General features: G+C 58.0%; 105 protein-coding genes, 2 tRNA genes and 3 pseudogenes (2 of these 110 only partly in view). 72 read left to right on the forward strand and 38 right to left on the reverse strand.

All coding sequences use genetic code 11. From position 1 onward, the window contains the following. A protein-coding gene (locus ACX1DW_RS01695) for a hypothetical protein (RefSeq protein ID WP_458992644.1) crosses the window boundary here: on the forward strand, nt 1-251 show its final stretch. The gene continues 1756 nt to the left of window position 1, outside the view; the window shows 251 of its 2007 coding nt (coding positions 1757-2007); the start codon falls outside the window, past its left edge; its stop codon occupies nt 249-251. Here the strand turns inward: ACX1DW_RS01695 and ACX1DW_RS01700 are convergent. Continuing rightward, a complete protein-coding gene (locus ACX1DW_RS01700) occupies nt 220-1383 on the reverse strand; it encodes a hypothetical protein (protein ID WP_458992645.1) in 1164 nt (387 codons plus the stop codon). The genes ACX1DW_RS01695 and ACX1DW_RS01700 overlap by 32 nt on opposite strands. A gap of 100 nt (nt 1384-1483) precedes the next feature. On the opposite strand from ACX1DW_RS01700, the gene ACX1DW_RS01705 reads away from it, so the two are divergent. Further along, nucleotides 1484-1996 (forward strand): hypothetical protein, encoded by a 513-nt coding sequence (locus ACX1DW_RS01705; RefSeq protein WP_458992646.1) that lies wholly within the window; start codon nt 1484-1486, stop codon nt 1994-1996. Beyond that, the gene (locus ACX1DW_RS01710; protein ID WP_458992647.1) at nt 1993-2520 is read left to right on the forward strand and encodes a lysis system i-spanin subunit Rz; all 528 of its coding nucleotides are present in this window, start codon (nt 1993-1995) and stop codon (nt 2518-2520) included. Before ACX1DW_RS01705 ends, ACX1DW_RS01710 begins: the two co-directional genes overlap by 4 nt. A gap of 339 nt (nt 2521-2859) precedes the next feature. Here the strand turns inward: ACX1DW_RS01710 and ACX1DW_RS01715 are convergent, their stop codons facing one another. Further along, nucleotides 2860-3189 (reverse strand): thioredoxin family protein, encoded by a 330-nt coding sequence (locus ACX1DW_RS01715; protein ID WP_026006464.1) that lies wholly within the window; start codon nt 3187-3189, stop codon nt 2860-2862. Nucleotides 3190-3319: 130 nt separating this feature from the next. On the opposite strand from ACX1DW_RS01715, the gene ACX1DW_RS01720 reads away from it, so the two are divergent. Both ACX1DW_RS01720 and ACX1DW_RS01725 read left to right on the forward strand, forming a co-directional pair. Next, nucleotides 3320-3565 (forward strand): hypothetical protein, encoded by a 246-nt coding sequence (locus tag ACX1DW_RS01720; protein ID WP_003299068.1) that lies wholly within the window; start codon nt 3320-3322, stop codon nt 3563-3565. 14 nt (nt 3566-3579) lie between these two features. Next, the gene (locus tag ACX1DW_RS01725) at nt 3580-3741 is read left to right on the forward strand and encodes a hypothetical protein (RefSeq protein ID WP_166082530.1); all 162 of its coding nucleotides are present in this window, start codon (nt 3580-3582) and stop codon (nt 3739-3741) included. Nucleotides 3742-3780: 39 nt separating this feature from the next. Here the strand turns inward: ACX1DW_RS01725 and dapC are convergent, their stop codons facing one another. From dapC to purM, 5 genes are read right to left on the reverse strand one after another with little or no spacing between them, the layout of a single operon-like run. Continuing rightward, nucleotides 3781-4977: a succinyldiaminopimelate transaminase gene (gene dapC / locus ACX1DW_RS01730; RefSeq protein WP_458992648.1), complete on the reverse strand. Its 1197-nt coding sequence runs from the start codon at nt 4975-4977 to the stop codon at nt 3781-3783. 50 nt (nt 4978-5027) lie between these two features. After that, entirely contained in the window at nt 5028-5693 is a 666-nt protein-coding gene (locus ACX1DW_RS01735; RefSeq protein ID WP_458992649.1) for a COG3650 family protein, read from the reverse strand. 54 nt (nt 5694-5747) lie between these two features. Further along, nucleotides 5748-6458: a DUF3108 domain-containing protein gene (locus ACX1DW_RS01740; RefSeq protein WP_063539742.1), complete on the reverse strand. Its 711-nt coding sequence runs from the start codon at nt 6456-6458 to the stop codon at nt 5748-5750. A gap of 8 nt (nt 6459-6466) precedes the next feature. After that, nucleotides 6467-7114 carry a phosphoribosylglycinamide formyltransferase gene (purN, locus tag ACX1DW_RS01745; protein WP_458992650.1) on the reverse strand — a complete coding sequence of 216 codons (648 nt, stop codon included), beginning with the start codon at nt 7112-7114 and terminating at the stop codon, nt 6467-6469. After that, nucleotides 7114-8172 (reverse strand): phosphoribosylformylglycinamidine cyclo-ligase, encoded by a 1059-nt coding sequence (purM, locus tag ACX1DW_RS01750; protein WP_102840040.1) that lies wholly within the window; start codon nt 8170-8172, stop codon nt 7114-7116. The genes purN and purM overlap by 1 nt, the downstream gene beginning before the upstream one ends. A gap of 328 nt (nt 8173-8500) precedes the next feature. On the opposite strand from purM, the gene ACX1DW_RS01755 reads away from it, so the two are divergent. The 3 genes from ACX1DW_RS01755 to hda are packed head-to-tail and all read left to right on the forward strand — an operon-like array spanning nt 8501 to nt 11399. After that, nucleotides 8501-9553, forward strand: coding sequence for a DUF2066 domain-containing protein (locus ACX1DW_RS01755; protein WP_197860869.1), 1053 nt, complete (start codon nt 8501-8503; stop codon nt 9551-9553). A gap of 47 nt (nt 9554-9600) precedes the next feature. Further along, nucleotides 9601-10698, forward strand: a complete 1098-nt coding sequence (locus tag ACX1DW_RS01760) for an AI-2E family transporter (protein ID WP_133456556.1) — start codon at nt 9601-9603, stop codon at nt 10696-10698. Beyond that, nucleotides 10695-11399 (forward strand): DnaA regulatory inactivator Hda, encoded by a 705-nt coding sequence (hda, locus tag ACX1DW_RS01765; protein ID WP_063539746.1) that lies wholly within the window; start codon nt 10695-10697, stop codon nt 11397-11399. Before ACX1DW_RS01760 ends, hda begins: the two co-directional genes overlap by 4 nt. Before the next feature lie 48 nt (nt 11400-11447). Here hda and ACX1DW_RS01770 read toward each other — a convergent pair whose 3' ends face one another. The 3 genes from ACX1DW_RS01770 to arsC are packed head-to-tail and all read right to left on the reverse strand — an operon-like array spanning nt 11448 to nt 12806. Next, nucleotides 11448-11858 carry a DUF2069 domain-containing protein gene (locus tag ACX1DW_RS01770; RefSeq protein ID WP_102840043.1) on the reverse strand — a complete coding sequence of 137 codons (411 nt, stop codon included), beginning with the start codon at nt 11856-11858 and terminating at the stop codon, nt 11448-11450. Continuing rightward, nucleotides 11851-12456 carry an NAD(P)H:quinone oxidoreductase gene (gene wrbA / locus ACX1DW_RS01775; protein ID WP_110776362.1) on the reverse strand — a complete coding sequence of 202 codons (606 nt, stop codon included), beginning with the start codon at nt 12454-12456 and terminating at the stop codon, nt 11851-11853. Before wrbA ends, ACX1DW_RS01770 begins: the two co-directional genes overlap by 8 nt. Further along, complete coding sequence (gene arsC, locus ACX1DW_RS01780) at nt 12453-12806, reverse strand: arsenate reductase (glutaredoxin) (RefSeq protein WP_102840045.1); 354 nt, start codon at nt 12804-12806, stop codon at nt 12453-12455. Before arsC ends, wrbA begins: the two co-directional genes overlap by 4 nt. A 145-nt stretch (nt 12807-12951) precedes the next feature. Here arsC and ACX1DW_RS01785 point away from each other — a divergent pair, with 145 nt between their 5' ends. Next, a complete protein-coding gene (locus ACX1DW_RS01785) occupies nt 12952-14184 on the forward strand; it encodes a virulence factor BrkB family protein (protein WP_458992651.1) in 1233 nt (410 codons plus the stop codon). 138 nt (nt 14185-14322) lie between these two features. Then, a complete protein-coding gene (locus tag ACX1DW_RS01790) occupies nt 14323-14520 on the forward strand; it encodes a hypothetical protein (protein ID WP_108242093.1) in 198 nt (65 codons plus the stop codon). Here the strand turns inward: ACX1DW_RS01790 and ACX1DW_RS01795 are convergent, their stop codons facing one another. Continuing rightward, nucleotides 14521-14913 carry a hypothetical protein gene (locus ACX1DW_RS01795; protein ID WP_102840048.1) on the reverse strand — a complete coding sequence of 131 codons (393 nt, stop codon included), beginning with the start codon at nt 14911-14913 and terminating at the stop codon, nt 14521-14523. 219 nt (nt 14914-15132) lie between these two features. Between ACX1DW_RS01795 and ACX1DW_RS01800 the strand changes: the two genes are divergently transcribed. Then, nucleotides 15133-15588, forward strand: a complete 456-nt coding sequence (locus tag ACX1DW_RS01800) for a TlpA family protein disulfide reductase (protein WP_125868039.1) — start codon at nt 15133-15135, stop codon at nt 15586-15588. A gap of 30 nt (nt 15589-15618) precedes the next feature. Here ACX1DW_RS01800 and ACX1DW_RS01805 read toward each other — a convergent pair whose 3' ends face one another. The 3 genes from ACX1DW_RS01805 to ACX1DW_RS01815 are packed head-to-tail and all read right to left on the reverse strand — an operon-like array spanning nt 15619 to nt 18854. Further along, nucleotides 15619-16191 carry a lytic transglycosylase domain-containing protein gene (locus tag ACX1DW_RS01805; protein ID WP_063539753.1) on the reverse strand — a complete coding sequence of 191 codons (573 nt, stop codon included), beginning with the start codon at nt 16189-16191 and terminating at the stop codon, nt 15619-15621. Nucleotides 16192-16196: 5 nt separating this feature from the next. Beyond that, complete coding sequence (locus ACX1DW_RS01810) at nt 16197-17129, reverse strand: hypothetical protein (protein WP_063539754.1); 933 nt, start codon at nt 17127-17129, stop codon at nt 16197-16199. Nucleotides 17130-17138: 9 nt separating this feature from the next. Further along, a complete protein-coding gene (locus tag ACX1DW_RS01815; protein ID WP_125852969.1) occupies nt 17139-18854 on the reverse strand; it encodes a proline--tRNA ligase in 1716 nt (571 codons plus the stop codon). A 41-nt stretch (nt 18855-18895) separates the two neighbouring features. On the opposite strand from ACX1DW_RS01815, the gene ACX1DW_RS01820 reads away from it, so the two are divergent. Genes ACX1DW_RS01820 through ACX1DW_RS01840 form a run of 5 tightly spaced genes read left to right on the forward strand, consistent with a single transcriptional unit; the run spans nt 18896 to nt 22929 of the window. Further along, nucleotides 18896-20236, forward strand: a complete 1341-nt coding sequence (locus ACX1DW_RS01820) for a copper resistance system multicopper oxidase (protein WP_411848385.1) — start codon at nt 18896-18898, stop codon at nt 20234-20236. 12 nt (nt 20237-20248) lie between these two features. Further along, complete coding sequence (locus ACX1DW_RS01825) at nt 20249-20563, forward strand: hypothetical protein (RefSeq protein ID WP_024616826.1); 315 nt, start codon at nt 20249-20251, stop codon at nt 20561-20563. Continuing rightward, a complete protein-coding gene (locus ACX1DW_RS01830) occupies nt 20553-21644 on the forward strand; it encodes a copper resistance protein B (RefSeq protein ID WP_024616827.1) in 1092 nt (363 codons plus the stop codon). The genes ACX1DW_RS01825 and ACX1DW_RS01830 overlap by 11 nt, the downstream gene beginning before the upstream one ends. A gap of 9 nt (nt 21645-21653) precedes the next feature. After that, nucleotides 21654-22496, forward strand: a complete 843-nt coding sequence (locus ACX1DW_RS01835; protein ID WP_161612204.1) for a c-type cytochrome — start codon at nt 21654-21656, stop codon at nt 22494-22496. Beyond that, entirely contained in the window at nt 22486-22929 is a 444-nt protein-coding gene (locus ACX1DW_RS01840) for a DUF411 domain-containing protein (protein ID WP_125886303.1), read from the forward strand. Before ACX1DW_RS01835 ends, ACX1DW_RS01840 begins: the two co-directional genes overlap by 11 nt. Nucleotides 22930-23106: 177 nt before the next feature. On the opposite strand, the gene ACX1DW_RS01845 is transcribed toward ACX1DW_RS01840, so the two are convergent. Then, nucleotides 23107-24432 carry an OprD family porin gene (locus ACX1DW_RS01845; protein ID WP_125886302.1) on the reverse strand — a complete coding sequence of 442 codons (1326 nt, stop codon included), beginning with the start codon at nt 24430-24432 and terminating at the stop codon, nt 23107-23109. Nucleotides 24433-24585: 153 nt separating this feature from the next. Beyond that, nucleotides 24586-24885 (reverse strand): hypothetical protein, encoded by a 300-nt coding sequence (locus ACX1DW_RS01850; RefSeq protein WP_178111474.1) that lies wholly within the window; start codon nt 24883-24885, stop codon nt 24586-24588. Nucleotides 24886-25456: 571 nt separating this feature from the next. Between ACX1DW_RS01850 and ACX1DW_RS01855 the strand changes: the two genes are divergently transcribed. After that, nucleotides 25457-25879 (forward strand): HIT family protein, encoded by a 423-nt coding sequence (locus ACX1DW_RS01855; protein WP_110776371.1) that lies wholly within the window; start codon nt 25457-25459, stop codon nt 25877-25879. A gap of 2 nt (nt 25880-25881) precedes the next feature. Next, nucleotides 25882-26088 (forward strand): SlyX family protein, encoded by a 207-nt coding sequence (locus ACX1DW_RS01860; RefSeq protein WP_014597223.1) that lies wholly within the window; start codon nt 25882-25884, stop codon nt 26086-26088. A 43-nt stretch (nt 26089-26131) separates the two neighbouring features. Here the strand turns inward: ACX1DW_RS01860 and ACX1DW_RS01865 are convergent, their stop codons facing one another. Then, a complete protein-coding gene (locus ACX1DW_RS01865) occupies nt 26132-26740 on the reverse strand; it encodes a cold-shock protein (RefSeq protein ID WP_272878167.1) in 609 nt (202 codons plus the stop codon). Nucleotides 26741-26984: 244 nt separating this feature from the next. Next, the gene (locus ACX1DW_RS01870) at nt 26985-27455 is read right to left on the reverse strand and encodes a Dps family protein (RefSeq protein ID WP_011913917.1); all 471 of its coding nucleotides are present in this window, start codon (nt 27453-27455) and stop codon (nt 26985-26987) included. 346 nt (nt 27456-27801) lie between these two features. Between ACX1DW_RS01870 and aspS the strand changes: the two genes are divergently transcribed. The 17 genes from aspS to nadA all read left to right on the forward strand — a co-directional run bounded on the left by aspS (nt 27802) and on the right by nadA (nt 42849). Beyond that, a complete protein-coding gene (gene aspS / locus ACX1DW_RS01875) occupies nt 27802-29577 on the forward strand; it encodes an aspartate--tRNA ligase (protein ID WP_458992652.1) in 1776 nt (591 codons plus the stop codon). Between the two features lie 149 nt (nt 29578-29726). After that, complete coding sequence (locus ACX1DW_RS01880; RefSeq protein ID WP_152481535.1) at nt 29727-30476, forward strand: YebC/PmpR family DNA-binding transcriptional regulator; 750 nt, start codon at nt 29727-29729, stop codon at nt 30474-30476. Nucleotides 30477-30639: 163 nt separating this feature from the next. Further along, the gene (ruvC, locus tag ACX1DW_RS01885; protein WP_152481534.1) at nt 30640-31164 is read left to right on the forward strand and encodes a crossover junction endodeoxyribonuclease RuvC; all 525 of its coding nucleotides are present in this window, start codon (nt 30640-30642) and stop codon (nt 31162-31164) included. A gap of 66 nt (nt 31165-31230) precedes the next feature. Next, nucleotides 31231-31836, forward strand: a complete 606-nt coding sequence (gene ruvA / locus ACX1DW_RS01890; RefSeq protein WP_063539778.1) for a Holliday junction branch migration protein RuvA — start codon at nt 31231-31233, stop codon at nt 31834-31836. A gap of 3 nt (nt 31837-31839) precedes the next feature. Continuing rightward, nucleotides 31840-32892, forward strand: coding sequence for a Holliday junction branch migration DNA helicase RuvB (gene ruvB / locus ACX1DW_RS01895; RefSeq protein WP_063539761.1), 1053 nt, complete (start codon nt 31840-31842; stop codon nt 32890-32892). Nucleotides 32893-32943: 51 nt separating this feature from the next. Continuing rightward, nucleotides 32944-33387, forward strand: a complete 444-nt coding sequence (gene ybgC / locus ACX1DW_RS01900) for a tol-pal system-associated acyl-CoA thioesterase (protein ID WP_458992653.1) — start codon at nt 32944-32946, stop codon at nt 33385-33387. A gap of 2 nt (nt 33388-33389) precedes the next feature. Next, entirely contained in the window at nt 33390-34082 is a 693-nt protein-coding gene (tolQ, locus tag ACX1DW_RS01905) for a protein TolQ (RefSeq protein WP_045632329.1), read from the forward strand. A gap of 11 nt (nt 34083-34093) precedes the next feature. Then, nucleotides 34094-34534, forward strand: coding sequence for a protein TolR (gene tolR, locus ACX1DW_RS01910; protein WP_458992654.1), 441 nt, complete (start codon nt 34094-34096; stop codon nt 34532-34534). After that, complete coding sequence (gene tolA / locus ACX1DW_RS01915) at nt 34534-35532, forward strand: cell envelope integrity protein TolA (protein ID WP_458992655.1); 999 nt, start codon at nt 34534-34536, stop codon at nt 35530-35532. The genes tolR and tolA overlap by 1 nt, the downstream gene beginning before the upstream one ends. Further along, entirely contained in the window at nt 35529-36830 is a 1302-nt protein-coding gene (gene tolB, locus ACX1DW_RS01920; protein ID WP_063539765.1) for a Tol-Pal system beta propeller repeat protein TolB, read from the forward strand. The genes tolA and tolB overlap by 4 nt, the downstream gene beginning before the upstream one ends. A 46-nt stretch (nt 36831-36876) precedes the next feature. Continuing rightward, nucleotides 36877-37380 carry a peptidoglycan-associated lipoprotein Pal gene (pal, locus tag ACX1DW_RS01925; RefSeq protein WP_003292831.1) on the forward strand — a complete coding sequence of 168 codons (504 nt, stop codon included), beginning with the start codon at nt 36877-36879 and terminating at the stop codon, nt 37378-37380. Nucleotides 37381-37386: 6 nt separating this feature from the next. Then, entirely contained in the window at nt 37387-38199 is an 813-nt protein-coding gene (gene ybgF / locus ACX1DW_RS01930) for a tol-pal system protein YbgF (protein WP_133456568.1), read from the forward strand. A gap of 119 nt (nt 38200-38318) precedes the next feature. Continuing rightward, nucleotides 38319-38960, forward strand: coding sequence for a 7-carboxy-7-deazaguanine synthase QueE (gene queE, locus ACX1DW_RS01935; protein WP_458992656.1), 642 nt, complete (start codon nt 38319-38321; stop codon nt 38958-38960). A gap of 39 nt (nt 38961-38999) precedes the next feature. After that, nucleotides 39000-39674 carry a 7-cyano-7-deazaguanine synthase QueC gene (gene queC, locus ACX1DW_RS01940; RefSeq protein WP_458992657.1) on the forward strand — a complete coding sequence of 225 codons (675 nt, stop codon included), beginning with the start codon at nt 39000-39002 and terminating at the stop codon, nt 39672-39674. A gap of 105 nt (nt 39675-39779) precedes the next feature. Further along, nucleotides 39780-39855: transfer RNA gene (locus ACX1DW_RS01945), tRNA-Lys, on the forward strand. A 205-nt stretch (nt 39856-40060) separates the two neighbouring features. Beyond that, nucleotides 40061-41557 (forward strand): acetyl-CoA hydrolase/transferase family protein, encoded by a 1497-nt coding sequence (locus tag ACX1DW_RS01950; RefSeq protein WP_133456572.1) that lies wholly within the window; start codon nt 40061-40063, stop codon nt 41555-41557. Nucleotides 41558-41790: 233 nt separating this feature from the next. Then, complete coding sequence (nadA, locus tag ACX1DW_RS01955; protein WP_208216385.1) at nt 41791-42849, forward strand: quinolinate synthase NadA; 1059 nt, start codon at nt 41791-41793, stop codon at nt 42847-42849. Nucleotides 42850-42938: 89 nt separating this feature from the next. Here nadA and ACX1DW_RS01960 read toward each other — a convergent pair whose 3' ends face one another. Further along, nucleotides 42939-44369, reverse strand: coding sequence for a M48 family metalloprotease (locus ACX1DW_RS01960; protein WP_316958179.1), 1431 nt, complete (start codon nt 44367-44369; stop codon nt 42939-42941). A gap of 110 nt (nt 44370-44479) precedes the next feature. Between ACX1DW_RS01960 and ACX1DW_RS01965 the strand changes: the two genes are divergently transcribed. After that, nucleotides 44480-44731, forward strand: a complete 252-nt coding sequence (locus tag ACX1DW_RS01965) for a sulfurtransferase TusA family protein (RefSeq protein ID WP_063539771.1) — start codon at nt 44480-44482, stop codon at nt 44729-44731. Between the two features lie 20 nt (nt 44732-44751). Further along, on the forward strand, nt 44752-45828 hold the full coding sequence (locus tag ACX1DW_RS01970; RefSeq protein WP_458992658.1) for an AI-2E family transporter: 1077 nt from the start codon (nt 44752-44754) through the stop codon (nt 45826-45828). Between the two features lie 33 nt (nt 45829-45861). Here the strand turns inward: ACX1DW_RS01970 and ACX1DW_RS01975 are convergent, their stop codons facing one another. Both ACX1DW_RS01975 and ACX1DW_RS01980 read right to left on the reverse strand, forming a co-directional pair. Next, nucleotides 45862-46335 (reverse strand): peroxiredoxin, encoded by a 474-nt coding sequence (locus tag ACX1DW_RS01975; protein ID WP_102840063.1) that lies wholly within the window; start codon nt 46333-46335, stop codon nt 45862-45864. A 21-nt stretch (nt 46336-46356) separates the two neighbouring features. Next, a complete protein-coding gene (locus ACX1DW_RS01980; RefSeq protein ID WP_102840064.1) occupies nt 46357-46917 on the reverse strand; it encodes a glycine cleavage system transcriptional repressor in 561 nt (186 codons plus the stop codon). A 214-nt stretch (nt 46918-47131) separates the two neighbouring features. Here ACX1DW_RS01980 and dapA point away from each other — a divergent pair, with 214 nt between their 5' ends. From dapA to ACX1DW_RS02000, 4 genes are all read left to right on the forward strand, one after another. Continuing rightward, nucleotides 47132-48010 carry a 4-hydroxy-tetrahydrodipicolinate synthase gene (gene dapA / locus ACX1DW_RS01985; RefSeq protein WP_458992659.1) on the forward strand — a complete coding sequence of 293 codons (879 nt, stop codon included), beginning with the start codon at nt 47132-47134 and terminating at the stop codon, nt 48008-48010. Nucleotides 48011-48026: 16 nt separating this feature from the next. Continuing rightward, nucleotides 48027-49127 carry an outer membrane protein assembly factor BamC gene (gene bamC / locus ACX1DW_RS01990; protein WP_125868027.1) on the forward strand — a complete coding sequence of 367 codons (1101 nt, stop codon included), beginning with the start codon at nt 48027-48029 and terminating at the stop codon, nt 49125-49127. 94 nt (nt 49128-49221) lie between these two features. Beyond that, the gene (locus tag ACX1DW_RS01995; RefSeq protein WP_110776383.1) at nt 49222-50091 is read left to right on the forward strand and encodes a phosphoribosylaminoimidazolesuccinocarboxamide synthase; all 870 of its coding nucleotides are present in this window, start codon (nt 49222-49224) and stop codon (nt 50089-50091) included. A gap of 116 nt (nt 50092-50207) precedes the next feature. Then, nucleotides 50208-50297: transfer RNA gene (locus tag ACX1DW_RS02000), tRNA-Ser, on the forward strand. A gap of 121 nt (nt 50298-50418) precedes the next feature. Here ACX1DW_RS02000 and ACX1DW_RS02005 read toward each other — a convergent pair. From ACX1DW_RS02005 to ACX1DW_RS02015, 3 genes are all read right to left on the reverse strand, one after another. Next, the gene (locus ACX1DW_RS02005; protein WP_458992660.1) at nt 50419-51630 is read right to left on the reverse strand and encodes an Arm DNA-binding domain-containing protein; all 1212 of its coding nucleotides are present in this window, start codon (nt 51628-51630) and stop codon (nt 50419-50421) included. A 17-nt stretch (nt 51631-51647) separates the two neighbouring features. Further along, nucleotides 51648-51860, reverse strand: coding sequence for a DNA-binding protein (locus ACX1DW_RS02010; protein ID WP_054094973.1), 213 nt, complete (start codon nt 51858-51860; stop codon nt 51648-51650). 300 nt (nt 51861-52160) lie between these two features. After that, nucleotides 52161-52556 (reverse strand): hypothetical protein, encoded by a 396-nt coding sequence (locus ACX1DW_RS02015; protein WP_238586997.1) that lies wholly within the window; start codon nt 52554-52556, stop codon nt 52161-52163. Between the two features lie 364 nt (nt 52557-52920). Here ACX1DW_RS02015 and ACX1DW_RS02020 point away from each other — a divergent pair, with 364 nt between their 5' ends. Both ACX1DW_RS02020 and ACX1DW_RS02025 read left to right on the forward strand, forming a co-directional pair. Further along, complete coding sequence (locus ACX1DW_RS02020) at nt 52921-53133, forward strand: hypothetical protein (protein ID WP_081002797.1); 213 nt, start codon at nt 52921-52923, stop codon at nt 53131-53133. A 206-nt stretch (nt 53134-53339) separates the two neighbouring features. Continuing rightward, nucleotides 53340-53789, forward strand: coding sequence for a hypothetical protein (locus ACX1DW_RS02025; RefSeq protein WP_054094971.1), 450 nt, complete (start codon nt 53340-53342; stop codon nt 53787-53789). Nucleotides 53790-54337: 548 nt separating this feature from the next. Here the strand turns inward: ACX1DW_RS02025 and ACX1DW_RS02030 are convergent. Beyond that, nucleotides 54338-55333, reverse strand: coding sequence for an IS5-like element ISPsp6 family transposase (locus tag ACX1DW_RS02030; RefSeq protein ID WP_003282265.1), 996 nt, complete (start codon nt 55331-55333; stop codon nt 54338-54340). Nucleotides 55334-55980: 647 nt separating this feature from the next. On the opposite strand from ACX1DW_RS02030, the gene ACX1DW_RS02035 reads away from it, so the two are divergent. The 4 genes from ACX1DW_RS02035 to ACX1DW_RS02050 all read left to right on the forward strand — a co-directional run bounded on the left by ACX1DW_RS02035 (nt 55981) and on the right by ACX1DW_RS02050 (nt 60711). Then, nucleotides 55981-57756 carry a DUF262 domain-containing protein gene (locus tag ACX1DW_RS02035; protein ID WP_054094970.1) on the forward strand — a complete coding sequence of 592 codons (1776 nt, stop codon included), beginning with the start codon at nt 55981-55983 and terminating at the stop codon, nt 57754-57756. Continuing rightward, nucleotides 57753-60143 carry a DUF262 domain-containing protein gene (locus ACX1DW_RS02040; RefSeq protein WP_458992661.1) on the forward strand — a complete coding sequence of 797 codons (2391 nt, stop codon included), beginning with the start codon at nt 57753-57755 and terminating at the stop codon, nt 60141-60143. The genes ACX1DW_RS02035 and ACX1DW_RS02040 overlap by 4 nt, the downstream gene beginning before the upstream one ends. A 69-nt stretch (nt 60144-60212) precedes the next feature. Beyond that, nucleotides 60213-60500 (forward strand): hypothetical protein, encoded by a 288-nt coding sequence (locus ACX1DW_RS02045; RefSeq protein ID WP_238586996.1) that lies wholly within the window; start codon nt 60213-60215, stop codon nt 60498-60500. 25 nt (nt 60501-60525) lie between these two features. Beyond that, complete coding sequence (locus ACX1DW_RS02050; protein WP_238586998.1) at nt 60526-60711, forward strand: type I restriction endonuclease; 186 nt, start codon at nt 60526-60528, stop codon at nt 60709-60711. Between the two features lie 18 nt (nt 60712-60729). Here the strand turns inward: ACX1DW_RS02050 and ACX1DW_RS02055 are convergent. Further along, nucleotides 60730-61492, reverse strand: a pseudogene (locus tag ACX1DW_RS02055) (SOS response-associated peptidase family protein). A gap of 68 nt (nt 61493-61560) precedes the next feature. On the opposite strand from ACX1DW_RS02055, the gene ACX1DW_RS02060 reads away from it, so the two are divergent. From ACX1DW_RS02060 to ACX1DW_RS02070, 3 genes and pseudogenes are all read left to right on the forward strand, one after another. Continuing rightward, a complete protein-coding gene (locus ACX1DW_RS02060) occupies nt 61561-61992 on the forward strand; it encodes a LexA family protein (protein ID WP_458992662.1) in 432 nt (143 codons plus the stop codon). Further along, nucleotides 61979-63259, forward strand: a pseudogene (gene umuC, locus ACX1DW_RS02065) (translesion error-prone DNA polymerase V subunit UmuC). The gene ACX1DW_RS02060 and the pseudogene umuC overlap by 14 nt, the downstream one beginning before the upstream one ends. Nucleotides 63260-63587: 328 nt before the next feature. Continuing rightward, a complete protein-coding gene (locus ACX1DW_RS02070) occupies nt 63588-64256 on the forward strand; it encodes a hypothetical protein (protein ID WP_458992663.1) in 669 nt (222 codons plus the stop codon). Nucleotides 64257-64368: 112 nt separating this feature from the next. Here ACX1DW_RS02070 and ACX1DW_RS02075 read toward each other — a convergent pair whose 3' ends face one another. Then, nucleotides 64369-65013, reverse strand: coding sequence for a hypothetical protein (locus ACX1DW_RS02075; RefSeq protein ID WP_054095358.1), 645 nt, complete (start codon nt 65011-65013; stop codon nt 64369-64371). Nucleotides 65014-65165: 152 nt separating this feature from the next. Beyond that, nucleotides 65166-65450, reverse strand: coding sequence for a hypothetical protein (locus ACX1DW_RS02080; RefSeq protein ID WP_081002808.1), 285 nt, complete (start codon nt 65448-65450; stop codon nt 65166-65168). Nucleotides 65451-65768: 318 nt separating this feature from the next. Between ACX1DW_RS02080 and ACX1DW_RS02085 the strand changes: the two genes are divergently transcribed. Continuing rightward, nucleotides 65769-66131: a hypothetical protein gene (locus ACX1DW_RS02085; RefSeq protein WP_152947638.1), complete on the forward strand. Its 363-nt coding sequence runs from the start codon at nt 65769-65771 to the stop codon at nt 66129-66131. Nucleotides 66132-66283: 152 nt separating this feature from the next. On the opposite strand, the gene ACX1DW_RS02090 is transcribed toward ACX1DW_RS02085, so the two are convergent. Next, nucleotides 66284-67093, reverse strand: a complete 810-nt coding sequence (locus tag ACX1DW_RS02090) for a hypothetical protein (RefSeq protein WP_152947636.1) — start codon at nt 67091-67093, stop codon at nt 66284-66286. A 233-nt stretch (nt 67094-67326) separates the two neighbouring features. After that, nucleotides 67327-68319, reverse strand: a complete 993-nt coding sequence (locus ACX1DW_RS02095) for a WYL domain-containing protein (RefSeq protein ID WP_054095355.1) — start codon at nt 68317-68319, stop codon at nt 67327-67329. A gap of 83 nt (nt 68320-68402) precedes the next feature. On the opposite strand from ACX1DW_RS02095, the gene ACX1DW_RS02100 reads away from it, so the two are divergent. The 5 genes from ACX1DW_RS02100 (at nt 68403) to ACX1DW_RS02120 (ending at nt 76858) form a co-directional block, all read left to right on the forward strand. Then, the gene (locus ACX1DW_RS02100; protein ID WP_054095354.1) at nt 68403-69275 is read left to right on the forward strand and encodes a tetratricopeptide repeat protein; all 873 of its coding nucleotides are present in this window, start codon (nt 68403-68405) and stop codon (nt 69273-69275) included. A 70-nt stretch (nt 69276-69345) separates the two neighbouring features. Next, nucleotides 69346-70287: a hypothetical protein gene (locus ACX1DW_RS02105; RefSeq protein ID WP_458992664.1), complete on the forward strand. Its 942-nt coding sequence runs from the start codon at nt 69346-69348 to the stop codon at nt 70285-70287. Between the two features lie 102 nt (nt 70288-70389). Then, complete coding sequence (locus ACX1DW_RS02110; protein WP_458992665.1) at nt 70390-70995, forward strand: hypothetical protein; 606 nt, start codon at nt 70390-70392, stop codon at nt 70993-70995. A gap of 44 nt (nt 70996-71039) precedes the next feature. Next, a complete protein-coding gene (locus tag ACX1DW_RS02115; RefSeq protein ID WP_458992666.1) occupies nt 71040-73673 on the forward strand; it encodes a PD-(D/E)XK nuclease family protein in 2634 nt (877 codons plus the stop codon). Between the two features lie 14 nt (nt 73674-73687). Beyond that, nucleotides 73688-76858: a UvrD-helicase domain-containing protein gene (locus ACX1DW_RS02120; RefSeq protein ID WP_054095359.1), complete on the forward strand. Its 3171-nt coding sequence runs from the start codon at nt 73688-73690 to the stop codon at nt 76856-76858. Between the two features lie 582 nt (nt 76859-77440). On the opposite strand, the gene ACX1DW_RS02125 is transcribed toward ACX1DW_RS02120, so the two are convergent. The 8 genes and pseudogenes from ACX1DW_RS02125 to ACX1DW_RS02160 all read right to left on the reverse strand — a co-directional run. Then, complete coding sequence (locus ACX1DW_RS02125; RefSeq protein ID WP_279642059.1) at nt 77441-77563, reverse strand: hypothetical protein; 123 nt, start codon at nt 77561-77563, stop codon at nt 77441-77443. A 420-nt stretch (nt 77564-77983) separates the two neighbouring features. Continuing rightward, complete coding sequence (locus tag ACX1DW_RS02130; protein WP_193749417.1) at nt 77984-78235, reverse strand: hypothetical protein; 252 nt, start codon at nt 78233-78235, stop codon at nt 77984-77986. A 297-nt stretch (nt 78236-78532) separates the two neighbouring features. Then, the gene (locus ACX1DW_RS02135; protein WP_054095351.1) at nt 78533-80290 is read right to left on the reverse strand and encodes a dynamin family protein; all 1758 of its coding nucleotides are present in this window, start codon (nt 80288-80290) and stop codon (nt 78533-78535) included. Then, on the reverse strand, nt 80287-82524 hold the full coding sequence (locus tag ACX1DW_RS02140) for a dynamin family protein (protein ID WP_054095350.1): 2238 nt from the start codon (nt 82522-82524) through the stop codon (nt 80287-80289). The genes ACX1DW_RS02135 and ACX1DW_RS02140 overlap by 4 nt, the downstream gene beginning before the upstream one ends. Next, entirely contained in the window at nt 82521-84278 is a 1758-nt protein-coding gene (locus ACX1DW_RS02145) for a dynamin family protein (protein ID WP_458992667.1), read from the reverse strand. Before ACX1DW_RS02145 ends, ACX1DW_RS02140 begins: the two co-directional genes overlap by 4 nt. An 11-nt stretch (nt 84279-84289) precedes the next feature. Next, entirely contained in the window at nt 84290-85327 is a 1038-nt protein-coding gene (locus ACX1DW_RS02150; RefSeq protein ID WP_458992668.1) for a helix-turn-helix transcriptional regulator, read from the reverse strand. 813 nt (nt 85328-86140) lie between these two features. After that, entirely contained in the window at nt 86141-87151 is a 1011-nt protein-coding gene (locus ACX1DW_RS02155) for an integrase domain-containing protein (RefSeq protein ID WP_458992669.1), read from the reverse strand. A gap of 835 nt (nt 87152-87986) precedes the next feature. Next, a pseudogene (locus tag ACX1DW_RS02160) lies at nt 87987-88242 on the reverse strand (transposase); the annotation flags it as partial. 378 nt (nt 88243-88620) lie between these two features. On the opposite strand from ACX1DW_RS02160, the gene ACX1DW_RS02165 reads away from it, so the two are divergent. The 16 genes from ACX1DW_RS02165 to ACX1DW_RS02240 all read left to right on the forward strand — a co-directional run. Then, entirely contained in the window at nt 88621-90153 is a 1533-nt protein-coding gene (locus tag ACX1DW_RS02165; protein ID WP_458992670.1) for a sigma-54 interaction domain-containing protein, read from the forward strand. After that, entirely contained in the window at nt 90150-93530 is a 3381-nt protein-coding gene (locus tag ACX1DW_RS02170) for a type I restriction endonuclease subunit R (protein WP_458993432.1), read from the forward strand. Before ACX1DW_RS02165 ends, ACX1DW_RS02170 begins: the two co-directional genes overlap by 4 nt. 8 nt (nt 93531-93538) lie before the next feature. After that, complete coding sequence (locus ACX1DW_RS02175) at nt 93539-95701, forward strand: DNA recombination protein RmuC (RefSeq protein WP_458992671.1); 2163 nt, start codon at nt 93539-93541, stop codon at nt 95699-95701. Next, the gene (locus ACX1DW_RS02180; protein ID WP_458992672.1) at nt 95701-97305 is read left to right on the forward strand and encodes a type I restriction-modification system subunit M; all 1605 of its coding nucleotides are present in this window, start codon (nt 95701-95703) and stop codon (nt 97303-97305) included. The genes ACX1DW_RS02175 and ACX1DW_RS02180 overlap by 1 nt, the downstream gene beginning before the upstream one ends. Then, complete coding sequence (locus ACX1DW_RS02185) at nt 97302-98450, forward strand: restriction endonuclease subunit S (RefSeq protein WP_458992673.1); 1149 nt, start codon at nt 97302-97304, stop codon at nt 98448-98450. The genes ACX1DW_RS02180 and ACX1DW_RS02185 overlap by 4 nt, the downstream gene beginning before the upstream one ends. 14 nt (nt 98451-98464) lie before the next feature. Beyond that, nucleotides 98465-100294, forward strand: a complete 1830-nt coding sequence (locus ACX1DW_RS02190; RefSeq protein WP_458992674.1) for an AAA family ATPase — start codon at nt 98465-98467, stop codon at nt 100292-100294. 153 nt (nt 100295-100447) lie between these two features. Continuing rightward, nucleotides 100448-102181 carry a DUF3696 domain-containing protein gene (locus ACX1DW_RS02195; RefSeq protein WP_458992675.1) on the forward strand — a complete coding sequence of 578 codons (1734 nt, stop codon included), beginning with the start codon at nt 100448-100450 and terminating at the stop codon, nt 102179-102181. Further along, on the forward strand, nt 102181-103077 hold the full coding sequence (locus tag ACX1DW_RS02200; RefSeq protein WP_458992676.1) for a hypothetical protein: 897 nt from the start codon (nt 102181-102183) through the stop codon (nt 103075-103077). The genes ACX1DW_RS02195 and ACX1DW_RS02200 overlap by 1 nt, the downstream gene beginning before the upstream one ends. 70 nt (nt 103078-103147) lie before the next feature. Next, nucleotides 103148-105127, forward strand: a complete 1980-nt coding sequence (locus tag ACX1DW_RS02205) for a nuclease-related domain-containing DEAD/DEAH box helicase (protein ID WP_312722886.1) — start codon at nt 103148-103150, stop codon at nt 105125-105127. 263 nt (nt 105128-105390) lie between these two features. Continuing rightward, nucleotides 105391-107601, forward strand: coding sequence for an ankyrin repeat domain-containing protein (locus tag ACX1DW_RS02210; RefSeq protein WP_312722885.1), 2211 nt, complete (start codon nt 105391-105393; stop codon nt 107599-107601). Between the two features lie 97 nt (nt 107602-107698). Continuing rightward, nucleotides 107699-107938, forward strand: coding sequence for a hypothetical protein (locus ACX1DW_RS02215; protein WP_458992677.1), 240 nt, complete (start codon nt 107699-107701; stop codon nt 107936-107938). After that, on the forward strand, nt 107935-109161 hold the full coding sequence (locus tag ACX1DW_RS02220; protein ID WP_458992678.1) for a B12-binding domain-containing radical SAM protein: 1227 nt from the start codon (nt 107935-107937) through the stop codon (nt 109159-109161). Before ACX1DW_RS02215 ends, ACX1DW_RS02220 begins: the two co-directional genes overlap by 4 nt. A 1-nt stretch (nt 109162) precedes the next feature. Beyond that, complete coding sequence (locus tag ACX1DW_RS02225) at nt 109163-109729, forward strand: dTMP kinase (protein ID WP_458992679.1); 567 nt, start codon at nt 109163-109165, stop codon at nt 109727-109729. An 827-nt stretch (nt 109730-110556) separates the two neighbouring features. Then, nucleotides 110557-111444, forward strand: a complete 888-nt coding sequence (locus ACX1DW_RS02230) for a hypothetical protein (RefSeq protein ID WP_312722881.1) — start codon at nt 110557-110559, stop codon at nt 111442-111444. A 473-nt stretch (nt 111445-111917) separates the two neighbouring features. After that, nucleotides 111918-112898, forward strand: coding sequence for an IS5-like element ISAch1 family transposase (locus ACX1DW_RS02235; protein ID WP_014819624.1), 981 nt, complete (start codon nt 111918-111920; stop codon nt 112896-112898). 184 nt (nt 112899-113082) lie between these two features. Next, a protein-coding gene (locus tag ACX1DW_RS02240) for a hypothetical protein (RefSeq protein ID WP_458992680.1) crosses the window boundary here: on the forward strand, nt 113083-113791 show its 5' portion. It continues 266 nt past the right edge of the window; 709 of the gene's 975 nt are visible here — the first part of the coding sequence; its start codon is at nt 113083-113085; the stop codon falls past the right edge of the window.

A 113791-nucleotide genomic window follows, 5' to 3' on the forward strand; every position in this document is an offset into this window, starting at 1 on the left:
ATATCAAAGGCGTTCTGAAAACTGCCGTAGGTAAATTTACTGTGCAGTGGTTGTATACCATGCCCAACAAGCAACGTAGTGTTGGCGGCGGTATCACTAACTTGAACAATACTGATCCTATCAAAGTAACTCACACCGGTAGCACGGGGTCTTCGGAAGTTGTGCAAGTCCGGCGCAAGACCGATGACACAACTTGGAACGACTACGACCCGCAGCGTCTCAGCTTACAGTTCTTCGGAGATCGCCTGTAAGAATCTGCAGTTTGATTGCTCTCCTTTCTGGTCGGAGCATGGACAAAACGGCGAACAGGAAAAATGCAACAGGGAAGTAGTCTAGAAGTCTGTTCGACAAGAAGCTGACCGCAAACAACAGTAAGGCGACTGCAACGAACCTGTTCAGTTCGCCTTTTCCTTTGAAGGCACTAGCCATTCCGATAGAGACTGCAATAAAGAAAAAGGCTGAAATTAGCAGCCCGAAACTGCTGATGTACGTTAATACTTGGCTATCGATCCCGATATAGTGGTCAAACCCATAGAACAATGCCTGAAACGGTTCTTCACTGAACCGGTTTGCATATTCGGCGTGTATGTCGAGCCGGCCTGACACTGATATGGAGCGGCTTTCCATCTCGTCGGATGGAGCTATGGAGGCAAGCTTGTAGGCCACGTGATCAGTAATTGCCGATGGCGCAGCTACCGCCGCGATGATGGGCAGGAATAACAAGGCTATAAGCTTCTTAACCGTCAGGCGGATTAGAAGGGCGCCGAGAAGAACAGCGGCGAGCATGACCGCTGAAAGCATGGAGCTACTCATTACTGATCCGTAAGCAAGCACCGGAACGAGAAAGACGAATCTCCCTTTCCTGTAAAGGACGACGTAGGCGATCAGCAAGTTACATAGAAAACCAAAACTCGAGGGGTTGCCAACGCCGCCTACGAATGCCCCGTTATCCCACAGTGAATTCCCGCTATAGCTGATCCAGGAATCAATAGCGACCTGCGCTGCCAGTACGATGGCGCAGCTGCTCAAGAATTGAGTTATTGCACCTTGCTTCGGCCTCATCAAAAGAAATGGAATGGCACAGAGCACGGTGTTGATGAAATAGAACTCAGAGAATCCGTTGAATATGCCTTTGAAAATAAACGCTACTACGGCCCATGCAAAGAACGAAGCCAGAAGCAGCTTTGCATAACTTGCCTTTCTGTCAATTGACATCGGGAAAATAGCGATCACGCACACTACTAGCGCAATGAACTTGATAACGGTCACCGCTATCGGCGAGTCAGCATTGCCCTGGTCGAACGATGTGAAATAAAAAAAGTAGTATGGCGATAACAAGAGCACAGCAGCCAAAAATGGCAGCGCTCGGCTAAATACGTTCATAGCATGTTCCGTTTGCGTAGTCGTCAATGGTATGTGAGCGGTCGTATCAAAACAATCCAAGCCCCGCCAGCCGGGGCTTTTTATTGCCCGAGGATTACCGATGACCCTCTCTGAGATACGGGAGCGAGCCATAGCGCCCGCTCTCGCGCTGCTGCCTGCGCGGATGTCGAGCCGAGAGGCCGAGATCATGCTGCTGGCTATCGGGCTGCAGGAAAGTCGCTTCGTCCACCGCCGCCAGATGGGCAACGGCCCGGCCCGGTCATTCTGGCAGGGTGAGCTCGGCGGCGGGATGGTGGCTGGCGTTCGCACGCATGAGGCCACCAAAGCCCATGCCGCTGCGCTGTACCGTGCGCGTGGCGTTGCTCCTGACAACCGATCTATCTGGACTGCCATCGAGCATGACGACGTGCTCGCCGCCGGCCTGGCTCGCCTGCTGCTATGGAGCGATCCGGGCCACCTGCCGGGCGAGGATGACGTGGAAGGCGCCTGGCGGTTGTACCTGAAGACGTGGCGCCCGGGCGCATACGACAGAGGCGCTGCTGAGCAACGCGCAGAGCTCCGCGCCAAGTGGGGGCGTAACTTCGCCGCTGCCGTGCGTGAGGTGATGCGATGATCGCCCTGCTCAAGCAGTACAAGCTGATCGCCTTGGCTGCCGCTGTGCTTGCGCTGATGGCGCTTTCTGCTACCGGGGCGTGGCAGTGGCAGGGTAATGCTTACGGCAAGCGCCTGGCAGATCAGGCGCAGGCTCACGAGACATTCCTGCGCCAGGTAGCCGAGGCTAATGCCGCGGTGATCCTCAAGCAGCAGGCCGAACGGCTGGATCTGGAAAGCCGGCTGGCGGCAAGCGACCAACAACGATACGGAGAGCTGCGCCATGCACAGCAAGAAATTGATCGGCTGTCTGCTGCTGTGGCTGATGGCTCTCGCCGGCTGTCAGTCCGCGCCAGTTGCCCAGCCGCAGCGGGTGGTGTGCCCGAAGCCGCCGGCGCCAGCCGCCTGGATGATGGAAGCCAGCGAGCCAACATTCACGAAGAGGATGCTCGACGTATTGTCGCCATCACCGGAGACGCCGACGCCTGCGCCGTGAAACTGACCGCGCTGCAGGAGTGGGCGAGGGAAGTAACTAGGGGGAATTGAGATTGCCCGGACGGGCTGAGATAGGGGAAATTCCTTCCCCAAAACGCAAACGTAAGTGTTTGATTCTATTGGCGCGGTAGATTGCGCAAAAGATCGGATTTTTGAGCGCAAAAACTGGCCGAAAGCCGCGCGGCACTAGGCGTTGAGCCTGATCCGTGCGGCGTCCCAGGCTTTGATTCCGTATAGGCGCAACCGCTGATCAGCTTCGGACATAGGGCAACTCTCCAAGACTCCTGCAAAACTGGACGGCGGATTATGCCACGCCTCGTCTGCCGATGGAGGCGGAGCGTGGCGTTGTTGCCCGCATCGTCCTCGGGGCGGCGCCTGAGTGTTCGTAGCTCAGTCTCGTCCCGTTGCGCCCAGGGCATGCTGGATCGCCTGCACATCCTGAGGCCGCACCACGCGCCCCAGCTCCTGGCCTCTGTCCAGCAGAATCAGCGTAGGCCACAACTTGACCCGGAATGAGCGTCCGAGCGGCCGGCCCGGGCCGTCTTCTATCTTCAGATGGCGGATGCCCGAGCGGTCGGTCAGCGCCTTGCCAATCAGCGGCTGGGCGGCGCGGCAGTGGCCACACCAGGCGGTGCCGAACTCCAGCAGCACGGGGCCTTCCAGCGCGTCCACCTCGGCGCGGCTCGGTTCAATATTCGCGTAGTGTTCGGTCATTTCCACGTGGGCAGCCCTCCGGATTGCGCGTAAAGGTTCGAGCCTGCCGCAGCAGCGTCGTTCAGCCGGCGCTCTCGACCTTTTACGCGAGTGCTGTTGTCCATTGATGACAATCGCAACGGTGAGGTGACAAATAATGGCACGCAAGCATTTCGAGAAGTTCGAGGCGATTTCTTCGGCCGTGCCTGCCGAGGATGCATTCGAGGCAGTGATCGCCATCAAACGGCGCGACAGCGATGAAGACGTGCATGTGTTCAAGGTCGCCGATGGCCGTCGCTACGACCTGGCATCGGAAGCGGACGCCATCGCCGAGGCCGCATTGACTAAGGTTATAGAGGTCAGCGACGAGGGTCAGCTGATCTGGGAAGAGCACGCAATCTGAACAGGAGGCGTTGTATGAATGATCACGACGAGCGTACCGAGCATGCGCGCGAGCCAGCGGACTCTGACCGGCATGAGGAGCATCCGAAGGCGGATATTCCCGAGCACATGAAGCCGGAAAATCTGGAAAAACTGCGCGACTATGGCAAGGATATGATCCCGCCTGGCGTGGCTTGAACATCGCGAAGCCGGGCGGCCGGACCGCCCGGTGCGCTGTCAGAGCGTTTCGATGTAGTGGCGGATGCGCTGGGCGGCCTCGATGCATTCGGCAAGTGGTGCCACCAGCGCCATGCGCACCCGGTTCGCGCCCGGGGAGGCGCCGTTCACTTCACGGGACAGGTAGGAGCCGGGCACCACGGTGACGTGCTCACGTGCGAACAGTTCGCGAGTGAACTGTTGATCGTCGATCGGTGTGCGCGGCCAGAGGTAGAAGCCGCCATCCGGACGTTGCACGTCCATCACAGGCGCGAGGATGTCCAGCACGGCGTCGAACTTGGCCCGATACAGCTCGCGATTGGCGCGCACATGTATCTCGTCGTTCCAGGCGGCGATGCTTGCGAGCTGGGTCTGCACCGGCATGGCGCAGCCGTGATAGGTGCGGTAGAGCAGGAACGCCTTGAGAATCTCGGCATCACCGGCGACGAAGCCCGAGCGCAGTCCGGGCAGATTCGAGCGCTTGGACAGGCTGTGGAAGACCACGCAGCGCTTGTAGTCGTTGCGGCCCAGCGCGGCGCATGCGCTGAGCAGGCCGGCCGGCGGGTTGGCTTCGTCGAAGTACAGCTCGCTGTAGCACTCGTCGGCGGCAATGACGAAGTCATGCTCGTCGGCCAGGGCGATGAGCTTCTTCAGGGTTTCCAGCGGCACCAGCGCACCGGTCGGATTGCCCGGCGAGCAGAGAAAGAGGATCTGGCAGCGCTGCCAGATTTCTGCCGGCACGGCATCGAAATCGGGGTTGAAGCCGTTCTGCTCTAGGCACGGCAGGTAGTGCGGCGTCGCCCCGGCCAGCAGCGCCGCGCCTTCGTAGATCTGGTAGAACGGGTTGGGGCTGACCACCAGTCCATCGGCATCGCGATCGACCACCGCCTGGGTGAAGGCGAACAGTGCTTCGCGCGTCCCGTTCACCGGCAGCACATGGCGCGCCGGGTCCAGCGCTTCGGCAGCCAGGCCGAAACGCCCCTCGCACCAGCGCGCGATGGCTTCGCGCAGCGCAGGGATGCCGAGGGTGGTCGGATAGACCGCCAGCTGATCGAGGTTGTCCGCCAATGTCTGGGCTACGAAATCCGGTGAACGGTGCTTGGGCTCGCCGATTGACAGCGCGATGGCACGTTTGCCCGCAGGCGGCTGGACGCCAGCAAGCAGGGCACGCAGTTTCTCGAAGGGGTAGGGGTGCAGCAGATTCAGGGCGTTGTTCATGAGTGCTGTTCTTTCAGGATGAGCGCGGCGAACGCCCCGCATTCGTGATTTCAGTCGTCGCGACCGCCGCCGTAATAGGCGCAGCCGCGCAGGGTCTGGCCGTCCAGGCGAAGCTCGGCGCTGAGGTGGCTGACGGCTCCGCTGGCGCTATCGATACAGCGCTGCGGCGCAACCCAGAGATCCAGCCGTTGCGCGTTGGCTTCGCTGGTGAGGCTGAGTTGGCCGCCGGGCAGTTGCTCTTCCAGATAAGGCAGAGCAATCGGTGGCTGTCCGGGACGGGTGAGCAGCATGCCACGAGCGGTCACGCTGACGGTCCAGTCCGGCTCGTGGCCACTGGCGCGCAGGATCAGATGCTCGAAGTTTTCCTCACCGCAGCCGTGGCCTTCGCGCTGCAGGCGGTAGACGCGGGTCAGCGCAAACTGCCCGACTTCGTCTGGCCTGGCCTGGTGGAGTGTGCCGCGCAGGTCGGCGAACAGGTGGCCCGGCTGCCCGGCCATCAGCGCCTGGGCATCTTCCGCCAGTCCGCTGTTCTGCTCCAGCAGCGTGAGTGTCCGCTGTCCCTGGCAGGTCTGGAACTGCAGCTGGCCGTCTACCAGTCGTACCTCGCCCTGCAGGCGCTCGGTGGCCACTCGCGAAGGGGCCCGGTCAGCAAAGAAGGTTTGGCAGCCAGCCAGCGACAGCAGCAGCGCGATCAGCAGGGAACGTGAAAGGGCCATCGGTGAACTCGCAGCTAGGGGAGGTGCGGCGGCATCAATGGCCGCCGCGATGGATCAGTTGCCTTTGACGGTCTTGCCGCCAACGCTGCCCTCTTCGAGCATGATCTGGTATTCCTTGCCGTCCTTCTCTACCTGATGCAGGCGGACCAGCAGGTAGTCCCAGTCCTTGGCGAACCAGAGGATGGTTTCGCGCTTACTCTGGGTCGGGTCACGCACGCGCTCGACCTTGATCGCATCGACCTGGCCGGCCTTGGTGCTGACCTTTTCCTCGCCGAGTACACGGAAGTCGTAGGTTTCGATCTCGTCGCCGTCGACTACCTGGTAGCTCATGCTCTGCTTGCCGGCGGCCACTTCATGTTGCAATGCCAGCTGGTAGGTAGACTTGTCTAGCAGGCCGCGATGCAGCGGCAATTTCACCGGGTCACCGCGGTCACTGCCCTCGACCTGCTTGTTGGCCCAGTCGAAGCGGTGTTCCACGCGCTTGCCCTTGCCCAGCCCGCTGCGCTTGAGTCGATAGCTCTGCGGCAGAAACGTATCGCCCTCGGTGCGAAAGGTGCTGCGCTCGTTGAAGCTGGCGACCAGCATCGAGGCCTCGAAATCCAGGCGCCAGCTGCCGTCGTCAAGTTGCTCCAGATTGCGCTGGGCGGTGCCGCTCATCGGCACTTGTTTCCAGTCGGCGGTATAGCTGGCGGAGAAGGGCTTGAGCTCCAGGGCCTGGACCGGAAGGGCCAGTACGGCAAGAGCGAGCAGCAAGGCGCGACGCATGGTGTCTCCTAGATTCTGATCTGATAGCCGGAAGCCGGCAGGATGGCGCCGTCCAGCATCGCGCCTTGTTCGGCGAGGCGCAAGCGTCCCTCGGCGAACCAGCGCACGGCCAGCGGGTAGATCTGGTGCTCGGCGACATGCACCCGTTGGGTCAGCCCGTCGATGCTCTCGCCCGGCTGAACAGGCAGGCTCGCCTGGATCGCCACCGGCCCACCGTCTAGCTCCTCGGTAACGAAGTGGACGCTGCAGCCGTGCTCCGCGTCTCCCGCGTCGAGGGCGCGTCGATGGGTATCGAGCCCCTTGTACTTCGGCAGCAGGGAAGGATGGATGTTCAGCAGCCGGCCCTGGTAGTGACGCACGAAAGCGGGCGTCAGGATACGCATGAAGCCAGCCAGTACTACCAGATCGGGCATATAGGCATCGATGGCCTGCATCAGCGCGGCATCGAAGGCCTCGCGGCCGTCGAACGCCTTGTGATCCAGTGCGGTGGTGGGGATGCCCGCGCCCTGGGCGCGGATCAGGCCGAAGGCGTCGGCGCGGTTGGCGATCACCGCGCAAATGCGTGCCGGATTCCCCTCAGCCTGGCTATCGATCAGCGCCTGCAGGTTGCTGCCGGAGCCGGAGATCAGCACCACCACATTGCAGGTTGCAGCCATCAGTGCTGTTTCAGGTTGTTCAGCACGACGCGCTCCGCACCTTGCGCTGCAGCGTCGATCCGGCCGATGACCCAGGGCGCTTCACCGGATGCTCGCAGGTTGGCCAGGGCGGATTCGACCTGATCCTGGGCGACGCAGATGACCATGCCGACGCCGCAGTTGAGCACGCGGTGCATCTCGTGTTCGTCGACGTTGCCTTTCTCCTGCAGCCAGTCGAACACCGCAGGGCGGGACCAGCTGGCAACGTCGATCACCGCCTGGGCGCCTTCGGGCAGCACACGTGGGATGTTGTCGAGCAGGCCGCCACCGGTGATGTGGGCCATGGCCTTGACCGCGCCGGTGTCCTTGATCAGCTTGAGCAGCGGTTTGACATAGATGCGGGTCGGCGCCATTAGCAGCTCAGTGAGCGGCCTGCCGTCGAGCTGGATGTTCTCGATGTCGGCACCGGCCACCTCGATGATCTTGCGGATCAGCGAGTAGCCGTTGGAGTGCGGGCCGGAAGAGGGCAGGGCAATCAGTGCATCGCCGGTCTGCACCTTGGTACCGTCGATGATCTCGCTCTTTTCCACCACGCCGACGCAGAAGCCGGCCAGATCGTAGTCTTCGCCTTCGTACATGCCCGGCATCTCGGCGGTTTCGCCACCTACCAGGGAGCAGCCGGCCAGTTCGCAACCGGCGCCGATGCCGGTGACCACGGTGGCGGCCACGTCGACGTTGAGCTTGCCGGTGGCGTAGTAGTCGAGGAAGAACAGCGGCTCGGCGCCACAGACGACCAGATCATTGACGCACATGGCGACCAGATCCTGGCCGATGCTGTCGTGCTTGTTCAGGTTCAGCGCCAGACGCAGCTTGGTGCCGACGCCGTCGGTGCCGGATACCAGCACCGGCTGCTTGTAGCCCGCCGGGATTTCGCACAGGGCGCCGAAGCCGCCCAGGCCACCCATCACCTCAGGTCGTGCGGTGCGTTTGGCCACGCCCTTGATGCGTTCGACCAGCGCTTCGCCTGCATCGATATCGACGCCTGCGTCCTTGTAGCTGAGGGAGGGTTGCTTGCTCATAGAATCCGGGCCTGTGGAAGGAGTGCGGGTGGCGATCGGTCAGTCGCTGCGTTCGGCCTCAGCAATACGCTTGCCCTGTTCGGCGCCGCGTTTGCCTGGTGTCCGATTGCAGGGCTCGAACAAGCGTCGGACCGGTCTGCGGAAAGCGCGCGATTTTATCAGGCTTGCTGCTTAGCGGCCATCCCGCCGGCGGTCGCCGGTGCTGGCGTCGTGATTCCTGCATGCCAACTGTGAGGCAGGCGGTTGCCGCCTCGGGGCGGGCTGTTTAAGGTGTAGCGCTCCATATCCCCTTCACGCCGCCAGCCACTGGTGGTCTGCGAGAACGACCATGCGCCTCATCTTCCGCTTACTTGCCCTGTGCATCGCGTTCGGGGCGGCTCTGCCTGGCCATGCCGAGCCGCTTCGAAACCTATATGAAGTGCGCGAACCCGTTTCCGGTCAACAGACCGAGGAGCGCGCCGCGGCGCTGCAGCGGGCTTTCGATACGCTGGTGCTGCGCCTGACCGGCGATGCCGAGGTGGTCAAGCGCGAGGCGGTTGCCGCGCTGCGTGCCGACCCCCAGCAGCTGATCAGCAAGTATGGCTACGAAGGCGATCACATCGTCGTCGATTTCGATCCGGCTACCACCGAACGCAGCCTGCGGCGTGCCGGTGTCGCCCTGTGGGGAGTGAATCGCCCGACGGTGCTGGCATGGTGGCTGAATGACAGCGTGGACGGCACGCAGCTGGTCGGAGACGGCCAGGACAGTGCCGATATCCTTCGCCGCGCCGCGCAGCACCGAGGCCTGCCGCTGCGTCTGCCGTTGGCTGATCTGTCGGAACAATTGCTGGCGACTCCTGAGAGTCTGGCCGAGGCGCGTCCCGAGCTGCTTGGCGAGCCGTCCGAGCGCTACGACGCCGATGTGGTGCTCGCCGTGCATGCGAGTGGGGACAGTGCCCAGTGGAACGTATGGGTCGATGACCAGCAGCGCGCCGGCAAGGCCGAGGGCGAAAATCCGGCAATGCTTGCCGATGCGGTGATGCTGGCGGTCAGTCAGTATCTCGCGCCCCGCTATGTAGTCGAGCCCGGTGCCGCATCGGAGATTACGTTGGAGATCATGGGCGCCGACGTGGCGCGTTTTGCCGAACTCGAGCGCCTGCTCGAGCCGTTCGCCGGCACGCTTCTGCGAGTCGAGAGTGATCGCCTGGTCTACCGCGTCAAGGCCAGTCCGGAACAATTACGTGCGCAGTTGTCGCTGGCGCGCTTGCAGGAGGTCAGTGGGGATCAGTCGCCGCTGGATGCGCAGCAGCCGATGAATCAAGAGCAGGTTGACACCAGCGAGCCGGTCGGTGCGCCGACCATGCCGACCGACAGTGGCCCGGTGCTGCGTTTCCGCTGGTGATGCCGCCGTGTCCGGCGCGCTAAGTATGTGCAAGGAAGGCAGAGAGCATGTCCGTAAATGATTCGAACCGCTGGCTCTGGCTGGCGGCACTGTTGCTGTGTGCTTGGCTGGTGTACCTGCTGACGCCTATCCTCACGCCGTTTCTGATCGGCATCCTGCTGGCCTATCTGGGTGATCCGCTGGTCGATCGACTGGAGCGCTGGGGGCTGTCGCGGACCTGGGGGGTGATCGCGGTGTTCACCCTCTTCAGCCTGTTGATGCTGTTGATGTTGCTGGTGCTGGTGCCGATGCTGGGTAAGCAGCTGATGCGGTTGTACCAGCTGGCTCCGCTGGCGCTCGACTGGCTGCAGCACCAGGCGCTGCCTTGGGCGCAGGCGCAGTTCGGGCTGGAAGAGAACTTCTGGCGCCTGGATCAGCTCAAGGCCGCATTCAGCGCTCATCTGGGCAGCACCACCGATGTGCTCGGTGTGATCCTGAGCCAGGCCACCGCTTCAAGTCTGGCGCTGCTGGCATGGCTGGGCAATCTGCTGCTCATCCCGGTGGTCAGCTTCTACCTGCTGCGTGACTGGGATCTGATCATGCGCAAGTTGCGCAGTTTGCTGCCGCGCCGGCGTGAAGGGATGATCGTTGGCCTGATGAGCGAATGCCATGAAGTCATCGGTGCTTTCCTGCGTGGCCAGCTGCTGGTGATGTTGGCGTTGGCGGTCATCTATGCTTCCGGCCTGATGCTGGTGGGGCTGGAGCTGGGGCTGCTCATCGGCGTGTTGGCCGGGCTCGCCAGCATCGTTCCCTACATGGGATTCGTTGTCGGCATTGGTGCGGCCGTGGTGGCCGTGCTGTTCCAGTTCGGCCTGGCGCCCTATCCGCTGCTGGGAGTGGCCGCCGTGTTCACGGTCGGGCAGATGCTCGAAGGCATGCTGCTGACGCCGCTGCTGGTAGGCGATCGCATCGGGCTGCATCCGGTCGCGGTGATCTTCGCCGTGCTCGCTGGCGGCCAGCTGTTCGGGTTCACCGGCGTGTTGCTGGCATTGCCGGTGGCTGCGGTGATCATGGTTCTGCTGCGCCACGTCCATGATCTCTATAAACTCTCGGACCTTTACGCCGAGCCCGCCGGTGCACCGGCCGAACCACCCAGCCAGCCATGAAACCCATCCAGCTTCCTCTCGGCGTTCGTCTGCGCGACGACGCCACCTTCGCCAACTTCTATCCGGGCGCCAACGCGGCTGCCCTAGGCTATGTCGAACGGTTGTGCTCGCCTGCCGCAGGGTGGTCCGATGAACTGATCTACCTCTGGGGGCAAACCGGCGTCGGTCGTAGCCATCTGCTGCAGGCGGCCTGTTTGAGGGTCGAGGAGCGCGGCGAATTGGCGGTCTATCTACCGCTGGCCGATGTCGCTGAGTACGGGCCGGCCCTGCTGGACAATCTCGAGCAGAGCGAACTGGTGTGCCTGGATGATCTCGATGCCGTGGCGGGTGACGCGATCTGGGAAGAGGCCTTGTTTCATCTGTTCAACCGCCTGCGCGATGCCGGGCGGCGGCTGCTGCTGGCAGCGGATGCATCGCCACGCGAACTGGCGGTCGAGCTGCCTGACCTCAAGTCGCGCCTGAGCCTGGCGCTGGTGTTCCAGCTGCAGCAGCTGACCGACGAGGACAAGCTGCGTGCGCTGCAGCTGCGTGCTTCGCGCCGCGGGCTCAACCTGCCGGATGATGTCGGTCGTTTCATCCTGACCCGTGGTTCGCGCAGCATGAGCGCGCTTTTCGAGTTGCTCGACGAGCTGGACCAAGCCTCGCTGCAGGCGCAGCGCAAGCTGACCATTCCCTTCCTCAAGGAAACGCTTGGCTGGTAGTGCCGCTCGGGACGCGAGCGCATGTTTGCATCCCGGTCGGCCCAGCGGTCAGCTTTCTCCCGCGAGCTTGCGTTCGTATTGATAGGCCCAACGGGTATACAGCAAAGCTGCGATGAACAACGTCAGGCTGATGAACGCTTCCAGCCATCCGTAGACCATGCGCGCCGGGTCGATGGCGGCCAGCACGCCCTGGATGAAGTAAAGGTTGACGATGAAGCAGGTCCAGGCATGCGCTCGCGGACTGCCAGCGATCATTCCTGGGGCAACCAACAGTAATGGAATCAGCTGGATGCTCAGGACTACCCAGATGCGCGCTCCGTGAAGATCGGCAAATACCAGATTCCATACAACCAGCAGCGCAGCGAGGCCGAAGAAGCTGGCGAGGCTGATGGCCCGGCTGAGCCTGAGCCGTGGCTTGAGCCATTCCAGCGTCGGTAGGGTTTTGCGCTTCTTAGCCACGATGGGTCTCCAGCTGTTGAGCGGTGCGCGCGAGCCGTTGCCCCAGCGCGCGGCAAAGGGCGATTTCATGCTCGTCGAGCAGACGCTTGCCGTCCGCCCCTGCATGATGGCTGGCGCCGTAGGGTGTACCGCCGCCGCGGGTTTCCAGTAGGGCATTCTCGCTGTAGGGCAGACCGAGTATCAGCATGCCGTGGTGCAACAGCGGCAGCAGCATTGAGAGCAAGGTGCTTTCCTGGCCGCCGTGCAGACTGGACGTCGAGGTGAATACGCCGGCTGGCTTGCCAACCAGTTCGCCGGTGAGCCACAGGCTGCTGGTGCCATCGAGGAAGTACTTCATTGGCGCTGCCATGTTGCCGAAGCGGGTCGGGCTGCCCAGTGCAAGCCCGGCACAGTTCTTCAGATCATCGAGCGTCGCATAGAGCGCGCCGGAGTCCGGGATGCTCGGTGCGACGGCTTCGCATTCTGTGGAGACCGCCGGGACGGTGCGCAGGCGCGCCTCCATGCCGGTCAGTTCGATACCGCGTGCGATCTGTCTCGCCATTTCAGCAGTGGCGCCGTGGCGGCTGTAGTAGAGCACGAGAACGTAGGGCGCACTCACGGCAATATCTCCAGAACCTTTTCCGGCGGTCGGCCGATGATGGCCTTGTCGCCAGCGACCAGGATCGGACGCTCGATCAGCTTCGGGTGCTCGACCATCGCTGCGATCAGCTGGGCTTCCTCCAGTCCGGCATCAGCCAGTTCGAGCGTCTTGTACTCGTCTTCGCCGGTCCGCAATAGCTGCCGGGCGGTAAGTCCCAGCTTGTTCAGCAGCTCTTTGAGTTCGCTGGTCGAAAGCGGGGAATCCAGATAACGCACGATCTCGGGTTTCAGCCCGCGAGCTTCAAGGAGCTCCAGTGCAGCGCGTGATTTGGAGCAGCGCGGATTGTGATAAAGCGTGAGTTCGGTCATTTGAGGTTGCGTCTCGCCGGTTGAGGTGGCCATTCTAACCTTCAACGGGGTGCCTGCCGAAATGTGCAGCACGGGCCATTTGCAGGGACGGCATCTGTCCGCTGCGGCAAGATCTCGGGGTCGTCGTGCCTCTAAGGGAGAATGGATGCATCAGCGCATCGATAACATGCTGGAATTCGGCCGTTTCCTGGTCAGGCGTTTCCTGACGGATCGAGGGCCCCACAGTGCTGCGGCGCTGACCTATACCACGCTGTTCGCCGTGGTGCCGATGATGACGGTGACCTTCGCCATGCTCTCGGCGATTCCGGCGTTCAAGGGCGTCGGCGAACAGATCCAGTACTACATTTTCAACAACTTCATCCCATCGACCGGTGCGACCATTCAGGAATACCTCCTGGCCTTCACCAGCCAGGCACGGCAGCTGACTTGGTTCGGTGTCGGGTTTCTCATGGCCACTGCGCTGATGATGCTGCTGACGATCGAAAAGGCGTTCAATACGATCTGGCGCGTTCGGCAGCCCCGGCGTGGCGTGTCCAGCTTTCTGCTCTACTGGGCCATTCTCAGCCTAGGCCCACTGCTGCTCGGCGCCGGCTTCGCGACCAGTACATATGTCGCCTCGCTTTCATTGATCTCCGGGCCCTATGCGCTCATTGGCGTGGGCACGCTGATCAAGGTCATGCCATTGCTGCTCAGTGTCGCCGCGTTCACCTTGATCTATGCCGCCGTGCCCAATACGCGGGTGCCGCTACGTCACGCCCTGGTGGGCGGAGTCTTCACCGCGGTGCTGTTCGAAACGGCGAAGCAGCTGTTCGGTCTTTATGTCAGCTACTTTCCCAGCTATCAGTTGATCTACGGCGCGTTTGCCGCCGTTCCGCTGTTTCTGCTCTGGGTCTATCTGTCATGGATGATCGTGCTGTTCGGCGCCGAGCTGGTCTGCGGGTTGTCCTCCTCACAGCAATGGCGCCGCCGCCCTTTGCCGCGGCTGCTGGTCATGCTGATGCTGCTGCGCACGCTGCACCAGCGTCAGCAGGAGGGCAGGGAACTACATCTGCGTGACCTGCACCGGGCCGGCCTGCGCCTACCCGAGGACGAATGGGACGAAATCCTTGGCTTCTTCGAGCAGGAGCAGCTGGTTTGCCGCACTGGTACGGGCGGCTGGGTGCTGTGTCGAGACCTCGGGCATTACAGCCTCGATCAGCTGCTGCGCTGCAATCCCTGGCCCTTGTCGGCACGCGACGCGCTACCGGAGCAGCTCGACGAGCCCTGGTACCCGACGCTGCGTCGTTCGCTGCAGCTGCTGCAACAGGAGCAGACCAATCTGTTCGGTGGCAGCCTGGCGGACTGGTTGGAGGCCGGTGGTGACAAAAATCGTCAGTAACGGAATGATTGCGCAGTTTTCTGGGGCGCTTGGGCCGGGCGGAAGCCGGCCGCACGCCGCGCCCTGAGGAGTATCGGGCCTCGGCTCGAATGCTGGCATGCTTCTGGCAATGGATATGATGGTTGAGAGGACGGCGTGATGAACGGCAAGCGCAGCACCATTCTTTATCTGCACCAGCGAGCGCCTGACGCCGCGCTGGATGCCTTGAATCGCCTGACTGGTCTGCGTTTCACACAGTGGCCCGAATCTCTGGTGGACCGGTCGGAGGGGCGGAGCGGGCAACAGGCAGAAGCTGTGCAAAACGTGCCGGACACGTCGAAGCAGGTGAGTGGCTGATCAGGCTTGTGCGGTAATGCGCTCAGCCGTGACGGGCTCGACGGGATGCACGAACAGTTCTTCAACGGATACGGCGACCACCGCCGAGGCCGGTCGAAGATGAATCTGCAGATCTTCGATCTTCTGCTTTACCGGTAGCCGGGCGATACCGGAGAGCAGGATCTTGCCGGCGCCATCGGTTCGGCCGTGATCGATAGCCGCTTCCCGCTGCTGTTGTCCGTCGCGGTACTTGGCAACCAGCGAGACCATCAGTCCCGCCTTTCCCTGCAGCTGGAGCCAGCTGGCAACATTGAACTCAGCGATGCGACCGTCATAAGTGGTCAGCGAAATGGCTGCTTGCTCGACGATGCGCGACGGCACACTACCGATCAGTTTGTCATTGTGTTGAGACATGGCTTCGCTACTGGTTAGTCGGTGAGGTGCGGAATTATAGGCAGTCCGGTCCGGCGAAAACTGTGCACTTGAGCGATGGGCGGCGTGACGGGACTCGCAGAACAGTGAAAACGCGGCGCTTATTTGGCGTCACCGTTCGATGCCCGCAACCGGCTGCCTGATCGTGCTCGGCCGGGGAGTACGCGGTATCCTTCCGCTCATTCCGACGAGGCATCGCTCATGGTCAAACTACGTTCATCGCTTTTCATCTTCGCCTGCGTGCTGCTCGCCGCCTGTGACAGCAGTTGGGGGCCGGATCAGTACGGCAGGGACGTGACCGCTGCCGATCTGCAGGGCAAGTGGCTGCTGATCAATTACTGGGCCGAGTGGTGCGGCCCTTGTCGTACGGAGATTCCTGAACTCAATACCCTGGCCGAGCAGGAGCGGCAGCTGGAGGTGCTCGGTGTCAATTTCGACGAGCTGCGAGGGGAGGAGCTTGCGCAGGCGGCACAAGCCCTTGGCATTCGCTTCAAGGTGCTGAGCGACGATCCGGCCGAGCGATTGCAGCTGTCCCGCAGCGCAGTGTTGCCGGTGAGCTATCTGGTGGATGACGAAGGCAGGGTTCGCAAGCAGTTGGTTGGCGAGCAGACCGCCGAGGGCATACTCGAGCACCTCAAGCAGCTGCGCGGCGAGTAATCCGCGCCAGTGGTTCCGGCTGCGAGTCGCTTACGGTTTGACGTACCAGAAGTCCTGCCAGAAGCCGATCACCTTGGCTGGATAGCGATTCTTGCCAAGGCTGCCGTTGTAGCGGGCCAGCGCTCGGTTGATGTCGCCGTTTTCCTTGCGAAGGTAATAGCTCAGGATGGTGCAGCCATAGCGCAGATTGGTGGCGTTGTCGGTCAGGTTGTCCTGCGGTCGTCCGAGTTCCGCCTTCCAGAACGGCATTACCTGCATCATGCCCTGTGCGCCGACGCTGGATATGGCGAAGCGGTCGAAATGGCTTTCGGCGTGGATCAGCGCCAGGACCAGCTCCGGTTGCAGGCCGGCTTTGCTCGCTTCGCGGTGTACCAGCCTGAGGAGCGTCAGGCGCTCCCCAGCGTCTGGAAGGTAGCGCTTGAGGCGGCCGGACATGTCCACCAGCCAGACTTCCGCGTCGAAGCGGTCCTGAAAGCTGTCAGCCTCCGCAACGGTACGCTGCATAAGATCGCGTAGCTCGGGTTCAGGCGCCTGGCGGATGTTGGCGTTTGCCGACAACGCCAGCGCCAGAAGCAACGGCAGAACGAGCATCCGCGGGATCATCGGGTTTAGTTTCCGTCGCTGCCTTCGATCAGGCTGTCCAGAAACTGCTTCTGCAACTCAGGGTCGTTGCGCGTCAGCTCGATCAGGCTCTGCTCCAGCTCGCTGGCTTCCTCTTCCATGCCGAGCTCGGACAGCCGTCTGACTCGATGCACCCATTGCGCCACATCGTCGCCCTCGAGGTCATCGAATATGAGGTTATGCGCCTCCTGCAGCTTGCCGCGCAGCTTGTGGCTGACCAGTAGCGTGGCGTCAGCTCGCGTACCGTCCTGCGAATCTTCTACCGATAGCTGCAGCTTGCCCACCTGAGTGACATCCTGGTCAGCGAACGATCCGTCGAGCAGGTTCAGGCGAAGTACGCCGTAGCGGTCGGTGGTCAGTTCGTGCGTCTGCGAACCGGCGACGACCCGAACCGGCCGTTCGGCCCAGGGCAGGCTGCTGTACTCGAGCCGAGCATCCCGTCGCTGCTCATCGAGGCTGGCGAGATTTTGCTGCGAGCGTCCATTGGACTCGACGTTCATGAACGGATTGAGACCGGCGAAACCGTAGCTGATCCAGTCTCGTGTGGCGCGTTCGGGGATGTTCCCGAGCATCACTACGTTGAGCACGTTGGCGCCGACCCCGGCGACTACTGCGACGACCCCCATCGGGATTTCGTACAGCTCGCGCCACGGCTGATAGGGCGTATAGCGATCATAACGGCGTGTGACTTCGAAGTCGGTCACTTCGAACGTCTTCTGCTCCTGCACACGAATTCGCCGTTGTGGCAGCTCGAGTACCTGTGGTTCGCCGAGCTCGATGCGCAGGCTGTGGTCGAGCAGTTTGCGTTCGGTGCGCGCTTCGTGCTCGCTGCGCTGAGGCAGGTGATTGGCGCAGCCGCCAAGCAGAAGCGCCGCGCAGAGCGCGGCGCTGGTTGAAGCGACAAGATGTCGGTTGAGCATGGTTTCCGGTCAGCGATGAACACGCGAATTGATGAAGGAGAGGATATCTGAAACGGCTACCTGCTGTGGTTGGGCATCGCGGCGATGCTTGTATTCCAGCGTGCCGTCCGCCAATCCACGATCGCTGATGACGATGCGGTGCGGGATGCCGATCAGCTCCATGTCGGCGAATTTGACGCCAGGACTGGTCTTTTTGTCACGGTCGTCGAGCAGAACTTCGTAGCCGGCTGCGGTCAGCTCGGCGTAGAGGTTGTCGGTAGCTTCGCGGACCGCCTCGGTCTCGTATTTCATCGGTACCAGCGCAATCTGGAACGGTGCCAGGGCGTCCGGCCAGAGAATGCCGCGCTCGTCGTAGTTCTGCTCGATAGCCGCAGCGACCACGCGGGAAACCCCGATGCCGTAGCAGCCCATGATCAGGGTCGCCGGCTTGCCGTTCTCGCCCATGACCTGGCAGTTCATCGCTTCGCTGTACTTGGTGCCGAGCTGGAAGATATGACCGACTTCGATGCCGCGCTTGATTACCAGGCTGCCCTTGCCGTCCGGGCTGGGGTCGCCAGCGACCACGTTGCGAAGGTCGGCGATCTGCGGCAACGGCAGGTCGCGCTCCCAGTTCAGGCCGAGATAGTGCTTGTCATCGATGTTGGCGCCGGCGGAGAAGTCGCTCATCAGTGCGACGGAGCGGTCGATCACACAAGGAATCGGCAGGTTCAGCGGGCCCAGTGAACCGGGGCCGGCGCCGATGGCGGCACGGATCTCGGCTTCCGAGGCGAATACCAGCGGACTGGCGACCTGCGCCAGATTGGCGGCCTTGATCTCGTTCAGTTCATGGTCGCCGCGTACGATCAGGGCGACCAGCTGGCCTTTCTCGACGCCGTGCACCACAAGCGTCTTGACGGTTTTCTCGATGGCCACGCCGAACTGCTCGACCAGCTCGATGATGGTCTTGGCATCCGGTGTATCGATCAGGCGCAACTCTTCGCCAGGGGCTGCGCGTTCGGTTTCGCGCGGGATGGCTTCGGCCTTCTCGATGTTGGCCGCGTAGTCGGAGGAATCGCTGAAGGCGATATCGTCCTCGCCGGATTCGGCCAGTACATGAAATTCGTGGGAGCCGGTGCCGCCGATGGAGCCGGTGTCGGCCTGCACCGGACGGAAGTTCAAGCCTAGGCGGGTGAAGATGTTGCAGTAGGCCCGATGCATCCGGTCGTAGGTTTCCTGCAGCGACTCCTGATTCAGATGAAAGGAGTAGGCATCCTTCATCAGGAACTCGCGCCCACGCATGAGCCCGAAGCGCGGGCGGATCTCGTCGCGGAACTTGGTCTGGATCTGATAGAAGTTGATCGGCAGCTGCTTGTAGCTGTTCAGCTCATTGCGCGCCAGATCGGTGATGACTTCCTCATGGGTCGGGCCGACACAGAACTCGCGGTCATGGCGATCCTTCAGGCGCAGCAGCTCCGGTCCGTATTGCTCCCAGCGACCGGATTCCTGCCAAAGTTCGGCCGGCTGGATGGCGGGCATCAGGACTTCCAGCGCGCCTGCCTTGTTCATTTCCTCGCGAACGATGGCCTCGGCCTTGCGTAGCGCTCGCAGCCCCATCGGCATCCAGGTGTAGAGGCCGGACGCCAGCTTGCGGATCATTCCGGCACGCAGCATCAGCTGGTGACTGATCACCACCGCATCGGAAGGGGTTTCTTTGAGGGTCGAGAGCAGGAACTGACTGGTGCGCATGTGGCCGTTATGTCCTTGCAGAGGCTGGAATTAGGCTCGGCATTGTACGGCGCGCGTGGTGCGGCGTACAGGACAGGTACGGTCGCTTGGGCGACGGAATCGATGCCAAGGAGCCCGAGCCCTTCAGTTACGACCGTGATTACGTCGTGTTGCTGAGCGACTGGACGGATGAAAATCCAACGCGGGTACTGGCCAAGCTCAAGAAACAGTCGGACTACTACAACCAGCACAAACGCACCGTTGGTGACTTCATCGATGACGTAAGCGAGATGGGTTGGTCCGCCGCCGTAGCCGATCGCAAGATGTGGGCCGAGATGAAGATGAGCCCGACGGATCTCGCTGACGTCAGTGGCTACACCTACACCTACCTGATGAATGGCCAGGCACCTGATGGCAACTGGACCGGCATATTCAAACCAGGCGAAAAGATCCGCCTGCGGTTCATTAATGCCTCGGCTATGACCTATTTCGATGTGCGCATCCCAGGCCTGAAGATGACTGTGGTTGCGGCCGATGGTCTGCACGTCAAACCGGTCAGCGTCGACGAGTTCCGTATCGCCGTGGCCGAGACCTACGACGTGATCATCGAACCAGACAGCGAACAGGCCTATACCGTGTTTGCCCAATCCATGGACCGCACTGGCTATGCGCGCGGCACCCTTGCTGTACAGGAGGGGTTGAGTGCACCAGTACCCAGCCCCGACCCGCGTCCGCTGATTGCGATGGGCGACATGGGTATGGATCACGGCAGCATGGGCGGTATGGATCACGGGAACATGGCCGGAATGGACCACGGCAGTATGGCGGGCATGGATCATGGGAGCATGCAGGGTGGCATGGCAGGCATGGCAGGTGCCATGCAGGCACACCCAGCCTCAGAGACCAACAACCCGCTGGTCGATATGCAAACAATGACACCAACGCATAAGTTGGACGACCCAGGTATTGGTTTGCGAGACAACGGCCGACGCGTCCTCACGTACTCTGACCTGCGCAGCACCTTCCTCGACCCGGATGGTCGCGAACCAAGTCGCACCATCGAGCTGCACCTTACCGGGCACATGGAGAAATTCTCCTGGTCCTTCGATGGCATCAAGTTCTCTGACGCCGAGCCTCTGCGCCTCAAGTACGGCGAGCGTGTTCGCATCACGCTGGTCAACGACACCATGATGACTCATCCGATCCATCTTCATGGCATGTGGAGCGACCTGGAGGATGCGAACGGCAATTTCCTGGTGCGTAAACACACCATCGACATGCCGCCAGGTTCCAAGCGCAGCTATCGGGTGACCGCCGATGCGTTGGGGCGTTGGGCCTACCACTGCCACCTGTTGCTCCACATGGAAATGGGCATGTTCCGTGAAGTCCGTGTGGATGAGTAAAGGAGATTTCTGATGAGTACTTTTATGAAGCGTAATGCCCTGTTTGGCAGCGCAGCGATGTTCAGTTTTTTGGCTGCTTTGTACGCGCCGACGTCATTGGCAGGTGAGGGGCACAGCGAGCACGAACAACATGCTGCCGAGTCGGCTGCGCCCGAGGCCATCAGTGACAAGCCTGCAGATCAATCGAAAGGCAAGGCCGCTGGCCAGCAGATGGATCATGGCACCATGGATCATGAGGGCATGAACCATGACGATATGGGGCACGAGAAGATGATGGATAAGCATGGCGGCACCGAAGCCGAAGCAGGTTCGAACCATGACCACTAGGTTTTCACGCCCGTCCCTCATAGCGCTGGTCGTGTCGCTGAGTGCACTCAGCGGCGGCGTTACCCAGGCTGCGGAAGAAATGGATCATTCGGCAATGGGGCACGGCTCCATGTCGATGGACCACAGCCAGATGGGCCACGGTTCCGCCAAAGCGCCGATGGAGGGCATGGATCACAGCAAGATGGATCATGGTGCCATGCAGAGCGAATCGGGCAGCATGGACCATAGCCAGATGGGCCACAGCCAGAGCCAAGAGAAGGCCCCAGCCATGGACCACAGCAAGATGGGACACGGCACCATGCAGGGACAGATGGAGGGCATGGATCATTCGAAGATGAACCATGGCTCCGCTGAAGCCCCGAGAACTACCAGTCGTACGCCGATTCCCGTTCTGACGGATGCTGATCGCCAAGCGGCTTTCCCGCCACTGCCTGGCCACAAGGTGCATGACAGCGCCATCAACAGCTTTTTCCTGCTCGATCAGCTCGAATACCAAGACGCAGATGAGGGCAGCACCCTGGCCTGGGATGCGTCGGGTTGGGTAGGCGGTGATATCAACCGGGTCTGGTTCCGCTCCGAAGGCGAGCGTACCAACGGCGTTACCGAGGACGCTGAATTACAGCTGCTGTACGGCCGCTCGATCGGCCCTTGGTGGGATGTCGTCGCGGGCGTCCGCCAGGACTTCAAACCGGAGTCGCCGCAGACTTGGGCCGCCTTCGGTATCCAGGGCATGGCGCTTTACGCCTTTGAGGCCGAAGCCACGGCCTTCGTCGGCGAGAATGGCCAAACTGCTGCCCGACTGGAGGGCGAGTACGACATTCTGCTGACCAACCGGCTGATTCTCCAGCCAACTGCCGAAATGAACTTCTACGGCAAGAACGATCCTGAGCGAGGTGTGGGGTCCGGGTTGGCCAATACCGAGCTCGGTTTACGTCTGCGTTACGAGATTGTCCGGCAGTTTGCCCCCTATATCGGGGTTTCTTGGAGCCGCTCCTATGGCAACACGGCAGACATGGTGCGCGACGAGGGCGGTGATGTAGACGAGGCGCGTTTTGTCGCCGGTATCCGGATGTGGTTTTGAGAACCTGACATGAAAAGAACAATTAAAACTTTGGTGGCGGCCGGCGTGGTCGGTAGCACAGCTGTCCTGGCCGGTGCCTACTTTGGCGTGGTCAACGTGGGGGCCGACGATCCCCATTTTCCTGCAGTGCATGCGTTTCTCACGATGGCCCGTGACCGCTCTATCGAAGTCCGTTCGCGGAACATCGAGGTTCCCAACCTGGATGATCAAGCTCTTATTCGCGCCGGTGCGGGCAACTACAACTCCATGTGTATCGGCTGTCATTTGGCGCCAGGTGTGGCGGAGACCGAGCTAAGCCAATCGCTTTATCCTGCGCCTCCCAACCTCGCCAAAATCGGTCTCGATGGCAATCCGTCAGCAGCGTTCTGGGTGATCAAGCATGGCATCAAGGCAACGGGTATGCCTGCGTGGGGCAAGAGCATGGGCGATGAGTACATCTGGGGCATGGTTGCCTTCCTTGACCAATTGCCGGCGATGGATGCCAAGCAATACCAAGCACTCGTCGCATCCAGTGGCGGCCATCAGCATGGTGGTGGGGAAACGCAAATGCACAATCATGAAGGTCAGCACGGCGACAACAAGCCTGGCCATCATGGCAATAGCGGCGGTGGCGAAGACCATCATGGAACAGGTGATGCCGGAGAGCCTGGCCATCACGATGCCGCGGCTACTGATAGCGAGGGTGGCTCCGCACCTGAGGCAGGTCACCATTCGGACATGAGTAGCGATGACCACCATGCCGGGGATGAGGCCGCCCCAAGCGGCGGAGACCATCATTCCGAGCAAACTCCGAATGCCTCGCCCAAGACCCATACCCACGCCGATGGCAAAGAGCACGTGCATGAAAGCTAAATATCTGGCCTTGCTGGCCGCTCTCTCCGTCACATCTGCAGTTCAAGCCGCTGATGCCCTGACGATTGATGTCCATCGTGATGCTAATTGCGGATGTTGCAAGAAGTGGATCTCACACCTCGAAGCGAATGGCTTCAAAGTCGTCGACCATGTCGAAAGCAACATGACGGCAGTGAAGCAAAGTCTGGGCGTTGCGCCGCGGTTGGCGTCTTGTCACACCGCGGTGATTGACGGCAAGTTCGTCGAAGGTCATGTGCCGGCGGCTCAGGTCATCGAACTCACCAAGCGCGATGATCTGCTGGGCATCGCTGTTCCCGGGATGCCGGCGGGCTCCCCCGGCATGGAAATCGATGGCGTACAGCATGCCTACCAGGTCATTGGCTTGACCAAGACGGGTTCTGATCAGGTCGTTGCAGAATATCCCGCCCAGTAGTACTGCCTGCCAGCACGGCCGCTTGTGTGTAGTGGCCGACTCATTTTTATACGTCCTTTAACCTAAGTAAAAAAGGCGCCCTAGGGCGCCAAGGGCTGTCTCCAAACCAAAGGAGCACTACGAGGGGACAGCAGGACCAAGGAGCGAGCGGGCAATCAACCCGCTCGCTTGCCAGGGTTAGAGAACTTCCAGCGGGTACTCGACAATCAGGCGGAACTCATCCAAATCCGACTCGAAGTCGGTGGCGCGAGTCGTGGCTTGTCGAATGCGAAAGGACATGTCCTTCAACGACCCAGACTGCACAACGTACTTGGCCTCGATGTCCCGCTCCCAGCGCTTCTGGTTGGTCAACGGATCGCCGTTGTCATCACGGCGCATATAGACTTCGTTGGCGTTGCTGTAGTCGGCATCCCAGCCCTGGGCATATCGAGTCATGAAGCTCAATCCAGGCACACCGAAAGGCGCCATATTCAGGTCATAGCGCACTTGCCATGACTTCTCCTTCGGCGAGTTGAAGTCGCTGTACTGGATGGCGGAGTCGAGGTAGATGGAGTCCGATTGGCGCAAGTAGTCGAAGTCATCATCGCCATTGTTGCGCTGGAGACCCACCAGCACTGTATGAGCGCCGAATTGGATGCCGACCTTGCCGCTCCAGATGTTGTTATCGAAGCTCCCGAGGAGCTGCCTCCCTTCATCGACCGCCTTGTAGTAGTTCAGCCCGCCGATCAAGGCGACATCGTCCGCAAGCGGGTAGCTCAGCGTGGTGCCCGCGTAATATTGATTCCAGGCATCCTTGAGCCGGCTGGTGTAGAGACTGAAGCCCACATTGTCGTTAAGCGTGTAATCACCGCCGAAATAGGCGATCCATGGCGAGTCGACTTCGCCCGCGTAGAAGGTAGCGAAGCCGTCGCGCATACTGCTGGTATTGGGTTGGCTCATCGAGTGGAGGCGACCGCCTTGAAGCGACAATCCTTCCACGCTGCTGTTGACCACGGTGACACCTCGGAAGCTCTCCGGTAACAGCCGCGCATCACCGTAGTGGACGACCGGGCTGACAGGAAAGACGTCGCCTACCTTGATCTCGGTATCCATGAACCGAGTTTTCACCGCGCCCCCCAGTTTGGAGTAGTTGTCCTCAGCCTGCCCGAGGCTGTTGTAAGGCATCACGTCGACTGTGCCGCCTGCTCCAGAACGGCCGTCGCCGGTGTCAAGCTTGAGCCCTAGCATGGCAAAGGCATCGACACCAAAGCCTATGGTGCCCTCGGTGAAACCAGACTCGAATCTGCCTATCACGCCATGCGCCCACTCTTCCGAATAGCCATTACCCGAGCTGCTGGACTGGCCTTTACGGAAATCGCGGTTGAAGTAGAGATTTCGATTGAGAATGGTCAGGCTGCTGCCTTCGATAAATCCCTCGCCTTTCTCGCCGGCGGCCATTGCAGCTTGCCCGGTACTGACGCTCAGAGTGAGCAGAGAAAGTCCTAACAGGGTTCTGTTATTCATAAATACTCCTGATGTTATTGGCAGTTGTCATTGTGTGGTCGCATATAGGGGTCTTGTGGAAGAACCGACAAATTTGACAAGTTTGCTCGTTTAGAGGCTGGCAACGATTTCTGCATTTGACAGCCAGACGGTCAAAATACATCCATTAAATTGTTATAGCGAACCTTGAAGCTGTTTAAACTGCCCTTGGATCACTGCTTTTTCCTGAAGAATCACCTTATTCTCGTCGGTCAGAAATGCCACTTTATCCTGGGCGGTTTTCAGTTCGGCTTTGGTGGTCTCCAATGCGTGGGATAACACGGCCACTTGCTTATCGACATCCGCTTTCTGGGTGGTGAGTGCGGCCATGTTTTCCGCCAATTGCTCATTTTTATGCTGGTATTCCCGGCACTTTGTCACGGCTTCTTCACACTCGTGTTCCAGGTTCTGGATATCTTCTATCTTTGCTTTCAAGTCGCTATTTAGGGATGGTCTGAAGTAGCCATGTATTTCCCCGGCATACCACCTGGCGCAACTTTTAAACTAGCCAAATGACCAAAAAACAATCAATTCGACGAGTATTTCTTACGTTTTCGCCCACTTTCATTGTGATTGCTCCTTTGGTTTGAATTTGGTGCTTGCCCGTCCGCGGTGAGCGGAAAGGGTGCAACTTCTTAGTCCCGCATCAGGCTTTAGCCAGTTATGGCCGCTGTTCGCGAAAAGCCATCCAGAGAATGTACTGTGTAGCCCTAGTGCAGCGCTAGAGCAGGCTGTGTGACGCCTATTGCGGCGTTTTGAAGCCATTGCAGCGCCCGCTGCTCGATCTTTTGCAAAAAGCGGACCCAAATGCGTTTTTGAGGCTTTTGCGACGCTTCATGGCATCCAGTGCAGCGCTGTTGCACTCTCAGAGTGCATGTTCTGATGGTGCGGCCCCATCTTCGCGCAGGCAGGTCAGGGTTGTTAGCTTTCCTGTCTGGAGTATGCTTCTGAGTGTTCGGGTAGTGCAGTCCCGCACTGCTTCACAATCAGGTCGAAGGGGAGTGTCATGTTCGTTCTCGATTCACGTTTGGAGCAGGACACCCTGCCGCTCGGGGACTTCCCGCTGTGCCGGCTGCTGTTGATGAACGACGCTCATTATCTGTGGTTCATTCTGGTTCCGCGGCGTGAGGAGATAAGCGAGTTGTTTCAGCTCGATCCGGTCGACCAGCAGGCGCTGTGGCGAGAAACCACTGCGCTGGCCGAAACCGTCAAGGATACCTTCGGTGCGGACAAAATGAATGTCGCCGCGCTCGGTAATGTAGTTGCACAACTACATATGCACGTCATCGCCAGGCGTCGGGACGATGCGGCCTGGCCGGCGCCTGTTTGGGGCAAGCAGCCGGCGCAACCCTATACCGAGGGTCAGGTAGCGGCGATCAGGGAAAAGCTGCGGTTGGTACTTACCGGCGATTTTCGTTTCGAGGAATGATGATGGATCTGGAGTCTCGTGTAACAGACCTGGAGGCGCGGTTGGCCTTTCAGGATGACACCATTCAGACGCTCAACGATGTGCTGGTCGAGCAGCAGCGGCTGGTGGAACGTCTGCAACTTCAGTTGGGTGCGCTGGCGAGACGGCAGGAGGAAATGCAGAGCTCGCTGGATGCGGGCGAAGATGAGGCACCGCCGCCTCACTATTAATTATTGCGAGCGAGATTGGCTGGTCTCGCTCGCGGGGACCGTCTCAGCGGGCCGAATCTACGGTGACGACATCCTCGGCCTGCAGGCCCTTGTCACGCATCATGATAGTGAATTCCACGCGCTGGCCTTCCACGAGAATGCGGTGGCCCTCGCCGCGAATTGCGCGAAAGTGCACGAATACATCGTCACCGCTATCCCGGGAAATAAAGCCGAATCCCTTCGATGTGTTGAACCACTTCACGGTGCCCGATTCGCGCCCGGCTGCCGGCAGGGGGCTCGCTTTCTGGTGCGCGGGTTTTACCTTTGTCGGGCGTTCCTGAGGCGTGGCAAGGTGGAGCAGGACGGCAATCAGGGCGAGCAAGAGGCTGGCGAGGGTGGCCGGCTGGCCTGCGATCTGCGGAAAGGGGGCGAGCAGGATGGTTGCTTGCAGGGCAATGGCGACCAGTAGGAGTGCCGATGTGGCGATGATGACCGGGCGGGTTCGGCTGTCGTCCAGTTTGGCAGAAGGAGCGAACTGGGCGTTCAGCAGGCCGAGCATCAGCAGGCACAAGGCGTCGGGCTGCAGGAGAAGCGGCATTCCGCCGCGTAGACTGGGTACAAATGACAAAAGCAGGGCAATGACGCCCGCCAGGACATGAACGATCTTAAGCATTCTTGGTATGGCTCACGGTTAATAACACGACAGGAAGAAGCCGCAGGCCAGGATGCTCGTGGTAAACGTTGTTCGCTCAGGGCTGAAACTGCTCTGGAGGAACCGCGCGGGCTGGCTTGCAGCGCGGCGTATTTAACAGCAAAGGCGAAGGGGGCTCAAATGAGCGTGCGGCGCGGGGCTGCGTCGCATAGAGAGCGCATGTCGGATGTGGGGACAGGGCACGCAAGTGCCCTGTCGTGAAAAATTATGCCGACAGGAGGCTGCGGAGCATCCAGGCCGTCTTTTCGTGGCTTTGCATGCGCTGGGTCAGCAGGTCCGCGGTGGGCTCGTCATTGACCTTGTCCAGCAGCGGGAAAATGCCTCGCGCGGTGCGGACTACCGCTTCCTGGCCTTCAACCAGCAGTTTGATCATTTCCTCGGCCGACGGAACGCCTTCCTCTTCCTTGATCGAGCTCAGGCGGGCGTAGGCGGCATAGGTGCCGGGCGCCGGAAAGCCGAGGGTGCGGATGCGCTCGGCGATATCGTCGACCGCGACAGCCAGTTCGGTGTACTGGGTCTCGAACATGGTATGAAGCGTGTTGAACATCGGCCCCGTCACGTTCCAGTGAAAGTTGTGGGTCTTCAGGTAAAGCGTGTAGGTGTCGGCAAGCAGGCGGGACAGCCCTTCGGCGATAGCTGCACGATCCTGTTCGGCGATGCCAATGTTGATTTCCATGTGTTTCTCCTGGTGGATGGTTCAGGCCTTAGTTATGCCAGAAAACGACGCGCTGTTGTGAAGCGATAGGTTTCTGGTCCGATGCTCATGGTTGGAAGGCGTCGACCGATTCTGGGTTCCATGACCGGCCTGATGGGCTGCCGGTGAGGGCAACGGCTGCGCCGCGGTGATTATGTCGATATAATCCCGCGCTTGTGCCTGGCAGCATCAGCATGTGCTGCAGCGCCTGGCGCCCTAGGCGGTATCGCATACGGTACAGCCGCTTGCGCAGAGCAGTGACGGCGCCATTAGCCGGTCCCAGCTCTGGCGCCCCATCGAATTCAAGATACGAGAAGCGAACCTCACCATGATGCGCAGCCACTATTGCGGCCAATTGAACGAAAGCCTGGACGGTCAGGAAATCACTCTTTGCGGCTGGGTACATCGCCGTCGTGACCATGGCGGGGTGATCTTCCTCGACGTTCGCGATCGTGAGGGTCTGGCCCAGCTGGTCTTCGATCCGGATCGTGCCGAGACCTTCGCCGCGGCAGACCGCGTGCGCAGCGAGTACGTGATCAAGGTGACCGGCAAGGTGCGCCTGCGTCCGGCCGGTGCGGTGAACCCGAACATCGCTTCCGGCGCCATCGAGGTGTTGGGTTACGAGCTGGAAGTGCTGAACGATGCGGAGACTCCGCCGTTCCCGCTCAACGAGTACAGCGATGTCGGTGAAGAAACTCGTCTGCGCTACCGCTTCATTGACCTGCGTCGCCCGGAGATGGCCGAGAAGCTGAAGCTGCGCTCGCGCATCACCGCCAGCATCCGTCGCTACCTGGACGAGAACGGCTTCCTCGATGTCGAAACGCCGATCCTCGGTCGCCCGACGCCCGAGGGTGCTCGCGACTATCTGGTGCCGAGCCGCACCCATGCCGGCAACTTCTTCGCCCTGCCGCAATCGCCGCAGCTGTTCAAGCAGCTGCTCATGGTGGCCGGCTTCGATCGCTACTATCAGATCGCCAAGTGTTTCCGCGACGAAGACCTGCGTGCCGATCGTCAGCCCGAGTTCACTCAGATCGATATCGAGACCAGCTTCCTCGACGAGGCGGACATCATCGGTATCACCGAAGGGATGATCCGCAAGCTGTTCAAGGAAGTGCTGGATCTGGAATTCGGCGAATTCCCGCACATGCCGTTCGAAGAGGCCATGCGCCGCTATGGCTCGGACAAGCCGGACCTGCGCATCCCGCTCGAGCTGGTGGATGTTGCCGATCAGCTCAGTACAGTCGAGTTCAAGGTATTCTCCGGTCCGGCCAATGATCCGAAAGGTCGCGTGGCCGCCCTTCGGGTGCCGGGTGCCGCAAGCATGCCGCGCAGCCAGATCGACGACTACACCAAGTTCGTCGGTATCTATGGCGCCAAGGGCCTGGCCTACATCAAGGTCAACGAGCGCGCCAAGGGCGTCGAGGGCCTGCAGTCGCCGATCGTCAAGTTCATTCCGGAAGACAACCTCAACGTCATCCTCGATCGCGTCGGTGCGGTCGATGGCGATATCGTCTTCTTTGGTGCCGACAAGGCCAAGATCGTCTCCGAGGCGCTGGGCGCGCTGCGCATCAAGCTCGGCCATGACCTCAAGCTGCTGACCTGCGACTGGGCGCCGCTGTGGGTGGTCGACTTCCCGATGTTCGAGGAAAATGACGACGGCTCGCTGTCCGCGCTGCATCATCCGTTCACGGCGCCGAAGTGCTCGCCGCAGGAGCTGGAAGCCAACCCCAGCGCTGCGCTGTCGCGCGCCTACGACATGGTGCTCAACGGTACCGAGCTGGGCGGCGGCTCCATCCGCATCCATCGCAAGGAAATGCAGCAGGCGGTATTCCGCATTCTCGGCATCGACGAGACCGAGCAGGAAGAGAAGTTCGGCTTTCTGCTCGATGCGCTGAAGTTCGGTGCGCCGCCGCATGGCGGTCTGGCCTTCGGCCTGGATCGTCTGGTCATGCTGATGACCGGCGCGCAGTCGATTCGCGAAGTCATCGCCTTCCCGAAAACCCAGAGTGCTGCGGACGTCATGACCCAGGCGCCGGGTGCGGTGGACAACAAGGCATTGCGCGACCTGCACATCCGTCTGCGCGAGCAGCCAAAGGCGGAATAAGCGCTACCCGAAGCCTGGTCATGCCAGGCTTCTTCGTCTTGCGGCTCCGGCCGTGCAGACGTTACGGCGATAGCCGTTCCCGGCCAGCGATACAGCGGCGGGCGTGATGGCTATCGGATTTCTGATTCAGTCGAAGAATGGAGTGAGTTATGGCTGGTCATTCCAAATGGGCCAATATCAAGCACCGCAAAGAGCGCCAGGACGCCAAGCGGGGCAAGATCTTCACCAAGCTGATCCGCGAACTGACCGTGGCGGCCAAGCACGGCGGCGGTGTGCCGGCGGATAATCCGCGCCTGCGCCTGGCTGTGGACAAGGCGCTGACGGCCAACATGTCGCGCGACGTCATCGATCGCGCAATCGCTCGCGGTGCCGGCTCGAACGAAGCCGACAACATGACCGAGCTGAGCTACGAGGGATACGCACCGAGTGGTGTGGCAATCATCATTGAGGCCATGACCGACAACCGCAACCGCACCGCTGCCGAAGTGCGCCATGCCTTTAGCAAGAACGGTGGCAACCTCGGTACTGACGGTTCGGTGGCCTACATGTTCGATCGAAAGGGACAGATCAGCTATGCGCCGGATGTCGACGAGGACGCGCTGATGGAAGCGGCGCTGGAAGCCGGTGCCGACGACGTGGTCGCTCAGGAAGACGGCTCGGTCGAGGTCTATACCAGCTTTTCCGATTTTCTCTCGGTCAACGAGGCACTGACCGAGGCCGGCTTCAAGGGTGACGAGGCGGAGGTGGCGATGATCCCGTCGATCACGGCGCCGATCACCGATGTCGAGACCGCGCAGAAGGTTCTGCGCCTGATCGATGCGCTGGAAGATCTGGATGACGTGCAGAACGTTTATCACAACGCCGAAATCTCCGACGAGATCATGCAGCAATTGGGCTGAGTCGCGTCGGCGAATGAAAACCGGAGGTCGCAGCCGCACTTCCGGTTTTTTTTATGGGCCGGGGCAATGCCAGTCGAGCAACTGGATGTGATGCCGCCGGTGGCGTCGCGGCAGGTGCCTCCGTATACTCGCCACTGGATAAATAGACAGCACGGCCAAGGGCATGACGCTGATTTTAGGTATCGATCCCGGCTCTCGGATTACCGGTTACGGCGTCGTGCGCGACACCGGCCGCGGTTGCGAGTACGTCGCCTCGGGCTGCATTCGAACGGGTAGTGGAGAGCTGTCTGAGCGCTTGCGTGCCGTGTTTAGTGGGGTGAGCGAGGTGATTCGCACCTACGGGCCGGTGACCATGGGCATCGAGCAGGTGTTCATGGCCCGTAATGCCGATTCGGCGCTCAAGCTGGGTCAGGCCCGGGGTGCTGCCATCGTTGCGGGAGCCGAGGCGGGCCTGCAGATCGCCGAGTACACTGCGACGCAAGTCAAACAGGCCATCGCGGGCACTGGCGGCGCGGACAAACAGCAGGTGCAGATGATGGTCATGCACCTGCTCAAGCTGCTGGAAAAGCCGCAGCTCGATGCGTCGGACGCCTTGGCCATTGCCCTGTGCCATGCGCACCACCGGCAAAGCCTGGTCCCGCACGGGTTGATCGGTGCCAGGCGGCGAGGCGGGCGGCTGCGGCTGTAGCCGTATTTTGCTGGCGGGAATAATTCGATGGCTTCGGCACTCGCCCAAGTCGTGGAGGAAACGAGTTTGATCGGACGTTTGCGCGGCACCTTGGCGGAGAAGCAACCGCCCCACATGATTCTCGACGTCAACGGCATCGGCTATGAAGTCGAAGTCCCTATGACCACTCTGTATCGCCTACCGGCGGTCGGCGAGCCAGTGACCCTGCACACCCATCTGGTGGTGCGCGAGGATGCGCAGCTGCTTTACGGGTTCGCCGAGAAGCGCGAGCGTGAGCTGTTCCGCGAGCTGATCCGTTTGAACGGGGTCGGACCCAAGCTGGCGTTGGCGTTGATGTCGGGGTTGGAAGTCGACGAGCTGGTGCGTTGCGTCCAGGCGCAGGATACCTCGGTGCTGGTGCGCATTCCCGGGGTAGGCAAGAAGACCGCCGAGCGACTGCTGGTCGAACTGAAGGACCGTTTCAAGGCCTGGGAAAGCATGCCGGCAATTGCCCCGTTGGTAGTTGAACCTGGCAGCAAAACGGCAGTCTCAAGCGCCGAGAATGATGCGGTCAGCGCTTTGATCTCCCTGGGCTTCAAGCCTCAGGAGGCCAGCCGGGCAGTGGCCGCCATACAGGAAGAGAATTTGAGCAGTGAAGAAATGATCCGCCGCGCCCTCAAGGGGATGGTGTAAATCATGATCGAAGCGGATCGTATCGTCACGGCCAGCAGTCGCGAGCGTGATGAGCAGCTGGATCGCGCCATTCGCCCCCTGCGGCTGGCGGAATACATCGGCCAGCCGGTCGTGCGCGAGCAGATGGATCTATTCATCCGCGCCGCGAAAGGGCGCCAGGAGGCGCTCGACCATACTCTGATCTTCGGTCCGCCCGGGTTGGGCAAGACCACCCTGGCGAACATCATTGCCGAAGAAATGGGCGTGTCGATCAAGAGTACTTCTGGTCCTGTCCTCGAGCGGCCGGGCGACCTGGCCGCTTTGCTGACGAACCTGGAAGCCGGTGACGTGCTGTTCGTCGACGAGATCCATCGCCTCTCGCCGATCGTCGAAGAGGTGTTGTACCCGGCGATGGAAGACTTTCAGCTCGACATCATGATCGGCGAGGGGCCGGCGGCGCGTTCGATCAAGCTCGATCTGCCGCCCTTCACCCTGGTCGGCGCCACGACCCGTGCCGGCATGCTGACCAATCCACTGCGCGACCGCTTCGGTATCGTCCAGCGCCTGGAGTTCTACTCCACCGAGGATCTGGCGACGATCGTCAGCCGGTCGGCCGGTATCCTCGGCCTGCCCACCGAGCCGGAGGGCGCTTTCGAAATCGCCCGTCGTGCGCGCGGCACGCCGCGGATCGCCAATCGCCTGCTACGCCGTGTCCGCGACTTCGCCCAGGTGCGCGGCAAGGGCGAGATCACCCGGCAGATCGCCGACCTGGCGCTGAACATGCTGGATGTCGACGAGCGTGGCTTCGATCATCAGGACCGGCGCCTGCTGCTGACGTTGATCGAGAAGTTCGACGGCGGTCCAGTGGGTATCGACAGTCTTGCTGCGGCAATCAGCGAGGAGCGACACACCATCGAGGATGTGCTCGAGCCGTACCTGATCCAGCAGGGCTACATCATGCGCACCCCGCGCGGTCGCGTAGTGACACGCCATGCCTACCTGCACTTCGGCCTCAATCTGCCCAAACGCATGAATGAGACGCCGACGCCGGACTTGTTCGACGGCGACATGGTTTGAAGAAAATATTGTTCTGTTACCCGATTGGCATTTACAGGGCCGAGCACTAGTATGCGCGCGCAAGCCGGAGCTGAAATCTTCACCCACCGCTGTCGAGTCTATTACGAGGACACCGATGCGGGCGGTATCGTCTATTACGTCAACTACCTCAAATTCATGGAGCGAGCTCGTACCGAGCGGTTGCGCAGCCTGGGATTCGCCCAGTCGCAGCTTGTCGGTGAGGACTTGCTGTTCGTCGTGCATTCTGTCGAGGCGCGTTATCGAGCGCCGGCGCGCCTGGATGATGAACTGCTGGTGAGCGCCGAGGTGGTCGAGCTTACCCGTGCCAGCCTGCGTTTCCGTCAGCAGGTCCGGCGTGCGGTCGATGATGTTCTGCTGTGTGAAGGGCAGGTCCTAGTGGCCTGTGTACGTGCCGAAAGTTTGAAACCCCGAGCCATCCCCGAGGCGCTTCGTGCTGCCTTCGCCGGCTCGGGTCTATCCCCTGCAGGAGAGTAAGCGTGGAAGCCAACGTCGATCATATGTCCATGTGGAGCCTGATCAGCAATGCCAGCTTCGTGGTCCAGCTGGTCATGCTGATCCTGGTGGCCGCTTCGGTGACCTCATGGATCCTGATTTTCCAGCGCGGCAACATGCTGCGCGCTGCGAAGCGATCACTGGACGCCTTCGAAGAGCGCTTTTGGTCGGGTATCGACCTGTCCAAGCTGTATCGCCAGGCTGGCAGCAATCCCGACCCCGATTCGGGTGTCGAGCAGATCTTTCGTGCCGGTTTCAAGGAGTTCTCGCGCCTGCGCCAGCAGCAGGGCGTAGACCCGGATGCCGTGATGGATGGTGTCAACCGCGCCATGCGTGTCGCCATTTCCCGCGAAGAGGAAAAGCTAGAACAGAGCCTGCCGTTCCTCGCCACTGTCGGCTCCACCAGCCCCTATATCGGTCTGTTCGGTACCGTCTGGGGCATCATGAATTCCTTCCGTGGATTGGCTCAGGTGCAGCAGGCGACGCTGGCCACTGTCGCGCCCGGTATCGCCGAAGCCCTGATCGCCACGGCAATCGGTCTGTTCGCCGCAATTCCGGCGGTGATTGCCTACAACCGCTTCTCGGCTCGTGGCGAGATGCTCATCGGCCGTTACTACACCTTCGCCGATGAGTTCCAGGCCATCCTGCACCGTAAAGTTCACACCACCGAAGACTGAGGCCCACGGCCATGGCCAGAATCCGCAACAGACGCAAGCCCGTCGCCGAGATGAACGTGGTGCCCTACATCGACGTGATGCTGGTGCTGCTGGTCATCTTCATGGTGACGGCGCCGATGCTCAGCCAGGGCGTCAAGGTCGATCTGCCCAAGGTCAGCAGTGAGGCCTTGCCGCAGGACAACGACAAGCAGGTGCTGACCATCTCCATCAAGGCCGACAAGACCTATTACTGGAACGTCGGCAGCGAAGTCGATACCGAGAGCAAGGGTAACGAAGCGGTTGCGCTGGAAGACATGACTCGCGCGGTCGTGGCGATCATGCGTCAGCGTCCGGATACCCAGGTGTTCATTCGTGGAGACCGCGCCGTCGATTACGGTGCGGTGATGGCTGCCATGGGTGGCTTGCAGGAGGCCGGCGTGGGTAACGTCGGCCTGATCACCGAGGCACCTTGATGCAGCAGCGCGACTCTTCGCCCTCGCAGAGCTACTTCTGGCCGACCGTGCTTGCGGTCGGCCTGCATGTCCTCATCTTTGGCATGCTGTTCATCAGTTTTTCCATGACACCTGAGCTGCCTCCGTCGAAGCCGATCGTGCAGGCGACGCTATATCAGCTCAAATCGCAAAGTCAGGCGACCACGCAGACTAACCAGAAAATTGCCGGCGAAGCGAAGAAGACGGCTGCCAAGCAGTTCGAAACCGAGCAGATGGAACAGCGCAAGGTCGAGCAGGAAAAGCAGGCGGCCGCTCGCGCTGCGGAACAAAAGAAGGCCGAGGAGGCTCGAAAGGCCCAGGCGGCGAAAGCAGCGGCCGAAAAGGCGGCTGCGGCGAAGAAGGCCGAAGCGGCCAAGAAAGCCGAGCAGCAAAAGCAGGCCGAGATTGCCAAGAAAAAGGCTGCCGAGGAGGCTGCCAAGAAAAAAGCCGCTGAAGAAGCGAAGAGAAAGGCTGCCGAAGAAGCGAAGAAGAAGGCGGCGGAAGAGGCCAAGAAAAAGGCAGCAGCCGAGGCGGCCAAGAAAAAAGCCGCTGAAGAGGCGAAGAAAAAGGCCGCAGCCGAGGCGGCGCGCAAGGCTGCAGAAGACAAGAAGGCGCAGGCGCTTGCCGAGCTGCTGTCGGATACTACCGAGCGCGAGCAGGCATTGGCCGATACGCAAGGCGATCAGACTTCCGGCAATTACGATGACTTGATCAAAATACGTGCTGCGGAGGGGTGGAGCAGGCCACCTTCGGCACGCAACAACATGACTGTTCAGCTGCAGGTCAACATGCTGCCCGATGGCACCATCACTAATGTCAGTGTTTCACGCTCGAGCGGGGACGTACCGTTTGACAACTCCGCGGTCGCCGCGGTGAAGAACATCGGCAGGTTGACTGAGATGCAAGGGCTCAGCCCGCAGGAATTCCAACCCTACCGATCATTCAAAATGACATTCACGCCTGAGGATCTTGCGTTGTGATCAACTCCCTACGAGGTCTACTTGTCCTGTTGTGCTGCCTGGCAGGCATGGCAGTGGCGCAGGAGAAAAACATCGTCGTGACCAGTGGTGCCGATCGGGCGATTCCGATCGCCGTGGTTCCGTTCGGCTGGCAAGGTGGAACCGTCTTGCCGGAAGACATGGCCGAGATCATCGGCAACGACCTGCGTAATTCCGGCACCTTCCAGCCGATACCGCGGCAGAACATGATCAGCATGCCGAGTCGCGGTAGCGAGATCATCTATCGCGACTGGAAAGCGCTTGGGGCGCAATACGTGATGGTCGGCAACATCGAGCCGGCGGGTGGGCGTTTGCAGGTTCGCTACGAAGTGTTCAACGTAGCCACCGAGCAGCAGGTCATGAGCGGGACGGTTGGTGGTGCCACCGACCAGCTGCGCGACATGGCGCATCACGCTGCGGATCAGGCCTTCGAGAAGCTGACCGGCATCAAGGGCGCGTTCTCCACTCGCCTGTTGTATGTGACGGTCGAGAGGCTGGGCGGGGCGAACACTCGCTATACCCTGCAGCGCTCCGACTACGACGGCGCGCGAGCGGTGACGCTGCTGCAATCGCGCGAGCCGATTCTTTCGCCGCGTTATTCCCCGGACGGTCGTCGTATCGCTTATGTGTCCTTCGAGCAGAAGCGCCCGCGTATTTTCGTGCAGCACATCGATACCGGTCGGCGCGAGCAGATCACCAACTTCGAAGGCCTGAATGGCGCACCGGCGTTCTCTCCGGATGGCAATCGTCTGGCGTTCGTGCTCTCGAAAGACGGCAATCCCGAAGTTTATGTGATGGATCTGGGCTCCCGCCAACTGCAGCGCCTGACCAATCATTATGCGATCGACACCGAACCGTTCTGGGGCGCTGACGGTCAGACCATTTACTTCACGTCCGATCGCGCCGGAAAGCCGCAAGTCTACAAGCAACGGTTGGGTAGCAATTCGGCCGAGCGCGTGACGTTTGTTGGCAACTACAACGCCAATCCGAAATTGTCGGCTGACGAGAAAACGCTGGTCATGATCCATCGCCAGGACGGTTACACCAATTTCAAGGTCGCTGCGCAGGACCTGCAGCGCGGCAATCTGCGCATACTCTCGGACACCAGTCTGGATGAGTCGCCCACTGTTGCGCCTAATGGCACCATGCTAATCTACGCCACCCGCCAGCAGGGCCGGGGAGTCTTGATGCTCGTGTCCATCAATGGACGCGTTAGGCTCCCGCTTCCTACTGCTCAGGGCGAAGTCCGTGAGCCGTCCTGGTCCCCTTACCTGAACTGATGCGGTATCAACGCTTTTAACCAAAACACACCTGGGGTTGTTACAAATGGAAATGCTGAAATTCGGTAAGTTCACCGCTCTGGCTCTGGCCATGGCTGTTGCTGTCGGTTGTTCCTCCAAGGGCGGCGACGATTCTGGCGAAGGTTCGGGCGCGATCGATCCGAATGCCGGTTACGGCGCTGACTCCGGTGCCGTTGACGGCAGCATGAGCGAAGAAGCCGCTCTGCGCGCCATCACCACCTTCTACTTCGAGTACGACAGCTCCGACCTGAAGCCGGAAGCCATGCGCGCTCTGGACGTTCACGCCAAGGACCTGAAAGGCAACGGCGCTCGCGTCGTTCTGGAAGGCCACACCGACGAGCGTGGTACTCGTGAGTACAACATGGCTCTGGGCGAGCGTCGTTCCAAGGCCGTTCAGCGCTACCTGGTTCTGCAGGGCGTTTCCCCGGCTCAGCTGGAACTGGTTTCCTACGGCGAAGAGCGTCCGGTTGCCATGGGCAACGACGAGCAGTCCTGGGCTCAGAACCGCCGCGTCGAACTGCGTAAGTAATTCGTCATGCGCAAGTACCGCCACGCTCTGACTTTTACAGTGCTCGGCCTGCCGCTGATGGCGGTGGCTCAAGTGCCGGTTGTGGATTACGAACAGGGTGCCGCCAGTGGCGGCTCCGGTTATTCCACGGCCGCGCCGAGTGGTGACGGTGCCTATGCCGGAGGTGGAGCTGCTGCTCCATCTTCGGCGCAGGGCATGCTCTTCATGCAGCTGCAGCAGATGCAGGAAGAGATCGCGCAATTGCGCGGCATGCTCGAGGAACAACAGAATCAGATCCAGCGCCTGCAACAAGAGGGGCTGGAACGTTATCAGGATCTTGATCGGCGCCTGTCCAGCGGGCCGGCGGCGTCCAGTAATCAGTCGGCGCCATCGCGCGAACCGTCGGCTGCGGGCGGTGCCGGTGCATCCACTGCCTCGTCCGGGCAGTCGCAGAGCGCCTCGGGTGATCCGGCGCAAGAGAAGCTCTATTACGACGCCGCATTCGACCTGATCAAGGCAAAGGACTTCGACAAGGCCAGCCAGGCTTTCGCTGCATTCCTGCGCAAGTATCCGGAGAGTCAGTACGCTGGCAACGCGCAGTATTGGCTGGGTGAAGTCAATCTGGCCAAGGGCGATCTGCAGGGTGCGGGCCAGGCTTTTGCCCGCGTCAGTCAGGCTTATCCGCAGCACAGCAAGGTGCCGGACTCGCTTTACAAGCTGGCCGATGTCGAGATCCGCATGGGCAATCGCGACAAGGCCCAGGGGATCTTGCGCCAGGTCATCGCGCAGTACCCGAATACGTCCGCGGCGCAGTTGGCACAGCGCCAGCTCAATCGCTGAATTCGCCTGCGTTAACGAACGAAACCCGCCCACAGTGCGGGTTTTTTCGTTAGAATCGCCGCCCCTATTTCCCGCAACGGAGGCGGATGGCCTGTTTAGCCGTCACGCCCGTGGCTGATATGACCCTGCGAATTACCGAGATTTTCTACTCGCTGCAGGGGGAGACGCGCACCAGTGGCCTGCCCACGGTGTTCGTTCGCCTGACCGGCTGTCCCCTGCGCTGTCAGTACTGCGATACCGCCTATGCGTTCAGTGGCGGAGAGCTCATGACCCTCGATGCAATCGTCGAGCGTGTCGCCTCGTACAATCCACGTTACGTCTGCGTAACCGGTGGCGAGCCGCTGGCTCAGCCCAACTGCGTGCCGCTGCTGCAGCGGCTTTGCGATGCCGGTTATGACGTGTCATTGGAAACCAGTGGTGCACTGGATATCTCCGCAGTGGATGTGCGGGTCAGTCGAGTGGTTGACCTGAAAACGCCAGGCTCCGCGGAAGTTGGACGCAACCGCTACGAGAACATCGCGCACCTCACCCGTAACGATCAGGTCAAATTCGTTATCTGTTCCCGTGAGGACTACGATTGGGCCGTATCGAAGTTGATCGAGTTCGGGGTGGAGCGCCGGGCCGGTGAGGTCCTGTTCTCGCCAAGCCATGGTCAGGTCGATGTACGCGCGCTGGCGGACTGGATCGTTGCGGACAATCTGCCGGTGCGACTGCAGCTGCAGCTGCACAAGATCATCTGGAACGATGCGCCTGGCCATTGAGCATGGCGCCCATCAATCGTTTTGAAGGTAAGCGCGGAAATGAACGAGAAGAAAGCAGTCATCCTGCTATCCGGTGGGCTTGATTCGGCGACCGTCGTGGCCATGGCGCGTGCCCAGGGCTATGCCTGTTACACCATGAGTTTCGATTACGGCCAGCGCCATCGGGCGGAGCTGCAGGCTGCCGAGCGAGTCGCGAAGCAGCTGGGGGTTATCGAGCACAAGGTCATCGGACTGAACCTCAACGGCATCGGCGGCTCGGCATTGACCGACGCCAGCATCGATGTGCCGGAGGTACCCGGTGAGGGAATTCCCGTGACCTACGTACCGGCGCGCAATACCGTCTTCCTGTCGCTGGCTCTGGGCTGGGCTGAAGTGCTGGGTGCCCGTGATATTTTCATTGGCGTCAATGCGGTGGACTATTCCGGTTACCCCGATTGCCGGCCGGAGTTCGTCGCGGCCTTCGAGCGGATGGCCAATCTTGCCACCAAGGCCGGGGTCGAAGGGCAGGGGTTCCGCATTCAGGCGCCGCTGCAGAATCTCAGCAAGGCGCAGATCGTCCAGGAGGGAAGCCGGTTGGGTGTCGACTATGCGATGACGGTCTCCTGCTATCAGGCGGATGAAGACGGTCGCGCCTGCGGCAAGTGCGACAGTTGCAGATTGCGGTCGGCTGGTTTTGCCGAAGCCGGGCTGACAGATCCGACGCGCTATTTCTGAAGATGGGTTTCCGGTGCGGCGTCGCTCACGCGACTGCTACGGGTGAAACTTTTTTAAAAAAAAGTTTGTTTTCATCAATCAAATCAGTATCATGCGCACCGCATCGGGTCGTTAGCTCAGTTGGTAGAGCAGTTGGCTTTTAACCAATTGGTCGTAGGTTCGAATCCTACACGACCCACCATATCGCTCCCTTGGAGCAAGAAAAGCCGGAGGCCATCAGGTCATCCGGCTTTTTTATATCCGCAGTTTTTTGCCGCTTCGCTTGAGTCATACATCTGTCCATAAACAGCGTTTTTCTCTACGACCTTAGTAGATGGCTCAAGCGTTTTTAAACGTAATAGACTGCGCCCCCCCCCCCCTGATTTGTCCGTTGGTTCGAGGCTCAAATGTATTCTGATCGCATCCGCTTGTCCTCTCTGCAGAACAAGGTCATGAGCGCCCACGAGGCTGCTTCCCTTATTCGCGACGGCATGACCGTTGGCATGAGCGGCTTCACCCGTGCGGGTGAAGCCAAGGCCGTACCTCTTGCGTTGATTGACCGTGCCAAGGACGAGAAGCTGCAGATCAGCCTGGTCACCGGTGCCAGCCTGGGTAACGATCTCGATGGCAAGATGGCGTCTGCCGGTCTGCTGGCCCGCCGCATGCCGTTCCAGGCCGACCCGGTACTGCGCAAGGCGATCAACGCGGGTGAGGTCATGTTCATCGACCAGCACCTGTCGCACACCGTGGAGCAGATGCGCAACCATCAGATCAAGCGTCCCGACGTCACCATCGTCGAAGCGCTGTGCATCACCGAGCAAGGCCACATCGTGCCGACCACCTCCGTGGGCAACTCGGCCAACCTGGCCATGTTCGCTGATCAGGTGATCATCGAGCTGAACCTGGCACACAACCTGAACCTGGAAGGTCTGCACGATATTTACTTCCCAGGCGAGCGTCCGAACCGTGGCCCGATCCCGTTGACCAAGGTCGATGATCGTCTCGGCAGCGCAGCCATCCCGGTCGACCCGGCCAAGATCGCCGCAATCGTGATCACCAATCAACCTGACTCCTACTCGACCGTCACGCCGCCGGACGAAGAAACCCAGGCCATCGCCAATCACCTGGTCGAGTTCTTCAAGACCGAAGTGGCTGCCGGTCGCATGGCAAAAAACCTCGGCCCGATGCAGGTTGGCATTGGCAACATCGCCAACGCCGTTATGTGCGGTCTGATCGACTCGCCGTTCGAAGACCTGGTGATGTACTCCGAAGTACTGCAGGACTGCACCTTCGAGCTGATCGACGCCGGCAAGATGACCTTTGCTTCCGGTTGCTCCATCACGCTTTCCGAGCGTTGCAACGATCGCGTGTTCGGCAACCTGGAAAAGTACAAGGACAAGCTGGTGCTGCGTCCGCAGGAAATCTCCAACCATCCGGAACTGGTGCGCCGCCTCGGCATCATCGGCATCAACACTGCGCTGGAGTTCGACATCTACGGTAACGTCAACTCCACCCACGTGGGCGGCACCAAGATGATGAATGGTATCGGTGGTTCGGGCGACTTCGCGCGCAACGCTCACCTGGCTATCTTCGTGACCAAGTCGATCGCCAAGGGTGGCAACATTTCCAGCGTCGTGCCGATGGTCGCTCACGTTGACCATACTGAACACGACGTCGAGATCCTGGTGACCGAGCAGGGTCTGGCTGACTTGCGTGGCCTGGCACCGCGCGAGCGTGCCCGTGTGATCATCGACAACTGTGTGCATCCATCCTACCGCGATGTGCTGAACAAGTACTTCGAGGATGCCTGCAAGAAAGGTGGCCAGACCCCGCACCTGCTGCGCGAGGCCATGCAGTGGCACATCAACCTGGAAGAACGCGGTCACATGCTCAAAGGCGAGTGATCCACAGAAACCGCCGGCGCACAGCCGGCGGTTTTCGTTTGCGGCTGCGAAAACCACCCCCGCGCCCGATGCTTTCCCTTTTGCCAATGCATCGGCTAGTATTCCTGCCCCGTCGAATGGCAGGAGCCTCGCCCGAATCCTGCTCCTCCCGTCTTATCGACAAGCCCGACGTTACCGATGCCGCCGTGCTACCTGGCGCTTCGTGCAATCCCGTGTTGGCAGGACCCGCAACCATGACGCAGATACCCGAACGCATCCTTGTGCAGGCACACCTGGCGGCCAAGCAACCCCAGCCGCTTACGCCTGAGCAGGAGGCTATGTTGCGCAGCGAGATCGCTGCCGAGTTGAAGCGCCAGAATGCGGTGCTGGTGGCGCATTACTACACAGATCCAGTGATCCAGGCGCTGGCCGAGGAGACCGGCGGTTGCGTTTCCGACTCGCTGGAAATGGCACGTTTCGGCAATGAACACCCGGCGCAGACGGTCGTGGTGGCCGGCGTCAAGTTCATGGGTGAAACGGCGAAGATCCTCAATCCGGAAAAGCGCGTGCTGATGCCTACTCTCGAGGCGACTTGTTCGCTCGATCTGGGTTGCCCGGTCGAAGAGTTTTCCGCGTTCTGCGACCAGCATCCCGACCGTACGGTGGTGGTGTATGCCAATACCTCCGCAGCGGTGAAAGCACGTGCCGACTGGGTGGTGACATCCAGTTGCGCGTTGGAGATCGTCGAGAGCCTGATGGATAACGGTGAGAAAATCATCTGGGCGCCGGACAAGCATTTGGGCAATTACGTCCAGCGCGAAACCGGTGCGGATATCCTGCTCTGGGATGGCGCCTGCATCGTGCATGAGGAATTCAAGGCCAAGCAGCTGGCCGACATGAAGGCGCTGTATCCGGATGCGGCAATTCTGGTCCATCCGGAGTCGCCGCAAGCGGTTGTCGAGCTGGCCGACGCAGTGGGTTCCACCAGCCAGCTGATCAAGGCCGCGCAGACCCTGCCGCAGCAGACCCTGATCGTGGCAACCGACCGCGGGATCTTCTACAAGATGCAGCAGCTGTGTCCGGAGAAGACCTTCATTGAGGCGCCGACGGCGGGGCAGGGCGCGACCTGTCGCAGCTGTGCGCATTGCCCGTGGATGGCGATGAATACCCTTGAGCGCACCCTGGACTGCCTGCGTACCGGAAGCAACGAAATCTTTGTCGACCCGGCACTGATTCCGCGGGCGGTGAAGCCGCTCAAGCGAATGCTCGATTTCACCCAGGCGGCACGGTTGAAGCAGGCCGGTAACGCCTGAGTCCACATTCTGCGGTGAGCCAAGGCCATGCATCGTCGAGCGTGGCCTTTTCGTTGGTGCAGTGTGCGTGGATGACGGCGCTGCGCTGATCAGCGCAGCATGTCCTCGACCATGCGCTTCTCTTCGATCAGCTGCTTCTGCCTGGCGTCGATTCGCGCGCCAACCTGGAAATTGCTGGCTCGTCGCTTGGCAAGATCGAGCTGCTCGATTGCCTGGTCGTAGTCGCCGACCAGCGCGAAGTATTCGGCGCGCGCCTGATGCAGGCCGACGATGTTTCCGCTCAGTCCGCGGACCTCGGCGACCTGGTACCAGATATCCGGGTCACGGTGGCGCTGCTCCGCCAGTTTGTCCAGTTCACGCTCGGCTTGTTGTGTCTCGCCCCGTTCCATCAATAGATCGATGTGCATCTGGCGCACCGGGTAGTTACCCGGATACAGCTGGAGCAGGCGCTGCAGGCGGGTCTGAGCGTGCTGCAGGCGATTGGCGGTGATGTCGAGTTCGACCTGTGCGAGATTGTAGGTGAGGTCGTCCGGTGCCTTGGCCAGTAGCGGCGCCAGGCTGTTCGCCGCATCGGCGAGCTGTCCGGCCTTCATCTGCGCCAGCGCCAGCCCGTAGCGGGCGGCGTCCATCTCCGGATTCTCATCGAGCATCGCACGGAAACGTTTGGCTCCGACGCCGGGCGTGCTTTCGAACTTGAGTTGCGTGCGCGCCCGCATCAACTGGTAGCGCAGGCTGTCCTGGGTGCCGCCTTGTGCGTATTGCTCGGCTCGGTTGGTGGTGTCGGCGATGCGCGATTCGCTGACCGGGTGGGTCAGAAGGAACTCCGGCGGCTTCTGGTCATAGCGATACTGGCGCATCAGCCGGCCGAACATCGAGGGCATGGCGCGTGGATCGTAGCCGGCGCGTTCGAGGTTGACGATGCCAATGCGATCGGCCTCCTGCTCGTTCTGTCGGGAGAAGCGGCGCTGTGCCTGGATGGCCGCGGCCTGGGTGGAGACGATCGCGGCAATGCCCGCATCGCCGGCACCGGCTGCAGCCGCCACGACGCCAGCGAGCATGGCGGCCATCATCGGCAGCTGCATGCGCTGCTGGGCTTCCAGGCCGCGAGCGAAATGCCGCTGTGAAAGGTGGGCCAGTTCGTGCGCCATCACCGACGCATACTCAGCTTCGGTTTGCGCATGGATAAACAGCCCGCCGTTGACGCCGATAATGCCGCCCGGTGCCGCAAAGGCGTTGAGCTGAGGGCTATCGAGCAGGACAAATTCGAGGCGCCGATCCTGCAGCTGACTGGTTTCAGCCAGGCGGTACACGCTGCTTTCCACGTAGTCCTTGAGTTGGGGGTCGGAAAGCTGCTTGACCTGGCCACGCAGCAGGCTGAGCCAGGCGCGTCCGAGCAGGTGTTCCTGTTCCGGGGAGACGATGCCCGAGCTGGCATCGCCCAGCGAAGGCAGCTCATTGGACAGGCTTGGCTGGGCGAACAGGCAGGCGAGCGTGAGGAAGGCAGGGCGCAGCAGTTTCATCCAGGCGGGCTCTTAGAAATAAGAGCAGCTACTGTAGCCTTGACCTTGGCCGGCTGGCCAGAGCCCTGCTGGGCTAGGTATGCTGCCGGGCTTTTCCATGGAGGCTCATGATGTCTGATGCACCCTCGCAGGCAATTGCCTTCGACGCCGAACTCGATGCCGTCGGGCTTGATTGCCCGATGCCCCTGCTCAAGGCCAAGCTGGAGCTCAATCGCCTGGCCAGCGGCGCTGTCCTAAAGGTTACGGCGAGCGATCCGGGCTCGCAGCGTGATTTTCGCAGTTTCGCCAGGTTGGCCGGGCACACCCTCGTCCACGAAGAGGTCGAGGGCGACCTGTATCGCTACTGGCTGCGCAAGGCCTGACATCCGGTACGGGGGTTCACATGCTCAAGGTTTTTCGTGGCTGGATGCAGCGTTACTTTTCGCACGAGGAAGCGATCGTCCTCGCGATACTGCTGTTTCTTGCATTCGCGGTTGTTCTGACGCTTGGCAAGATGTTGGCGCCGGTGTTGGCTGGTTTGGTACTGGCGTTCCTGATGCAGGGGTTGGTGGGCGCCATGGAGCGTCGGCGGGTGCCGCACCTGCTTGCGGTATGGCTGGTGTTCCTGATGTTCATCGGCGTGCTGGTGGTTTGCATGCTGTTCATCGTGCCGCTGCTCTGGCAGCAGGTGCTGACACTTTTCAACGAGCTGCCACGCATGCTGGTGGAGTGGCAGGCGCTGCTGTTGCTGCTGCCGGAGCGCTATCCGCAGTTGATCACCGAAGAGCAGGTGCTGCGTGGTATCGACTTCATGCGTGGCGAGATCGGCCGCTACGGCCAGCTGGTGCTGACGTCGTCGCTGTCGAGCCTGCCGTTGCTGATCGGGCTGATGATCTATCTGGTGCTGGTGCCGATCCTGGTGTTCTTCTTTCTCAAGGATCGCGAGCAGATCAGCGACTGGATCAAGGGCTACCTTCCGCGCGAGCGTGGTTTGATCACTCAGGTCTCTCAGGAGATGAACCTGCAGATCGCCAATTACATTCGGGGCAAGGCCATCGAGATCCTGATCTGTGCCGTGGTGTCGTATGCGGTCTTCGCGGCTCTGGGGCTCAACTATGCCGCGCTGATGGCGATGCTGGTCGGCGTCTCGGTCGTGGTGCCCTATATCGGCGCGACGGTCGTGACCATTCCGATCGCACTGATCGGGATATTCCAGTGGGGGCTGGGAGACCAGTTCTTCTACCTGATGGTGGCTTACGCGATCATCCAGACGCTGGATGGCAACGTGCTGGTACCCCTGCTGTTCTCCGAGGCGGTGAACCTGCACCCGGTGGCGATCATCTGCGCCGTGTTGCTGTTCGGTGGGCTCTGGGGTTTCTGGGGGGTATTCTTCGCGATCCCGCTGGCCACCCTGTTCAAGGCCGTTCTGTATGCCTGGCCGCGCGAGGCTGCGGCGGTCGTGGTCGAAACGGGCGAATGAGCGACGCGGCGGCTGCAGGCCGCCGCCGTTGTATCAACCTTGATTCAGTGCCTGAGCGGCCTCCAGCACCGCCTCCACGTGACCTGGAACCTTCACGCTGCGCCATTCGCGGCGCAAGACCCCGTTGCGGTCAATAAGGAAGGTGCTCCGGTCGACGCCCAGATATTCCTTTCCATAGAGTTTCTTCAGCTTGATGACGTCGAACAGCTGGCAGAGTTGCTCGTCCTTGTCGCTGATCAGCTCGAATGGGAAGCCCTGCTTGGCGCGGAAATTCTCATGGGTTTTCAGGCTGTCGCGCGATACCCCGAAAACCAGGGTGTCGGCTGCCAGGAAGGCCTGGTGATGGTCGCGAAACCCCTGACCTTCGGTCGTGCAGCCCGGGGTGTTGTCCTTCGGGTAAAAGTACAGCACGACCTGCTTGCCGGCGAATGTTTCGGGGCTGACGACCTGGCTGCTGGTTGCCTGCGCCTGGAAGTGCGGAACGGGATGATCGATTTCGACGGCCATGTTGGCTCCTGTACTGGGACCTTACGGATTCTGAGGGCGCCACGGCTCGATCAGTGCGTCGAGATTGAGCGCATCGGCGAAGTCTAGAAACTGGTCCCGCAGCCAGCTGATCTGGGTGCCGGCGGGCAGCGTCACCGTCAATGTGGCGTTGAGCATGGTGCCGCCGGTCTGCGGGGCCTGGTAGGTGTCACAGGTCAGGCTTTCCAGTTCTACGCGATGATCGATGAAGAACTGGCAAAGCTCGTTGAGGATGTCCGGACGATAGACCGCGCTCACGTAGGCTACATACGGCAGGGCTTGCGGGCGGCTTTCCAGCGCCTCGCTGCGGACCACATTGGACGTGAACGCATGCTTTTTCGACAGGCCCGGCAATCCGGCTTCCATGCGGGCCAAGGCATCCCAGCTGCCGGCGACTTCGAGGACCAGTGCGCTGCAGGCACCATGGCGCGTCAACCGCGTACTGACCACCGCGCAGCGGTTCTCGTTGGCGGCTCGGCAGAGCACATTGGTCAGCTCCATGGGGTTGGCGCCGAGGGCGCTGATGACGAGAAATTGTTCGCGAGGTAGAGGGGGGGTGGACATGCAGCGTTCCTGGCGGTGGTGAATCGGTCGGCCAGCCAAGCCGAAAACGGCTAAGGGTAGCGAAAAGCGCCTTCGGAGGGAATGCGTAACGCCACGCGGCTGCTGGCAGCGGCGGAGCCTGCCACTGTGTCAGACCAGCGCTCAGGCTACTCGCAAAGCGCCGGGGAGCCTTGTACCATTACGCCTCTTTTTCGAATCCGGCAGGAGTGGTTGCATGATTGCGGGCAGTATGGTGGCGCTGGTCACGCCCATGGATGCGCAAGGCGGTCTGGACTGGGACAGCCTGAGCAAACTGGTGGACTTCCATTTGCAGGAAGGCACCAATGCAATCGTTGCTGTCGGGACCACCGGCGAGTCGGCTACGCTCAGCGTCGCCGAGCACATCGAAGTCATCCGGCGTGTCGTCGACCAGGTCAATGGCCGCATTCCAGTGATCGCCGGAACGGGCGCCAACTCCACCAGCGAAGCAGTCGAGCTGACCGAGAACGCTAAGGCCGCCGGCGCCGATGCCTGCCTGCTGGTGACGCCTTACTACAACAAGCCGACCCAGGAAGGCCTGTACCTGCATTTCAAGCACATCGCCGAAGCCGTGGCGATTCCGCAGATTCTCTACAACGTGCCCGGTCGTACCGTTTGCGACATGCTGCCGGATACCGTGGAGCGTCTGTCCAAGATATCCAACATCATTGGTATCAAGGAGGCCACGGGTGACCTCAAGCGCGGCCAGGAAGTGCTGGATCGCGTCAACAAGGACTTTCTCGTGTACTCGGGTGACGATCCCACTGCCGTCGAACTGATGCTGATGGGCGGCAAGGGCAATATCTCCGTGACCGCAAACGTCGCGCCGCGTGCCATGAGCGATCTCTGCGCCGCTGCGATGGCCGGTGATGCCACCACTGCTCGCGCCATCAACGAGCGCCTGATGCCGCTGCATCGCGCGCTGTTTCTGGAAGCCAATCCGATTCCGGTCAAATGGGCATTGCACGAGATGGGCCTGATGGGTAACGGCATCCGTCTGCCGTTGACCTGGCTCAGTCAGAGCTTCCAGGAACCGCTGCGCCAGGCAATGCGCCAAACCGGCGTGCTGGCTTAATAACAAAGGAATACGCATGAAGCGACTGGCCGGACTCTCGACCCTTGCCCTGATCATTTCCACCACCAGCGGCTGCGGTTGGCTATGGGGCGACGAAGGATATTTCCGTGACCGTGGCAGCGACTATCTGTCGGCACGTCAGACAGCGCCGATGCAGGTCCCTGTCGAAGGGGAGACCCGGCCGCTCGATCCGCTGTTGCCAATCCCACAGCAAGTCGCCGATACCAGCGCGACAGGCAAATATGAAGTCCCGCGCCCCCAGCGTCTGGCCGTTGCCGCTGATACCAGCGATTTCAGCGTGCAGTCCGCTGGCGAAACGCGCTGGCTCGTGGCGCAATATGCGCCGTCGCAGGTTTGGGTCGCAGCCCGGCAGTTCTTCACCGACAACGGCTTCAGCATCGCTGAAGAGCGGCGTCAGACTGGCGAGTTCGTCACCGCCTGGCAGACCGCCGCCGACTTGAACGATGAGCTGGTTCGCGATCTGGGTATCCAGGAAGGCGAAACCCGCGTGCGTGTCCGGGTTGAGCCCGGCGTGCAGCGCAACACCAGTGAGATCTTCGTGGTTAGCGTAAAGCGTCCGGCTGGCAGCAGCACCGATGTCGCCTGGCCGGAAACCTCCAGCAACAAGGAACTCGATCGGGTACTGCTTGACGAACTGCAGGCCAGTCTGGATCGCAGTTCGCAGCAGGGCGGCTCCGTTTCACTGCTGGCCGAGCGCGACTTCGATGCGCCTAGCCGTGTCAATCTGACCGAGGATGGAAGCGGCAATCCGACCCTGCAGCTGGACAGCGATTTCGACCGGGCCTGGTCCAGCATTGGTCGTGCCTTGCAGGCCGCCGATGTGCGTGTCGAGGACCTAGATCGTAGCCTGGGCGTGTATTACGTGAACCTCAGTGAGGGTGCCAACGATCCGGATGACAAGCCTGGTTTCTTCAGCCGGCTGTTCGGTGGTGCTCCGGACAAGGACGAGATCGAGGCACGTGCCGAGCGCTATCAGGTGCGGCTGACCCGTGCTGGCAACGGAGTGCAGGTGACGCTGGACAAGAGCATCGATACCGTTGCGCCAGCGGACGTCGCCCGTCGGGTGCTCAGTCTGATCAAGGACAACCTGGGCTGACTGCGAGCTGCCCCGTTACACGAACACGGATAGGCGAAACCCATGGTTTCGCCTGTTTCGTTTCTGCTGACCTGCCAACTGCGGAAATTTGCGTATGACCACTCCCACCGCCCTCAGCCTGAAGAAGATCTACTCGGGCAAGGTTCGCGACCTTTACGAGATCGACGAAAAGCGCATGCTCATGGTCGCCACCGACCGCCTGTCGGCCTTCGACGTGATCCTTGCCGAGCCGATTCCGGAGAAGGGCAAGATCCTGACCGCCATCTCCAACTTCTGGTTCGACAAGCTCAAGGGCCTGATTCCCAATCACTTCACCGGCGACAAGGTCGAGGACGTGGTGCCGGCTGACGAGTTGCCGCTGGTCGAAGGGCGTGCCGTTGTCGCCAAGCGTCTCAAGCCGGTTGCGGTAGAGGCGATCGTGCGCGGCTATATCGTCGGCTCAGGGTGGAAGGAATATCAGAAGAGCGGCACCGTCTGTGGCATCCAGCTGCCCGCAGGCCTGAAGGAAGCTGCCAAGCTGCCGCAGCCGATCTTCACCCCCTCGACCAAGGCCGCGGTAGGCGACCACGACGAGAACATCTCCTTCGAGCAATGCGAGGCGATCATCGGCAAGGAGCTGGCTGCGCAGGTGCGTGACGTGTCTATCGCGCTCTACAGCGCAGCCGTCGAATACGCGGCCACCCGCGGAATCATCATTGCTGATACCAAGTTCGAGTTCGGCCTCGATGAAGACGGCACCCTGACCCTGATGGACGAGGTACTGACACCCGACTCTAGCCGTTTCTGGCCTGCCGACAGCTATGAAGAGGGCAAGAACCCACCGAGCTTCGACAAGCAATTCGTCCGCGACTGGCTGGAGTCCACTGGCTGGAACAAGCAGCCCCCTGCGCCTGCCGTGCCCGCAGAGGTCGCACAGAAAACCGCCGACAAGTATCGCGAAGCACTGACACGGCTGACCGCCTGAAGAGTGTCGGGCGGCCGGAATCGACTGCCCGACCGTGCAAGCGGCTGAAAAACGGTAAAAAATCTGTGCAGTTGGGGTTCGACAAAGCCGATCCAGCTGCTATGATGCGCGCCGCTGGAGAGATGCCGGAGTGGCCGAACGGGACGGATTCGAAATCCGTTGTACCTTCGCGGGTACCTAGGGTTCAAATCCCTATCTCTCCGCCACTAATATAAAACCTGAAAGCCCCGCCGCACTAAGCATGCAGCGGGGCTTTCTTGTGTCTGGCGTCTCGTTTAGGACAGTTTTAGGACAAAAGAATGGCTTTCGAAGCCGCTCAATGCCGGTCTAATCCGTCCTGAAGCCCATCATCTGCGACACGATGGCCGCCATGCTTTTGGTGTCCGAGGGAATCCAGCGACCGTAGTGCTTGCGTACCATTGTTGTGTCGGTGTGGCCGAGCTGGCGCGCGACCCATTCCGCCGGAACGTAGCTGGATAGCGCCTGGCTGGCGAACGTATGCCGGCACTGGTTGGCTCCGCGGTGGCGGACGCCGGCTTTCTTTAGATGCGAAGTGAACCAGGTGCTCACTGTTTTACCGTTCCACGGCAGGCCGCTGGTCGAGCTTCGGAACAGGAGGCGAATTGACTCTGTGCGCTTGGTTACGTTATCGCGCTGAGTAACAGCAATGGCTACGGGAGAGGCGTGCTCTGCTTCGGCCATGGCTTCGCGTAACAGCTCAATGGCCGGATCGATCAGCTCTACCGTTCGCGTGCGTGAGCGCTCCTTAGGCACCTTAAATTCTCCGACTACCAGCGCGCGGCGCACCCGCAGCAGTCCGGCGTCGAGATCAATATCCTCAACTGCGAGCGCTACGATTTCTGATAGGGACAACCCGGCCCAGCAGTTGAACAGGATCATCCTCACATCTGGCCGACGATTAGGGTCCGCCGCGGCGATCAGCTCGATCTCTTCACGGGTGAACGGGTCCGCATGCTCGATCTCGGCGTCCGTGTCGATGTTGGAAATACGCTCAAGCGGATTGGTCTTAATGATCCCGTCGCTGAATGCATCGGCCCATACGCCGCGTACTACCGTGAAAATGTCGTTCACCGTCTTCGGTGACAAGCCTCCCTTGAGTAGGTGAGCCTGGAACAGTTCCAAGTCAGACTTGCTGACCTCGTTGATGCGCCGCTCCCCGAGCTTAGCTTCGACGTGACGCGCCTTGCTGACGTAGTTGATCACGGTGCTGGTTGCCTTCTTGGCACGCTGCACCTCAAGCCAGCGGTCGAGGCCTTCTTTCACCGTCCGATTGATACCTGGGCCGCTGATACCTGAGAAAGCGGCTGCCCGAGAAGATTCTGGAAAGTGTGCCGCATAGTCGAAGCGGCCTTCTTTGATCTCTGCCAGGATCGTACGACGCTTATTGTCAGCGTAGGCAACGCTAGCTTTGTTGATTTTGGCGATGCCAGGTACCGACTCCCGGCAGCGCTGACCGCGATACATGAACGAAATGCGAAGCCGCTTCCCGTTGAGTTCTACTCCGGAAGGCAGCTTCACTTCAGTCGGGAGGGGCTTCAAGAGTGGCCGCCCAGCCAGTTTTCGATCTCCACACGGTTATAAACGATTCGGTTGGCCGGATCGGTTCGCCAGTGCTTCCCCTCCAGCCAGAGGCCGTTGGACCGATACTTTCGGGCTGCTTCCTTGCTAATGTCAAAAATAGACTCCAACAGGTTCTGACGGAACCAGAGGCCCGGCGCAACCCAGGACTGATGTTTGTGAGTGTTCATATTTATCTCGTTAGTTAGGCTGACGAGATATTTATATCACCGGCGTTGGCAGCTGGAAGTCGTCTAATTGAGGGAAAATTGGAGTTGGAAGGATGAGCGTGGAGATCCGATTTTTTATGATGATTTGCTGTCTGAATAGGACTGGGAATTCATGCCCTCTAGCCTGGTCGCTGTATAACCCGGTTTGGGTCAGTCGGTCAGCAGTTTTGTAAGCGACTGTATTTCTCTAGTTTTCATAATAAAAACACCTGATGCAATGTATCAGGCGTAGGGTGCTGCGCTGAATATTTCCATTCAATGCTATTTCAGGATTTCTCTTTCATACTGCTGAGACGTTTCAATGCTTTTTTTCAGCGAAAGCAGGTAGAACAGAATCCCCCTGCTCAATGCCAAATGTCTCTCGGTAGCAATTATGACTTCCAGCTCTTCAGAATCGGCCGCGCGGAAAGAGTTTCTGCGAAAACGGTTGTTCAAGTTGGATTCGATCGCACTCCAGTGGTGGCTTAGGGCGTCGCACCTGTACCAGGCAGGAATAGAAATGCCCTCATGGCCGATGACCTGCGGGCGGTATTTGTGAGTGGGCGCAGCAGGGTCGTTCATGTACTCATCTACTACCTGCTGAGAGTAGCTAGTCGTTACCTCGTTCAGCTGGTTTAGAAATGCCATAGGCAAGGGAATCGGGGTGGGGGTTTCCATATGCGGCTCCTTTTGGTGGCTTGCAGGAGCTATTTTCCATAAAACACCGGATGCCGTGCCTCTTCTAAACCACAAAAAAGCGTAATTAGACGTAGTTGGGTAATCTTCCGAGAAAGCTTTTGTTCGGAATATCTAGACCCCTGTCGGGTTCCGACGATAAATCATTTTTGGAGTGACTGCGGATCGATCTTGCTGTGGTTGGATTGTCAGGTACTTTAAAAGCAGATTGCAGCTGAGGTCGCCAGATAATGCGGCCGGATCGGCCGGCGGTGTCCAATAACACCGGCAGTGCACCATTGCTCCGGGCTTCGGTCCGCCTCCGGCAAGGGGTGCACAACTCATTCTTTCAGTTGAGGAAAACAATATGGAAAAAATATATCAGCATGTGGAGGATATCGTCACGGTCGCAGAATTGCAGGATGGATTCTACGAAGTCGAGGTGACGGTGCTTGTACGCCGCAGTGGTGGCAGTGAGAGCGATTTTATCCGCATGCAACTTGAAAGTTACGATGGAGAGAAGAAATGTCGACAGCTCACAGTCAAGGGTTGCCGTGATTCTGGAATGCAATGGTTTTAAAGAGCTGAAACTCTCGCGACACATTGACTATTAATTCGCTTGGCTATCCAGATCAGTCTCCGATTTTTAGGTCTTGGCCATGACCATTCAAAAATTCTTGAAAGAGCGAATAAGGCTCACCCGATCAACATGCTCCCGCCTGCTAAGCATTTGCTTCGCTTCAGGAGGTGGGGGTGCTGTAGGTAATCACGACCAAGGAGACAGCCATGAGCTTCTTTAGCAAATTTGCCAGTCTGTTCACCGCCATCGTTCGGCCAGATAGGTCGGCGTACACAACCGTAATTTATCCCAACCGAGGAAAGGCTGTCGTCGTGCACGACGGTCTCGGTATTCGCCACGAACACGCGTGCGACCAATCTCTGGGTTCGGTCTTACGGGAGGGAGTGGAAGTGACTTTCTCGTTTGACGACTACGCTGCCTGGTCTGAGCCAGACGCACAGGCTCAGGCAGATAATTTTTTATCCGGCTCTTCAACCGCCTGCGTCGAATTCATGGAAGGCAGCCTGATCAACCCGGTCAACGGCATGCCGATGATGGATAGCTGCTTCGATGTTATGGGCAACCCGTATGGAATGGATGCGCTCGGTGATCGCCTGTATTTTGATCATGAAGCGACTATTGTCAGAGCTGCCTCTTCCCCCTTCGATCCTGATTGAACGTAGCGATACCACGTAGTCCGAGCCCTGAGTATCTCGTCGCACGCGCTGGTTAGTTATATCTTAGGCCGATCAGTTGCGCGAGCGCGCATAGTAAGGCCCTGCAGTGGTCGGCTGGGCTCCTCAAAGTCAACTGCCAGAGCGGCGCCTGTTAGACGCTTCCCAGCCCCAAAAACCATGCGGAGAGTCCTCAACGGAGATCGGGGAGGGCGATCATCTCCGCACGTTGTTAAGAGCTGCTAGCGATAGTGACCCTAAGGGCTGCTAACGGGCCAATAGCTGCCATCTCGCCATTGTGAAGCTCGCGCCAATCGGCTGATTCTCTTGTGCTAACTACAGTCTCGACTGTCCCCAGCAGAGGCGCGGGAACTCATGCCCACGTTCTCCGGTTTGCTGGAGCTAGGGAGACGCTGAACAATTAGCCAATTCTCACCGTCCCCCTTTTTCAACCCGGTTTTTTCAACCTACCGGCCTTATTCTGCGTTTCTTGGGCCGATTTCTACCCTGATTTTGCTGATTAGCGGGCCAGCCCCGCCTTTCGGACGGACTTATCCCGCCGTCCGTTGCAAATACCGCTTGGCCAGTACCAGATTGGCCAACCCAAACAGACTGAACAACTGCGCCGTATTCTTTTCCAGTCCACGGTAGCGAACCTTACGATGATTGAAGCGCACCTTGATCACCTGGAAGGGATGCTCGACCTTGGCACGCAGCTGCGCCTTGGCGTATTCGACTTTGCGCTTGACTCGGTACAGCACGCTGTCTTTGCCGTGATGTTTGTAACTGCTTGGCCGTGCTGCAATCGACCAGACAACGTCCCGTTCAGCATGCTCCGGTCGCTTGGCCGCACCAGTGTATCCAGCGTCACCCGAAACATAGGTTTCGGCGCCGTGCAGCAACTGATCGACCTGGGTGACATCCGCCACGTTGGCGGCAGTCCCTACCACGCTGTGCACGAGTCCCGATGTGGCGTCGACACCAACGTGGGCCTTCATCCCGAAGTGCCATTGATTGCCTTTCTTGGCCTGATGCATCTCAGGATCACGCTTACCTTCTCGGTTCTTGACCGAGGGCGGCGCGGCGATCAGGGTAGCGTCGACGATAGTGCCTTCCTTGAGCAGCAGACCCCGGCTGGCCAGATGCTGGTTAATCGTTTCAAACAGCACCCGCGTTAGCTGATGGGTTTCCAGCAAGCGGCGAAATCGCAACAAGGTAGTGGCATCCGGTGCCGACTCACGGCCCAGGTCGATGCCGATGAAACCACGAATGGCCTGGCTGTCGTAGACGGCATCTTCGGTACCTTCATCGGAGAGACCGAAACACTGCTGCACGACATACATGCGCAGCATGCGCGACAACCCAATCGCAGGGCGTCCACGCTTGCCTGTGGTGTCGCTATAGAACGGCGCCACTTGCGCCTCCACTTGTGCCCAGGGCACCAGCTGTTCAAGGTCAGCCAGGAAGCGATCTCGGCGAGTCTGCTTTTTCTTGCCGGTATATTCGAGTTCGGAGAAGGTCTTCTGCACGCGCGTAACAAAGCTCATGGAGGGGGCTGGTTGAGGGGGCTCAGTGTGCCAAGGGTGGGGGCGGCTGGCTATTTATGCAGTGTCTCCCTAGATTCTGAGATCAACGCTGCCAGATACTGCTCGACCATCTTGGCGACGATGATTAAGCCATGCTGGCCCAATAAGGTCGAAGTGGATAAGGTTCGCTACCATATCGCAGGAAAGCACCCCTCGCCTGTCTCAATACCCTTTTGGCGGCACTCAGCACCTACGAGAAGCGCGGGTGGAGTGCTGTGCGAAGCCTGCGTACTCTTTTCTACCCAGCAAGGACTGATCGTGGCTATCAAGAATCCGACCTTTACTCCTCCCTTTGGGCTTCGTGCGATGAGTTGCGTGGTGGGATGGATGCCAGCCAGTACAAGGACTAAGTCCTGTTCATGCTGTTCATCAAGTACATCTCCGATAAGTACGGCGACTCGGACGACTTCGCGCCATCGGTGACCATCCCAGCGGGTGCCAGCTTCAAGGACAATGGTCGCCCTCAAGGGCAAAGCCGATATCGGCGACAACATTAATACGTAGATCATTCGGCCGCTCGATGCCAACACCTGGCAACGCCTGGCCAAAACCCGCGGCCTTAAGCAAGGTATGATGCAGGAACTGCTTACCGGAAGGACCCGACTGATATGAATGAACAGGCCATTACGCTTAAAGCCGTCAACGACTTGCGGCTAGACGATGAAGGAAACCCCCAGCGCTATTTTATTGCGGCCTATCAACGGGGCTACCGCTGGACGCCGCTGCAGGTGACGCAACTGCTGGACGATATCCGCGAATTTACCAAGCGCCGTAATCCTCAGCCGGAAGACTTTTACTGCCTGCAGCCGCTGGTGATGCGCGTCTCTGAAGAGGGGGGGTATGAGGTGGTGGACGGGCAGCAGCGTCTGACCACCCTGATGCTGATATTGCGCCACTTCAATGAACGGCTTACCGAGAAATACCGGCAGCCGGTGTATCGGCTCGAATATGAAACAAGGCCAGAGCTGCTCAAGTTTCTTGATGAGCCGACCGAAGAATTGGCCAATATGAATGTGGATTTTTTTCATTTGAAAATGGCGATGGATGCCATCGAGGACTGGTTTGCTGACAAGGAAGGAGAGCTGGAGGAAATCAAATCCGCGTTTCAGAGCAAGGCCAAGGTTATCTGGTACGAAATCGCAGAAACAGAGCACCCGGTGGATGTGTTTACCCGGCTTAATGTCGGGAAAATACCGCTGACTAATGACGAGCTGATTCGCGCTCTGTTCCTCAAGCAAACCAGTGCTGACGCGGCAGAGTCTCGCAATCTGCAAACGCAGATTGCCTACGAGTGGGATCACATGGAGAAAACGCTGCAAGCGGATGCGTTCTGGTATTTCGTCAGCAATGACCTGGACCGAGTGCAGAACCGCATCGGCATTCTTTTCGAACTGGTAGCTAATGCAGAGGGCATTCCCGAGGCATTCAAACATGACCCATACGGAATCTTCTTTACCTTCGGCTGGCGTCTGAAACAGCCGGGCGTGAGCCTTGAGGCTGAGTGGCGCAAGATCAAGCAGGCTTTTCTACTGCTTGAGGAGTGGTATGAGGACCGTGAGCTTTTTCACATGGTTGGTTATCTGGTCAGTGAAAATACGGCAATTAATAGTATTCGCGATCTGTCTGCTAACTGCTCGAAAAGCTACTTTCAACAGCAACTGCGACAAGTGATCTTTGCCAGAGCGATTGATGCGAAAGCCGTTTGGCCGTTGAACGAGCAGGAAATCCGTGAGCAGGTGGCCGAGCGGCTGGAGACTCTCAAGTACGGGTCGCCCAAAATAAAGTCACTCTTGTTGCTGTTCAACGTGGCGACGCTACTGCAAAACAGCAAGTCGAATCTGCGCTTTCAGTTCGATAGCTTTAAAGGCGCGAGCTGGAATATCGAACATGTTCGCTCGGTTAGCTCCGACAAGCCCGAGCGGCACCATGAGCGGGTCAAGTGGCTGGACAATTGTCTCCGCTACCTGGAATCGAGCAGCGCGGAGCCGGAGCTTCAGGAAGGCATCATGTCGTTTATGGTGCTACCGCAGGCAGAGGCCAGCAACGATATTTTTGATCCGCTGTATGACAGGGTTCTCGCCTACTTCAAGGAGAGTTCTGATGATGCAGCCGACCACGGCGTTGCCAATCTCGCGCTGCTCGATGAGTTCACCAACAAGAGCTACAAAAATGCGGTTTTTGCGGTGAAACGGCAGCGAATTCTGCAATTGGACCAGTCGGGCATTTTTGTGCCCTTGTGTACCCGCAATGTGTTCCTCAAGTGCTATAGCCCGGAAGTCGGCAACCTGATGCTCTGGAGCGAAGAGGACAGTAGTGGTTACCTTGAGGTGATGACCAATACGCTGATCGATTTCTTTTGCGGGAAAATGGAAGGTGGCCAATGAGTTCGCTGGAAAGCCGGATCAATTTCAAGCAGCTACTGGATCGCCACGGCAGGGTCTGCGTGCCCATTATCCAGCGCGACTATGCCCAAGGTCGCAAAGAAGAAGAGGAAGTCCGCGAGGATTTTCTTCAGGCGATTCATGCGGCCTTGGTCAAGCCTGCTGATGATCCCTCGTTACCCTTCAATCTCGACTTCATCTACGGCAGTGTGGAAGGCAGCGAGAACACCCGGTTCTTGCCGCTAGACGGGCAGCAACGGCTGACCACGCTGTTTCTTCTGCATTGGTATCTGGCATGGACAGAAGGGCAGTGTGCACGTTTTTCCGAGCTGTTCAGTGCGGATGGAAAATCACGCTTCTCCTACAGTGTCCGTCCCAGCAGTAATGAGTTTTTTGACGCGCTTGTCAGCTTTTCACCGAAAGAAGCGGCAGAGGACCTTGCTCGGCTTAGCGACCTGATTACTGATCAGCCTTGGTATTTCCGCAGCTGGCGTTTAGACCCCACCATTCAGTCGGCGTTGTTCATGCTGGATGCAATCCATGCGCGTTTTGCCTCTTGCGCCAATCTGTTTGAGCGATTGGTCAGTGAGAGCCAGCCAGCCATTACTTTTCAGTTGCTTGATCTGGAAAATTTCGGCCTGTCCGATGACCTGTATATCAAGATGAACTCGCGCGGAAAGCCGCTTACCCCATTCGAGACCTTCAAGGCCCGTTATGAGCGTGAGTTGAAAGCACAATTTGCAGACCGTTCATACGAGTTCTCTGGGTTAGCACACTCTGCGGCAGAGTACGTTGCCTGGCGCATGGACAATGCCTGGGCGGACTTGTTTTGGGTGGCACGTGACAAGGCAAGCAATCAGTACGACGGCGCAATCATGAGCGTATTTCGGGCAGTTGCCCTGGTCACCAGGAACCCCGAAAGCGACCAGTATTTAGAAGATATAGAGCGCTTGCGACAGAATGTGCGCGCGCCTAATTACGGTGATTTCCACGCTAGAAATTGGCTGGACGAGAATTTTACGCTGTCTGTTATTGCGCTGCTCGATGCCTGGAGTGGCGGCAGTGAGGGGTTGAACACGCTGCTGCCTGAAGGTCACCCATTCGATGAGCGTGCGTTCTTCCAGAAGATAGTGACTACCCAAAAGTCGCTCTCGAACACCGAGGTTGTCCAGTTCTCGGCTTATGTTTTGTTCTTGGAATTCAACGCGGAAGGCTATGAGGCTGATCAACTCCGGGATTGGATGCGAGTGGTGTTCAATCTTTCAGAGAATACCGAATACAACCGGCCTGAAGATCTCCAGCGAAGCATCACTGGTCTGCGGGAGCTGCTGGCTGAGGCGAAAAATATTCTTGGGTACTTAGCAGATGTGGACTCGACGGTTTCCGGATTTTTAAAGCAGCAAGTCGAAGAGGAAAGGCTGAAAGCTCAGCTTGTTCAGTCGGGCTGCGGCTGGGCCGAGATCATTGAACGTGCCGAGGCCCATGGTTATTTCCGTGGTCAGATCGAGTTTCTGCTGAATTTTTGCGGTATTGAGGCTGAGCCCCCGATTCAGGACTGGAGCGACGAACAACATCGAAAGGCGCAAGGGGCGTTTCAGGCGTACTTCGCCAAAGCCTCCATGATGTTTGATGAGAGGGGGTTGAGGGCGCTGCCAGATTTTCTTTGGGAGCGTGCTTTGCTTTGTGTTGGCGACTACTTGCTGCCTAGTGGGACACGAAACTATTCATTCTTGGTTAATTCATCTACCGAAGCAGGTAGCTGGAAACGCTTGCTAAGAGGTGCAGGCGAGTATGCATATGAACGCAGAGAGGTTTTAAAGCAGCTTCTTGATCATGTTGACCTTGATGCCGATCTTGTCACCCAGCTCGGAGGTTTGATGGCGGGGGCGACGGAGTTTGAGCCTTGGATAGAGGCGCTTGTACAAACACCTCATGCTTTGGCCTATTGCCAATCGCGCTGCCTTCGGTTCGATCCGGTTTCTGACCAGATTTATCTGTTGAGTAAGACGCAGATGAACGGCATGCATGCGGAGCTTTTCACCTACTCGCTGTATCACAGGTTGCGAGCTGATTTAGCCAAATATGCCCCTCTGTCTCTGGGAGGTTACGAAGACGTTAGCGATGCCCTAAGCGAGCCATTTTTCGTTTTTTCACTCACTAAAAATGAAGTGCCTTTGTGGTTTTCGGTTGGATTTAATCAAGGCCAATTTCTCGTGGGCTATCACGGTTTTGGTTTAGAGCTTGATGAAGATAAAACCGAAGCTCTGCGCGACTTGAAATTTATTGATGGCGACACGTTGCAGTCTTGGCGTGTCGAGCACGACGAAGTTGAGTCATGGCTTTTGGCGCTTGCAGCATCCGCTGACGGCGAAGGTACCGGTCATGATTGATCAACCTCGCTCCGAACGCCGCACGCAGAACCGTGTCGTGGCCCTGTTTACGGCCACAACACGGCCTGATTGCCTCGGCTACGGCTACCGGGCGAGTGGAGCAAACGTGGGCAAAATCGCAACATTGAGGCTGAGCTGCTGCAGGCTAACCTGAAACATCGTGATTACACCGATGCGCAAATACCGGCGGCACTGCAAAAACTGATGGCTGCGGCGGATGCCGCTGGCATCACGCTGTATCAGGCCAACCTGCGGACCTATCAGTTGCTGCGCTACGGCGTGCCGGTTCAGGTAGCCGTTGGCCAGGCCTACGAGACGTTGCATCTGGTTGATTGGGGAAAACCCTGGCGTCAATGATTTCGCCATCGCTGAGGAAGTAACCTTGCGCGGCGGCCACGAGCGCCGGCCTGACTTGGTAAATTACCTGAATGGTATCGCCGTTGGCGTTATTGAACTAAAGCGCAGTTCGGTGGATGTGGCCGATGGTATCTACCAACTGATCACTAAATCAGGAGGAAATCTTCAACCTGGGGTTCTTCAGTACGGTGCAGCTGGTTTTTGCCGGTAGCGACTCACAGGGCCTGCGCTATGGCACAGCCACCACCCGCGCCGAGTTCGTTGTGGAGTGGAAGGCGGACGCGTTAAAACCCGAGCCTGCGGGCCCCTCATTCCGCACGTTGCCGAGGGCCTTGCCCACCGGACGCCACTCGAACTCCTCCACGCACAAACCATGCGCCAGTGCGAGTTCCTCAGCCTCGCGCGGCGAAAACTTCTGGCCCATCCAGTGCGCAGCGTACTTCGGCGATAGAACCACTGGACGTCGATCGTGAATGTCGAGCATGCCGGCAGCGCTGGATAACGTAATGACAACAAAGCCGTCGCCGTCTCGCGGTTCCAGCGAGCCGCCTCGCTGAAACCGCCTGAGCGCAGCGAAAAACATCGGCTCGACGCTACGGAGCGTGATGTAGTAGGGCTGCTTGATCTTCGGATTCTCCGCGTCCTTCTTCCACTCCGTACCAACCATCAGCGGGCACTATTGCGTGGCCTGTTTGCCAGATATCGCGAATGAATCTGCTAGTCGCGGCCGTTTCCACTCTGGCATTTATCGCTGGTGGTCTCTTCCCCTGTGCCCACAATGGGGCGTAACCCCACTTGACCGGCTCTATGCGCAGCCCATCATCGTCCTGGTGCAGGAGCTGAACCATTGATTGCGGACACACGTTGTAGCGTCCGATCGGCTCAGGATTCATGCCGCCACGCAATGGCAAGGGCAGTTGCTCCGCGATCTTGTCCAGATACTCATAAGCGATTCGGTACTGAGCGAAACGTCCACATGGGTGCCCCCGCACATCTGGTTCAATTGACCGGGCTCTAGCCTCAGAATACTGTATGCACATACAGTTATGAGGTCTGTACCATGCCCGTCCACATCTTGGGACCTGCTGCTCCCACCACAATTGCACTGCCGTTTTTCAGTTTCTGCGTGCCCGCGGGATTCCCGAGCCCAGCGCAGGACCACATGGAGGGGAGCATCTCGCTCGACGAGCTGATGAATATCCGAGCTCCGCATACCTACCTGGCGCGCGCAGACGGGGAGAGCATGATCCAGGTCGGCATTTTCGACCGAGACATTTTGATCATCGACCGGGGACGGGAGGCAGAGAAGGGAGAGGTGATCATCGCAGCGCTGAATAACGAGCCTCTGGTCAAGATTTTCGACCGAGCTGGCAGCCAGGTCATTCTGCGCTCGGCCAATCCGAAGTTCGCGCCGCGGTACCTCCTCGAAGGCGAAGAACTCTACGTATGGGGCGTGGTGTCATACAGCATCCGAATCCATGGCAAGTACTGAGCGGGCCATCGCCCTCATCGATTGCAACTCGTTCTACGCCAGCTGCGAGCGTGTTTTCCGACCGGACTTGCGCCGTACGCCCATCGTCGTGCTTTCGAACAATGACGGCTGCGTGATCGCGCGCTCGGCCGAGGCCAAGCAGCTCGGCATCAAGATGGGCGTCCCGTATTTTCAGATCCGGCGCGACCTGGAGCGTTTGGGCGTTGTGGTGTTTTCCAGCAATTACGCGCTGTACGGCGACATGAGCGAGCGCGTTATGACGGTCATCGAGAGCTTGGTGCCTGCGGTTGACGTGTACTCGATCGACGAGTCGTTTGCCGACCTTACCGGTGTGCCAGACGTCGAAGCGCTCGGCAGGCGGATCCGCGCTCAGGTACTGCGCAGCACGGGTATTCCGGTCGGGGTGGGCATTGGGGGGACCAAGACGCTCGCCAAGCTAGCGAACCATTCAGCGAAGCGCTGGCAGAAGCAGACGGGTGGGGTAGTGGACCTTCTCGACCCGGTGCGGCGCGACAAGGTGTTGCGCGTGATTGACGTCGGCGATGTATGGGGTGTCGGCCGCCGAATGACCGGGCAGCTGAACAGGTTGGGCATACGTACGGCGTGGGATCTAGCCAGCGCGGATGCCTGGAGCCTGCGCAAAAAATTCAGCGTGGTCATCGAGAAAACCGCACGCGAACTGCGTGGGACGCAGTGCCTCGATCTGGAGGACGTCGCGCCACCCAAACAGGAAATCTGCTGATCGCGGATGTTCGGCAAGCGCTTGCGCGAGCTGGAGCCAATTAAGGAGGCAGTGGCGGCATACGCTGCCCGGGCCAGCGAGAAGCTGAGGGCCCAGCAGTCACTGTGCAAGCGTGTCCGAATCAGCATCCGGACCGGTATGTTCAATCCCGACGAGCCCAAGTTCGCGAAAGGCGTGGTGTGTGAGCTGCCGTATCCCACCGACGACACCCGATACATCACCCGGGCGGCGATCGCTGGGTTGGAACACATCTATCGCGAGGGCTTTTCGTTCAGTAAGGCCGAGGTCCTGCTGATGGATCTGTGCCAGCGTGGTGAGTACACCGACGATCTATTCGTTCAAACCCGGTCCGCTGCGTCGGAGCGCGTTATGGGCGTGCTCGATGCAATCAACGCCAAGTGGGGCCGCAACACCCTCCGGCCCGGCCGCGTAACCACCGCGCCGGACTGGGGCATGCGACGAGAGATGATGAGCCAGAGTTTCACAACTAAACTGGATCAATTGTGGGTGGTACGGTGCAACTAGGCGTGTGGATGCGGCGTCCGACGTTGTCGCCCTGGGAAACGAAAGCAAGCAGCCCCGACCACTTGGCGCCCAAACCCCCCATTACAGATAAGGTAGATGGAGAGGCTCTCTAGCCTCATGGTCATCGTTTTAGGTAACGATCTGATTTACCAGTGGTGCGTTTGATGGCCTAAAGCCATCTTTCTATGCTGTCGTTCAATTTTTTCGGTCGCGATAAGGACATGCACTCTTAATTGCACTCACTGTGGCTCTGGCAGGTTGCGCAACCCAGCCTCAGGCTTACGACCCATCCGCTAGCCGCGCCCTGAATCTCGCCAAAGCGGCCGGATTGTCTGAGGCAGAGGACTACGCAGCCAGCAAAATGCACGGGGAGGGCATCGACGGTTTGCTGGACATCACGACCAGTGCCTTGTCGTTCGAGTCCGTCAATGGTCTGGACCTTGCGATGGGGGATGCCGTGGGGCTTGGTCTGTTGTCCTTCGTATTCTCACCACCCGCGCAGATGGATCGCAGTGCTCTTCTGGCTTGGATCTCAAAAGATCTGGCGGCAGACAAAGACCAAGCCGCCCTCGTCCTGTCGGAAATGTTCCTTGATGCCCCTGAAAAGACGCTTAAGTACGAAGGCATCGACTATCGCGTGGAGAAAGCCCACCAGGAACGGTTGGCATTATTCTATCCGTTTCTCGAAACCAGCCTGGTTTTCGAAATGCAGGGCAAGTCCTGTGGCGTGAACGTCCGGGTGTACAAGACGCAAACAGTTGGTCCGAAGCCCATGCCCACCTTCATTGGTAAGGGCGGATCCGCGTATGGATTTCTGGCGGGGCACGAGATCCAGTACCCAGCTTTCGATATCGGTTGCAGGGATACCGATCCCCTTCACGCAATCGAGCTGGCCAGAAGGATCAGCAAGGCGCTACCGGAAACCGTTTTCGTTTATGTCTCGCCAAAGCGTCGACCGGACGGTGGCCGGACGCCGCCCGCCGCCCTGCGGCGATAGGTGACGGCGGCGGGGCGGTAGGCAAGAACACTCGAACTAAGGAGCAGCTTCATGATTTTCTAGTTCTGGTTGTGCTCGCCTATTCGGAACACACTTTTTACCGGCGTTGAGCTCAGGCCGGTTTGCCAAGTAGCACGAGCAGCGGCCGAGGAACGTCGGCGATCTTCATGCCGAACTTATGCATCACCATATTCGGCGAGCGGCTTTCCAGCACCCGCTCCACTTCGGTGTAGAACGGCAGAGAAAGCTCCGGGCCGCCGAGGATGTTCGAGTAGAGCGTCCGAAATCGGGGACTGGTACTGAGCATATCCGGCAGCTCGGACGGTTCGTCGAAGGGGATGACGTCCACGACCAGCTGAGCGCCGGGTGAGGCATCAAGCGCTGTTCGGAAATCCGCGAAGTCAACGCAGACCAATCCAGTTGAGAATAGGCATTCACGAACGGCCCAGGACACCTGCTGTGCCCAGGTCCGGAAATCGCTGGCGAACCGGCTCGGCGCGTAGACCAGCTGCAAATACTTAGGCGCAAGCTTCCGGCTGACAGGCTCGCGATCGAGGAAGAAGCTGATCGAGGAGCCGTCCAGGCCCGCTCGATAGCCCGCCGGGGCGTCCAGCAGAAAAGTGACATCGCTGTCGCTGCCAGTTGAGCTGGACGCTGGTGTGAACTCGGTGGTGAGCGTCTCCACGCCGGCCTGGAAGTCCATAAGCTTCACTCGCAGGCCGGCAGCGTCTGAAATTAGGAATTGGTCAGGCGTCATCGAACCACCACGAGTCATATGACTTTACGCCGTTTTGCTCCTGAAGCCAGCGACCTTCGTGAAAGTTAGGCCGCTGATGAATAAGGACTCCAGTATGGAGGATAGTAGGACCCAACTCCGTAATGCATCTCATAGGTAGATTCAGCCCATTCTCAGCGCAGCCAAATTCGCCACATTCCCTTGGCGCCTTCTTCTGTCCAGCCGCCTTCAAGTAAAGCTGATCCATCGAACGTATGCAGGGTAGCCCTGCCATCGAAGCCCACAGCATGTAGTTCATAATGCCCTTGGCCTTTTTCATTCCCTCGATAAGTGACCAGTTCGCCGTCACTCATGTATTCGACAGTAATTACGCCGGTCTCCACTCTGACTTGGCATGGGTCATCTAAGGTGACATGAGTAGACCTATAGGTTTCCATGCGTGAGTCGCGATAAAGCATGACGGGTTCTCCTAGTAAGTTTCGATAAAAGTTCTGAGTCCGAGCAGCGGCTTTGATCAGCCGGCCCTTATCGATAGTCTGCCTAGCCTGCAGCCCGAGCGCACCCGCAAGAACGCTGTCGCGTCTCTTAGGAGCAAAATACCCCTATGAGAATAGCGTTATGCTACTTCAAGAAACAGGTGCGTCGGTGAAAACCCTAGCGATACATCGCGCTTGGCGATGGGCCTTTCTGAGGAGTCGCAATGCAAAATAACATCATTGAGTTGTGCGCTCTGTGTACTGCGCCCCTTCATAGGCACGAGCGTCAAGGATCTGGTCGTGCGTGCCACAGCGCACTATGGTGCCGAAGTGATCCCCTGGACAGCCGCATACCTCGCATATACGAAAGCTCATCGTGATTGCCATCTCGCAGTAAGCAGCATCCGCGATGGTTTGAGCTGTTTTACCAAGTCGAAGCGTGCCGAATTTCTCCTTGAACATCCGTATTTCCGTAGCGACGCGGTGCTCTACTTCAGCCTGGCGAACCAACTGCTCACCCAGCGCATCCAAGATACCGAACCAGCCATCACCGCATTCAGTCCGAAGAGTATTTCCATAAACGGCTGGGTAACGCAGGCGCAGGGCCTGAAGTCGCTCTTGATGCATCAATTAGAACCTCATGGATTGGCTTCGAAACTGTGAGTTATTGCTGGGCCTATGGCTTGCTGCTTCAATGTCATCAGCGAGTTAAGGATCGAAAAGCTTGAATGTCCGTCGATGGTCGGTATTTGTCGCTGAGAACGTCTTGTTCAGTTAAAGGCTATACGCCTTGCATTGTCTTATGAGGTGCCTGTTTATGTAGGGCGGAACCGTAGGAGCTTCAGCCCATAACCTAAATAGTTCGGGCTCACCCAGCTGGTGGTGACAAAATTAAATTCAAAGTTTCCTTCCAGAGCGTTTAAAATATTTACGTAATCACCGATGCTAGAGCTAATACCTCCCTCAATAACTAAGATTTCACCATCGGAGTGATTTTGATTTGTTGCATCTGCTGACGCGAGCAGGGCGTCCACAGCTGCACTGGGCGACACACCCCATCCCGTATTCACTTTTGCAACGCAGCTAATGCGTGGCTGCCACAGGAAATAGCTTTCCCAGTCCAGCTCAAACAAGCAACACAATTCACGGGAGAGATAGAGGCTCGCCCAAAACTCTACCATGGCGCCTTCAGAGCTCCAGTGATAAGTGCGAAACTCAGACTGTAGTTGTGCATTGCTGATTTCGGGCAGGTGGATGTGCACGAGGCGCCCTAAGCTCACCAGAATCTTATGTGGTAGAGGAGAGCTGGCGTTGTCGTCAAACCAGTGGACCTCATCAAAAAGTTGCTGCGGCCGCCATGCCTGATCCAGTCCGTAAGCTGTAAAGCGGTGTCTACTAGAATTGGGTAGATGCTTGCGCATGGTTCTTGCGAAAAGCGCTAGGACCCGATCGGCATCGAATTGCCTTGTAGCAATAAGTCCAATTTCGTAAGTGTCCAGCCGGGGGCTTTTTTGCCTGGCAACCTGTACCGGGGTGTTATGAGAGCTTTCGGTCGTCTCTCCTAGGTTGAACTGGTAATAGAGATAGTCTCTAAGCCCCCATTTGCCGAAGTGTGGCTTGGACACTTCAGCGCACTGGCACGGGGGCGTTGGCGCATTTGTAGCCCGGGTATTGGGCTTCGGCTGTGATGCGAGCCATTTCGGAGCTCACGGCCTGCACAGTGATCTTGAAATTGGCGCGAGGTCCCGCATTAGGGATTACACGCTGGAGGAAAGCGGAGTAGGTCTTCATAGCTGAGTCTCCATGGTCAGATAGCAGGAGACAGAGTGCTTCCAGCATGCGACAGCCTGTGTCGCATTCAACCGTATTCGTACAGTGCCGCCATCCGGCGGGCCGTTGAGGCGATCTGCTGCCTCAGTTCAAGCGGCTCTAGAACCTCCAGGTTCTCCCCTTGGCTCAAAAGCCATAGCTCCAGTCCCTGGCTGAGAGGCAGGCTACCCGTCATCAGCCACCAGCCATGAGCGGCGGGAACTAACTGTTGATCGGCAGTGAGCGCGTTCTCTTCGAGGCGCTCGTAGAGAGTGTGTGAAATACGCAGTCTCAGGTGTACCGGACGTTCGGACTTTTGACTGATCAGGCTGCGCCTGGCTTCGAACGAGTTCATATCAAAACTGTCGGGACCCTTTAGGTTTTCCCATGTAGCCTTGGCGAACAATAAGCGGTGCAGGGGGAGGGAGGCCAAGTTGCCTTCGGGCAAGCCTTTGAAAACACATACGAGGTAGATATTCGAGTCCTGGTAGGACAGCCCCAGCGGTTTGATGTGTAGGGTCCGGGGCTCGCTGGCACCGCGCTTGAGGTACAGCGCTTCAATAGACGCATCGTCGAGAAGTGCTTGTTGAACAACCTCCAACACCTCTGGCTTCACCAGGCCTGACTCCAGGACAACGAATCGGGTGTTGCTGATGACTTTGCCTACGCAATTTTGACTGGGTCGGTTTCCTTTCAACAGTGAGGTCGCGTAGTCACGAAGGGGCGCCAGATTCTCCACCTGTGCCGCCATTCCGAATCTCGCAGCGTGCTCCATGATCATGACGAGATTCATCGCATCTGTTGGCAGCATGCTCAGTCGCGATAGCGACTTCTCTGCCCACCACAGCTTCGCTCTGCCCCTTGGCCTACTGTGCACGTGGGGAAACTTCTGTTCGAGCTCGCTAAGGTCACGTTGAATGGTGCGTTTATCAACCTGCACGCCCTGGTTGGCTACTCGTTGGTGAATGGCGTTGCTATCGAGAGCGCTGTCCTTGCTTGGTAGAAGCCCAAGGATAAGCTCATGCCTGAGTAGCTGTTCCACATTTCCGTCCTTGTTTGCGTGCGACACAGGCTGTCGCGTTGCTGTTGAAAATGATCAGGCACGATCATTGATGAGGTCCCAGCATGAGCAAATCGGCAGATGTCTTCAATCTCATGGATAGTCTTCTTCCGTGTGCTGATCTAGTGGAGCTTGTCGAGCCTGACGAGGTCCTGCTTCTATATGCGGGCATAGGAATGCCTTCAATCCGCGTTACAGAGTTGGCCGGGAAGGTAGGTAACACGTATCACGAGATCAAGGCAGGCAATCCACTTCTTGGTCTGGTTGACCCGACCAGGCTTCGCAACCGTTATGCACAGCTGCGTGAACATGCACTCAACGGTGACGAGGATGCACTCAATGATCTTGGGTGGTTATGGCTGAACGGATTGAGGTTCAAGCCAAACCCTGAGTTGGCGAGGCGGTTGTTCAAGGTTGCAGCGGCGATGGGGTCGGCTGAAGCGTTGTACAACCTTGCCGAGATGGCGTTCTATGGCAAGGGGCTTGCGGTCAATCCGGGGCTGGCTATCGACTATTACGAACAAGCCTTTGAGGCGGGAATACCCTGCGCAGCGGTTGCGCTAGGTGGTTTATATGAGAGCGGAGATGACGGCATTCCCGCGGATCACGGAAAAGCCTTGAGTTGGTACAAGCGCGGAGCGGCCGAGCAGGATGTGATGGCGTGCTTCTCGCTAGGCAAACTGGCACTGGATGAGTCGTCATCAGAGTATGACCCGCCGCTTGGCGTGTACTGGTTACAGTGGGCGGCGATGAAAGGGCTCGTGCTGGCGACCGAGCGGCTCACTGATTTTTACTTTCCTACCCTCGATTCTCCACTTGATCCTGCTGGGCTGCTGTTTTGCTTTTGGAGAGATCTAGCGATCAGCCAGGGAAGCGCTTGGGCTTGGGAGTTGCGTACAGCGGATGGCGCTATTCCTGAGGGATGCACAAGCAAATAGCATGTTAGTTCTTTTTCCTTGCCGGTCATCCAGGGGCGAGATAGATAATTAAATTAGGAAGAAGTTTACTATGACGGTACCGGTAGCCAACCTGATAACCAAATCTGATTTTTACCGTGATACAGACGTTGAAAAATTTATTGACTGGCTTTCGGGTGTTGTAGAGAGTTTGGTCGTCGACTTTTCTATCAAGAACTCCCGAAGAGTTCCGGGTGGTGTCAATGCTAGTGTTGTAGGGCTCGACGCTGTGATTGGTCAGTATAAGTGGGCTGCGCAATGGAATGACTCAGGAAAAGTAGTTACCTCCTTGTGCTGGAATAGCACGGTGAGCAGTTTGAGTCGGCTGGGGGGGAATCTGCGTCGGGCTCTCAATGTTTCATCTGACTCCGCAACGTTTGATGCATGCTGCTCAATCTTCGAATGGGGCGGCGAGAGAAATAAGAAAGTTGGCGCTCGCCCATTTCTAGAGGATAAGATTGGTGCGCCTAATGGACTTTGTAGCTACTTGGATCAGGTGCGTAAAGCTGCGGAGCTAGGGTGTGCAAATATAATGAATTTAAAGGTCGTGGAGGAAATGAACTCCATGCTTACGAAGGTCCATGCGATGGCATCCCTGGATGGTCTACCCATCTACGATTCTCGCGTGGCCGCCGCAATAGCATGTCTGGTTGAGATATATCGGCACAACTCTGGGTTGAGCTGGGCGACGATTCCGGTCTGCCTTGCCTTTCCGGCTATTCCAGAGGATCAAAAAAATAATCGTAGGCATGTCGGGGCGTTGCGTGCTGGGGGAGCAGTGATTCCTACGCCCGGAGTCATTCGTTATCAAGATCCTCAACGTGCGTCGCGCTGGATGAGTGCATCGATCCGCTTGGGCTGGATTGTTGAGGAGGTACTGTCTCGTAAACCGAATATTCTGAATGGGCAGGTTTCGCGCATGCATGCATTTGAAGCATGTCTGTTCATGATAGGGTATGACGTCAAATGTCTGCAGCGAAATTTAAAGCCGTAAATGCAGTGGCGAAACGACTTTGAGTCTATTTTTTAAAGTTGGACGTGGAAATTCTATGTCGCTGTCCCTAATATTTAATGATGTGTTCCTGAGGAGTTTTGCATGGGGCTGTTCCGTGCGATTCCGTCAAGTCAGTTGGCGGCGGCAGAAAAGGGTTTCCGCCGTCGCTCGACGATGCGGATTCCGAATAATGTCCCCTATGTTATTGACAACCTCTGGGAGTCTCTTCGACCGAAGAACATGCCGTCCCGTCGGTATGCCATTTATGCCAGCTCAACCCCTGAGCTCGCCTTGCAGAATGCTAGTGCCCCATTGCCAGAGGACGATGAATACGTTGCCTGCAAGGTCGTTGTTGATGCTCAGAACATCCGTGTTGCTCAGTTGCAGGTGACAGATGCGCGCTACCACAGCGACATTCGTCTGATTAGTACGTGGATTAGTCAGCATGGGAAGGAGCTGGCTGAGCTTTCGCCGGATAACAAGCAGAAGATTGCGCCTCTATTTATGCCGGGCCTGCATCGACGTGAGATGGCAGAGCTTTGGAATGCTCATTCGTTGGTAGCCGAGCTTTGTAGATATGTGCGCCAGCATTCTTCATTCTGGCCATCCGCATCCGCATCCGCATCCGGTACGTCTCAATTTTCAGATGGTGAGCTGTTTTTTGAATTGCTCGGTGATACCAATATCTACCGACTTGAAGTGATTTAATTTTTTACTCAAGCATAATGGCCGCGGCTAATTAGGAAGTCTCTATGCAAGGACAGCGTATTACTTTTGGCTTGCATCTCGATGGCCAGCGTCCCAAGCCGGCTGCCGATGCACTCGGTGTATCGCTGGTAGGTCCCCTGGGCCTGCTGAATATTCTCGAAGCCCAACTGGGACTTCTGGCGCTGCGCCCTTCGCAGGCCGAGCGTACTGTCCAGTATCAGGATTGTCTGCACCGGCTCGATTCCACTCAGCGCTTCTATCACCGCAGTTTCGCGATCGATCCCTTGGGTACCGCGTCCAGCCTGCTCGATTGGCGAGACCAATGGGCTCTGCACGGCTGGGATGGCGCCATGTCCAGCGAGTCGCCCAGGCGCCTGCGTGATCTGTCCGAGGTTGAGGCGCTGGCCAGTACAGCGGTCGCGCCGAACCTTGGCCAGCGTCTCAAGGCGGTCAAAGCTGCGCTGCAGAAACGCCAGCCTGACATCGAGCAGATTCTGCTCGTGGATGCGATTGAAACCTTGCCTTACCGTTGGCGAGAAGTGCTTGCCGGGTTGCCTGTCGTGGCCGCTGGCGAACTCGCGGGTCAGGGCAGGGGATTCCTCGGTGCGCTTCAGACGCAGCTCCACGGCGCGGCTAGCGGCCAGGATATAGAGAAGTTAGCGTGGCACGAAGATGGCACCGTGCTTGTCGTCCAGGCAGAGACGTCGATATTGGCGAACCATTGGCTAACGGCCAAGATCGCCGAGAATTGCCCGACACTACTGGTCTGTACCCGTGACAGCATGCGCCTCGATGCCCAGCTTTCGGCTGCCGGCCAACCCCGGCAAGGGCTCCGGCATTTCAGTGCATTCCGCCCGGCACTACAGGTTCTGCCCCTGGCTCTGGAACTGCTGTGGGAGCCGCTCGACTTCCAGGCGCTGGTGCAGTTTCTTACTCACCCACTTTGCCCTGTTCCCGGCTATGCGGGGCGTCGTCTCGCAGAAAAGGTCGCCGATGCCCCAGGTATTGGCGGGGCATATTGGGAGCGCACCCTGGCTCGGATCGACGAACACTATGGCGAGGAGCGAGCTGTTCCGATTCGGGAAACGATCGCCCTCTGGATCGAGCATGCCCGCTTCCCTAGCGAGTTTGGTGCACCGATAGAGGCAGTAATAGAGCGTGTTGCCCAATTGGCGGCATTCTTCCGGAGGCGCCTTGGCGAAGCCGATGCCGCCAAGCGCCTCGCTTTTGCAGCTGGCTATGGCCAGTGCCAATCTTGCCTGCAGACGTTGCTGCATCTGCAAGCCCAGGGGCAGGGGACTACAGTTATCCGCCCCAGGCAGCTGCAAAAACTCGTCGCGCAGAATACCGCCAGTGGTGCTGATAACCCGCTCTGGCCAGCCGAGGTCGGCGCGACCCAAGTGGTAAATCATCCGGGCGCGCCTATCGAGCCGGTCGCTCGGGTTATCTGGTCTCCTTTGTCGCTACCGGTGCTGCCCAGCAGTGATCCGTGGCCGACAGACGAACTCCGGGCCTTGAAAGAGGCCGGAGTGGATCTGCCATCGGCAGCGGACAGGCTGGAGCAGGTTACGGCAAGCTGGTTGCGCCCGGTCATGGCTGCTCGGGAGCAACTGGTACTGGTACTGCCACCTGCGGAAGAGGAGGTGCATCCCCTCTGGCTAATGGTCGAATCACTTGTCGAAAAGCCCCGGATATTAGCGCTAGAAACGCTGCTCAGCGCGGGTGGGGCCACGTTGGCTCCGCTCACTGCCCAGCCACTCCCCGCTCCAAAGCGCTGGTGGCAATTGCCGGACGATGTCTCGGTGGCTTTGCGCCCTAAAGAGTCCTTTTCCAGTCTCGAAAAGCTGCTGTTCAATCCCTATCACTGGTTGCTGCAATACCCCGCCAGACTGCAAGCGTCGCGCATTGTCAGTCTAGATGGTGGTTTCCGGCTTCTTGGCAATCTGGCCCATAGACTGGTCGAGCAGTATTTCCTGAGTCCAGATGCGCTTACGATGTCTGAGATGGAGTTTGACGCCTGGTTTGCTTCCACCTTCGTTGCGCTGATTGACGATGAAGGGGCCACCCTGAAAGCCCCTGGTCGGGGCGCCGATCTGCAAGGTTTTCGCCAGTGCCTGCAGCAGGCCTTGCGAAGCCTGCGCGAGCAGGTGGCCAAGGCCGGCATGCTGCAGGTGCTACCGGAGCGAGTTGTGTATGGCCAGTTCCCTGGGGGCGAACTGGCGGGTTCGGTGGACCTGATGATGGAGAACGCTTTGGGCGAGCTCGCCATCGTTGACATGAAATGGTCCGGGACGAAGAAGTATCCGGAAAAACTACGACAGAACCGCCATCTTCAGCTCGTCCTCTACGCCGAGCTGCTGCGCCAGGAAACGGGACGCTGGCCTTCGGTTGCCTATTACATTCTTGACCGTGGCCGCTTTTTCGCGCCTGACGACCGCGCCTTTGCGGATGCAGAGGCAATGCCGCCCGTGGATGGCGAAAATACCCTACAGCTTTGGCAGCGCTTCCTGGCTACTTGGCGCTGGCGCGTGGCGCAGATACAGGCCGGGCAGTTCGAGGTGGTGCTGGAGGGCATTCTCGCCGACGAGGCGGCGCAACCGCCGGAGGACGCCATGGCGATGGAAACTCTGAACGAGGCATACAATGAATATCGGACGCTTGCCGGATGGGAGCGCTAAGCATGGCGAGCGGAATGAAATCCCAGATTACGTTTATCAGCGCCGGCGCTGGTAGCGGCAAGACACACCGGCTGACCGAGATCCTGCACCTTGAGCTGACGTCGGGAAACGTCCGGCCGGCGGGCGTCATTGCTACCACATTCACCCGAAAGGCGGCGGCTGAACTGCGAGAGCGCGTACGCGGGCATTTGCTCAAGCAGGGCAGCTTTGGCTTGGCCAATAGCATAGGGCAGGCGCGCATCGGTACGGTCAACAGCGTTTGCGGCCAACTGATTGCTCGCTTCGCGTTCGAGGCAGGCATCTCCACTGAACCGGAGGTGTTGGAGGAAGTACAAAGCGGAATTTTGCTGGGGCGCTCAATCGACGCGGTGCTGAACGGCTCGGGTATGCAAAAACTTCTGCACCTGGCCCGCCGCCTGGGGCTGGATGCTGACTGGAAACAAGATTTACAGTCGTTGGTTAATCAAGTTCGCAGCAACGATATCCCGCTTGACGAGGTTCCCTCCTTCGCCCAGTCAAATGCCGACAACCTGCTGAGCCATTTCCCAACGCCGACCAGACAGGACCTGAGTGTCGATCTGCTTAAAGCAATCCGAACGGCGCTACCATCAATCGAAGCGACTGCCCAGTCCGGAGGCAAAAAGAACACTAATGATTACCTGAGGCTGATCAAGGGCTTTGCTGGTGGCCTAGAACGGCAGGAGGCGCCTTGGAGCGAATGGGTCAGGATCGCTAAGGCGGCTCCCGAAGCAAGCCTGCGCCAGATAATCGGGCCCATTGCGGACCTGGCTGGGCAAGTTGGCGCGCATCCAGGCTTGCACAGGGACTTGCGCGAGTACCTCGACCAGATGTTCGATCTTGCGGCCAAAGCTCTGGCCAACTACCAGGCATTGAAGCAGGAGCTGGGAGTCCTCGATTTTGTCGATCAGGAGCACCTGTTGCTCGGCTTGCTCGATCACCCCGACGTGGCGGCGGTGCTGGACGACGAACTCGATCTGCTGATGGTCGATGAGTTCCAAGATACTAGCCCGATCCAGCTTGCTCTCTTTCTGAAACTCGCCCGCTTTGCCAAGCGAGTTTACTGGGTCGGCGATATCAAGCAGGCAATCTACGGCTTCCGTGGCAGCGACACGTCCCTTATGCAGGCCATTCTCACGGCCTTGCCGGCCCTAGGGGGGAGCAAGGAGGTCTTGCCGTCGTCTTGGCGTTCGCGCCCCGAGTTGGTCAGGGTCGTCAATGCGCTCTTTATCCACGCCTTCGCCTCCTCCCTGACCAGGGAGGAAGTCGAGCTCAGGGCCGAGCGCACGGAGCCCTTGCCAGGATCTGGCTTGGCCAACTGGATACTCGCCGGCAAGAACGCTGCCCAAGAGGCCAGCGCGCTGGCATCGGGGGTTCGACAACTGATCGACAACGGTTATGTCGTTTACGATAAGCCAGCCCAGTCACTACGTCCTGTTCGCTTCGGGGATATTGCCATCCTGTCACGTTCCCATGACGGTGTAGGTGCGTTGGCCGCAGCCCTTTCTGCTCAGGGTATTCCCGTCGCGACGGCCCAGGCGGGCCTGTTGGCTACACCCGAGGCGACGCTGGCCCTAGCCTGCCTGCGCCGCCTAAATGACCCCGCGGATACCCTAGCCACGGCTGAGATACTGTCGTTGGCCGACAGCCTGGAGCCCGAAGTGTGGCTGGCGGATCGGCTAAGGTACCTGGCGCAAGGTGGCAATGTCGATCTCTGGCGCGAGCAGGCTGTCGAAGGCCATCCCGTGCACCCGCTGCTGAAATCCATTGCTGCATTACGGCCAGCTTTGCCGGTATTGGCCCCACAGGAGGCCTTAGCGACGCTGATCGCCACCTGCTCCCTCGCGGAAAAGGTTGCACGCTGGACGCCGGATAACGCCAGTGTGCGACTGCGCCTGGCCAATCTGGAAGCTCTGATCGCGCTCGCCGAGCAGTATGAAGACATTTGTCGTGGCGGGCGGCAAGCTGCCTCGATTTCCGGTCTTATCCTTTGGCTTGATGAAATGGCCCAACAGAAGCAGGATCTGCTCGCTGAGCCGGCAGTCAATGCGGTCAGGGTAATGACTCATCACGCCGCCAAGGGGCTCGAATGGCCAGTAGTCATCCTCACTGACCTCGCCAAGGACATCAAAGATCGTCTTTGGTCGATCTGCGCAGAGTCTGGTGCCCGTTTCGATGCTCACAACCCACTGGCTGATCGGCACATCCGCTATTGGCCCTGGCCATTTGGTCTCCAAAGAAAGGTCGCACTTGCAGATAAGATTGCGCTCACGCCTATGGCTACTGACTGTAGGGAGGCGGCTATGGAAGAGGCCAGGCGGCTTCTGTATGTCAGCATGACGCGGGCGCGGGATCTACTGGTATTGGCTCGCTCCAGCCGCAAACCGAGCGGTGAATGGCTCGACTGTCTCGGCGCGCCGTGGTTACTTCCTGAAGAGGGATGCGAGGCCGTGGAGCTGCCCAGCGGCGAGCGGATTCCTGCTGATCGCTGGACACTTGAGCCGCGGGAGGAACCGGACAATGGTGAGGCAACGGTGGCGGAGCCTGTTCATTGGTTCCAGCACCAGGGCTATACGGGCTTGCGGCTGCCACTCAGCTTCAGCCCTTCCTCGGCCGAGCAGATCTCGGCCACTGTTTTGGAAACGTGCCGTATCGGTGAAAGGCTTCCTGTCGGAGCGGGGGTAGATATGCGCGTGCTTGGTGAGGCCATTCACGCCTGCATCGGTTTGTCCTTCGCTGACCCTGAGGCATCTCTCTCTGAAACAGATGTGCTCAATGTCCTGTCCGGTTTTGGTATGTCGGAGTACGTCTCAGCTACTGCAGTATTGCATCAGATTCAGGCTTTCCAAGAGTGGCTGTCCAGCCGCTGGCTTGGTGCGAGGCCTCATGCCGAAATTCCGCTAATGAGCATCTTGCAAAATGGCCAGGTTCTAAATGGCAGAGTCGATTTGCTGTTGGAAACCAATGGCGGGTGGGTGCTGTTTGACCACAAGTCCAGTCAGTTGGCTATCGATAAATGGGGGCAGCTGGCTAATGAATACTGCGCACAGTTGGAGTCATATGCCCTGGGGATAGAACGGACCACCGGTAAAAAAGTTATCGAGCAATGGCTGTTTCTGCCGGTGGCGGGTGGCGCTTTGAGCATTGAGAGGTTGGGATGGGCGTGAGTTCGATTACAGTTGAAGTTCCAAGTGATGATGGTCGTGTGGTGCTTCAGATTTTTGCAGAAAGTCAAAGCATCATGAACAGTGCCGGCTGACCCATGGGAAGCTGGCGCGCTTGGCGCAGCGGGTACGCGAGACACAACTTGAATTGAACTCGGGTAATACGCAAATGGCCACCCTGTTGGACGTATCTGCTGCGCAGCTGGAGCGTGACTAGAGCGCTCTACGAGCAAGGATGAGCCCGACTAAATGTGCCTACCCGAGTAGGATAGGTAGCCGCACGCAACCGGATGAAGCCGTAGTGAGAAGATGGAAGGAACAATTGCAGAACTTTGCGCATAGTTCATTTTTGGCATTCAGTATTGGGTAGGCGTTCCTAGTCGGGCTGGATGAGGTAATACGACCCGAGCGCTATACGAGGCCTCTGAACAAACCTACATTAGCTACAAACAAGGTGAGCCTGGGCTGGATGCGAAGAGTGAGCAGCAAACCGACAAACAAGCCCCCGACGGTTGAGCATGCGCGCATCGCTATACCGTTCGTAATGACGCACCACTCATTTCTTGTGCGAAAATCCGCAGCCATTCAGTTGGCTGGTTTCCGACCGTCCTGCTTTTCTCGCTTCATCTCCTGGAACTCCCGGTAGTGTTCAAAAGCGGCTTTTAGCACGACAGCCAAACCGATCGTAGCAAGGATATTTTTGAGCATGATGGGTTACCTTACCTTTCATTGCGTTCAAATTCTTGGTAGCGCAGGAATTGGCGCAGGCGTTCCCGCATGATTTCCGCGCGGCTGGCTGGACGGGTTTCAAGTTCGGTGCGTTTGCAGGCAGGGCAGTGACTGAACCAGTCTACTCCCAGCTGGAGTGCGTCGCTGGTGAAAATGCAGGTGCGTTGCCAGTGGCAATGTGAGCAGATGAAGGTGCGGGGTGGGAGCGGTATTGGCATGTATGGTCTTCCACTGTATTTGAAGAGACTGTGCCGGAACTGCGCGACAAATGGTGTCGTGGTATTGCGACACAGTGCTGCTCTGTTAAACCTGCCATACCTATGTCTCTGAGATCGACGAGCGTAAGCGCCTCTTGGAGCAGGAGACCTTCAAAGCCTTTCTGTTACAGCTTTGTTTGCTTTACGAGGGTAAATGCACTGATGTGCTGATCTGGCAGTAGTTTTCCGGCAGCATCCGTATGCTGTTAGATAACCAGTATGTGTCCAGAGCCTCTGGGATCACCGGAGCGGCAAAGTCGATGAAGGCACTTTGGAAAGCCGCTTCGCCAGCGGCAGGCGCGCAGCCCAACTGGCCCTGGCTAGTGGCAACACATCGGCGCTGCTCAGCAGGTTGGTCAACTGCCTTCACACCCTCCGCAACCAGCTTATCCACGGCGGCCTACCTGGAATGGATCGGTCAACCGTGAGCAAGTGCGCGACTGCATAAACCTGCTGGGCAAGCTAGTGCCGCAACCACCGAGCTGAGGATGGATAGCCGGAATACCCTGTGGGGGAGTATGGGCTATCCGGTGGTCGATTAGTCCTGTCGATGGCGAAGGAAGGGGGATTCAGGTTTTAGTAACGCCTCCCCACATCCAGTTGGTGATCTGGGTAGTCCAGCTGTTGCGCACCACGTCATCGGTCCTGTTGATTCAGTGGCAGCAGAGACAACGACCGAGCCAGTGCTGTCCTAGCCAGCTTCCAGCGCTGCGGCAGTTTGCTGGACCGCCTCGCTGAAAGCTTCATGCAGTCTTTGAGACTCTTTTAGCCAAGCTTCCAGAGGTGATGTGCTCAGGCTGAGTGTGAGCTTATCTATAGGGGCAAGCATGCGTTCGTAGACCTCTTGGCCGCCGAACTCTAGGCAGTCCAGACGAAGCCCGTTTATCGCAACCTTCTGCGCCTTTAGCGCAGCAATATCCGCCTGGATAGCTTCGTCATACATGGCAAACACTTCCCCCAGACGCTTCTCTAGGTGTTGTCGAGTATTCCCACTGCGGTTGATGCGGGCGAAGTGCTCTAGCAGCGATACCTTGCGATAGGTGACCTCTTCGCGCAAGGTTGAGCTGTAAGCACTGATGCCTTCAATCTGTATGCCTTCATCATCGAGGCGGTTTTGCACCTCTTCGAGGATGTCGTCGATGTCCTCTTCGGCCTTAAGGTCTGCCTTGGTGAGCACGACGTAGACCGAGCGCCCTTCCACACCAATATGCTGGATGAACTCCAGATCTGAGTCTGGCACGGTGCCATTGGAATCAAGCCCGATAAGCCAAATAATCGATTCCGCTTGTTGGGCGAATTGTACGGCGGTTCGTCTGTCCCCCTGACTGTGCTCGGCTGCGGTTGAGGGTGGGTTGTAGCCGGGGGTGTCAATGAAGCAGATATCGCTGAGGCATTCAGGTCTCATCTGCACGCCGACACACATGAAAGGCATTAAGCTCTTGAGGTCGAAGCTGAACGAGTTGATGAAGGCGTGCGACACGTTTTTGTAGAAATCAACGTCAAGATTGATATGCCCACCGCTGGCTGAGTAACCGCGAATCATGCGCTCATCGGTAGCTAGCACGTAGCTTGGAATGGCCGTAACCGGCTTCAGACCGACGGCCAGGCGTACCTGCGGGTCGTGGATAAAACTGTTAATGAACTCCGACTTACCGCTACTGAACCCCCCGACGATGCCGACTATGGTTCGCTTGCGCACGTCAGGAAAACTCACCAGTAACGCAAGTTCCTGTTCGATCGACTGCAGCAGGGTCAGGGCCTTGGCTTCGGCGGCCAGTGATGACTCGCTCTCGGCAAAGGCCATGTAGTCAGTGGCCAGCAACTCTCGGAAGCGGGCGAGGCCTGCACTTTCCTGCGGGCGGGCAGCCAGTAACCGGGAGATAAGCTCGAAGCGGGTCCAGGTATCGCCATGGCGTTGTTGTAACGCCTGGAATCTCTCCGCTAACTCGGCATTGGTTTGCTGGTGACGGGCCAGACTCTGTTGCAGCGACTCGGTGGCTTCGGTGCTGGCCAGGAGCTCAACGCGGGTAACCTCCAGCGTTTGTTCAAGCGTGAGGCGGGCCGCTTCCAGTTGATCGCGTTCTTGACCGAGCAGGGAATGTTGGGTCGACAGGGCGTCGAAGCGGAGCTTGGCTTGCTCTTGATCCTGCCGCAGCTTGGTTTGCAACTTCTCAAGCGAGTGCCGTGCATCAAGTAGGGCTTGCCTCGTGCTGTCAAGTTCAGCGGTGGTGCTGGCCTGCTGTTCGGTTAGTTGTGCATGGCTCTGGATCAGCGCCTCTAGACGCGCCAAGGTATGTTGGTGCGCCTGGTTCACCGCGTGGTGACGAGCATCCGCTGACTGCAGCGCTGTGGCGATACTTTCGTGCAGCGGTCTGCGTCGCCACACGAAAAAACGGCTGAGTTTGTCCAGTTGCGTAAACAACGTTGCGGGAAATAGGTCGGTGATCATAGGGCTTCCAGCGCCTTAGCCATTCGTTGCAAGCGGTCAAGTGTGAGCAGGGTGTTTTCGACTTGTTCCTCCAGCTGGGCGATGCGCTCCTGCATGCTCTTGAAGAAGGCGTCACCATAAGAGGAGGGCAATGCGTGCTTGACTTCGCCGATCAATTGACGGATCTGCTGGCTAGCCTCTCCTTTGAACTCCTCCAGGCGGTGCTGCGCTTCGTCGAGATACTCCCGAGCTTCTGAACCAAGCAGGTGATGACCGGTGCGCTTGAGCTTTCGCAGATCGCGGGTGTCGAGCTCGAAGGCCGGAAGTTTGAAGTTGGAAACCAGGCCCTGGTTGGTCCGGATGATCAGTGCGGGATCGAGGTCATCGCCCAGGTGGCGCCTGGCGACACCTGTTGACTCCCGGATCAGTTGTTCACGAAATTGATTTGTCAGAGCCTCGCTCGCGTCCTTGAGGTTTTGTACTACCTCCCCGGCGAAGTGTTCCAGTTCGTTATACACCTTGCGCCAGAATAATTTGAACTCGGTATAGGTGCGGGTTTCTGTACCTCCTCCCCATGCCCAGTTGGCGAACTTGGCAGCCAAGCTGTCGCGCACCACTTCCTCCTTCCTGTGGGTTTCAGTGGCTGCGGAGTCAACGGCCGAGCCGGTGCTCCCATAGGCAGAGTCCAGCTTCTTGGAAAGGTCTTTCTTCAGTTTGCTCTGGAACTCGGCGATGCAATTGGCGAGCATGCTGTCCAGTTCATAGGTGGCCACCGTCATCAGGCTATCCAGCTTGCGCCGCTGAGCCTTCAAATCCTCAATATCAGCGTTGCGAACTTCGTGGTACTTGGCTTGTGTGAAGGCCAGCAGGTCAGCACGAAATGCTTCAAGTGCAGCCGATTTGGCGCGGATCAGCTCTTCCCGGCGCTGCCCAATAATTCGGTCCTTCTGAGCACGAACGTTTTCCAGCACGTCCCGAAGAGTGGCGGTGTTCGCCAATAGGTCAAGGTTGGCGCGGCAGCGTTCGGCGTGGTCGGGCGTGAAGAAGTCCGGGTAGTTGGACTGCAGGTTGTCCCAAGCCTTGCGCTCGCTACTATCCCAGCCCTGCTGTTGGTCGAAGCGGACTGATAGGCTGTGGCACATGCCGGAAGTGTGCAGTACCTTGCCGGCACCATTCTGGATAAGACCATCGAAGGTTCCGCCGATTTCTGGGTGCTGAATCTTCAAGCGTTGCAGGGTGTCGATCATGTGGGCGCTGAGGGTTTCAGTGATTTTGTTCAGTGCGCCATTCAGGGTGGGCTGACGGATGTCGCTACCATACAGCTGGTTGTCGACTTGGCTGGCGATCAGCACCAGCTCCTGTACCCCCTCTTTCTGCGTAATACGGCTCATCATCTCGATGTCCAGCTCGCTTAGGAACTGGCCGGCAGGGCTAACGATGAACACTACATCGCAATCCTTGAGCAGCACGGTCGTGCGCTCCTCGCGGGACTGTACCGGATCGTTCAGACCCGGCGTGTCGATGATCCTGATGTTGCGCAGCGAGGGTAGGGGCAGAAAGATGTCGACGCTCTTGGTCAGTGGCATGTAGGAGCCGCCAGTTGCAACGTATTCATCTAGCTGCCTGGCCAGTGAAGTCGCATCCGCTGCTTCTAGCTGTCCTAAGCTGTCGAGGGTGTTGAGGTCAAGGTTGCACTCACAGATGCTTTGCCATTGGTCATGGGCGGCTACCAGCGTGTGCTCACCCTGTAAGGCACGACGGGCAGCCTTGTGCACGTCGGTGCGGAACTGTTCATCCTCGACGTGCTGGCCATTGCGCTGACGGCGCTGGCGTAGGGCGTCTGCGGCCAGGCGCTCCTCCTCTTTGAAGCGCTGCCGGTAGCGTGCTGCGTTCTGTTCGATATTGGCCAGGTCCGCGGCATCGTAGAACTGTACTTGGGCGGAAAAGGTTTCGCCGTAAGTTAGCGTAGTCAGTGCGGCGGTCATTGGCGTGGCGGCCCGTGGCAAAATAACGTGGCCGTCGAATACCAGGGCGTTGAGCAACGACGACTTGCCGGCCTTGACCCGTCCCACCACACCGATTTGAAGTAGGCGGTGCTCTTCGTCCAGCATGTCGAACGAGTGGGCAAGTTCGTGGGTTGGGCCGATCGCATGTTTGCGAAGCCATTGGGCGATGTCTTTCTCAAGCTCCGGGCTGTATTGCTCCATCCATTGATGAAGGCGCTGGTTCAGTTGGATTACGCCCTGTGCATTCATGCTTGCAACTCGTAAAGGGTTTCCGAGGCCAGTTTCTGTAGCGCTTCCCTGACCCGGGTTAGGTGCTCGATCTGTTGTTCGGCAGCATGGGCGTTCTGCTGGCGATTGCTCGCTAGCTCGTTGATCAAACTCTGCTTCTCGCTGATCTCTCGTTCGAACTCACTGCTCACCTGGGTCACCAGTGCGTCTATCTGTTCATTGAGCAAGGCGGGCAAGCGATCCCGAAGTTCGCGTTTCACCGAGGGAATGACTTCGGTAATTACTTTCTGGCGCAGTTGCTCGCGCTGGCGACCTTCGTTGATGAACGCCAAGATGCTCGGCAGAAAGATGATTGCCAACTCGATTAGCGGGTTAACTACCGAAGTGGTGACCGCCAACACAGTGGCCAGACCCTGATAGGTCACACGTGGCAAGGGTTCACCCTCTTCCCACTTGCTTTCCTTTTTCAGACGCTCCAGCTCTTGAGCGTTACGCTCGGCAAGCGAGCCACTCCAGTGGCCCAGGGTTTCACCGGTTTTCTGCAGGCTGCGATTGATTCGGTCGGTGAGTTGACCGAGCCAATTCTGTTCGTTGTTAAACTGGCTCATGCTCTTACCGAGATCGCCCACGGCTTGGGCAAAATCAGCCACTACCGAGCGGCTGAGGGTGTCCATCTGATCCTTGACGGAGCGGGTCATCGAGCTGCGTACCACCTCGGAAACGATTCGTGAGAAAGCTTCCTGATTGCCGGCTAGGCCCGCACTCACCAGTTCCGACTCAGCATTGTCCAACTCGCGCCCTACCATCTTCAAACAGCGATCCACGGTACGGTCCAGTTGCTGGTCGCGTAGATCCTCCAGCACCTCGTCGCGCTTGCGTTCGATTTGGCGAATACCTTTGGCCAGTTCGCTCAACGCAAGCTGGTTTTCAGCCTGATCTTTCTTCAACGAGGTCAGGGCGAGGTTGATCTGGCTCAGTAGCGAGTGTGTCAGGTCTTTGAGCCTGTCCTCGAACACCTGGCGCAGAATCTGCTCAGGCTGGAGGCGGGTCAGCACTTCTTTCAGGCGCACCTCACCGTCGAGACCAACCGTAATCACGGGGCGTGAAGTGACGAAGTTGCTGCGAATCTGGTCATCGATGAGTTCGGCCACGGCTTGCACCTGTTCACCCGAACGCAGGTTGATTTTGTTCAGCAGGAAGGTGAAATCACGGCCGTAGGTCTGCAGATCATCCAACTGGCGGAGCATCGACTGAGTAATGTTGCCGTCTTCGACGCTTGTTACGACTATGAAATGCACGCCACGTGGTAGGTAATAGGCAATGGCTTTGTTGTGGTTGGCCAGCGATGAGCCGAAGCCTGGCATGTCCACCAGTACCAGAGAAGGAAGTGCCTTGAGTTGTGGGTTGTCCAGGTACAGCTGCACATGCGTGAACTCATTGGCGCGGCTCTTCAAGGTGCTCAGGGCGCTGACGCTAAGGCGCTCGCTGCTGCCGTCCGGGCGTAGGGCCAACAAGTGTGGGTCGCTGCTATAACGAAGTTCGGTGGCCAGCTCTGTTTCAGGAGTGAGGCCAACCCCAAGAACGTCTTCGCCAATAAACGCGTTAATCAAACTGCTCTTGCCGGCGCTGAAAGCACCTATTACGGGAATCAGCAGCTCGGTGTGGCGCACGTCCTCCTTTAACTGCCCTAGCTCGTCGACTGACAGAGGGGTCTCAACGATCAGCCGTTCTAACGCTTCTAAATAGTTCAGATAGATGTTTTGAGTTTTCAGCATATGAACGCTCCTTACACATTCGAGGCTAAGACTTGAGAGGGTATTTCTTGCTCGTAGAGTGCCCTGAGGCGGGAGGCTCTCTCTCGGATTGCAGCGGCCCAGTGCTTTGGCTCACACACCCGCACGTTCTCCCCCAAGCTAAACACCCACCACATGGTCTCCTGATCATCCGGCACCTTGGCCCGTAGGCGCTGCCAGTCGCTATCTTCCAGTGGCTCCAGGCTTTGCTCGGTGCTCAGTGGAGTTTCGCCGAGTAGCCAAGCGATCTGCGGAGCAATGTCGGCGACCAGCTCCACCTGTTCGATGGCTGTGGAAGTGTTGAGGTGCTGGCGGATGTAACTCTCGATATCGAAGTCGTTACGGGCGCGGGCAGGGGCTCCCAGACACTCGGCCTGGTGGATGCGGTGCAAGGCGAATTGGCGCAGGTCTTCGTAGCCGTCGACGCTGCCGATCAGGTAGCTGATGGTATGGCGAGAAACCAAGCCGGCCGGGTGGATCAGCAGTTGCTTCAGTTCGATTTTGCTGCGGCTTAGGTAGCTGATCTGCAGCTGTTTACGTTCCAGTAAGGCAGTGGAAATCTGATCCCAGACATATGGGGTGATCTGCGCGGGCTGCAGGGCCTTGCCGTTTGGAATCGCTCGAACCTTGCGCGCCCAGTGCGCCAGACCGTTGTTTTCCAGATTGTCGAGGTAATCGCGGGCCATGCGGAACTGTGGGCCGAGCTGATCCAGCACGCTCTGTGGGAGTAGTGTCTGCAGGTGGCTTTCCGCGAGGTATAGAGCCAGAGCCGTGGGGGTGTCCATGGCCGACAAATCGATAGGCGCTTTGGCCGACAGACTCCAGCGAAACGATGTGGAGCTCTCGTCACGCTGTAGGGCAAATGGGATAGAGAGTCGGTCAAGGTCGCGCTGAACTGTGCGCAGGCTTACCGAGAAACCATTTTCCTTGAGCTTTTCCAGTAGGGTTGTGGTCGCTATACGGCCCGGTGCTCGCGGGATAAGGCGCAGTAGGGCGATAAGCCTCAGGAGCGTGTCCTTAGCTTCGGACATAGTTACTTCCCTGTTTTTAGCGAAATGTGGAGCGCTTAGTTGGCGCCACTTATATGGCGAATTTAACTCTTTTAGTGGCAATTTGCCATGCGTGAAGTGAGCAGCGCATTACTGGCGCATGAAGCTAGCGGCCAGGGTCTATAGGCGGGTTGCTCGCCAGTCAGTGGCAGCAATAGACATTGGCCTCTAGCAATCTCCGGGTATCCCCTTGCGAGGCGGATGCGGAGGACAATACGCTGTCATTGCGTCAAATTCTGTCGCGGTTAACTAGTCGCGGCAGTTCATCCCTGCTCATGCACCCGTTGATGTTGTTGAAGGTGTAGCCGATATCAGTAGACAGTTGTCTGCGTTACCGCTGAATCGACGAAACAGAATCCCTGGGGCCGCTTCCGGCCAATTGTGGACATTTGCATTATGTTGATATCAGCCTGCATGCCGGTTGCGCTGGTGAACCAAGAGCGATTAAGTCAGCTGCGTCGCCGCGTCTTGATCGCCTTACAGGTTTCTGGGCGCCCCCCTTTCCGTGGGTCTTTCGCCATCTTCAGAACACTTTGCCAATGGACTCCTCCCTCTAGCGCCGCTACGAGCAGGGCTAAACTTCGTCTGTAGTCTGATCGAGTCGCATCTGCAAAGCCTTGCTTGGCGAGCCAAGCATCATGCAGCCAGCGCAAGTGTTTTAGCTTTACCTGCTCTGGGTGCGTGAGATGTGAGAAGCGGTCCATCATAGCGTTGAGCATTAGCTTAATGCGTGCAGCATGCCGTCGCTGATGAAGCGGTGACAATCCGTTCCAGCGAAGCCTATTCAGGATTAAGCTAATCATTAGCTGTCTCCGGTTGGCTTCTTCTTGGCTTGCCGCCGATGTAAGCGACGCTGGTGCGGTGCTCACCGTGTCCTGACTGGACAGCGACTTGGGCTCTCGCTTCTGTATCTCGTCCAGGGTCAAGGCTTAGCCCGCGTACGGGCGCTGGTTGGTCAGAAATCGATTCGTATAACTCAATCATTCGAGCGGCCCGGAGATCGTGATAGCAACGAATACCGCATGCCTTCAGCACAGGACGTGCCGCTTTTGCCACGGTGTCCAGAAAGCCCTTGAAGGTCTCACCTTCCGCTAGCAAATTGGCCGATCCGTCCGGGCGCACTTTTAATGCAAAATCGAGAGCATGCTGTTGGCGATCTCCGATCGGAATGCGTCGGGAGGCGCATCGTCGTCCGCCTTTTGTTCCTTCCAGGACTACCACATGGCCGGACCGCGCTTCGCGCTTCATTCGGTTTAGGTCACCTAAAACCGCCTCGCGATACCGCATACCAAACGCTCTTGCTAGCAGAACGATTGCCGCCGCACGCGCATTGCCTTCGGACTGGAGCTTTTCTACAACTTCTTCCACCTGCTTCCAGTCCCCGCCAGGCATAGCGGTTCGTACCTGACTGCGGCGGCCCACAGCTTCTGCCGGGGCGATCCAGACTGCGTTATCGCCGCGAAACCCGTGCATAACTGTGTTTGCAGAGGAGAGCAAGTTTTGTGCGTAGCTCAACTTTATCTGGCCGGAGGAGGCAAGGCTGTTCAGCATTTCCGCATAGCTTTCGAGGTGATGTTGTTGAATGTCTCTGGCATCCACAATCTGAAAATTGGTACGCAGAAAAGCGACGAAGCGGCTAAAACGAACATGGTGTGCATGCCTAGTTTGATGGTGCCCGTAGCCATATAGCCATAGCAAAACAATATGTGCGGCGAAGGTCAGGAGCTTTCCGTACCCGAAATTGCGCCTCGCAGTGGTCCTCCTGAACTTCCGGTAATCAAACCGGTGATCATCCGCTTTCAACATTGTCGTCTCCGCTGGTTTAGTTATTTACAGCAGCGGCGTGGAGAGGGTAATAGCGCTGGGCGTGAGTACCTCTCCACAACGACTCACGCCCATAGCGCTATTCAGCGTCGGAACCGGACGGTCAGTGAGTCGGATGAGCGTGCTGCGCGCTCCTTGAATCGAGCACCTGGCATAGTCCAGAGGGCCTGGATGGGAGCCGTCGTCGTTTGCCGTGACGATGAGGTGGTCGTTTGGATCGATGTTTTCGATTGGGTGCCGATGTAGCGGACGAAACAAGCACTTGGCCATGGTGGCGCACAGCTGCCTTTGGAAGGCGTGCAGGTTTCAGTTCAGGTTTCGGTACATCAGTTGACCTTATAAGCCCCGCAGCTCGGGGCCTTAACAAGGTATCTCATTGCTGGAGAAGGCGGTGCTTCCGATATGGTTTGTTCCGTAAGACGGAGTAGAAAGTGCGATGGCACAAAACTTTTAGGATGCACTAGCGTGCTTTAAGGGGCGCCAAATGGCAGTTGGAAGCTGTTTGTTTTGAGTGGCCAGCTACCACATCCGCTTATTGCGGGTAGTCGGGAAGAGTAGGCGCGCATCAAGTCATTTTGTCAACTTTATAAATAGTTGGTTTGTGCTGTTGTGTCGGAGTGTACCTGTAGGTGCATTGAGTGCACCTACAGGTACACTCCGTGTACTTTGGGTCAGCTGTGTGCTAATAAAATAATTTCGTGCGTAGCACATCGGTACCAACAGGTACACTCAGTGAACCTGTAGGTACACTCAATGATTTGGGGCAGGTGTGGCGCTCACTTAAAAGTCTACTTGCCGGCGCGCCTCTTCTCCAATTCATGGGCTGGTCCATCGACAGGCTGGCGAACCGGCGAAACAGCAGGTGAAAACAATTTCCTCGACCAATTGCCGCTCGGAGCGAATGGTGTAGATCAAGTGCAGCACCGAAGCGCGCAACAGCCGCTCCGGTGCAATCGAGGCGCGTTCCAGAGCGGAGTAAACCCGTCGAATTCCTGGCTCATCGAGGTCAGGTCAGCATCGACCAGCTTGCGCAACGGACGCAGCGGGTGATCGTTCGGGATGCGCTGCTCCAGCGTCGTTTAGCTGAACAGCTCGTTTTGTTTGAGGTCGAGTCCACGCATCGGCTTGGGCTGGCTTCGGCAGAAAAGGATGCCGCCATTTTGCCAGAACCCATAGGCTGGCCTTTTTCAACGGCCTGTTAGACATGAGTAGGCGGTGGCGGAAATCGTTCGGGCTGCTCCTGTCCGGATGGGATGGCGCGCCGCTGGGGCGTCACAAGGAAGTACCGGGGACGAATGTTGGCCAGCTGCGTATTTTCCCAGGTGGGTTTGTAGTCTCGCCACTACGCTGCGGGTGGTCGCCAGATTGGATGAGGGAGAGATGGCGAAATGCCTTATAGTGTCCCGGTTCGCAGTTCATCCGCCATTAGGATGATTGGGAGTACAGGGATAGTGGCAAAAAGAAATGTGCTGGTTTGCTGGGTAGGCGGCAACGACCTGAAGGCTGGTGACGGTAAGGAGGCAGGGCCGATCCTGTCGGCCCTGCGGTCCGTGGATTTTGATGCTGTGGAGCTGCTGTGCTCTTATCCAATTGAGCATCTTGATGCTTATCTCGCTTGGCTTTCGACGCAAACGAATGTCCCGATTCGCAGTCATCATGAAGTACTTTCTTCCCCAGTAAACTTTGGCGAGATCTACCAGGCAGCCAGCAGGCATCTCAAGCAGCTCACTACGCCTGATATCCGGCTCTCCATTCTGCTGAGCCCCGGCACACCGGCCATGCAAGCGGTGTGGATTCTTCTCGGCAAGACCCGCTATCCGGCGACCTTTTATCAGTCCTCATTAGAGCAAGGCGTTCAGCAGGTCGAGGTGCCGTTTGATATCGCGGCCGAGTATGTCCCGGCTGCCAATACCATCAGCACCGACAAGCTGGTCCAGCTCGCTGGGCTCGACGCACCTGTAGATGCAGCGTTCGACAGCATCGTGACGCAGAGCGAGCGCATGCTGGCGCTCAAGGCGCAGGCGCAGATACTCGCGACAAAGCAGGTCCCAGTACTGATTTACGGTGAAACCGGCACCGGCAAAGAGCTGTTTGCCCGTGCCATTCACAACGCAAGCCCACGTTCTGCAGCGCCCTTTGTTGCGGTGAACTGCGGTGCTATCGCGCCGGAGCTAATCGATTCCACCTTGTTTGGCCACAAGAAGGGCGCATTCACCGGCGCTATTGCGGATCGCCCCGGGGTATTCCAACAGGCCCATGGCGGCACGCTGTTTTTGGATGAATTCGGTGAGCTAACGCCGGATGTGCAAGTGCGCCTCCTGCGCGTATTGCAGGAAGGCACCTTCATCCCGGTCGGCTCCAGCCAGGAAATCAAAGCCGATGTGCGGCTGATCACCGCCACTCACCGCAACCTGATGCAGGAAGTTGCTCACGGGCGCTTCCGTGAAGACCTGTTCTATCGCGTCGCTGTGGGCGTGCTGCACCTACCGCCGCTCAGAGAGCGTGAAGGTGATCTGTTGTTACTGTCGGAAAAGCTCTTGGGCGGCATTGCCAGCCAGGATGCCAGTCTTGGCGATAAGAAAGTTTCCACAGAAGCAAAAAATCTTATCCTTCAGCACCCCTGGCGTGGCAACGTTCGCGAGCTGCAGTCCACATTGTTGCGCGCGGCTCTCTGGTGTCCGGGTGATCTGATTGCTGCTCACGATATCGAGCAAGCACTGTTCAAGCTGCCGCAAGCGCAGGGCGATGTGCTTGCCATGGATGTTGCGCAAGGCATTGATCAACAACAGGTAATCGCGGAAGTAGCAGGGCATTATCTGCGCAAGGCGCTGACGCTTACCGGTAACAACAAAGACCCGTGCGGCCAGCCTGCTAGGCCTAAAAAGCCAGCAGACGCTGAGCAATTGGATGGACAAGTACGGTATCGAATAAAACTTGGCACGGTCCTCGCTCTAGGACCGTCATGGACAGAATCGCCTTTATGAAATCAGTAAACTTCGAGTTTCTCCGCCCCGGCAACGAGCTGCTGGCGAACTTGGCCGGCCTCGCCGAGGCGGTACTGCACATCGATCCGGGCAGTGCACTTACTCGCCTGCGTAGCTTTGCCGAAGAGCTGACCAAAGCCATCTACAAAGAAGAGCTGCTGCCGCGCCTGCCGCAGTCGAGCTTCTATGAGCTGGTAAAAAATCCGGTGTTTGTCGATTGCGCCAGCAAGTCCTTGGTTCATCAGATCAACTTTCTGCGGATCCAGGGAAACGATACTGCCCACGGTGCCGAAGGCGAGCTGCGCAACGCACAGGCGGCGCTCAAGACTGCCTACCAGCTGGCCATGTACATGGCCATCAAGTACTACGGCACAGCGCAAGCGACAATTCCGGAATTTTCCGAAGTACAGGATCCGACTGCCGCGCTGGTCAGCCTGCAGAAAACCGTTTCCAGCTACGAAAAAGAACTCAACCAGCAGCAGGAAGAGCTGCAGCGCGTCATGGACAAGCTGGAGCAGGAGCGCACCCGCAACCTGGACAAGCTCGAACCTCCGGCCAAGCCTGATCAGCAGAAGCGCCAACAGCAGAGCCAACAGGTTGCAGACAGCCTGCAATGGAACGAAGCCAAGATCCGCGCGCTGCTGATTGACGCCATGCTGCTGCAAGCCGGGTGGGATGTCAGCAATCCAGCGCAGGTCGGCCTGGAAGTGGATGTGGACTTCCCCGGTAACGTCTCTGGCAAAGGCCGTGCGGACTATGTGCTCTGGGGCGACAACGGCCAGCCGCTAGCCGTTATCGAAGCCAAAAAATCGGGAAATGTGAGCCTGCAGGCTGGCCGAGAACAGGCCCGTATGTACGCCGACGGTTTCGAACGGATGGGCAAGCAGCGCCCGGTCATTTTCTACAGCAACGGCTATGAAACCTTCATTTGGGATGACAAACAGTACAACACCTATCGTCCGGTATACGGTCTCTATAGCAAGGACAGCCTGGAATATCTCACCTACCAGCGGCAGTACCGCGAACCTGAACCCGAGAGATTCAATCCTGATCTGAGCATCGCAGACCGGGATTATCAAATCGAAGCCATCAAGACAGTCGCTAAGCATTTCCAGGATCAGCGACGCAAGGCGTTGATCATCCAGGCCACCGGCACCGGCAAGACTCGTGTTGCAATCGGTCTGGCCGAACTGCTGCTGCGTACCGGCTGGGCGAAGCGCGTGCTGTTCCTTTGCGACCGAAAGGAATTGCGCGTCCAAGCCGATGATGCGTTCAAGCAGAATCTGCCGAGCGAGCCCCGCTGCGTGATTGGCGAAACCGGCAAGGTGGACCAGACCGCGCGCATATATATCGCCACCTACCCGGGCATGATGAACCGCTTTGCCCAGCTTGATGTTGGCTTCTTCGACTTGATCATCGCTGACGAAAGCCACCGCAGTATCTATAACAAGTATCGCGACCTGTTCGATTACTTCGATGCGCTGCAGGTGGGCCTGACAGCCACGCCGGTCAAGTTCGTTAGCCGAAACACCTTCGATTTGTTCGACTGTGACACCACGGACCCAACCTTCGAGTACGGCCTAGACAAGGCGATCAACAACGATCCGCCTTACTTGGTACCGCCCAGGGTGAAAGACCTGACAACGGATTTCCTACGCGATGGCATCCACTACAATGACCTGAGCGAAGACCAAAAGCGACAGCTTGAAGAGGATTTGGGCGAGGAAGAGGCCAAGCGCACCACCATTGCTGGCAAGGACATCGGCCGCAAGATCTTCAGCGAAGACACCGACCGCATCATTCTGGAAAACCTGATCAACAACGGCATCAAGGATGAGACCGGTTCACTGGTGGGCAAGACCATCGTCTTTGCCCAGCGGCAGGACCATGCCGAGCATCTGGAAAAGCTCTTCTGCAGGCTCTACCCGCAGTACGGCACCAAGGTCTGCAAGGTCATCCACAACGAAATTCCGCATGTGGATACGCTGATCAAGGAGTTCAAAAAGCCTGATAACGACTTCCGTATCGCCATCTCGGTGGACATGCTCGACACCGGTATCGACGTGCCTGAAGTGGTCAATCTGGTCTTCGCCAAGCCGGTCAAATCCTGGGTCAAGTTCTGGCAGATGATCGGCCGCGGCACGCGCCTGCGCCCGAACCTGTTCGGCCCGGGCAAGGACAAGACCGAGTTCCTCATATTCGACCACTACGGAAACTTCGATTTTTTCGAGGAGGAATATCAGGAGCCAGAAGACACGGGTGGCAAGTCTCTACTCCAAACCACCTTCGAGGCACGTTTGGAGTTGGCCCAGGCCGCACTGAAAAAGAATCATGCTGCTGCCTTCGATGCGGCTGTCGCATTGCTGCGTTCGGATATCAACGATTTGCCTGAGGATAGCGTCGCGGTGAAGCGCGAGCTGCGCCTGGTTCACCAGCTGCAGCAGACCGATCTGCTGATGAGTTTCAACGCGAAAACCCAACACCTTTTGACTGGCACCATCGCGCCACTGATGTCTGCCCGGGTCCTGAGCGATAAGCATGCCACCGCTTTTGACAAGCTTATGGCGGGTATCCAGCGTTGTATGGTCGACCAAGCCAGCTGCTTTGAGGACGGCAAGAACGCCTTGCTCGCTGAGCTGGACAAGCTGGCGGTCAACATCCAGGCGGTACGTCAGAAGGATTTGATCATCGCCGAGGTTCGCAGCGCAGATTTCTGGCTCCAACCGACCATGGAAAAGCTTGAGAACGCTCGCAAAGAGCTGCGCCGCATCATGAAGTACCGCCAGACAACAGGCGGTGGTGGTTTCGCAATGCCCAGCACCACGACCGGTGACGGTGGCGTACAGGTCGGCGTACGCGAAGTGAAAATTGCCGGGGCCAACGAGGCGATGATCTACCGCCGCCGCCTGAAGGACATCCTCGACGGCATGCTCGCCGCCAACCCGACCCTGCAGAAAATCCATAAAGGCGAGCCCATCGCGGAGGCAGAGCTGAAAACGCTCACCTCAACCATTCTCACCAGTCATCCGGGGGTGAGTCTGGAAGTGCTCAACGAGTTCTACGGCCGCACCGCAGATCAGCTCCACCTCACCGTGCGCGAGATTGTCGGCCTGGATGCGCAGGCAATCGAGCAGCATTTCAAAAGCTTCCTTCATAGCCATCCAACCCTTACAGCCCAGCAGGTGCGCTTTATGAACCTGCTTAAAACCTACATTGCCCAGCACGGCAGCATATTGATCGAAAAGCTCTACGACGCGCCTTTTTCCAGCATCGCTCACGACGGTATCGACGGTGTATTTACGCCTGAGGATGTCACCGAGCTGGTCGCCGTGCTCAAGCCCTTTTTGCGCGGGGATAACCCGCCAGCCAGTCACTAGGAGTGATCATGCAAGCCAGCCAATGGACGACTGAAATCATCACGATCAGCGCGGTACTCGCCTTAGCCAGTCTTGTGATCGGCTACTTCATCGCCACCCTTCGGCAGGGCCGACAGATCGGCACGCTGACCGCACAGCTTGAGCAGGCACAACAGGGGCAGGCCTCAGCAATGGCCTCCAGCACGGCGCTGAGTGAGCAACTCAAGGCTGCAGAAGCACGCAGTCAGGAGCTTCAAGTCGCAGAAAGCACACTGAAGGCCAAACTGCAGGCGGCTTTCGATAACGTGACGCGACTGAACCACGAGCTGCAGGAGAGCAAGGACGCAAAGGCAGCCCAAAATCTAAAACTTGAGGACGCCAATCGGCAGCATCACGAAACCGCCAAGCGCCTCGAAACCGCGCAAGCCGATAGCCGATCGCTGCACGAGCAAGTCACCGAACTGCGTGATCGTCTGACTACGGCGCAAGCCACCATCACCTCGCTGCAAGGCGAGCGTGACAGTCTCAAGAATGACCTGGCCAGCCTAGATGCCAGTTCCCAGGTGGCCGCATCAGAAGTGCGTGAAACCCGTGAACAACTCGCCGAGACCAAGCAAAAACTGGCTGAGCAGATGCAGTCACGCGCCGAGCTACAGAGCCGTTATGAGCCGCTTAGCAATGCCCATGCAGAGCTGAAGACTGCCTTGGAAAAGCGTGAGGAATTAGTGGCCGATCTCAATGATCGACTCGCCAAGACCCAGCTCACCTGTGATCAGCTGAATGCTGAGCGCGACCGCCTAAAGGACGAGCTTGCCAGCGAGGGCACTCGGGCCAAGGCTCTGGAAACCGCCGAGCGCGAAGTACGCGAGCAGCTGGCTGAAGCCAAGCAAACGCTGGCCAAGCAGGTGCAGTCTTTCAGCGAGCTTCAGGAACGCCTGCACCAGCTCAACGCGGATCATACCGAGCTAAAAACCACCCTGAGCCAGCGCGAAGAGCACTTCCAGGAACAGATGGCGCAACTGTCTGATACCAAGAAATCGCTCACTCAAGAATTTGAGAACCTGGCCAACAAGATTTTCGAGGAGAAGGGCAAAACCTTCACCACCACCAGTCAGGCCAGTATCGACGGCATGCTCAAGCCTTTCCGTGAGCAGATCGAGGGCTTCCAGAAACGCATCAACGACGTGCATGACGCGTCCCTACAGGGCAACACCAGCCTCAATGGTGAAATCAAAAAGGTGCTGGAGATCGGCCTGCAGATGAGCAAGGAGGCCAATAACCTGGCCTCCGCACTCAAGGGCGACTCGCAGCAGCGCGGCGCTTGGGGTGAAGCCCAGCTGCGCAGAACGCTGGAAATGAGCGGCTTGATCGAAGAAGCCCACTTCGAGGTGCAGAGCTCCTTTAAGGACGCTGAGGGTAAGAGCAAACAGACCGATTACCTGATCAAGATTCCTGACGGTAAGTACATCATCATCGACAGCAAGGTGTCGCTGAATGCCTATGACCGCGCGGTCAGTGCTGAAACGCCAGAGGCCTATCAGATGGCTATGATCGAGCACGTCAAGGCCGTACGTAAGCACATCGACGACCTCGCCTCCAAGGATTACACCAATCTTATCGGCATGCGCAGCCCCAACTTCGTACTGATGTTCATGCCCATTGAGCCTGCGTATATCGAGGCTATGAAGCACAACAAGGACCTGTTCGAGTACGGCTACAAGAAAGGCATCGTGTTGGTTTCGCACACCACCCTGATTCCTATCCTGCGCACCGTTTCCAACCTGTGGATGATTGAGCGCAGCAACGCCGAGGCGCGTGAAATCAGCGAGAAGGCTGGCGAGATCTACAACCAGGTCTGCCTTGTGGCTGAGCGCATCGGCAAGCTGGGCGGCACGCTGAATACGGCGAGCAATCACTACAACAGCGCGATAACAGCATTGGCGGGTCAACAGGGGCTATACGGCAAGGTTGATCGCTTCAGCCAGCTGTCAGCCAAAGTCAGCAAGACCCTGCCTGCGTTGGAGCCTGTCCATGTTGATTTCCAGAACGAGCGACTATCGCTGATCGTCGAAGCCCTCGACGAATCGGCTGAGCTAAACGAGAGCCTGCTGCAACTACCCGGCGACGGACATGAAGGCGAGCAGCCCTCTCACACAGAAACCACCCCTAAACACGAATTCGAGTTCTTCTGATGCTCACCGGCAAAATCCGCAACGATATCGACAAGCTCTGGGAAAAGTTCTGGACGGGGGGCATAACCAACCCGCTGACCGTGATCGAGCAGATCAGCTACCTGATGTTCGCCCGCATGCTCGACATGCAGGAAGACGTGGCCGAGCGCAAAGCCAACCGCACCGGCAAGCCCTTCGACCGTCTGTTTCCCAATACGCCGGAAGGTCAACTGCTGCGGTGGAAGAACTTCCGCAACATGAGCGGGCGGGAGCTGCACAAGCACCTGAAGCAAAACGTCTACCCCTACTTTGCGAAGCTGGGAAAAAAGTCCGATGCGGTCGATGGCCTGGGCGAGGAGGGCAGCGCTCTGGAGGGGCTGGGACACATCGGCGAATACATGCAGGACGCCGATCTGGAGATCAAGAACGAGTCCGTGCTCACCTCTGCCGTGGAGATGGTCAACGACCTGCCGCTGACCCAGAGCGACGTGAAGGGCGATATTTACGAATACCTGCTGAGCAAGCTCACCACCGCCGGCATCAATGGCCAGTTCCGTACGCCGCGCCATATCATCGACGCGATGATCGAGCTGATCGCCCCGCAGCCGAACGAAGTCATTTGCGACCCGTCCTGCGGCACTGCCGGCTTTCTCGCCCGCACCATGGAATACCTCAACCGCGTGCATTCCAGCGAAGCGGGCACCTTCACCGACGAAGACGGCAACCTGCATTACTCCGGTGACCTGCTCGAACCCTACCGCCAGCACATCAACAGCCAGATGTTCTGGGGCTTCGACTTCGACACCACCATGCTGCGCGTCTCCAGCATGAACATGATGCTGCACGGCGTGAACGGCGCGAACATCCGCTACCAGGACTCCCTGAGCAAATCCATCAAGGAGCACTACCCACGTCAGGAACAGGACTTCTTCGACGTGGTGCTGGCCAACCCGCCGTTCAAAGGCAGTCTGGACGAAACCAACACCAACCCCGATGTGCTTGGCCTGGTGAAAACCAAGAAGACCGAACTGCTGTTCGTCGCTCATATCCTCCGCTCGCTCAAGCTCGGTGGCCGCGCCGCCGTGATCGTGCCGGACGGCGTGCTGTTTGGCTCATCCAAGGCCCACCAGCAACTGCGCCAGGAGCTGCTCGACAACAACCAGCTGGAAGGCATCGTCAGCCTGCCCAGCGGCGTGTTCAAACCCTACGCTGGGGTCAGCACCGCCATCCTGATTTTCACCAAGGGCGGTACTACCGAACGTGTGTGGTTCTACGACCTGCAGGCCGACGGCTACTCGCTGGACGACAAGCGCACCGAGCTGAAAGGCGAGGGCAGCAACGACCTGCCCGATGCTATCGCCCAGTGGCATAAGTACCGGCAGATGGTCGAGGGCAATATCAGCGCCAGCACCATTAACACCCTGTTCGGCGACAAGCGCAAAAAGGCCTTTGTTGTGCCGGCTGAGGATATCGCCACCAACAAGTACGACCTCTCCATCAACCGCTACAAGGAAGTGGAGTACCAGCAGGAGCAGTACGAAGACCCGAAGGTGATTCTGCAGCGGCTCAAAGGGCTGGAGCAGGAAATCATGGCGGATCTGGATGAGCTGGAGGGGATGCTGTGAGTTGGCCTCTAGCTAAGCTGGATAATCATGTGGATATCCTTTCTGGCTTCGCATTCAAGTCCGAGAACTTTAATGACAGGGGGGAAGGGTTGCCCTTGGTTCGTATTCGGGATGTTGTGCCAGGAGTTTCTGATACTTACTACTCTGGAGAGTATTCGAGTGATTTTCTATTGTCTGATGGTGACTTGCTTATCGGGATGGATGGTGACTTTAATCGTGCGCGATGGAATGGCGGGCAGGCACTGTTAAATCAACGAGTTTGTAAGGTTACTGCTAAAGGCGAAAGTTTGGATCAGCGGTACTTGTATCATTTCCTGCCAAAAGCGCTGGACAAGATTCATGCTGAAACGCCTGCAGTTACAGTAAAGCACTTATCGGTAAAGGGGATTCGAGCGATTGAAATCCCCCTCCCACCCTTGCCCGAACAAAAGCGCATCGCGGCCATCCTCGACAAGGCCGACGCCATCCGCCGCAAACGCCAGCAAGCCATCCAGCTCGCCGATGATTTCCTCCGCGCCGTGTTTCTGGACATGTTCGGCGACCCGGTGACCAATCCGAAGGGGTGGGAAGTACGTAGATTGGAGCAACTATCTACTCGCATAACGAAGGGCGAGTCTCCTAAGTGGCAGGGGTTTGAATATGGTAGTGAGGGCGTTAGATTTATTACTAGCGAGAATGTCTTATGGGGTTCGCTAGACGAGAGAATAAAATTTATTCCTTTGGAGTTTCACCAGAAGTTAAAACGTTCGCAGGTTCAAGAAAATGATCTCTTAATAAATCTTGTTGGTGCGTCGGTAGGCCGAGCTTGCCTGGCCAAGCTAGATGGAATGCCTGCAAATATTAATCAGGCTGTTTCGGTTACTACGCTTGATTCCTATCGGCTGTTGCCAGAGATGGCGCTTTATCAGCTGCTCATGCCTTCAATGCAAAGGGTTTTGTTGGGGAGCGCCGTGGACGCGGCAAGGGCAAATATTAGCCTTGCAGATGTTCGTGATTTGCAGATGTTAACTCCGCCGATGGACTTGCAGCTGGCCTTTCTTGGTGCTCTAAGGAAAGTGCAAAAATATATGGAAATTAACTCGATTTTCTCGAATTTAAAATTGTTTGAATCTCTTAGTCAGAGTGCATTTTCAGGCCAGTTGTAAATAAGGAAGTTCCCATGCGCCTCAGGTCCGTCAAACTCACTCATTTCCGCGGCTACCGCGCCACCACTGTTATTTCCATCGACGAAGCCATGACTGGCATTGTCGGTCGCAATGACTATGGCAAGTCGACCATCCTCGAAGCACTGGCCATCTTCTTCGAGTGCGGCGACGTCAAGGCCGACAAGAGCGATATGAACTGCTTCAGCCTGGCTGAGGGCGCTGAGCAGTTCGAGATTGCCTGTGAGTTTGATGATCTGCCTGAGGCGCTGGTGCTGGATGAAAATGCCCAGACGTCCTTGGCGCAGGAATACCTGCTCAACGCCGAGGGTGCGCTGGAGATCGTCAAAACCTTTAAGGCCAGTACTGGCAAGCTGGAGCGCACGGCCATTCGCTGCCAGCATCCTACGGATGAAACGCTGGCTGGGTTGCTGAGCCTGAAGATGGCCGACCTGAGAAAGCTTGGTGAGCAGCAAGGCGTTGCCGAGCAGGTAGCAGACAAGCGTGTTGCTTCCCAGTGGCGGCAGGCTATTCGTGATGCGGCTCAGCCCATTGCCTGTAAGGAGACGCTGCTCGACGTCAGCAAAGGACTTTCGACAGATAGCAAATCCATCTGGGAAAAGATCGAGGCCCAGTTGCCTACCTTCGCCCTGTTCAAGGCGGATCGCGAGAGCAGTGATGGCGACGCCGAGGCCAAAAACCCGCTGCAGCAAGCGGTCAAGGAAGCGCAGGCTGCGCTGCAGAATGAAATCAGCGCGTTGGAGCAGCAGATCGAGGCCAGTGTGCTGGATGTCGCTGAGCGTACCCTCGACAAGCTGCGGGAAATGGCTCCCGAGCTGGCCAATGAGCTGACCCCGCGCTTCAAGGAAAAGCCCAAGTGGAGTTTCAACTTCACCCTGGACGGTGAGAACGGTATCCCAATCAACAAGCGCGGCAGCGGCGTACGTCGCCTGATCCTGCTCAACTTCTTCCGCGCCGAGGCGGAGAAGGCGGTAGTGGGCACCCCGCGCAATGTGATTTACGCCATTGAAGAGCCGGAGACCTCCCAGCACCCGAACTACCAGATGATGCTGATGAAGGCGTTGCTGGAGCTTTCCAACCAACCCAACCGGCAAATCATCGTCACCACCCACGTCCCCGCCCTGGCCGGCTTGATGCCCATCGATGGCATCCGCTACGTCACCAAGGATGAGAACGGCATCCCCATCGTCAGGATGCCCAACGACGATGTGCTCAAGGAGGCTGCCGAGAGTCTGGGCGTGCTCCCCGAAACGGGGATGGAGCGGGCGAAAGGCGTTGTGCTGGTAGAAGGCAAATCAGACGTCACCTTCCTCCGTCATGCGGCTAATACCCTGAAGGCTGGCGGACATCTCCCGTCCAGTCTTGAGGATGCCGGCATTGTTCCGATTCTGATTGGCGGCTGTGGCAGCGTGAAGCACTGGGTCACCCTCAATCTCGCCGATGACCTCGGGCTGCCCTGGTGCGTGTTCCTGGATTCCGACATCGGTGGCAGCCCGGAGCAGGTCGCTTCAATCGCAAAGCGCAAACAGGAAGTCGAAGCACGCGGGCGCCCCTTCTACTCGACGCGCAAACGGGAAATCGAGAACTACCTGTGCCCTGACATGATTGATGCGCGAACCGGGGTTAGGGTGAATTTCACCGACACCTGCGACGCTAAGAAAATCATCGGCAAAGCGGTGGGTATCAAGGGCGACGATCTGATCGACAAGCTCTGGCCGCACATGACCGCTGAACAAATTCTTCAGCGTTCGATGTACCAAGAGGGCGCTGAGCAGCGCTCGGAGCTGAAAGAGCTGGTCGAGAACCTGCTGGCGTTGGTCGTGTGAACTCAAAATGGTGTGCGACCCAGCCGAAAGCGGTTTTCTCTTTCCACGTGCCGAGTAGAGGCATCTTGAGCGCTATTTAGCGGTTGAGCCATCGCCATCAACAATTACATGAAAGCCATTTGCCGGCCTCTGCCGAGCTAGAGCATACAAGCCATGCGCATTACGGAAATCGCCCTTACAAATTTTCGCTCCTTTCAGGTCACCCAAGCCATCCCGCTGGCGCCGGTAACCTTGATGTTTGGGCCTAATAGCGTCGGCAAGAGCTCGGTGCTTCAGGCGCTGTTCTATCTGCAGCAAATCCTCGCCAAAGGCCACTGCGACCCGCAGCGCATTGATGTGTTGGGTGAAAAACACATCGGTGGCTTTGCCAGCCTGGTGAATGGTGGTGATCTGAATAAGCGCATTGTCATCAAGCTGCAGGTTGATAAGGCCGGCAGCATCGGGGCCAGCTACAACCAGCTGTATGAGCTTATCAACGAGGACTTTTGCCTCACTGTCGACAGCCCAACCGCCGACGCAGCTCGCTTTGCTGTGGAGTTGCATATCGCCTGGTCTAAATCAGCCGAAACCGCCTATGTGGCCTGCTACAAGCTGTGGCTGGACAATACCCTGATCGCTGAACTGAGCAGCGATGCGGGGATGAAGCAGCCGGTGCTGGCGTGGCTCAATTACCAGCATCCCGCTTTGCTGGCCGAACTTGATTTGGACGAAGCTCCGGAGCGCGAAGCCGAAGGCTTTGTAAGCTTCTTCCATGAGCTATTAAACGCTCAGCGTCCCACCCAGCAGGTCAGCCGCCGCGATTCCTGGCATTTGCCTGAAATGACATTTGCCCATGCCGAGCTGGGTTTTAAAGGCTTTGCTGGCGCCTTACCGCTGCTGGGCAAGCGATTGGAAACCACCGTCGAACACGACGACCCGCGTATCACCACACGGCTGCATGAAATTCTCTCGGATGTGTTGGTAGCTCCGTTGGATAACCTGCTGGCACTGCTTAATCAGAGTCTGTGCATCGGCCCGCTGCGCATGGTGCCCGATGCCTTGCGCCAGCCTAATCCTTACCCTGAGCAGAAAGACTGGTACAGCGGCGCGGCTGCCTGGGATGTGGTCAGCTCGCTCAGCCGCCAGCACAAAGCGCCCGCCTTGCTGGCCGAGATTAACCAGTGGATGGGGCATCTCGGCCTAGGCTATTCACTGCGTGCAAAGTCGGTGGTGAGCAAGGTGGTGTATTCCGGTGGTGACGACAGTCTGGGCGAGTTGCGCGCCATGCTCGATGCGCATGGCGATAAGCTTGAAATCAGCTTCAGCGGTGCTGATGAGGAAGGCAATCCGTCAGAGCAGAAAGCACCTATAGACATGGAGAAGCTGAAAGCGCTTCTGCAGGAGCTAGCGCCTGATAGCGCTGCCCCCAAGGGTGCCGTTATTGATCAGGTGCGCAATCAATGGGCGCTTTGGGATGACGCGCGGCAGTGCGAGGTAGCCTTCTCCGAGGTTGGTGTGGGGATTTCACAGCTGTTTCCGCTGATTGTGGCGGCTGTAGTGGCGCGCCAGGGGCTTGTGACCTGCGAGCAGCCAGAGCTGCATGTGCATCCACGAGTTCAGGTGGGCATAGGTGATTTGCTCACCCAGGCCAATCGCCAATGCAACTTCCTGATTGAGACCCATAGCGAACATCTGATTCTGCGGATTTTGCGGCGTATTCGCGAAAGCACTGAGGGTGATTTGCCCAATGGCCTGAAGCAGCTGAAACCTGAGGATGTGTCGATTATCTACCTCGACACGGCAGCAGGCGGGGTAAAGGCCACGCGTATCGAGATCGATCGCTACGGAGAGTTCACCAGTCGCTGGCCAAGTGGCTTTTTCGCTGAACGTGGCGAGGAGCTTTTCTAATGCACGACATTTTTGCCATAGAGCCTGAGGCCATCAATAACTGGCCAGGCCTTCGTTATGCCGTGGAGAAATTTGGCTACAGCAAGGGACTCTTGATCGCGCGCTACCCGAGTAAGTGGGAGCGAATGGTGATGGAGGCCTGCAAACGTAACGGTGTCGGTGAACTCGACATGTTGCGAGTCGTGGAGCGATTGCAAACAATCAAGAGCGACCGGCTTGTGCGGATGGGGCTTCCGTATGGCGATGGTGATTGGCTGGACAACGTTGCTGCTGAGGACGTTTTAAATAGGTTGTCAGCCATCTTGGTGCGAAACCAGATCGTCACAGAAAAATTTCATCGCCTAGATGATGCCCATGAGAATCTGTTTGAAAATCGTCGGGATTTTCGAGTGAAGCGGACAGCGAATGCGTTGGCTCAGGCAGCTAAATATGTTATGGCCGCCTCGGATTGCGTTGTGCTGGTGGATCGTTACTTTCAGTCCAAGCGAAAGTGCACAAAAGTCCTTAGCGCCATGTTTACTGCATGTCAGGAAGTAGGTGCATTGCCTACTCAGGTAATTATTTTCTCGGACTACACCAAGGACTCGCGCGGTTTGGATTTGGTATGGCAAGAGTATAGAGATTTGCTTGGCGGATGGGTTGAGCGCGGAACTGAAATCACCATTTGTCGTTTGGCTGGAGATCAGTTAGATCAAGATGTCCATGCGCGATACCTATTTAATCAGAAGGCAGGACTTCGCTTTGATCGGGGCTTTGTTGAACCAGAAGATCATGGTGAGCGTGAGCATGAGACTGACGTGAGTTGCATGGATGCAGAATTTGTCAACGAGCTATATGCCCGATTCATTGATGGGCGTGACAGCTTGAAGGTTGTTGATGCGGTTGTGCTGGAGTAACCACACGGCTTTGAGATACGCCTGTGGCCAACAATAGGGGTAATTATAAAAATGCCAGGTAAGGTGTTGTATGGCAAAAATCATTCCCGACATTGAAAAGGCCAAGCTTTACAAGCAGCCACCAACAGAGGGTGAGCTGTTTTTACTTAATTACCTGAGGGAAAATTTTGACCCAGAGGCTGAGGTCTACTTTCAGCCTTGCTTCAATGGCGAGCGCCCTGATATCGTAATAATCAAAAAAGGGGTTGGCGCTATTGTTGTAGAGGTCAAGGACTGGAACCTTTCCAGCTACAGTGTAGATACGAAGAACCAATGGCGTCTGCTCAAAAATCAGACTCTCCTGAGGTCGCCTTTTGCTCAGGCATTCTCCTACAAGAAAAACCTTTTTGAGGTGCACGCAAATGGCCTACTCGATAAAAGCATGGCCAGCGAGACCTTTTATGGCCTGATAAAGGTATATGTTTATTTTCACAATGCTACAAAGAGCCAGCTTTCAGCATTTTATGAGCCTGCGCTATGTGAGCTACGAGACGAATTGGACGCCAACCAACAGTCATATCGTGAGCAAAAAGTCGAGTATGAGCCATATGAGAAGAAGCGGCTCTACCTTGCCACCAAGAAAAAGCAGCTAGAGCGCGATTTAGGTTCTTTAGCTGTTACGCGAGACTCACTGAAGAAAATTGTATTCGCAGGTGGTAAACAAAATCCTCAATTTGAGGAGGGCGTATATGCAGAGCTCATGCGCCTTCTGCAGCCGCCATTTCATTACGCAAATGAAGGAAAGCCTATCCTCTACGCAAAGCCGCAGGCGCGGCTATCAGAGAGCGTTGAAGGCGCTAGGGCCAAGGTATGCGGAGTTGCAGGGTCGGGCAAAACCTCCGTATTGGCGAAGCGTGCGGTGAGCGCGCATAAGCGCCATGGCGAGCCCGTGTTGATACTCACCTTCAACCTGACGCTTCGCATGTTCATCAGAGACAAAATTAGTGAGGTCCGCGAAGACTTCAGCTGGGGTGCCTTTCATATTCTCAACTACCACAAGTTTATGGGCGCAGCTCTAAGTGGTGCCGGAATCGATGTGAAGATTCCAGAGGGGTTGGTGGATGCCGCTGCATACCTTGAAGAGCATTATTATTCAAATGAAGCTGTTTTAGATAACTATGTCGCGGAGAGGTACAAAACCATCCTCATCGACGAGGCTCAGGACTACAAGCCTGAGTGGCAGCGGATTATAAGAAAGCACTTCTTGTCCGAAGAGGGCGAGATGGTTCTGTTTGCGGATGAGAAACAGAATATCTATGAACGCGCTGTCGATGAGGAGAAAAGGGCAAACATCATTTCCGGTTTTGGACGTTGGCAACGCTTGTCTAAAAGTTTCAGATATAACCAGAATTCTCCGGTGTTGCGTTTGTCTGTTGCCTTTCAGGAGCAGTTTCTCTCAGAAAAATATATTTTTGATGGGGATGAGTCTTATCAGCAGACCGCTTTTCTGCCAGGGATTGGAGTCAGCGCCGTAGGGACTTGGTCAGCTGATAGGCTGCTTGAAGTTGCTGAAGTCATTATCGCTACCGCGAAGCGCGAAGGTATTCATCCGAATGACATCACTATAGTGTCATCAAGGGAAGATGTTCTGAGGGAGATCGATTTTTTTATCCGGAAAGGGCCTAGGCATCATGAGCGGACGATTACAAGCTTTGCATCGAAAGAGGATGTCGAGATAGTTCGCGGAAAAAAACTTGGGCGCGCTGAAGAAAATAAAGCGCTGCGGCAGTTGAGCTCCAGCCGTAAGCAGGGATTTAATCTGAATAGCGGCGTAATGAAGCTGTCCACTCTCCACAGCTTTAAAGGTTTCGAATCGCCGACGGTATTCGTTATAGTGAACGAGCAAGATGGACCGGAGCTGCTGTACACAGGTTTGACTCGGGCTAAAGAAAATATAGTTGTGTTATTGCCGGAAGGTAGTCGGTATTCGGATTTTTTTGCCAAATATTTGGATCCTATGAATTCTTTGGAGAGACGCATATGCCAGGGATGTCTACCGGAGCGGGGGTAGTCCAATGGCGCGCTTCGAAAAAGATACAATCGCAACGTAAAATGCAGCAATACGAGTTGCAGTTTTAGAATAAGAACAGACTGCCTGACCAAGCGTTTCTATCTGCCTGGCTGCGTACCTGTTATCCGCCAAGACCAGCCTGTTTGTATTTCGGGCTAAGTTGGGCTGCGCGCCGAGGAACTGACTTGCTGGCTATTCAGTTTAGACAGGCGGCTGGAGTGCTGCGTGACGAGGTGTGTTTGCCTCAATAACAAGGATGTCTAATGAGACATGAAATAATTTTTTCAACTCCAGGCGCAGCCCTACGCGTATTGATCACGGCATCCGGTTATCGTCCTTGCTTCAATAGCAGGGGACTCGACAAGGATCTGGATGATCTGGCCCTCGATAAGCGCCCGGGCAGCAACTTCGAGCTGCTGCAGGATTGCCTGGCGCAATGGCTACGAGCCATCCGTGCAGACTGCGGAGCTGACTGGAGCAACCTGATCGAGTCGGCTTGGTATCGGCATAGCGGTCTTTTGCGCTCCTTCGCACGCGAGATCGATACCTCGGGGATGATTCCGGCACGCGCCCGCGCGGCTCTGTTCCGGCTGCTGGTGATACCGGAATTGTCAGGATTCATTAACCGTGCCAGCCGTGAACTCCCAGTTCTCGACGTGAAGACCTGGTGGGAGGCGCCTTTCGTGGCCTGGCTGCAGATGGCGGCAAGCCAGAGCGGCTTGCAAGAAGCCCAGCTGCTGGTGCGACTTGCCGATCATCTAGATATCGATGAGCGCACTCTGGAGCGTTGGCAGCAGGGCGAGTCGATTGGTACGAAGCTGTGGCCTTACCAGGCGACAGTGCGGGCGCTGCTGGCCGACAGTAACCTGACGGCGAAGCACTTGGAGCGCCTCACGGGCTGGATGGTCATGGTCGTGGCGCTGCAATCCTTGCCGGCGGAGCTGCGCGACAGCGTCAAGCGTGACTTTTATTTGCACGGCCAACTGCAGCTGAAGTCCGAGCAGCAGCTTCCTGCGCAGTTGAAGCGGGAGGCTGCCGACCGCAATAGCCTGCCTTTGCGTAATCAGGTCGCTCCTGTGCTGGAGGATCTTTATCAGCTGTTTACCGATGCCCGAGGCAATGAGCGTCAGATCCGTGATCGGCTCGATTGGCTGCGAGCAGTGTATGAGCGCGGCACCCCGATGGCGCGTGCGGCCCATGAGTATCTATGGTCGTGGTTATCGGCCCGGCTCGCAGCCAATCTCGAAGAGAAGGATAAAGCGCTTGAGTTGTATGCTACCGCGTCCAGGCAGGCCTGGTGGCGAGCCGGCCCCCATCAGCATGGGATACTTCGCGAGGCGCTGTGTTATGCCGTTGGCGTGGGCGACAAGGTGCGCGCCAAGCATTACTGGGATAGATGCTATCTGCTCGGATTGAACCACCCGCCGAAGCAGGAATTGGATGAGCAGGTACTGCGCCGGTTGTCTTTCGAGTTCGAGCGGATGTTTGCCCCACAGGAGGCTGTGCAGCGCATTCCACCAGCCATGCGCGTCGAGGTGATGGACAAGCCATTCTCACCATCACCCAGGGATCTGGCCTATCCGAACGCGCTGCGCAAGAAAGCCGATGGACGAGTTCGCTATACGCCCCTGATGGATGCGGTGTTGTGGGGGCAGCTTGAGGATGTCAAAACGCTAGTGCAGGCGGGGGGCGATCCGAATATCTGCATTCCCGAGTCTGGCGAGAATGCGCTGATCATGGCACTGCGGCGGGCCTGGGAGCGTCAGGATCCGGATATTTTGCAGTACTTGCTGACACTGGACATCAGCCCGGAAACGGCCAATCGCCCGGCTTCGACCAAGCGGGAAACACCACTGCAGATCGCCATGAATATGGCGGATGCCGGGGTTGTCGAGCGGCTGATCGCGCTGGGTGCAGATTTCGAACACGCCTGTTTCACGTCCCCCAGCGCGCTAATTTATGCGATGGCGCTGCTGCACGACAGCATCCATACGCACGATCCTGCGCAGTTGAACGCTTATCTTGAGGGGCGTGTCCCGGCAGACTCCTTCGATGCCAGGGGGGGAGCCATTCTGGATTGCGAGCTGTCAGCTCAGCGCCAGGGCTGGCACGCGATGCTCGCTGATCCGTGGAAAAAGCTGATCTTCGAGGCTGTAGCGCAGCATTACAGACGGAATATTGTTGAACGTCGTGAAGTGGTCATGACGCTGCTGGCTAAGGGTGCCGATCCGAATCGTCGCTATCCCTGCTTCAACGACCACCGCGATCGTTGGACGCCTACGCTGTTCGCGGTCCAGATCGGTGATCTGGAGGTGCTCAAGGCCATGATCGATGTAGGTGGTGACCCTTGGGCCTCGCTGGAGGAGGACCATCCTTTGAGCGAAAAGAATGCCCTGTGGGTCGCCGTCGCCTATCAGCGGAAAACCATAGTCGAGCACCTGCTTACGCTGCTGCCGCAGCGCTCCTCGCACTGATCGTGCATTTTCTGATTTTTCTTTCGGCTGCCTGTCGGGCTTCGACAGCCACCTCTGTCGCATCGTGTGCGCAACGCCACGCGACGGAGGAACCGCCATGTATTTCAGCAAGGACAAGGACATCAACCAGCTCGTGCTAGAACTGCTTCAGCTTGGCTGGACCTATGCCAAAGGACGGCATTACAAGCTTTTCCCACCCAATGGCTGCGGTATGGTCATCGTGCCTGCCACGCCGGGCGACCGGCGTGCCTTTCAGAACTTCCGTCGTGATGTGCGACAGCGCCTGCGAGGTCACTCCGAGCGATATCAGCACGCAGTGCAGGAGGTTATGCCATGATCCCGGTCGTTCTGGTCTCGCTTGACTGGCGCCGTCCGCAGGATGGCAAGACTGGACTTGGAATCGGCTCAATCGCTGCTGCCCTGCAGGCGGCAGATGTGCCCTGGAGGATCATCGAGGCTCAGGTCAACAGACCGGACTTTTCACTGGAGCAGGTGTTCGCCGCACTGTTGCAGGCCATCGACGAGGCTGGTCCAGGCTGCTTGGTCGGCTTCGGTACCTATGTGTGGAACGATGCTGAGGTGCAGAGCCTGATCCGCCTGGTCAAGGGGAGGGGTGTGAAGATCGTCCTCGGCGGTCCACAGATCTCCTATATGGTCAGAGGGCAACTGGAGATCACCTACCCGGAGGCGGACTATTTCGTTCGTGGCCAGGGTGAGATGGCGATGGTGGCGCTGGCTCGTGAGGAGTTGCTCGATGACTCCGGCATCCACGTGGCTGGCACGCTCGATCAGGGCCGCAACGCGGATCACGATCTGCTGGCCTTGCCCTCGCCATATCTGCTCGGCACGGTCGAACCGCAGGCCAGCATACGCTGGGAAACCCAGCGCGGCTGTCCTTTCAAGTGTGCCTTCTGCCAGCACCGTGAGCCGGGTAAGCGGCTCACGCACCAGCGGTTCGATGCGCAGCGCCTGGCGCGCGAGCTGGCCCTGTTTGCGTCTGCGGGCGTACAGCGCATCTCGGTGCTGGATCCGATCTTTCACGCCAAGCCCGCGCGGGCCGTCGAGGTCTTGAACAGCATCAAGGCTGCAGGCGTAAAAGCTCAGCTCTCGTTACAGTGCCGTTTCGAGACGTGCACCCCGGAGTTTCTGGATGCGCTCGATGGACTCGACGTGACGCTGGAGTTCGGTCTGCAGACGACCGTGGAGGCCGAGTATCGAGCGATTGACCGGCCAAACCACATGGAGAGTGTTCGCAACAGGATTCAGGAGCTGCACATGCGACAGATCGACTTCGAGGTTTCCCTGATCTTTGGCTTGCCGAAGCAGACGCTGGACAGTTTCCGCTCCAGCGTGGATTGGTGCTTGCAGCATCAGGTACCGCGACTGCGGGCCTGGCCACTGATGCTGTTACGCGGCACACCGCTCCATGAGCAGAGGGCGCGTTACGGGTTTAGGGAAAGCCTCGACCAGCGCATCCCTATCGTGGTCGCCAGCGACAGCTTCTCCGAGACAGAGCACGCCGAGATGGCCCGCATTGCTTTGGAACTTGAGGAGCATTGATGTGGGCGGTTTTATTGTGGTCGAGGGGCTGGATGGGGTCGGCAAGTCCACAGTGGTTCAGCAGTTGGCAAGATGTTTTTATGGGCATGCGATGAGTACGCCAGGAACGTCACTTCGCGAGTGTCGCCAGGCTGTGATGGAAGCCTTTGCCGATGACGAGCTGGCCAAAGCACTGTTCTACGCGGCTAGCGTATCCAGCCAAGGTCGGCAGGCTCGCAAAAGGGCTGAGGGTGGCGAATGGGTGTTTATGGATCGTTACTGGGCCTCGACGCTTGCCTACGCTAAAGCTCGGGGTGTCACGGCTGACATCGAGCCATTGACTCAAAGCCTGATCCAGCCTGACCTGACGGTGTTACTGCTGCTCGATGAAACGGAGCGGCAACGACGTCTGCATGCTCGCGGTGCCACGGTGGAAGACATGGAAACCTTAGATCCGGTTTTTCGCGATTGCGTACTTGATGAGCTTCATGCCCACGCCAACCTAGTGATCGATGTCACGGGCTTTACCCTATCGGACCTGTCGGCACGACTGTCCAGCGACATAAGGAAAAAAACAGGCTTTAGATAACCGCGGTAGGTGAAGTTATTTGCTACAAGCACTGAGCGGCCTGACATGGAGGTACGGGAAAAAACCGCCCTAGTGAACTGCTGCCTATTTTCTCTTGGCGGAGCCGCTAACAAAACAAGGTCTACTAACTGGCCAGCGGCACCGAAGTTACCAGGTAACCGAGTCGATGAGCTCTCTGCGGCAAAAGGTGCGCGCTGGTGCAGGAACCTGGGTTTAATCTACATGGCTAATTTCATTTTTCACTCAATTAGGCGGGGCACTTCAGTGCTGTGGTCAGCGAAATTGCGTCATCTGGATTAGCGCTGAAGCTCTGAGGAGGGACCGACGTTATCCCTATCTTCTCACGCGCTGTTTCATACGCTGTGTCCAGTGGATGGCTCGATGTACCAATATCCGTCGCTGTGAAAGCTGCCCGTACTCATAATGTTGAGCGACACACAAAGGGACGGCTAAAAATACCCCACGCTACTGTGCTTACTACCAGGTTTTAGCAAAATCAACAGTAGTCGGGCGCGTTCCGTATGGGCGCAAATGGCGAATTCTTGTCGCTTTGTTACTGGTCGGTCGATTTATTTTTGTGCCAGGTGCTCCGTTACGAGTGAGCTATACGGAATGTCAATGTCTGCTTCGGACAGGGAAACTTTATCGTCAGATTTAGTCTTGCTGAGTTGGGGTGATAAGGTAAATTATTTATTTGTGCTGTTGCTGGTCGAGGATCGAGGGGTGGCTGGGATGTATTTCAACACCTGCAGTGCTCATCGGATAGTTAACAGTATAGTTAATAATGATTCAATGAGTGATTGTAGAGTATGGACATAAGAAATCTGTTGTCGGCTGAAAAACACTATATCAATGTCCCGATTCCCTTGTTCCAATACCTGTGTGGCTTAAACATTAGTCGCGCGCATGAGCACGTTTTTCTCCTGCATTGGTGTGAGGGACAGATTAGCGGCGACTGGAAATCCAAGATCACGATTGAGAAGGTTGCCGCCAAGCTATCGCTGAGCGAGTCCACAGTGAAACGCGCATACCGCGAACTGGCCGACCTCGGGCTGATACGTCGTTACTCACAGGGCCGCAATCGGTATAACCCTATGCGCTCGGACGTAACGATCACTGAGGTAACCATCCCTGATGCCATTGTTGATGAGCTGAAGAGCGCTCGTAATCGCGCCGCAGCTACTGAAGCGCCACATGCGCCGGCGACTGAAGCTCCTCAGGCGAATGCGCCAGCAAAGCGCAGGCCCGCATACGAGGCGCTTCATGAAGAGCACGAGGTGAAAACGCAAATCGGAGCCGGTGACGCGCTTCGAGCGCCACGCAAGGCGTCGGTTGGCGCCAGGTCCAAGCCTCGCGCTAACGAGTGTTCCATCTCCGAGATGCAGGTTGAGCTGAATCAGCCGGCCGATTTGCAAGTGAAGCGCTCCATGGAGGCTTCTACGCACGAGGAGGGCACGAACGGCGGCAGGATCGAATCTTGGTTCGCTATCAAGCTACGGCGCGCGCTCAGGGAGCGTCTGGACGAGTCTAAGGTTGATGGGCCATGGCACGAGATGCTCTGGAGCATCGGACATGGTTCGCTCTCGGAGCAGCACCATCAGAAGGCGTTCAACGTGGCAATGAAGCTGTTACGCATGAATCGCTGGACGACCCCCTGGGACATGCCTGACGGTTGGAAATGGGGCGGTGCTGATCCGTTTGCGAGAGTGTCCTGAGCGACCCCTCGCAGGGGGTCACGCTTGGCCCACAACAAGTACTACACCTATCGGTGTTAATAACCCGAGCGCCTTCAAACACGAGATTAGTCATGAATCTTACGTTGGCTGAGACTCCGCAAATCCCCGGCCAGCAGGAGAATGGACCATCCGCCGACTGCGTAGGTAGGTCGAGCAATGAACGTGACGCAAATCACTACCTGGAAGGGAACAACAGCGCGTAGCGCTCCCAGTCAGGCGCCCCACGAACAGAAGCCCCTGGACAATCGCTGCACGGTCCCGGAGCTGATCTGGGAATGACGATTGTACTGGGGCCGGAAGTAGGCATCAGCCTGGGAGGGAACAGGCGCAACCATATAAATACGGACCGAGACCGTAAGATTAGGATCTCGGGGAAGAGCAGTTAGGGAAACTCTGAAGAAGACTTCCTGATTTGGCAAAATGCCCAGACTCTCCACCCGCCCGAGTTTCCGATGAAGCAGATGACCTTCGCCGACGCCGAGTACGCCGGTAAGCGCAAGCAGACCCGCAAGGAATTGTTCCTGATCGAGATGGATCGGGTTGTGCCATGGAAGGGTTTGATTGCCTTGATCGAGCCGTATTACCCCAAGGGCGAAGGCGGCCGACCCGCCTATCCGCTGATGGCGATGCTGCGCGTACATCTGATGCAAAACTGGTTCGGCTACAGCGATCCGGCGATGGAGGAAGCGCTGTACGAGACCACCATCCTGCGTCAGTTCGCCGGGTTGAGACTGGAGCGCATTCCGGACGAGACCACCATCCTCAATTTCCGCCGGCTGCTGGAGAAGCGTGAGTTGGCGGCCGGTATCCTTGGCGTGATCAATGGCTACCTGGGAGATCGCGGCCTGTCGCTGCGCCAAGGCACCATCGTCGATGCCACGCTGATCAATGCGCCGAGTTCGACCAAGAACAAGGACGGCAAACGCGACCCGGAGATGCACCAGACCAAGAAGGGTAACCAATATTACTTCGGCATGAAGGCCCACATCGGAGTGGATGATGAGTCGGGTCTGGTACACAGCGTAGTCGGTACGCCAGCCAACGTGGCGGATGTCACTCAGGTCGACAAGTTACTGCACGGCGACGAAAACGTCGTTTGCGCCGATGCCGGCTACACGGGCGTCGAAAAGCGCTCCGAACATGAAGGCCGGGCGGTGATCTGGCAGGTCGCGGCACGCCGCAGCACTTACAAGAAGCTTGGCAAGAGCAGCCCGCTCTACAAAGCCAAGCGCAAGGTCGAGAAGGCCAAGGCGCAGGTGCGGGCGAAGGTCGAGCACCCGTTTCGGGTGATCAAGCGCCAGTTTGGTTACACCAAAGTTCGCTTTCGAGGGCTGGTGAAGAACACGGCGCAGTTAGTGACGCTGTTCGCCCTGTCGAACCTGTGGATGGCGCGCCGACATTTACTGGCGAATACAGGAGAGGTGCGCCTGTAATGTGGGAAATGGCCGGCGCGAGGTGCTCGCGGCGGCTAAAAATCCAGAAAAAATGGATGATTCGATCGTTTTTTAGACGAATCGCCGCTTTTAAAATTGGCAGGGCTGAAGTCAGCCAGAAATACGTGACTACTTCAGACCATCCTTAGAATTTATACATGTAGTAATTTGCTGAGGGCTCTACATGAACTGGGCTAAATACATCGAGTACCGTCTACCGAATGCTGTAAAAACCCGCCTGTCGTTGCAGTGGGGGAAGTTTGAGCAGCAAATTGTGCTGCCATTTACAACTGTTGGACTGCGTTTACCCAAACAGGAAACATATGATGGAGTCATCCGTCGCGCGCTAAAGGATGAGGAGTCAGTGCGTCGGGCTTTTCAGGAGCTGTGCAGTGCTATCGAGGCTAGCAATTCATCGCTGGTCATGGTCGATTTGGCTGGGCCAGGATCGACAGAGAAAAGCCGCCGCGTTCGATTTGAGGCCATTTACGAAAAGGCTGCGCCGGACTCATGTGATTTTATGGAATTCACTGAGGTCGCCAAATCTCACACGTATACGGTACCTGCAAGTCTTTTGTTGGAAATGAATGGCCATTTATTTGCTCCTCGTTGGTTGCTAAGGAAGAAGCTCGCCAACGTTAACAAGCATAACCCCCCGCTGAGAATTGCCGGCCCATGGGATGGGCAAGCGCAGCTGTGGGATGATGTATTTAAACCACTATTTGACGAGATTTGTCGCATTCGGAAAATTGCTGAGGCGGAGAAAGTAAAACGTAAAAACGATTGCGAGGATTATTTGAAGCGGCGTGAGCTTAACTGCTCGCAAACGGCTAAGGAAACGGTTGTCGCTCCAGTGGGAAAAACGCTTGCACAAAAAAAGAAAAATAGCCCAA

It is taken from the genome of Stutzerimonas sp. KH-1, from assembly GCF_054483855.1.

Excerpts from the sequence above, each read along its gene's own strand:
- ACX1DW_RS01700 (WP_458992645.1), bottom strand. The coding sequence starts at position 1,383 with ATGAACGTATTTAGCCGAGCGCTGCCATTTTTGGCTGCTGTGCTCTTG.
- ACX1DW_RS01705 (WP_458992646.1), top strand. The coding sequence starts at position 1,484 with ATGACCCTCTCTGAGATACGGGAGCGAGCCATAGCGCCCGCTCTCGCG.
- ACX1DW_RS01710 (WP_458992647.1), top strand. The coding sequence starts at position 1,993 with ATGATCGCCCTGCTCAAGCAGTACAAGCTGATCGCCTTGGCTGCCGCT.
- ACX1DW_RS01720 (WP_003299068.1), top strand. The coding sequence starts at position 3,320 with ATGGCACGCAAGCATTTCGAGAAGTTCGAGGCGATTTCTTCGGCCGTG.
- ACX1DW_RS01725 (WP_166082530.1), top strand. The coding sequence starts at position 3,580 with ATGAATGATCACGACGAGCGTACCGAGCATGCGCGCGAGCCAGCGGAC.
- dapC (WP_458992648.1), bottom strand. The coding sequence starts at position 4,977 with ATGAACAACGCCCTGAATCTGCTGCACCCCTACCCCTTCGAGAAACTG.
- ACX1DW_RS01735 (WP_458992649.1), bottom strand. The coding sequence starts at position 5,693 with ATGGCCCTTTCACGTTCCCTGCTGATCGCGCTGCTGCTGTCGCTGGCT.
- ACX1DW_RS01740 (WP_063539742.1), bottom strand. The coding sequence starts at position 6,458 with ATGCGTCGCGCCTTGCTGCTCGCTCTTGCCGTACTGGCCCTTCCGGTC.
- purN (WP_458992650.1), bottom strand. The coding sequence starts at position 7,114 with ATGGCTGCAACCTGCAATGTGGTGGTGCTGATCTCCGGCTCCGGCAGC.
- purM (WP_102840040.1), bottom strand. The coding sequence starts at position 8,172 with ATGAGCAAGCAACCCTCCCTCAGCTACAAGGACGCAGGCGTCGATATC.
- ACX1DW_RS01755 (WP_197860869.1), top strand. The coding sequence starts at position 8,501 with ATGCGCCTCATCTTCCGCTTACTTGCCCTGTGCATCGCGTTCGGGGCG.
- ACX1DW_RS01760 (WP_133456556.1), top strand. The coding sequence starts at position 9,601 with ATGTCCGTAAATGATTCGAACCGCTGGCTCTGGCTGGCGGCACTGTTG.
- hda (WP_063539746.1), top strand. The coding sequence starts at position 10,695 with ATGAAACCCATCCAGCTTCCTCTCGGCGTTCGTCTGCGCGACGACGCC.
- arsC (WP_102840045.1), bottom strand. The coding sequence starts at position 12,806 with ATGACCGAACTCACGCTTTATCACAATCCGCGCTGCTCCAAATCACGC.
- ACX1DW_RS01785 (WP_458992651.1), top strand. The coding sequence starts at position 12,952 with ATGCATCAGCGCATCGATAACATGCTGGAATTCGGCCGTTTCCTGGTC.
- ACX1DW_RS01790 (WP_108242093.1), top strand. The coding sequence starts at position 14,323 with ATGAACGGCAAGCGCAGCACCATTCTTTATCTGCACCAGCGAGCGCCT.
- ACX1DW_RS01795 (WP_102840048.1), bottom strand. The coding sequence starts at position 14,913 with ATGTCTCAACACAATGACAAACTGATCGGTAGTGTGCCGTCGCGCATC.
- ACX1DW_RS01800 (WP_125868039.1), top strand. The coding sequence starts at position 15,133 with ATGGTCAAACTACGTTCATCGCTTTTCATCTTCGCCTGCGTGCTGCTC.
- ACX1DW_RS01805 (WP_063539753.1), bottom strand. The coding sequence starts at position 16,191 with ATGATCCCGCGGATGCTCGTTCTGCCGTTGCTTCTGGCGCTGGCGTTG.
- ACX1DW_RS01810 (WP_063539754.1), bottom strand. The coding sequence starts at position 17,129 with ATGCTCAACCGACATCTTGTCGCTTCAACCAGCGCCGCGCTCTGCGCG.
- ACX1DW_RS01815 (WP_125852969.1), bottom strand. The coding sequence starts at position 18,854 with ATGCGCACCAGTCAGTTCCTGCTCTCGACCCTCAAAGAAACCCCTTCC.
- ACX1DW_RS01825 (WP_024616826.1), top strand. The coding sequence starts at position 20,249 with ATGAGTACTTTTATGAAGCGTAATGCCCTGTTTGGCAGCGCAGCGATG.
- ACX1DW_RS01830 (WP_024616827.1), top strand. The coding sequence starts at position 20,553 with ATGACCACTAGGTTTTCACGCCCGTCCCTCATAGCGCTGGTCGTGTCG.
- ACX1DW_RS01835 (WP_161612204.1), top strand. The coding sequence starts at position 21,654 with ATGAAAAGAACAATTAAAACTTTGGTGGCGGCCGGCGTGGTCGGTAGC.
- ACX1DW_RS01840 (WP_125886303.1), top strand. The coding sequence starts at position 22,486 with ATGAAAGCTAAATATCTGGCCTTGCTGGCCGCTCTCTCCGTCACATCT.
- ACX1DW_RS01845 (WP_125886302.1), bottom strand. The coding sequence starts at position 24,432 with ATGAATAACAGAACCCTGTTAGGACTTTCTCTGCTCACTCTGAGCGTC.
- ACX1DW_RS01855 (WP_110776371.1), top strand. The coding sequence starts at position 25,457 with ATGTTCGTTCTCGATTCACGTTTGGAGCAGGACACCCTGCCGCTCGGG.
- ACX1DW_RS01860 (WP_014597223.1), top strand. The coding sequence starts at position 25,882 with ATGGATCTGGAGTCTCGTGTAACAGACCTGGAGGCGCGGTTGGCCTTT.
- ACX1DW_RS01865 (WP_272878167.1), bottom strand. The coding sequence starts at position 26,740 with ATGCTTAAGATCGTTCATGTCCTGGCGGGCGTCATTGCCCTGCTTTTG.
- ACX1DW_RS01870 (WP_011913917.1), bottom strand. The coding sequence starts at position 27,455 with ATGGAAATCAACATTGGCATCGCCGAACAGGATCGTGCAGCTATCGCC.
- aspS (WP_458992652.1), top strand. The coding sequence starts at position 27,802 with ATGATGCGCAGCCACTATTGCGGCCAATTGAACGAAAGCCTGGACGGT.
- ACX1DW_RS01880 (WP_152481535.1), top strand. The coding sequence starts at position 29,727 with ATGGCTGGTCATTCCAAATGGGCCAATATCAAGCACCGCAAAGAGCGC.
- ruvC (WP_152481534.1), top strand. The coding sequence starts at position 30,640 with ATGACGCTGATTTTAGGTATCGATCCCGGCTCTCGGATTACCGGTTAC.
- ruvB (WP_063539761.1), top strand. The coding sequence starts at position 31,840 with ATGATCGAAGCGGATCGTATCGTCACGGCCAGCAGTCGCGAGCGTGAT.
- ybgC (WP_458992653.1), top strand. The coding sequence starts at position 32,944 with ATGCGCGCGCAAGCCGGAGCTGAAATCTTCACCCACCGCTGTCGAGTC.
- tolR (WP_458992654.1), top strand. The coding sequence starts at position 34,094 with ATGGCCAGAATCCGCAACAGACGCAAGCCCGTCGCCGAGATGAACGTG.
- tolA (WP_458992655.1), top strand. The coding sequence starts at position 34,534 with ATGCAGCAGCGCGACTCTTCGCCCTCGCAGAGCTACTTCTGGCCGACC.
- pal (WP_003292831.1), top strand. The coding sequence starts at position 36,877 with ATGGAAATGCTGAAATTCGGTAAGTTCACCGCTCTGGCTCTGGCCATG.
- ybgF (WP_133456568.1), top strand. The coding sequence starts at position 37,387 with ATGCGCAAGTACCGCCACGCTCTGACTTTTACAGTGCTCGGCCTGCCG.
- queE (WP_458992656.1), top strand. The coding sequence starts at position 38,319 with ATGACCCTGCGAATTACCGAGATTTTCTACTCGCTGCAGGGGGAGACG.
- queC (WP_458992657.1), top strand. The coding sequence starts at position 39,000 with ATGAACGAGAAGAAAGCAGTCATCCTGCTATCCGGTGGGCTTGATTCG.
- ACX1DW_RS01950 (WP_133456572.1), top strand. The coding sequence starts at position 40,061 with ATGTATTCTGATCGCATCCGCTTGTCCTCTCTGCAGAACAAGGTCATG.
- nadA (WP_208216385.1), top strand. The coding sequence starts at position 41,791 with ATGACGCAGATACCCGAACGCATCCTTGTGCAGGCACACCTGGCGGCC.
- ACX1DW_RS01960 (WP_316958179.1), bottom strand. The coding sequence starts at position 44,369 with ATGAAACTGCTGCGCCCTGCCTTCCTCACGCTCGCCTGCCTGTTCGCC.
- ACX1DW_RS01965 (WP_063539771.1), top strand. The coding sequence starts at position 44,480 with ATGTCTGATGCACCCTCGCAGGCAATTGCCTTCGACGCCGAACTCGAT.
- ACX1DW_RS01970 (WP_458992658.1), top strand. The coding sequence starts at position 44,752 with ATGCTCAAGGTTTTTCGTGGCTGGATGCAGCGTTACTTTTCGCACGAG.
- ACX1DW_RS01975 (WP_102840063.1), bottom strand. The coding sequence starts at position 46,335 with ATGGCCGTCGAAATCGATCATCCCGTTCCGCACTTCCAGGCGCAGGCA.
- ACX1DW_RS01980 (WP_102840064.1), bottom strand. The coding sequence starts at position 46,917 with ATGTCCACCCCCCCTCTACCTCGCGAACAATTTCTCGTCATCAGCGCC.
- dapA (WP_458992659.1), top strand. The coding sequence starts at position 47,132 with ATGATTGCGGGCAGTATGGTGGCGCTGGTCACGCCCATGGATGCGCAA.
- bamC (WP_125868027.1), top strand. The coding sequence starts at position 48,027 with ATGAAGCGACTGGCCGGACTCTCGACCCTTGCCCTGATCATTTCCACC.
- ACX1DW_RS01995 (WP_110776383.1), top strand. The coding sequence starts at position 49,222 with ATGACCACTCCCACCGCCCTCAGCCTGAAGAAGATCTACTCGGGCAAG.
- ACX1DW_RS02010 (WP_054094973.1), bottom strand. The coding sequence starts at position 51,860 with ATGAACACTCACAAACATCAGTCCTGGGTTGCGCCGGGCCTCTGGTTC.
- ACX1DW_RS02015 (WP_238586997.1), bottom strand. The coding sequence starts at position 52,556 with ATGGAAACCCCCACCCCGATTCCCTTGCCTATGGCATTTCTAAACCAG.
- ACX1DW_RS02020 (WP_081002797.1), top strand. The coding sequence starts at position 52,921 with ATGGAAAAAATATATCAGCATGTGGAGGATATCGTCACGGTCGCAGAA.
- ACX1DW_RS02025 (WP_054094971.1), top strand. The coding sequence starts at position 53,340 with ATGAGCTTCTTTAGCAAATTTGCCAGTCTGTTCACCGCCATCGTTCGG.
- ACX1DW_RS02030 (WP_003282265.1), bottom strand. The coding sequence starts at position 55,333 with ATGAGCTTTGTTACGCGCGTGCAGAAGACCTTCTCCGAACTCGAATAT.
- ACX1DW_RS02035 (WP_054094970.1), top strand. The coding sequence starts at position 55,981 with ATGAATGAACAGGCCATTACGCTTAAAGCCGTCAACGACTTGCGGCTA.
- ACX1DW_RS02040 (WP_458992661.1), top strand. The coding sequence starts at position 57,753 with ATGAGTTCGCTGGAAAGCCGGATCAATTTCAAGCAGCTACTGGATCGC.
- ACX1DW_RS02060 (WP_458992662.1), top strand. The coding sequence starts at position 61,561 with ATGCCCGTCCACATCTTGGGACCTGCTGCTCCCACCACAATTGCACTG.
- ACX1DW_RS02075 (WP_054095358.1), bottom strand. The coding sequence starts at position 65,013 with ATGACGCCTGACCAATTCCTAATTTCAGACGCTGCCGGCCTGCGAGTG.
- ACX1DW_RS02080 (WP_081002808.1), bottom strand. The coding sequence starts at position 65,450 with ATGCTTTATCGCGACTCACGCATGGAAACCTATAGGTCTACTCATGTC.
- ACX1DW_RS02100 (WP_054095354.1), top strand. The coding sequence starts at position 68,403 with ATGAGCAAATCGGCAGATGTCTTCAATCTCATGGATAGTCTTCTTCCG.
- ACX1DW_RS02105 (WP_458992664.1), top strand. The coding sequence starts at position 69,346 with ATGACGGTACCGGTAGCCAACCTGATAACCAAATCTGATTTTTACCGT.
- ACX1DW_RS02110 (WP_458992665.1), top strand. The coding sequence starts at position 70,390 with ATGGGGCTGTTCCGTGCGATTCCGTCAAGTCAGTTGGCGGCGGCAGAA.
- ACX1DW_RS02115 (WP_458992666.1), top strand. The coding sequence starts at position 71,040 with ATGCAAGGACAGCGTATTACTTTTGGCTTGCATCTCGATGGCCAGCGT.
- ACX1DW_RS02120 (WP_054095359.1), top strand. The coding sequence starts at position 73,688 with ATGAAATCCCAGATTACGTTTATCAGCGCCGGCGCTGGTAGCGGCAAG.
- ACX1DW_RS02125 (WP_279642059.1), bottom strand. The coding sequence starts at position 77,563 with ATGCTCAAAAATATCCTTGCTACGATCGGTTTGGCTGTCGTGCTAAAA.
- ACX1DW_RS02135 (WP_054095351.1), bottom strand. The coding sequence starts at position 80,290 with ATGATCACCGACCTATTTCCCGCAACGTTGTTTACGCAACTGGACAAA.
- ACX1DW_RS02140 (WP_054095350.1), bottom strand. The coding sequence starts at position 82,524 with ATGAATGCACAGGGCGTAATCCAACTGAACCAGCGCCTTCATCAATGG.
- ACX1DW_RS02145 (WP_458992667.1), bottom strand. The coding sequence starts at position 84,278 with ATGCTGAAAACTCAAAACATCTATCTGAACTATTTAGAAGCGTTAGAA.
- ACX1DW_RS02150 (WP_458992668.1), bottom strand. The coding sequence starts at position 85,327 with ATGTCCGAAGCTAAGGACACGCTCCTGAGGCTTATCGCCCTACTGCGC.
- ACX1DW_RS02155 (WP_458992669.1), bottom strand. The coding sequence starts at position 87,151 with ATGTTGAAAGCGGATGATCACCGGTTTGATTACCGGAAGTTCAGGAGG.
- ACX1DW_RS02170 (WP_458993432.1), top strand. The coding sequence starts at position 90,150 with ATGAAATCAGTAAACTTCGAGTTTCTCCGCCCCGGCAACGAGCTGCTG.
- ACX1DW_RS02175 (WP_458992671.1), top strand. The coding sequence starts at position 93,539 with ATGCAAGCCAGCCAATGGACGACTGAAATCATCACGATCAGCGCGGTA.
- ACX1DW_RS02180 (WP_458992672.1), top strand. The coding sequence starts at position 95,701 with ATGCTCACCGGCAAAATCCGCAACGATATCGACAAGCTCTGGGAAAAG.
- ACX1DW_RS02190 (WP_458992674.1), top strand. The coding sequence starts at position 98,465 with ATGCGCCTCAGGTCCGTCAAACTCACTCATTTCCGCGGCTACCGCGCC.
- ACX1DW_RS02195 (WP_458992675.1), top strand. The coding sequence starts at position 100,448 with ATGCGCATTACGGAAATCGCCCTTACAAATTTTCGCTCCTTTCAGGTC.
- ACX1DW_RS02200 (WP_458992676.1), top strand. The coding sequence starts at position 102,181 with ATGCACGACATTTTTGCCATAGAGCCTGAGGCCATCAATAACTGGCCA.
- ACX1DW_RS02205 (WP_312722886.1), top strand. The coding sequence starts at position 103,148 with ATGGCAAAAATCATTCCCGACATTGAAAAGGCCAAGCTTTACAAGCAG.
- ACX1DW_RS02210 (WP_312722885.1), top strand. The coding sequence starts at position 105,391 with ATGAGACATGAAATAATTTTTTCAACTCCAGGCGCAGCCCTACGCGTA.
- ACX1DW_RS02215 (WP_458992677.1), top strand. The coding sequence starts at position 107,699 with ATGTATTTCAGCAAGGACAAGGACATCAACCAGCTCGTGCTAGAACTG.
- ACX1DW_RS02220 (WP_458992678.1), top strand. The coding sequence starts at position 107,935 with ATGATCCCGGTCGTTCTGGTCTCGCTTGACTGGCGCCGTCCGCAGGAT.
- ACX1DW_RS02235 (WP_014819624.1), top strand. The coding sequence starts at position 111,918 with ATGAAGCAGATGACCTTCGCCGACGCCGAGTACGCCGGTAAGCGCAAG.